The following is an 85824-nucleotide window of genomic DNA, read 5'->3' as shown; positions in this document are numbered from 1 at the left end:
TCGGCAAAAACCGGATAACGCGGGGTGGAGCAGCCCGGTAGCTCGTCAGGCTCATAACCTGAAGGCCGCAGGTTCAAATCCTGCCCCCGCAACCATCTTTAATTGCGACCCCGCAGCCTTACCCGCTGCGGGGTTTTGCGTTTGTGTGGCAATCGTCAGGATGCCGGCGAGATCGCCCTGGACATCGATCTCCATCTTGCCGTCCACCGGCGTCAGAACGATCTGGTCCACCAGCGAGCGCAGAATGTCGGCCGCCTCGATCCGCTTCTCTTCCTCTTCGTCCTGCAAGGCTTCGTAGAGCTGCTGGACCCGCTTGCGGTATTGCAACGCCATTGAGGGGTGCAGAAGGGGAGGCGGTTCCTCAGCTTCGGCCAGGAACAAGGCCAGTTCCTTCTTGCGCTGTTCCAGAAGGACCATCTTGGCGTTGATCGCGTCGGCCGCGCCACCCTTGAGGATCAGGTTGAGCAGCGTGTCGAGTTCGCGGTCGATCTTCGCAATCTCGGCCTCGGCCGAAGCGATGCCCGCGCGGCCTTCCATGCGCAGCAGGTTCATCTCCTGCGTGAACACCTCGCAGAAGCGGGCGAACATCTCCGGATCGACGAGCCTGGTGCGCAAGGCGTTCAGCACACGCGATTCCAGTTCCTCGCGACGGATATTGGTCCGGTTATCGCAGGTGCCTTTGTTCCGTGCCGTCGAGCAGCCGATCAGGGCCGCCGAGATCGCCGAATAGCCGCCGCCGCAGCAGGCGCATTTGGTCAGCCCGGAGAACAGGTACTTCGGGCGGCGGCGGTGGTTCATCTTGCGGACGTCGGCGATGCCGCTCTCGTCCCGCTCGGTCCGCATCTCGCCCTGCCGCGTCTTCACGGCGTTCCAGAGGTCGTCGTCGAGGATGCGCAACTCGGGTGCGTCCTGAATGACCCATTCCGTTTCCGGGTTGGGCCGGGCTTGCCGCTTGCCGGTATCCGGATCTTTGACGAAGCGCTGACGGTTCCAGACGATCTTGCCGACATACATCTCGTTGTTGAGGATGCCGTTCCCACGCTTCGGGTTGCCGTTGATCGTGCTGAAACCCCAGTCACCACCGGACGGGGCGGGGATGCCGTCCCGGTTCAGAGCGAAGGCGATGGTCTTAGCCGACTTGCCGGCCGCATAGTCGCGGAAGATGCGGCGTACGACCTCGGCCTGCGCCTCGTTGATCCTGCGGTCGCCGCGGATCGGTTCGCCGTTAGCGTCCAGCTTCTTGACCACGTCATAGCCGTAGGAATTGCCGCCGCCCGACTTGCCCGCCTCGACCCGGCCGCGTTGTCCGCGACGGGTCTTGTCGGCCAGATCCTTCAGAAACAGCGCGTTCATCGTGCCCTTGAGCCCGACATGGAGGTGCGAGACTTCACCCTCGGAGAGGGTGAACATCTTCACGTCCGAATAGGACATGCGCTTGAAGAGGCCCGCTATGTCCTCCTGATCGCGCGAAAGCCGATCCATGGCTTCCGCAAGGATCAGGTCGAAACGACCGCGCGTGGCGTCGGAAATCAGGGCCTGGATGCCGGGGCGCAGCAGAGACGAACCAGAGATTGCGTGATCGGAATACTCCTCGACGATCTGCCAGCCCTGCTTCTCCGCATGAAGGCGGCACATGCGGAACTGGTCGGCAATCGAGGCGTCGCGTTGATTATCGGACGAGTAGCGGGCGTAGATCGCGACCTTCAATGCACCTCTCCTTTCGGCATCAGGAGGTGCGCTTCCCCCGTCGCCTCGTCATCTTGACTTCTTCCGCGTAACATTCCCGTGCCGCCTGCCGCGCCAGAAAGTCGACCAGACGCAAAAGCCGCGGGTCGGGATCGCCCCTTGGAGTAAAGGTCAGTTCCGGCTCGTCGATGAGCAGGGATTCGAGCAGCGCTTCGCGCTCGTCCCTTGTCATCTTCGCCGACGCTTGGATTGATCGTGATGTCATACATCCAAGCATTCACCCAAATACCAGTGTAAGCAATTGATATAACACGCGTATATTGGGCGGCAGAAAGCCTGTTCTCGGCGGCTTCGGTGAAGTCTGGCGTATTCCCTCGTGCCGCAGCATATGGAAAATACTGGCGCAAATGCGCAATATTCTTCTGCATTACCTCACTGCGGGGGGCGGCCCAAGGCATCGCTGACATCCCTTGTTTGCAAGGCCAATATCGGCTATATATCAGGATATAGCACGGAGGCCCGTCATGAGCAATGCGGCACAGAAGAGAGCGATCGAAAATTACCGGGCACGCTTGACGCAGCGTGGCTTCAAGCGCTTCGAGGTCTTAGCACTGGAATCCGACCGCGAGCTAATCCGGTCGCTTGCTCGCCAACTGGCGGAGGAGGGGCCGGAAGCGGAAAAGGCGCGGGCTGCGGTCAAGGCGGCCCTTGTTGCAGGTGAGCCGCCAAAATCCGGTGGCATCCTGTCTGCCCTTCGCCGTTCCCCCCTTGTCGGCGCGGATCTCGATCTGTCGCGTCCACGCGAAGAAGGGCGCCGGGTCGATCTGTGACGCGTTATCTTCTCGACACCAACATCATTAGCAACATTGTCAAACCGCAGCCATCCAAAACCCTTCTGGATTGGATGACCGCGCAGCAGGACGAGGATCTTTTCGTCACTACGTTGACCATCGCTGAGATCCGACGTGGCATTCTGGAAAAGCCGCGTGGGAAAAAGCGCGATGCGCTCGATGCCTGGTTTTCGGGACCGGAGGGGCCACAGGAGCTGTTTGCCGGTCGCATTCTCTCGTTCGATGAAAAAGCTGCCCTCATCTGGGCGCGATTGATGGCGGAAGGGAAGGCGGCAGGTCGTCCACGAAGCGGACTCGATATGATTATCGCCGCGATCGCGGGAGCACACGACTGCGTAGTCGTCACAGATAACGAAAAGGATTTCAGGGGGCTTCAAATCGTCAACCCCTTGCGTCGCGAAGCAGAGGGGGGAGATCGATGACAGCAGGAACGTTTTTGCCAACAGAATATCAGCTTATTGGTCTTACAGAGGGCGGCGGCGTTGGTGATCTGCTGGCTGGTCTCGACAAAAAGCAGGGACGAATTCGGCTTCAGGCCCTGATCTCGGAATGGCTGCGTATGGAAAACGTCGTGGTGATAACCGGGGCGGGAACCTCAGTCTCCGCCGGCGGGAAGACCATGGCGAACCTTGAGGTCGCTGTATTTGATACCATCGAGGCCTTTGCTGATCTGCCCGCGTCGATTACCCCTATTATCAAGGCGCGACAGAAAGCAGTTGTACAGGCGAAGACCGACAAGACGGAGCCTCTGGGCTTCGAGGGGTGGCTTTCGTTTATCGCCAATGCCCTCGTCGTAGGGCAATCCAAGGACGCTCCGTTTTCCGGTGTCATCTGGCCGGGTATGTCAGCACCAAGCCTCAAAGACCTTCAATGGTTCGTCGATCGGTTGCGCATGGCGATCTTCGCTGAATGCGCGTTGTCCTTGCCGGACACCGGGCTTGCGACATCGGCGACCGCGGTCGCCCCTCAGTTGGCTTTCCTTTCAAAGTTGGTCGCGCGCGACAGCAATCTCGGGCGAACTCATCTCTTCACCCTGAATTACGACACGCTCTTCGAGCAGGCGCTGGAATTGCTTGGAGTACAATATTTCGATGGATTCACGGGTCGCGCGGCTGCGCGCTTCGATCCGTCCGTCTATGGGCTCGACATCTATTATCCGGGCGAGGTCGCTGAAGGTCGTGTCCGCCGATTCGACAAGTTCCTGCATTTCTACAAGTTGCATGGCTCGATCCACTGGTTCGAGCACGGCGATGAAATGCGCGCCCGTCATCCCGACCTGACACGTTTCCAGTCCTATGCAGCGAAGAGTCCGGCGGACAAGGCGGCGGCACTCGTGCCACTGGCTGACAAGACGCCCTCGGTAGGCATCCTGCCCACCGCCAACAAGTTCGCGCAGACGCTGACCATGCCCTACGCGCATCTGTTCCGGTCGTTCCAGGTCCGACTCGGCATTCCCCAAACCTTCTTGCTCGTCCTCGGTTATGGGTTCGGGGATGAGCATGTCAGCCGGATCATCGAGAATGCCTTGATGAACCCTTCGCTGGTGATGCTGGTAATCGAACCCAATCCAGAAAGTCCGGTCATTGAACGCATCCGACGCTACAAGGATCTCGGCAAACGCGCCTTCGTTCTCTGCCCCACGACAGATGCTTTCGCTGCCGCGCCTTTCACACTTGCGACGTTCGACGACTTTGCGACCTCGGTGATGCCCGACGTGCAATGGCTCGACGACTTCCTGCGGCTACGGCGTTTCGAGAAACAGATTGCCTCCTCTGAAACGCCAACCGATCCAAACGCCGGCGTGGGGGCTTAGATGGATAATCCCCGGCTTGTCGGCCATATCGTCTCGGTCCAAGGTTTTCGGGTCAAGGTGGAGTTGCTCCCCGAAACCCGTTCGGCGTTACGTGCCACTCTGGATGGCGTTCAGGTCGCGATCGCGATCAATGCTTACCTGACCTTCTCGCTCGGAGCGGGGGAGACCGTCATCGGCATCATCACCGATCTGGAGGCCCGCGAGACCTTCGATCCGAACAGCGGCGATGATCTCAGTCTCGAACTGATGAAGCCGCGCCGCGTCGCCAGCGTACAATTGCTGGGCACCATCGAGCATGCGGACGATGAACCCTCCTTCAGCCCAGGCATTTCCGTTCTGCCGACGCTCGATACGCCGGCCGAGATCGGATCGCCCGACATATTACGGGCGGTCTTCGAGATTCCTCCCCGCCGCAATAAGCCGGAAGGCTACGACGATAAGGACTTCGACTGTGACCTGAGAATAGGCTTTCCGACTGGTCAGGCCCGCAACGTCGTGCGCGCTTCCTACAATGACCTGTTTTCGCGGCCTTTAGCTATCGTAGGCAACACTGGGTCCGGCAAGTCATTCTCCGTATCGAGCCTGATACAGAAAGCCATGAAGGCCCTCGATGGCGCGGCCGAGGAGCCCCATGTCTTCATCCTCGATATCAACGGGGAGTACGGCAAAGCCTTTCCAACAGTTGCAACAGCCGCGCGTTTGCCGGACCGAATCTATCTGAACGGCAGGGAGTTCGGTCTCCCTCTCTGGTTCATGAATGCCGAAGAGATCTGTGCCTGGCTCAGTGCGGCGGAGCAGACACAAGAGCCTGTGCTGAAGGATTGGTGGGCGATCGCCAAGGGCGGCGATGCCGCCGCAGCTGTCAGTATGAACGCGCTCCAAAACGCCATGAGTGCACTCGATCAACTTCTCAGCGAACTGACCAAGATCAAGAAAAAGGCAGCAGGTTCGCATTGTGATGCCGTGACAGGCCATCTAGCAGATACCGACATCGATACTGCAGCCTTCGAGGCGTTGTTCGAGAATCATCGGCTCGTCAACGACTTCAACACCGAGGTCATGAACAACCAAGCTGCAATTGCGGCAGAGGCGGAAAAGCTCAAGGACGCCATCAGAGATAAGATTGTGGGTGGAAACGCGACTGCAGAAGCCGGAGTGCGGACGGCCGACTCTCCGTTGCCAATTAGTCGAGCTACGCTGACCGATCCCTCCCTTATCAACCGCGCGGTATCGAAGGAGGATAGCTTTCGCGTCGACGCCCATCTCACCACACTAAAATTGCGCCTCAAGACCCGTTTGGATGACAAGCGTTGGCGGGCCTTTCTAAACTACGAGGATACCGGTACGAAAATCGAGAATCTGTCAGGCTGGTTCCGGCGCTTCGGGCTTGGTGCGGCAATGGGACCAAACGTTTCAGTTCTCGACCTCTCCATGCTCAGCAACGAGGTTCTGCCCTACGCCTGTGCGATAATCGGCCGTGTGTTGCTGGAAGCGCGTGAGCGCCTGCCGGCGGCTTCGCGCTACAGGAATCCCTGGGTTTTGGTGCTCGAGGAAGCACACAATTATGCTCGTCCAGCCAGATCCGATGAGGATCGGGGACATCGCCTTGCGCGTCTTACTTATGAACGGATCGCCAAGGAGGGGCGTAAATTCGGTCTTTCGCTTATCATCGCCAGCCAGCGGCCGAGCGAGATCAGCCAGACCATCATCAGCCAATGCGCGAACTTCATCAGCCACCGACTTCAGAACCCCGACGATATCGACCATTTCCGCCGGATCATCCCTATGCAAGCGCGGCGACTGTTGGATCAGGTGACTATCCTAGCCTCCGGTGAGGCGATTGTTTTCGGTAGTGCCTTCCATATCCCGACACGCGTACAGTTCGACCGGCCTGATCCGGGTCCGTACAGCCAGACTGCAGCTCCGTTCCATGAATGGTCAAAGAGTAGCACGCCATTTCCCCTCGATACCGTGATTGATGCGTGGGGCACCTGACCGTACATTTCCTCGGGTAATCCAGTGGGCGAGCGGGCAGTCGTGGCAGCACCCTTAGACGATGATCTCCTCGGCATTTGGGGAGGGAAAGCCTTCCCCCTGGCCGGCGCCGGGGTCGCCGGCACACCCCCTTCTGCGGGGAGACCCCCAGGCTGTGCAGAAACTCGCCCTGATGTCGCTGGGCTTGGATCTCGCCGGCTAGCGTTGGCGTGGCGCGACACAATTCAGCATCGTGCTACCTCGGGTTTGACAGAGTGAGCCCGATAGCTTTCGAAACCGCCTTACATCACCAGGCTAAGCGCAGCTCCACCCACGGCCGCCAGCAACACGACGACCCATGGCGGAGCTTTCCAGGCCATCAGCGCCACGAAACAAATCAAGGCCAGTGCGAAATCCGGCATGCCTCCGATCGCACTGGTGAAGACAGGCGAATAAAGCGCAGCGCCGAGAATGCCGACGACGGCGGCATTGGCGCCCTGCATAGCCGACTGCGCCCATGTCGTGCGGCGCAACTGATCCCAGAAGGGTAGCGCCCCGATCAGGATCAGGAAGCCCGGCAGGAAAACTGCGACAAGAGCGATCATCGCGCCGGTCACGCCGTTCGGCGCCGGTCCCATGACTGCCCCGAGCCAGGCGGCAAAGGTAAAGAGCGGTCCCGGCACCGCCTGCGCCACGCCATAGCCCGCGAGAAAGGCGTCATCGGACACCCATCCTGGTGTGACGGTTTCAGCCTGCAACAGCGGCAGCACCACATGGCCGCCACCAAAGACCAGCGAGCCCGAGCGATAGAAGCTGTCCGCAAGCGCCCACCCCTGAGCCTGCCCCGCGAGGATCGGCAGGCCAATCAGCAAGACGGCGAACAGTGCAAAGGCAGTCAGCCCGGCTTTGCGTGAAACCGGCACAGGCAGATGCTCGCCAATCGTGACCTGTCCTTTGCCAAGAGCCAGCCCGGCGAGTGCGCCCAGCAGTATGGCCGCCATCATCCCGATCGCTCCCGGCGCCCAGGCAAGCAGAAGCACGGCCACGACCGCGATCGTGGCGCGCTCCTTATCGGGGCAGAGGTTTTTTGCCATGCCCCACACGGCTTGCGCCACGATGGCGACGGCGACGATCTTGAGACCATGCAGGACGCCAAGCGCTAACGGGCTTTCCAGCCGCGTAGCCGTCATGGCAAGCGCAAGAAGGATCATGGCTGATGGCAGGGTGAAGGCGAGGAAAGCTGCGAACGCGCCGAGCCATCCCGCCCGCGTCAGACCAAGAGCAAAGCCGACCTGGCTGGAAGCCGGACCGGGCAGGAACTGGCACAGCGCCACCAAATCGGCATATGCGCTTTCGCTCAGCCATTTTCGCCGCGTCACCAGTTCGTCCCGGAAATAGCCCAGATGCGCGATCGGTCCGCCGAAGGAGGTGAGCCCCAGCTTCAGGAAGACGCGGAATACCTCGGAGACGCTTCCTTGCGACTGTTGCGGGCTATGATCCATTCAGGAGACCTCGTTGGTTGGGGCATTCTTGCGAGCGATGACGTGCGATCGGCGCGGGATAGATTCTCAGGTTGCAGCCGTCAGATTGACCCGCTGCATCAGGGCCTCGCCGCTCTCCTTGCGCTCGGAATAGCGGTCGGTCAGGTAGGGTGAGACGTCGCGCGTCAGAAGCGTAAACTTCATCAGTTCCTCCATTACGTCGACCACTCGATCATAATAGGAGGACGGTTTCATCCGGCCCGCATCGTCGAACTCCTGAAAGGCCTTGGCGACGGAGGACTGGTTGGGGATCGTCACCATGCGCATCCAGCGGCCGAGCACACGCATCTGGTTGACGGCGTTGAAGCTCTGCGAGCCGCCGGAGACCTGCATCACCGCGAGTGTCCGGCCCTGCGTTGGCCGTACCGCGCCGACCGAAAGGGGAATCCAGTCGATCTGCGCCTTCATCACCGCGCTCATTGCGCCGTGCCGCTCCGGGCTGGTCCAGACCTGGCCTTCCGACCAGAGCGAGAGCTCTCGCAGTTCCTGTACCTTGGGATGATCGACGGGAGCGCCGTCCGGCAGCGGCAGGCCGGACGGATCGAAGATGCGTGTCTCCGCCCCGAAATGTTTCAGCAGACGCTCGGCCTCGAATGTCAGGAAACGGCTGTAGGATCGCTCGCGGAGCGAGCCATAAAGCAGCAGGATACGCGGCGGATGGGTAGAAGGGTCGGTTACGCGCAGCCGACCAAGGCTGGGAGTATCAACGCAGCCGGCATCAAGATTGGGAAGATCATCCGGCATCAACGCTGCTCTTTCGCGAGTTCGGACACCTTGCCGCCACGCTCATACCAGCCTTTGGAGCGGTTCACGATCCAGACGACCGAGAGCATCACCGGCACTTCGATCAGCACCCCGACAACGGTGGCGAGCGCCGCACCCGAGTGAAAACCGAACAGGCTGATGGCGGCGGCAACCGCCAGTTCGAAGAAATTTGACGCGCCGATCAGCGCCGAGGGACCGGCAACGCAATGTTGTTCGCCGGCAAGCCGGTTGAGCAGATAGGCAAGGCCGGAGTTGAAATAGACCTGAATCAGGATCGGCACTGCCAGCAGGCCGATGATGGCCGGCTGCGCGATGATCTGCTCGCCCTGAAATCCGAACAGCAAAACAAGCGTCGCCAGCAAAGCGACGAGAGAAGCCGGGCCGAGCTTTGCAAGCAGCCGGTCAAGCGCTGCCTGCCCGCCACTTGTCAGCATCCGGCGACGGATGATCTGCGCGATGATGACGGGAATGACGATATAGAGGACGACCGACAGGACCAGCGTGCCCCACGGCACGGTGATGGCTGACAGGCCCAGCAGCAGGCCGACAATCGGCGCAAAGGCGACGACCATGATCGCGTCGTTGAGGGCGACCTGGCTCAATGTGAAATGCGGTTCGCCCTTGGTCAGGTTCGACCAGACAAACACCATGGCCGTGCATGGCGCGGCCGCGAGGATTATGAGACCGGCAATGTAGCTGTCGATCTGGTCCGCCGGGAGATAAGGCCGAAACAGCCATCCGATGAACAACCAGCCCAGTAGCGCCATCGAGAACGGTTTTACCGCCCAGTTGATGAACAGCGTTACGCCGATGCCGCGCCAGTGGCGGCCGACCTCGCCAAGGACCGCGAAGTCGATCTTGAGCAGCATAGGGATGACCATCAGCCAGATCAGTACCGCCACCGGCAGGTTGACCTTGGCAATTTCCATCGCGCCGATGGCATGAAATGCGCCCGGCAGAAAATGGCCGAGCGCGATGCCGACGACAATGCACAGTGCGACCCAGAGGGTCAGGTAGCGTTCAAAGGTGGACATGCAATTCCCTCAGGCCGTTGCGACACGCTGGCCGTGTTCGTCGATCACGCGCTCGCCGTCTTCCTTGACGAACGCGCCGCGTTGCGGCGGCAGCAGGTCGAGCACGTCCTCGGACGGTCGGCAGAGCCGGACGCCCTTAGGGCTGACGACGATGGGTCGGTTGATCAGGATAGGATGCGCCATCATGGCATCGAGCAATTGCGCCTCGCTCAGAGCCGGGTCGCCAAGGCCAAGTTCGGCATAAGGCGTGCCTTTCTCACGGAGCAGCTCTCGCGCCGATATACCCATGCGCGCGATAAGCCGAGTCAGCATGTCCCGAGATGGCGGCGTCTTCAGATATTCGATGACATGCGGCTCGACGCCCGCATTGCGGATCATCGCCAAGGTGTTGCGCGAAGTCCCGCAATCCGGGTTGTGATAGATGATGACATCCATGGCTCGCCTCACGCCGCGCTGTTTCTGGGAGACGACGCGCCATCTGATTGGCCGATCTCGGTCAGCTTCGTGCGCAGCGACGCCTTGTCGAGACTAGCAACCGGCAGGGACGTGAAGGCCGAGATGCGGTTCTTCATGTAGCGGAAGGCCGCAACGAAGGCGGCTTCCTTCTGGATATCCGGCCCATCGACGGCGGCAGGGTCTTCGATGCCCCAATGAGCCGTCATCGGCTGGCCAGGCCAGACAGGGCAGGTTTCGCCGGCGGCGTTGTCGCAGACGGTGAACACGAAATCCATAACAGGCGCATCAGGCCCAGCAAACTCTTCCCAACCCTTCGAGCGGAAGCCTTCAGAGGGGTAGTCGAAGCTCTTCAGCACCTTCAGCGCGAAGGGATTGACCGCCCCCTTGGGTTGCGACCCGGCAGAGAAGGCACGAAATCGGCCTTCGCCATCCTTGTTCAGGATGCTTTCCGCGAGGATTGAGCGCGCCGAATTGCCGGTGCAGAGGAACAGGACGTTGAAGATGCGGTCAGTCATGAGTGGCCTCCTTTGCGGTGAGGGTTTGCGGTGAGCAGCAAGGGGAAAAATCGGCGATCAGCGGCGCGCAGATCTCGGGTCGGCCGCCGCAGCAATCCTTGACGAGAAAGCTGGCAAGCGCGCGAACGGCGTCGAGCCTTGCCCGATAAATGATCGACCGGCTATGCCGCTCCGCCTCTATCAGGCTGGCGCGCGTCAGCGTCGCCAGATGTGTGGACATCGTATTGTGGGGGACATCTAACCTGCGGGCGATCTCGCCTGCGGGCAACCCGTCCGGCTCATGCTCCATCAGTAGACGGAACACGTCGAGTCGGGTCGGTTGCGCGAGCGCGGCGAAAGCGAGGATGGCATTATCTGATTCCATGTGTCGAGACTAATCGACATATTGGCGAGAGTCTAGGCAGGGACGATCCGGAGTTTCCACCTGGTCGGGTAGCTGGACAGCGCCGCCGAACAGTGAGGACGGGAAGCCCAAGCGCGCTCAGTAGATATTGCTCGTATTGCCAAGCATTTACTGGGGTTATTCACCTGCGGATGGTACACTTAATTATTTGCGGGACGGGGGCACGATGGGACGCTTTATTGAGGGATATGACCGGAGCCAGCCGTTACTGCTGCCCGCCTGTGTTGAAGATTACGTGTCGCAGGACTCTCTCGTCCGCGTCATTGATGCCTTCGTCGAAACCCTCGATCTCACGGCGCTCGGCTTCGAGCGCACCGTCTCTGCCCCGACAGGACGACCTGGCTATCACCCCGGCGACATGCTGCGGCTCTACATCTGGGGCTACCTGAACCAGTTGCGTTCATCGCGACAATTGGAGCGCGCCTGCCAGCGCGACCTGGAGGCCATCTGGCTGATGCGGCGAATGACCCCGGATTATCGGACCATTGCGGCGTTCCGGCACGACAACCCCGAAGCGATCATCGGCACGGGCGCCGCATTCATCAGCTTCTGTCGCGAGAACGGCTTGGTCACTCCTGGCAAGGTGGCGCTGGACGGAACAAAGATGCGGGCGGTTGCCAGCGCGAAGAATATTGCAGGAGCGGATCGTCTGGCACGCGACATCGCTCATACCGAAACAGAAATCGCCTACTATCTCGACCGCCTCAACATAGCAGATCAACACTCGGCGGGCGCGCGCGATCAGACGGTCAATCGCGCGGCGTTTGCCAGCGCGATCGCGTCACTCGAACGCCGTAAGCAGCGCTTGGAAAAGCGGCAGGCCGAACTTGCTGAGCATGATACCAACGTCGTGGTCTTCGGAGAGCCGGATGCACGACCAATGGGATATGGCCGGGCGCCGAAGTTCCCAGCCTATAATCTCCAGAGTGTCGTCGATATCGAAAGCGGGCTGATCATTCACAACGATGTCGCCAACGAAGCCAACGACAGCCAGTTGCTGCATCCAATGGCGATAGCGGCAAAAGAAGTGCTCGACGTCGACCAGCTCGAAGTGCTGGCGGACGGAGGCTACTCGAACGCGCAGGAAGTCGCGCGTTGCGAACGGGACGGTGTCCGCGTGGCAGCGCCGATCAAGCGCGGGGCCATGAGCGCGCAATACTTCCGCCCCGTGCAATTCGTCCATGACGAGCAGACCGACACGATCCACTGCCCTGCTGGTGAAACCATGTATCCCAAGGGCAAGCATACCCGAAATCGGGCGATCCGTTACAGAACGCCCGCCTGCCAGACTTGCCAGATCAAACAGCAGTGTACGCCGGGATATCAGCGCACCATTCACAGGCTCGTGGATCAGGGCGCGCTCGATCGGATGGAACGTCGGGTTCAGGAGAACCCTGATCTTATGACGATCCGGCGCTGCACGGTCGAGCATCCCTTCGGCACCATCAAGCGAATGTCTGGCGGAGGTCGCTTCCTGACCCGCGGTTTGCGGCGGGTGAAAGCCGAAGCTGCCCTCTCGGTCCTGGCATTCAACATTATCCGCGCTTCGAACGCCTTCGGAACCGGAGCGCTGATGTCGCGGGGCTGAGAACCCCACTCTATTCGGTTTGCGTCATCGCGGCCGCATCGAGTCCTCGCTGAGTTTCTGCACAGCCTGCCCCGCAACGCCCCCTTTAGAGTGAGAGTGCGGACGGGGTTTGCCGTGACGGGTTGAGGGCCGGAGGAGAGTCTTCCGGCGCCCGTCGCGGAGAACCGCGATGTCCAGACATGATCGCAGTGTTCGCACCGGCTCGGACCGGACGAACCTCTATGACGAAATCACCACCAAAATCATCGCCGAGCTGGAGGCCGGTCGCGTGCCGTGGGTGCAGCCCTGGGGCACGTCGGCCGCCAAGGCGCCGCTCGGCCTGCCGAAAAACGCCGCTACCTCCCGCAGCTACAGCGGCATCAACGTGCTCATCCTCTGGGGCGCCGTCATCGAGCACGGCTTTCCCTGCCAGGGCTGGCTCACGTTCCGGCAGGCGCTTTCGCTCGGCGGCCATGTCCGCAAGGGCGAGCGCGGCACAACCGTCGTCTATGCTGACCGTTTCACCCCGGAAGACGAGAAGCGCCGCGCCCGCGAGACCGGCGAGGAAGCGCATGCCATCCCGTTCCTGAAGCGCTTTACGGTTTTCAACGTAGCGCAATGCGACGGGCTGCCCGACGATATCGCTATGGTCGCGCCGCCGCCACCGCCCGGCCTGATCGAGCCGAGGGTCGAAGCGCTCATCAAGGCGACCAACGTCGATTTCCGCATCGGCGGCAACAGGGCCTTCTACGTCCCGTCCCAGGACTATGTGATGGTCCCGCCGCCCCAGGCGTATTTCGAGCCGATCAACTGGCATCGGACGGCGCTGCACGAACTCGGTCACGCCAGCGGCCATCACAGCCGGCTGAACCGTGACCTGACCGGCTCGTTCGGCTCGAAGAGATATGCCTTCGAAGAGCTGATCGCCGAGCAGATTTCGGCCTTTAGCTGCGCCGCGCTCGGCATCGTACCAACGGTGCGCCACGCCGATTACATCGGCAGTTGGCTGGAGGTCATGCGCGAGGATTCCCGCGCCATCGTCCGTGCAGCCTCGCAGGCGAGCAAGGCGGCCGATTGGCTGCTGTCCTTCCTGCCGGAAGACGAGCAGTTTCCTGCCACGCCTGAGACCGCCATCGACAGGAGGGCAGCATGATCCTCCTGACCGACGAGCTGCGCGCTCAGCTTCTAGCCAATGGCCGCCAGCGCGACACCGATCATGTGCCGGTTGTCAAATTCTTCAACCCGCTCGGCGCCGGCGTCTGGCTGGCAACCGAACTTGATGCCGACGGCGATATCCTCTTTGGCCTGGCTGATCTCGGCGAGCCGGAACTTGGCTATTTTTCTCTGGAGGAGATGGCCTCGGTGCGCCTGCCGTTCGGGCTCGGCATCGAGCGCGACATTCTCTTTTCCGGCGACTTTCCGATTTCGGTCTGGGCTGAGGCTGCACGGGAAGCCGGCAGCATCCGCCGCGCCGAACGGATCATCTATGCCGCGGCGCGTGCGCGGCGGGAGGCCGTCTGATGCGCTTTCGCCGCTGGCACAGACCCGAGCCCTATGGTGACACGTCGCGCAAGCGTGCGGCGTTTCTCCGCAAGCAGCGCCTCGAACGCGAGGCGCTGCCGCTCTTCGCCGGAGACATCGCCGCCGGCCAGCACGGCGTCGACGAGGAAATGGCCCGCCGCGCGGTCTGGTGGGACGAGGCCGAACGCGAACACCGGGACCAACGAGCCGTGTGGTGGCGAAAGGGCCGCGCCCGCTTATTCACGCTGCCCGACGGGCTGCGCGCTCGTGTTCGCGAAATCTGGCGGACCTGCCCCTATCCGGCCGATCCGGCGAGCTTTGCCGATTTCCTGCACCAGATTACGGTTGGCAAACTCGATCCGTGGTGTCCGCCATGGCAGTTCCATCCCGAGCGGACCGCGCGGATCACCCGCGATCCGTCGACCTTCGGCGAAGCCTTCCGCCGAATCGGCGGCCGCAAGGCCGGTATCGGCCCGAGCGCGCCGGTCGTGGACGAGTCGCTTTACTGCGGCAATCTCGGCTCCGGCATCCTGTTTCTCCGGTGCCGGCTGCGCCCCGTCGAAGCGGGCGAAAATGTCCACATCGTCGCGAGCCATCACCCCGGCGCCGCCCAGCGGCTCGAAATCGAGGTGCGCGGCGCGTGCTTGGATGCCGAGCTGGCGCTGATCGAGCGCCTGGCGCAAGCGACCGAGACGCGGCCTGTCGTGGTCCAGCGTGTCGTCATGCGAGGCCAGCCATGACCAGGCCGACGAAACGCGGGCACAATGGCGGGCCGTCGCTCGACGAACCCGTCGACCGGCGCTGCGGCCAGTGCAAGCACTGCACCCATTGGGACGCGCCGGCGGAAAACGAACAGCGCGCTTATGAATGGTTCCGTCTCGGCCTTTCTCGCCGCCGCGTGAAGCGCCCGTCCGGCACCTGCGATCGCGTGCTTCTTCCCGGTCGCAAAAGCACCGTGTTCTCGGCTACCTCGGCCGCGTCGCCTGGCAGGGAGCGGAGGAGAACATCCCGCCGCGCTTCCTTCAGGACATGCTCGATCTCGGCCCGTCTGACGACGGAGGGCAGCGTGATGATGCCTCCTGATCGTCTGCGCTCGATGTTGGCGCGCATGGAGGACGCGCTTGCGGATACGCGGCGCAATCTCGCCCTTGCCGAACGCGCACTCAGCAATCGCGCCGAGGGCGAGACGATCCGTCTTCGTCCGAAATCCCGGCACTACCATCGGCGCATGAGCCGGTGGACCGGAGCGGACGAGGCGGAATATCGGCGCGTGCTCGATCGCCTCCCGTTGGTTGCGGGGCCGGATCTCGACCGGCTTCGGCGCAAGATCGACCGGCAGGAGGCGGCGATCATGGCGCTGCGCCGGAAATACCGGGTGAACGCGGAGCGACCGCAGCGCTTCGACTGGTAGTGTCGCGCCCTTGGCCCGGTCGAGAGTGAGAGAAGGGCTGGTGATTTCGTGACGGGTTGGAAGGTCGAGAGAGGGTCTCGGCCGCCCGTCACGGAGAAACCACCATGGCCAAAGCTGCCAGGAAGTCGAAGAAGCCTGCCGTCGCGATGATCGTCTTCTCGCGCTCGCGTGATATTCCCTTCAATCGCATCCGCCTCTCGGACAGCAACGTCCGCGAAACCGACGTCGAGGCCGGTCTCGACGATCTCACTCACGACATCGACCGTCGCGAGGACATCGTGCAAGGCATCAATGTCCGCGCCATCCTCGATGCCGACGGCAACGAGACCGGCGATTTCGAGACCCCGGCCGGCGGTCGGCGCTTCCGGGCGATCGCGCGCCTGGTCGAGGCCGGACGCTTTCCCGCCGATGGCCTCGTTCCCTGCCTCGTCAAGAAGGCCGACGCCAAGTCCTCGGCCGTCGACGACTCGCTCGCGGAAAACATGCTGCGGCTCGGCCTGCATCCGCTCGACCAGTTCCGCGCGTTCAAGCGCATGTTCGACGACGGCATGACGAAGGAGGAAATCGCCGACGCCTATCGCACCACGCCGCGCTACATCACGCAGCGTATGCGCCTGGCTTCGGTCTCGCCGGCACTTCTGGAAGTCTATGCGCGCAACGGCATGCCGCTGGCGATGCTGGAAGCGTTCACCGTCAATCCCGACCATGCCCGCCAGGAACAGGTCTGGGAGGCTGTTCAGCGCTCCTACAATGTCCAGCCCTGGCAGGTCCGCCAGTTCCTCACTGACACCACCGTTCCAACCGATGACAAGCGCGTGCGCTTCGTCGGCGTGGAAGCCTATGAGCAGGCAGGTGGCGCGATGCTGCGCGATCTCTTCTCCGAGAACGACGGCGGCTGGCTCGAGGATGTGGGGCTTCTCGACCGGCTGGTCTCGGAAAAGCTGAAGGCGATCGCCGATGACGTAGCGGCTGAAGGCTGGAAGTGGATCGCTGTCGAAACCAGCCATCCCTACGGATACGACAACGGCCTTCGTGAAATCACCGGCAGCTTCGCCGATCTCACCGATGAGGAGCGCGCCGCGCGCGATGCACTCCGCAACGAGTACGACGATCTCGAATCGGAATATTCGGAACATGACGAGCTGCCGGAGGAAATCGATCGGCGCCTCGGCGAGATCGAGGCCGCTCTGGAGGACTTCGAAAAGCGTCCCGTCATCTATGATCCTGCCGAGATCGCCCGCGCCGGCGTCTTCATCAGCATCGACCGTGACGGTGAGCCTGTCATCGAGCGCGGCTATGTCCGGCCCGAGGACGAGCCGGTGGCCGACGCCGGGGACGCCGAGAATGAAAACGCCGTCACCACCGCTGGAAATGACAGTGCGGTGCAGCGCGCCGTCATCACCATCGGCGGCCAGCCGGCCGAACCCGAAGAGGACGATGACGACGATGGCGTCAAGCCGCTGCCGGAGCGACTGGTCATCGAACTGACCGCCCATCGCACCGTCGCGCTTCAGGACGCGCTCGCCAATAATCCGCATGTCGCGATGACGGCGCTGCTCCACCGCATGGTGATGGAGCGCTATCATTACTCCGCGCCCACCGGATGCCTGGAAGTCTCCGTTCGCCACAGGTATCTGTCTTCGCAGGGCTCCGATCTCGCCGACAGCCAGTCGGCCAAGGCGATCGACGAGCGCTTCGACGCCTGGAAGGCTGATCTGCCGTCAGACGAAGCGGCACTCTGGGACTGGATCGCTGCGCTTGACGAGGCGAGCCGCATGGCGCTTCTCGCCCATTGCGTCAGCTACGGTGTCAATGCGCTTTACGAGCGCCCGAACATCCATAGCGCTTCCGGCATCTCACAGCATGGCCTCGATCGTCGTCTTGCCGGGGCCGACCGGATTGCTCGCGCCACCGGCTTCGACATGGTGGTCGATGCGGGATGGCGGCCCACGGTCGAGAACTATCTGGGTCGCGTGACCAAGACCCAGATCCTCGCGGCAGTGCGTGAGGGTGCTGGCGAACGGGCGGCCCAGCTCATCGACCATCTGAAAAAGGGCGACATGGCCAAGGAAGCCCAGCGCCTCCTGGCCGACACCGGCTGGCTGCCCGAACCGCTGCGCCTGGTCGATCTCGACGGTGACGCCGCCGACACCGATGGCGAGGTCGAGGCTTTGCCCGACTTCCTCGCCGGTGACGGTGACGACGAGAAAGCCGCGGCTGAAGACGAAAAAGACCGGCAGCACCTCGTCGCTGCGGAATGACTTCGTGCGGGGCGGCGCAGGCCGCCCCGTATCGTTCTTCAACTCGCCCGGCCATCGCGCCGGGCATTTTTTATGGAGGTCGTCATGGCTGACCACATCGACATCGACTTCATCTTTCGGGCTGACCGCGAAAATTCACCGGCTGAGCGGTCGCTGCCCTGGGAGGAGACGCGCGACGGTGATGCCGTCGTCGTCGAGCCCAAGCCGCATTGGGCGGACGATTTGCGGGCCTTCCGCCTCGATGCCCGCGAATATTGCTACTATGCAGACTGGAGCCGGTCCGGTGCGCGCGCCCGGTTCTATGGCCATATCGATACCTGTGGCGATGACCTGCTGCTGAAGGCCCGCGCCCCGATAGTCCGCGAGATCGCCGAGGGGCATTGGAGCTCCATCATCCCGGTCGAGTTTCGGTTTCGCCAGCATCCGCCATCCTTGCGCTACCGTGTGGGGCTGATTTCCGTCTCCGGCCTGAAACACCAATCCGGTTGAGACCGGCATGGAGGAAGGGCTGGAGCGGCGCGGTATCTGCGACGGGATTTGGGCATCCTGTCAGAGGCAGAACACCACCCCGCTTCCATTCGCTGACCTTGGTCTGAGCCGTCTCCTTGTCAATCAACCCTCGAAGGGTCGGCTTACGCGAGCGTGCCGCCCTCGCGGATTCGGGACATGCCCGAACGCGCGAGGGTGATTGCAGATCCGTTCAGACACTTCGGGCGCCTGTCGCGCGGGGGATAGTCCCCCGCCTCCAGAGACAGGAGCCGGAACCCATGTCCTACGCAGATGCCACCGCCTTCGCCGCCAGCCTCGCCACCACGCTGATGGTCTCGATCGTCGTGTTCCAGGCCGGAGACGGAACCCACGGCGCCATGTCCGCCGACGAATTCGACGGCGACGACGAGATGGTGAAACTGGAACTCGACCCATGGAGCTGAGGCGCGCAAGCGCCTCTTTCCCGACGGCCCGGAACGCTCAGGAGGCGTCCGGGCCTTCCGCCTTGCGATGGTCGGCCCATCGCCGGAAACGGCGCCAAGGCGGTCGCCTTCGGCAAGAGAGGAAGAGGACGGGCCTTTGGCCGTGACGGGTTGGATGCTGAGAGAAGGCTCTCAGCGCCCGTCGCGGAGAGATCCCGATGACCCATGCCAGCCAACCCAACTGCGCCCCGATCGGGCGGATTCTCGCCGATCGGGTGCTGCCCGGATTTCAGCGGACGCAGAAGCTGCCGCTGCGCATCTCCTGTCTCGGCACAGTCAGCTATGCCGGAGCCACCGATGCCGATTATCGCGATCGAAGCGTCTCGCTTGGCGAAGCTGCATCGCCGGAAGCCGCCATCGCTCTTGCCGCGCTTCGCGTTTCACGCGGCAACCTCGGCCCCGGCGAAGACACCGCATTGCGCTTCGAGCCGCGCCTGATCGTCATTCAGGACAGCGCGCTCGGCCTGGTTCTCGCCGGCGAAATCCGTGCCGGGATCATCCTCTGGCAGCAGCCGGTTGCCAACGACAGCGAGGCCCGTCGTATCGTCATCGAAGCCAGCCGAAAGCGCGGCATGGCCTTCGCTGCCTCAGGCCGGGGCGATCATGCGGCGGCCCGCGTCCTGCGATTCGGAGCGGCGTTGCTGGAAGCGCGGTTGATCGATCCGCTTTGGCGCGAGACCGCCGCCGAGCTGCTCCGGCTGCCGCAGGCGGCCTGATGCCATTTCCTTCCTTCAATCAGCTCGGCCTCGCGCCGGGCTTTGTCGTTTCAGGAGGCTGACATGCCCAACTTCACGATCGAAACGAGCTACCATTTGCCTGCCTACCGGCATCGAACCTATTCCGCGAAAACCGTCGCGGAGGCTTGCCGGCTCGCTATCGACGACGACAACTGGGATGGCGAAAAGCTGAGCTACGAGAGCGCTGGAGAGACCTTCGTCTCCGGCATCTGGCAGGGTCGCGACGCCGCCTACGCTGGATCACCAATTGCGATTCCATCCCAGTTCGGAAAAGCGATCGAACGCAAGGCGCAGCACTTCGAAATCCTTCTCGGCCTTCTGAAGCTGCTGCTCGCGGATGTGCAGAGCGCGCGTGCGTCGTCGGACGAATGGATTGGCCGCGCCGCCTGGGCCGTCGCACGCGGAGAGGCAATCATTGCCGGCGCCCGCGATCCTGACGGCCAACACGGGCCAGCGGCCTGACCCGATCACCCACTTCCTTCAATCGGCCCGGCCGCGCGCCAGGCTTTGTCGTTTCAGGAGCCCGACATGGCCAACTACTTCACCCATTTTTCCTGCCTGCTCGACGTCGGGACGCCCGACAACGCCGCTCGCGCCCTCGATCTCTACAATCAGCTTTCCGAAGAAGGCGCTTCGGAAGAGCCGCCGTCCGACGGTTTCCTCCTGTCGATCCAGCCCGAGCATGGCAGCACGAAACTCTGGATGCGCGTTGACATCACCGGCGACCCGGAGCGCCTGATTCAGTTTGTGAAGCGTTGCGCCGCGGAATTCGGACTGACCGGCCGCTGGGGGTTTCAGTATGCCAACGCCTGCTCGAAGCCGCGCGTCGACGGCTTCGGCGGCGGCGCTCATGTGCTCGATCTCGCTACAGGGGAAACCGTCGCCTGGACCTATACCGACGGCTGGCTTGCCGAAGTGCTGGATGGGGGTGATCCCGATGCCTGAGATCATCGAAACCACGGTCTATCGGCTCGACGAGCTTTCCGATGCCGCGAAGGACAAGGCCCGCGCCTGGTATCGCGAAGGCGGCTTCGACTACGACTGGTACGATTCTGTTTATGAGGATTTCCAGCAGATCGCGGAAATCCTCGGAATCCGCTTCAAGACCCGCACCGTCCGCCTCATGGGCGGCGGCACACGTCAGGAGCCTCGTATCGCCTTTACGGGGTTCTGGTCTCAGGGCGATGGCGCATCGTTCGAATGCTATTATTCCTATAGGAGGAATGCTCCAGCCGAGATTCGATCGTATGCGCCGATGGACACGAAGCTGCATGAGATCGCCGATACCTTGCTGGCGATCCAACGCCGCAACTTCTACCAGCTTCGCGCCGAGGTCAGCCATCGCGGTCATTATTATCACGAGTATTGCATGTCGATCTCGGTCGAGCGCAACAGTCCGACGTATCAGGACATGACCACCGATGCCGAGGAGATCGTCACCGAGGCGCTGCGCGATCTGGCCCGCTGGCTCTATCGGCAGTTGGAGCGCGAATACGATTACCTGTCATCGGACGGGGCGGTCGATGAGACGATTGTCGCCAACGAATACACCTTTACCGAAACAGGCCGCAGGTTTGGCTGATGCCACTTGAGCGCCCCGTCTTCAGGCGGGGCGCTCTTGTTATGTTTGCAATGGTCCGCTCAGCGAACAGGGCCGGCCACGCTACCACTCACCCTTCCGCCCATCTAAAGTCGTCGCCGCGACGAGGTGAAGCCTGAGCACCGTGGGCCGCTATCGGCGGCTTTCGGCGATTTTGGCCGATGGCATGAGAGTGAGAGCGAGGCCGGGACGGATGTGAGCCTGTGCGGTCGAGAGAGAGCGCTGCGCGGGCTCGATTCTGTCCCGCTCTCCCGAGGCTTCTTCCATGAATATGATTTCCACGCCTGCGGCGGCATCCGCCACCGCGCCGCTTTCGCTTGTCCCTGACACCGACATCCCTGCCGCCGTCTTCGCCGCGGCGCAGCTCCTCCTGCCTCACCTCGAACGCGGTCAGCGCATCGATGCCGCCATACTGCGCGGGGCGATGGAATCTGCCTTCGGTGCTTCCGATGCGACCGGCGCCTGGAACTGGAAAACGGCCTATGACGCCTGCGAGGCCGCGACCGTTCTTTTCCTGCGCAAATACGGCAAGGCGCTTTTCCGTAAATCCGCATCTCCGGCGACGGTCCTGCCGCAGCTTGCCAAGATCGCTGGCCTGCTGCCGACGCATACGCGCCGCTCGGAGGAAGCCCAGTCCTTCCAGCAATTCTCGACTCCGATCCCGCTCTGCCTCGCGGCCGTGACGGCGGCGGCCATCACCTCGGCCGACCGTGTGCTGGAGCCGTCGGCCGGGACCGGGCTCCTCGCCATCCTGGCCGAGATCGCCGGCGGCGCGCTCGTTCTCAACGAGCTTGCGGAAACCCGCGCCGTCCTCCTGTCTCTTCTCTTTCCGGCCCTGTCCATCTCCCGCTTCGACGCGGCGCAGATCGACGATCATCTCGACACCGGCATTCTGCCGTCCGTCGTGCTGATGAACCCGCCATTCTCGGTCATGGCGAATGTTGAAGGCCGGATGGCCGATGCCGCTTTCCGCCATGTCGCCTCGGCGCTCTCGCGTCTCGCTCCCGGCGGCCGTCTCGTCACCATCACCGGCGCGAATTTCGCTCCCGACGCTCCTGCCTGGTCAACAGCCTATGGTCGGCTCCAGGAACGTGGTCGCGTCGTCTTTTCCGCAGCGATCGACGGCTCGGTCTATGCGAAGCACGGCACGACCTTTCCGACCCGGCTGACCGTCATCGACAAGCTGCCGGCTGAAGATCCATCCGTGTTCCCCGCTGCGCCCGGCGTCGCGCCGGATGTGGCCACTCTGCTCGGATGGCTGGCCGAGCACCTCCCGGCGCGCCTGTCGGTCGATCCGGCCGTCTCCGTGCCTGTGGTCGCGCCTCGCACCGTTCGCGCCTATGTCAACCGGGCGGCCAGGGCCGCGCCCGCCATGGCGCATGCCGAGCCGGAAGGCGCTCCGCTCGCCTATGATACCATCGACTGGAAGCCGGCGGATGCCGGTCGCCTTTCCGATGCGATCTATGAGGAATACGGGCTTCAGACCATCCGGATTTCCGGGGCTCAGGCCCATCCGACCCAGCTCGTGCAATCGGCGGCCATGGCGAGCGTCGCCCCGCCGAAGCCGAGCTATCGCCCGACGCTGCCGGCGAACGTCGTCGATCTCCTGTCCGATGCCCAGCTCGAAACGGTGATCTATGCCGGCGAGGCGCATTCGGATTTCCTCGCCGGTGCGTGGACGGTCGACGACACCCTCGACAAGCTGACCGCTGCGTCCGAGGATGCCAAGGACGCCGTCCGGCTACGCCAGGGCTTCATGATCGGCGACGGCACCGGCGTCGGCAAAGGCCGGGAGTCGGCTGCGATCATCCTCGACAACTGGCTCCAGGGACGCCGTAAAGCCGTCTGGATCTCGAAGTCGGACAAGCTGATCGAGGACGCTCAACGCGACTGGAGCGCGCTCGGCATGGAGCGCCTGCTGGTCACGCCGTTGTCGCGGTTCCCGCAGGGCAAGCCGATCACTCTGAGCGAGGGCATCCTATTTTTAACCTATGCCACGCTGCGCTCCGACGACCGCGGAGAGAGGGTTTCCAGGGTCAGGCAAATCGTCGAATGGTTTGGCTCCGACTTCGATGGAGTGATCATTTTCGACGAGGCGCATGCCATGCAGAACGCCGCTGGGGGCAAGGGAGAACGCGGTGACGTCGCAGCATCGCAGCAGGGCCGCGCCGGCCTGCGCCTCCAGCACGCGCTTCCGAATGCCCGCGTCGTCTATGTCTCCGCCACCGGCGCGACCACCGTTCACAATCTCGCCTATGCCCAGCGGCTCGGCCTGTGGGGCGGCGAGGATTTCCCCTTCGCCACCCGCGCCGAGTTCGTCGAGGCGATCGAGGCCGGCGGCGTGGCGGCGATGGAGGTGCTCGCCCGCGACCTGCGCGCGCTCGGCCTCTACACCGCCCGTTCGCTCTCCTTCGCCGGCGTCGAATACGAGCTCATCGAGCACGAACTGACGCCTCAGCAGGTTCGCATTTACGACGCCTATGCCGGCGCCTTTGCCATCATCCATAACAATCTCGATGCGGCGATGCAGGCCGCCAACATCACTGGCGGCGGCGAAGGCGGTTCGGGCACGCTCAACAAGCAGGCGAAATCCGCCGCCCGCTCGGCCTTCGAGAGCGCCAAGCAGCGCTTCTTCGGCCACTTGTTGACGAGCATGAAGACGCCGACCCTGCTTCGCTCGATCGCCGCCGATCTGGAGGCGGGCCATTCGGCCGTCATCCAGATCGTCTCGACTGGCGAGGCCCTGATGGAACGGCGGCTGGCGGAGCTGCCGACCGAGGAATGGAACGACGTCCGCGTGGACATCACGCCGCGCGAGTATGTCCTCGACTACCTCGCCCATTCCTTCCCGATCCAGCTCTACGAGCCGTTCACCGACAGCGAGGGCAACCTGTCGTCGCGTCCGGTCTATCGGGACGGTCAGCCGGTCGAAAGCCGTGAGGCGGTCGCGCGCCGCGATGGGTTGATCGCCAAGCTCGCCAGCCTGCCGCCGGTTCCTGGCGCGCTGGACCAGCTCATCCAGCATTTTGGCACCGACACGGTGGCCGAGGTGACGGGCCGGTCTCGCCGCATCGTCCGCAAGCGCGGCAGCAGCATCACCATTGACCGGCTTGTGGTCGAGACGCGCACCGGAGCGGCCAATCTCGCCGAGACGCAAGCCTTCATGGACGACCAGAAACGCGTGCTCGTCTTCTCGGACGCCGGCGGCACAGGGCGCAGCTATCATGCCGAGAAGTCTGCGAAGAATACGCGCCTGCGCGTGCACTACCTGCTCGAGGCGGGCTGGAAGGCGGACACCGCCATTCAGGGCCTCGGCCGGACGCACCGCACCAACCAGGCGCAGCCGCCGCTCTTCCGGCCGATCTCGACCAATGTAAAGGCTGAAAAGCGCTTTCTCAGCACCATCGCCCGCCGTCTCGACACGCTGGGCGCGATCACGCGCGGCCAGCGTCAGACCGGCGGTCAAGGGCTGTTCCGCCCCGAGGACAATCTGGAAAGCCACTACGCCCGCGACGCACTCCGCCAGCTCTACATGCTGCTGGTGCGCGGCAAGGTCGAGGGGTGCTCGCTCGACCGCTTCGAGTCCGCCACCGGCCTGAAGCTGATGGACTCGACCGGCATCAAGGACGAGCTACCGCCGATCACGACGTTCCTCAACCGGCTGCTCGCGCTCACCATCGAGCTTCAGGGCATCCTCTTCGCGGCCTTCGAACAGCTCCTGACCGCCCGCATCGAGGGCGCGATCGCTTCGGGCACCTATGACGCCGGGCTGGAGACGCTGAGTGCCGAAAGCTTCGTCGTCACCGATCGCCAGACGATCTATACGCATCCCCGCACCGGCGCGGAAACCAGTCTGCTCACGATCAACGAGCGCAAGCGCAACCGTCCGGTGACGCTCGAAGCCGCTCTCGCCGAACTCGACGATCCGCGCGCAAAGCTGCTCGTCAACGAGCGCTCCGGCCGCGCCGCCGTTCAGATCCCCGCCAGCAGCATCATGCTCGACGATGGCGAGGTCGAGCGTCGTGTCCGCCTGATCCGGCCGACCGAGGCGCACAACATCCCGGTGCGCTTGATGGCCGAGACCCATTGGGTCGAAACTGACGGGGAGACCTTTGCGGCGGCATGGAAGACCGAGATTGCCGACGTGCCCGAGTTCACCGATGCGACGCTCCACATGGTCACAGGCTTGCTTCTGCCCATCTGGAAGCGGCTGCCGAACGACTCGACGCGAGTGTATCGCCTTCAGACCGACGAGGGCGAGCGCATCATTGGCCGCAAGGTCTCGCCGGCCTGGGCCGCGAACGCGACCACGGCTGGCGCTTCTGCGATTACGCCGGACGATGCCTTCACCGCTCTGATGGACGGCCGCACTATCCTCGACCTCGCCGAGGGTCTTCAGCTTCGCCGCGTTCGCGTCATGGGCGCGAACCGCATCGAGCTGTCCGGCTTCGACGACACGATGCGCGAGCGCCTCACGGCCTACGGCCTGTTCCACGAGATCATCTCGTGGAAGCTGCGCATGTTCGTGCCGACCGATGCCAATGGCCCCGCGGTTCTCGGCAAGTTGCTCGACCGCTGGCCGGTGGAGCGCATCGGCGAGAAGGAGGCTGCGTGATGGCCCGTCACGATGCTTCCGAACTGGCATCCCGTCTCGGCCGGAACGCCGAGGCGGTTTGCCGACACTACCTGTCGTCCGGCCACCGTGCCGGACGATACTGGGTCGTCGGGGATGTTCAGAACAGGCCCGGCCGCTCGATGTTCGTGCGGTTGACCGGGCCGGAATCTGGCAAGGGTCCTGCCGGAAAATGGACCGACGCATCAACGGGGGAACACGGCGATCTGCTCGACGTCATCCGCGAGACGCTCGGCCTCATCGACTTCAAGGACGTGGCCGATGAAGCGCGCCGTTTCCTCGCTCTCCCGCATCCCGAACCGGAGAGGACGAGGACACCGACCGGCAGGACGTCGAGCATCGCTGTCGGTTCGCCTGAAGCATCGCGGCGGCTCTTCGCCATGTCGCAGCCGATCGGCGGCACACTCGCGGAAATCTACCTCAACGGGCGGGCGATCACCTCTCTCTTCGGGACCGCTGCGCTGCGCTACCATCCGCGGTGCTACTACAAGGCCGATGAGCATTCGCCCACCGAGATCTGGCCGGCGATCGTCGCTTCCGTCACCGATCTTCACGGCATCCAGACCGGCGCACACCGCACCTGGCTCGCCCCGGACGGTTCGGGCAAGGCGCCGGTCGAGTCACCGCGGCGGGCGATGGGCGACCTTCTCGGGCATGGCGTCCGCTTCGGTGTTGCCGGTGAGGTGCTCGCGGCCGGCGAAGGCATCGAGACCGTGCTGTCGCCCCGTCAGGTTCTGCCCCACATGCCGATGATGGCCGCGCTCTCAGCGGCTCACCTCGCTGCCATCCTGTTCCCGGCGACGCTGCGCAGGCTCTATGTCCTCCGGGATCGCGACCCGGCCGGGGACGACGCAAGAGACAGCCTGGTCGCCAGAGCAAGGAGCGTCGGAATCGAGGCGATTTCGGTGTCACCGATGCGCGAAGACTTCAACGAAGATGTGCGCTGGCGCGGCATCGACGCCCTCCGGGCGACCTTGATGGAGCAGCTTCATCCCGATGACGTCCACCGTTTCGTGGAAGGGTGAGGAGATCGGTGGGGACAAGGCGCGGTCGAGTCGTCTTCACCTGCCGTCTCCATTCATCATCGCGAACATCCTTTGAAGTCGGAGAGAGCGGCGCCCACGGCCTTCTGAGAGGGCGATCGGCCCACAAACGGCCCGGACAGGCAATGGCCGCGTTCGGGCTATTTTCCGCCGGCGCCTGACCACCCCACGCGACAGGTCGCGTGGGGACCCCGGATCAGCCGCCTTTGCAGCGCGAAACAAAATAGCCCGAACCCGGCCATCGAAGCCCTCGCGAGGGCGCGAGGGTGCCAGTCCAGTCCGCCCGTGGGCTTCCGACGCCTGCGAAGGCCGCGATGGGCGCGGTCTCCAGACAAAGGACGCTCCCGATGATGAACGAAGACGACAACGCAGGTTTCGAGCCTAACCACACCTCGTCCCCCACCGATCATCTCCTCACCGAACTCCAGCTCTACGGCTGGCGGCCATATCAGGACGAACCCGATCCGAGGCCGCTCCCGGAGGGAACCGCCGTCGCCGCCGCCGTCGCGGATATCTTCGACGCCCTCGTCGCGACGCTCGGCGACACCCGCCTCGAACCCGACCTCGACGAGTTGCTCTGGGGGACCGTCAATCTCTTCCACCGCGCCGCGAGCCGGGTCGAACGCGATCTCGACGACAACGAGCTGGCGCAGCGCCGCCTTCAGCGTGAACAGGATGGCAGCGAGGTGAAGTCGGTAGAGCTTGAGCGCCTCACGGCAGAAGGTCAGACCCTGATCGAGCGGCGCAACAGCATGGAACTCTTCCGCGACGTCGCCTCGGAAGCCTTCGAGCGCCACACCGGCAGCGCCTGGCGGCCCCGTACCGGCTCGATGGTCAACCATCGCAACCTCACCGCCGCGATGATCGACAGTCGGGATTTCCTCGCCGCGAAACACCGGGCCGAGACCGAGGTGATGATGCCCGCCGGTCCCAAAGTTGCCTTGACCGGAGGCGCCGACTTCAACGATCACCGTCTGATCTGGGCAAAGCTCGATCAGGTCCATGCGAAGCACCCCGGGATGGTGCTGATGCACGGCGGCACGCCCAAAGGAGCCGAACTCATCGCCTCCCGCTGGGCAGATAGCCGCAAGGTGTCTCAGGTCGCCTTCCGGCCGGACTGGACGAAGCACGGCAAGGCCGCGCCCTTCAAGCGCAACGACGCGATGCTCGACGTCCTGCCGGTCGGCGTCCTCGTTTTTCCCGGCACCGGCATTCAGGAGAACCTTGCGGACAAGGCCCGCAAGCTCGGCATCCCGGTCATGAAATTCGACGGCGGCGCGTAAGCGCCGCCGCCTTGCGGCTGTTCCAGCCGCCAATACTTGACTATCGGAGAGGGAAAGGGCTCTTATGAAACATCCTTGCAGAACCGGAACAGCAGCATAGTCGCAGGCGGAGCGTATCTACAGGCAGCCTGTCGTGATCCTCAACCGATCATGTGGAGGTTTCCATGTCACTCATCCTGCTCGCCATCTCCTTGACGATCGCGTTCTGCATCTTTGCCTACAATCTTGCGATCTACGCTTTACCGTTCATGGTGGGTCTGTCGGCCGCCCAATATGCCTGGGGCGCTGGAGCTGGCATTTTCCTGTCCGGACTGGCCGCCGTCGGCGCGGCATTGCTTTCGATCGGCCTCGTCATCGCGGTTCTCGGCTTCGCCAGGAATCCGGCTCTGCGGGTGACCGCTCTCGCCGTCTTCGCCATACCGGCCGTCATCGCCGGATATGCGCTCGTCCACGGCGTCGCGAAGAACGCCATCGATCCCGGCCTGATGCTCAATCTGCTTTCCGGCAGCGCCGGTCTGTTCATCGGCATCGCGGCCGTCATCAATCTGAACGCCCTCGGCTTGTCATTGTTTTCACGCTGATCGGACAGCCGCGAACTGGTGCGACCATGAAAGAACCCGGCGGCTTACGCCGCGGGGCGTCGCGGTTCCCCACGCAGTCGAGGCTGTCGCGTCAGCGCTGCCGTTGTCATCGTTGCTTTCAGTCTGCTTCGCCCGGCTCGGGAAATCGGTCATCGGCCTGAGATCCGCATGCCGCAGGCAATCGGCACCCGTTAGTCCGTCCATCTCGTAGTGGGGACGCAAGGACGAAGCAAAACCTGCATGCTTTTCTCGCAATTCGGCTGAATCGGGCCTACCGTCGTCGAAGACGGTGATCCGCCGCTGTTCCGTGCCCTCAGAGCCCCGGAAGCCTCCTCGTTCTTCTCCCCCGCCCATGTGTCCGTCCGAACGGCGACGACGCGGGGGTGGCCGGAAGGGAGGAAGGTCGGGTGTCGCCCTGGAGCGTGCGGGTCCGTGCGCCTGCCTGGTCGCTGTTACCGGCAAGGCCAATGGTTCTGCTGCGCGTCCCCGTATTCCTGCTTTCAAAGGCACCAATCCCTCCGACTGACTGATCCCCTAAGTCCGTTCGGTTTCCGCCAGCAACCCCGGCGGCTCCCAGCCGTGTTGCCGCGCGAGCGCGGCTGCCCGCTCCACCTGGGGCCTTAGGGGCAAGCTGCCGAAAAGCTTCGGCAGTTGCGGGAGTCTCCCGACGGCCTTGGCCGGGTCTCGTCGGAGGGATGGTCCCTCCGAGAAGCAACGGAGACTTACAATGCAGAACATCGTCATTCTCGCCGGCAACATCGGTCAGGCCCCCGAAACCCGCACGCTCCAGGGCGGCACCCGGATCACCCACTTCACGCTGGCCACCTCGCGCCCCCGCTATTCGGACGGCAAGGTCGTCCGGGACGAGAAGGGCTACCGGGTCCAGGACACGGAATGGCACCGCATCACCGCCTTCAACGGCCTCGGCAAGACGATCCAGGAATATTGCGAGAAAGGCATGAAGGTTCTGGTTCGCGGCCGCATCCACTACTCGAAGTGGACCGACCAGCAGGGCAACGACCGCTACGGATGCGAGATCATCGCCGAGACGGTCGACTTCCTGAGCCGGGCGAAGCAGACCGAAAGCAACGATGGTAAGTTCATCGACGACGATGACATCCCGTTCTGAGCGAGAACCTCGAAACCCGGCGGCGCAAGCCGCCGGGCTTTTCATGGTCTGGCCGGATCTCGGTCGAAGCGCGCGAACACCGGCCGTCCGACAGGCCGGCCATGCATCGAGACGACCGAATCGGTCGTCACAGGAAAGCTGATTGCACAGCCCGTCAGGCATTTAATGCTGGTTAAGTGAGCCAAGAGCGACTAAATTAGTCGTAGTTCTGGAGTGCGCACAGGTCCGAGTGGGAGGTGATCATGCATGATCACCGCCCGACAATCACGGGCCGCGCGCGCGTTGCTGGGTTGGACGCAGGAGACGCTCGCTGACAAGGCCCGAGTAGCATTGACCGCACTGAAACGCCTCGAATCCGAAAGCGGTCTCGAAGTGTTCGAATCGACTCGCGATCAAGTACGCCGGGCTCTCGAATCGGCCGGGATTGTTCTCCTTTCGACAGACAAGGGCGAAGGAGTTTTGCTCCTGCATGACAGGACCGATTCCTCTCGGTAGCGGCGCCGGACGCCGAGCCACCAAACCCTTGTCAAAAAAAGGGTCTATCTCCTGTGCGAGATAGTCAACGGACGTGGCGCGCGGGAATAAGGTGGCTCGATGGGACAGGAGACGCAAACATTTCTGGACGAACCACCGTTCAGCGAAACGATCACATCTTATGACCGCAAACATATGAAACTCTACATGCGGCTGGTCGACGCCCACCGTGACGGAGCGGACTGGCGCGAAGCGGTGCATATCCTGTTCGGCCTTGATCCCGATCGCGACCCCAAGCGCTGCCGCTCTATCCACGATACGCATCTGGCGCGCGCCCGGTGGATGATGGAGCGCGGCTATCGCGAACTGGTTCGTGAGAGCCAGCGCGGGTCGCCATTGTGATGCGTCGGACGCATCACCTGTTGAGGCGCGACTGACTTCCGCAGATCAACCCAAACGGGAATCGTGATTCTCCCAAAGACTTAGACAAATACTTGGGAGGATCAGCGATGACACCCGACGCATCGATCTGGCGTTCCTCGGAATATGATCATCTGGACGGCCTGACCGCGTCCGATCTGGCCTGGGAATGGCTCCGCCGTAACGACGCCTATGACGCGGATTTCGAAGCTTCGGCCTCCGCTCGCGGAATGCCTGAACCACTGACCGTGCGAATTCGACAGCAGTGGGGGTTGCGATTTCCCGGTCGACCCCCTGACACCTCCGCCGGAAGCGCCGGTGTTCTGGCTTCCGCAGGAGGACACAAGCGTTGTCATGCTCACCGAGGCGCCCCTTGACCTCGGGTCCGGTATCACAAGCGATGCTCCCGCGCTGTGGCGGCGTGGGTCGCCGAAGGGCGATGATGACGCTGCATTTCGCTTAGCACTCGCGAACGGTCAGTCCCTCCAGATCATTGACCACGCCATCGACGGAAAAGAAAATGCCGTTGCGGTCATTCCTCTCGGCATAGACGGCTTCGACCGGATCGAGGCCGTCTATCGATTCCTCTCAGCCTTGCATGGCCGCGCCATACCCCCGGACACGCGCCTGACGCGCCAGCAGCGCGCCCGCCAGCGCCGGATGCTGCGCGCCTTCGACGGCTATCGTGCCGGCGCGACGCAGCAGGAAATCGCCGAGGTCATATTTCAGATCGACCATCTCGACCGTGACGACTGGCAGGCGTCGTCCGCCCGCCACGCCATCAAGACGCTCCTGCGCGATGCCCGCGCCATGATCGCCGGCGGCTATCGGAAACTCCTTCGTCATCGCCGCCAATTCTAGCGGGGTCTCGCCCCCTGCATGGTGGGCGAATTCGATACCCCCCAACTTCGCCCTGCAACTCGCCGGCTCCCCTCCGCCACCGTGGTCGTTGCCCGCCGCTGACCCGCGACGGCCATCCCCACCACCACGGAGGCCCGATCCATGCCACACGAACCCGTCGTTCTCCCGCCGCGCTTCCTCCGCACCAAGGAAGCGGCCGAGTTTCTCAGCCTCTCGGCCCGCACCCTCGAAAAGCACCGGACCTACGGAACCGGTCCCGCCTACCGCAAGCTCGGCGGCCGCGTCGTCTACGCCATCGACGATCTCGAAACCTGGGCCGCTCGCGGCGCGGTGACGTCGACGTCAGATCCGCGCGGCTCCGTGCTGCCGGCGAAGCGCCACGTCATTCCCTCCGGGCCGCAGGTCGGCCGCTACGCACGCTGACCGCGGCCGGCTTCCTTCATGGCGGTGCGGCGTCGATCCCTTTCGGAGCGCGGGCAGCTCGATCTGTTCCGTGCGCTTCCCGGCGACTTCGCGCCACGAGACGCGCAGGATCTCATGGCCTATCCCTTCTTCTCTCTTTCCAAGACCCATCGCGTCGCTCCGATCGATTTCGTCGCCGGCAACGTGACGATCCGCGTCGAGGCGGTCCCCGATCATGGCATGGCCACGATCTGGGACGCCGACATCCTGATCTGGGCAGCGAGCCAGATCGTCGAAGCCCGCGATAACGGGCTTCGGACCTCGCGGCTGATGGCCGCAACGCCCTATGAAATCCTCACCTATGTCGGCCGGGGCACCAGCTCACGCGACTATCAGCGCCTGAAAGCCGCGCTCGACCGCCTGCAATCGACCACGGTTTCCACCTCGATCCGACAGCCTGCCGAAGGCCGCCGTCATCGCTTCTCGTGGATCAACGAGTGGCAGGAACGCACCGACCGCAACGGTCGGCCCGAGGGCATCGAGCTGATCGTGCCGGACTGGTTCTATCAGGCCGTTCTCGACGATGCGCTCGTGCTGACCATCGACCGGACCTATTTCGACCTGACGGGGGGTCTCGACCGCTGGCTCTACCGCCTGGTGCGCAAGCACGGTGGCCGCCAGCGCGCCGGCTGGCGCTTCGACTTCCAGCACCTTCACCAGAAATCGGGCAGCCTGTCGCCATTCAAGCGCTTCGCCTTCGAGCTGCGCGACATCATCCGGCGCCAGCCGCTGCCCGGCTACACCCTGTTCCTCGAAACCGAAATCGGCGGCCGCGCGCTGCTCGCTTTCGAGCCGCTGTCCGCCTGTGGACAAGCTGTGGACGGCCTCGTGCTATCGGGAACCCGAACTATCGTGCTATCGGGAACCCGAGGCTCGTGCTATCAGGAACCCAAACAGGGTTTAACGCACGGAAATTCCACACAAAATCGCGCCCTTAACTTAGAGTCTAACATAGACTCTAACCTTGAAGAGCGCGCGCGCGATGTGGAAAACCTCATCCGCGACGCCGCCAGAAGCCTCAGCGTTACCGCCAGGAAGAGCGCGCCAAGCGCGCCGGCCGAGCCGCCACAGACGGCTACAAGCCGCCGCGGTGGGGCCTCTCCATCCACTGATCCCGATACGCCACGTCTTCCTCTCGATCCACCGGGAGGACGCCGATGATCTTCGCGCTTCTCAACCAGAAAGGCGGCGTCGGCAAGACGACGCTCGCGCTGCATCTTGCCGGCGAACTGGCGATGCGCGGCAAGCGCGTGACCCTGATCGACGCCGACCCGCAGGGCTCGGCGCTCGACTGGTCGCAGCAACGGTCGCGCGAGAACCTGCCACGCGCCTTTGGCGTCGTCGGCCTGGCACGCGATACGCTGCATCGCGAGGCACCGGAACTCGCGCGAGACGTCGATCACGTTGTCATCGATGGCCCGCCGCGTGTCGCCGGCCTCATGCGCTCCGCGCTGCTCGCCGCCGACCTCGTGCTGATCCCGGTGCAGCCGTCACCGCTCGACGGCTGGGCCTCCGCCGAGATGCTGGCGCTCCTGGCGGAGGCGCGCATCTACCGGCCCCAGCTCACCGCCCGTTTCGTGCTGAACCGCTGCGGCGCCCGCACCGTCATCGCTCGCGAGACGGCCGAGACCCTGGCTGACCACGATCCGCCAGTGCTCGCCACAACGATCGGCCAGCGCGTCGTCTTCGCCGACGCCGCGCAGACCGGGAGGCTCGCGTCAGACATCGACCGGCGTTCGCCCGCCGCGCGCGAGATCGCGGCACTGGCGGCCGAGGTCGAGCGTCTCGGCATCGGGAGGACCGCGCCATGACGGTTCCCCCCGAAATCATATTGTCCGGAGACTGCCGCGATCGCATGCCGGCGCGCGGCCCGTTCGACATGATCCTCGCCGATCCCCCTTACGGGGACACATCGCTCGCCTGGGATCGCCGCGTCGAGGGCTGGCTGGCGCTCGCGCGCGGCGCGCTTGCCCCGACCGGCTCGATGTGGGTCTTCGGTTCGCTGCGCAGCTTCATGGCAACCGCCGACCGCTTCGCCGACGCTGGCCTGCGGCTCGCCCAGGAGATCGTCTGGGAGAAGCAGAACGGCACCGGCTTCCATGCGGACCGCTTCAAGCGCGTGCATGAACTGGCCGTTCAATTCTACCCCGCCGAGACGGCGTGGCGCGACATCTACAACGACGTCCAGACCACGCCCGACGCGACAGCCCGGACCGTGCGACGCAAGCAGCGTCCTCCCCATACCGGCCAGATTGATGCTGGCCACTATGTCAGCCACGACGGCGGGCCGCGCCTGATGCGGTCGGTCATCTACCTGCGCAACTGCCACGGCCGCGCGATCCACCCGACTGAAAAGCCGTCAGCGCTCCTCGAAATCCTTATCCGCACGAGCTGCCCGGAAGGCGGCCTGGTCGGCGATTGGTTCGCCGGCTCGGGTTCCGGCGGCGAAGCCTGCCGGCTCTCCGGCCGGCGCTATATCGGCTGCGAGATCGACCCCACGATGGCCGACCGCGCACGCGACCGCATCGCCACCGTGCTGCCGTTCCATGACGGAGGCGCGTCATGACGGCCCCCGCCGAAAAGCGCGGCTTCGCGCAGCGCCCCGCCGATGCGGACGGATGGGTCAAAGCGGGGGACACGCCTCCGCCACGCAATGGCGCAGCCGTGACCTTCACGGCCCGGCTCACCATCGACATCACGCCTGAGCTGCGCGGCCGGATCAAGATCGCCGCCTTCAGCCGCGGCGTCACGGTCGCCGACATGCTGCGCGAGCTGTTCGAGCGCGAATTCCCCGACACCCAAGGAGACACACCATGACCGGCAATGCGGCGCTCCGCATCGGCGGTCGTCCGTTGCCGGACGGTCCCGCCGCTTTCACCACGCTCGTCGAGCTCACCTGGATCGAGAAGCGCATCGAGAACTGGATCAGGTTCGGCCGCGAAAGCTATGAGCAGAAACTCGACCGCCGGCACAGGGTGGTCGGCTTCGCGCCCGGCACGATCTTCTGCCTCGTCCGCTGGGCCGCAAACGACTACGGAACGATCATCTCGCGCCTGGACATCGTCCGCGCGGTCGACCGCGGCGAGCCGTTCCAGACGCTGCCCTTCGTCCGTCCTGGCGGCGAAATCCTGCTGAAGGTCGAAAGCTGGCCGAAGGTCGAGGACGTGCTTCGCCATGTCGACGGCATCGAGGCCCTCGGCATCGATCCCGCCGACGCCGATCCCGATCACTGGCGGCACGTCGCGCACTGGATGAATGCCGGCGAGATGCCGCGCCCGTACACGGCCGAGCGCCATCAAGCCTGGCTCCGGCGGCGGGAGATCGGGCGATGACGCGGCTCGGCTACCTCGCGGCGACATCTGTCGCCGTGCTCGGCATCGCTGCGGCCAGCGCCACGCCGATGCCGCTGAAACTCATCTGGAACGCGACGGCAAGCGCGCCAATCGGCTTCTACACGGTATCGCCGGCCGGGCGGATCGAAGTGCCGGATCTCGTCGCCGTCATGCCACCCGAGCCGTTCGCCTCCTTCATGGTCGAACGCAGCTATGTCGGCCGCGACGTGCCGATCCTCAAGCACGTCGTCGGCTTGCCGGGACAGCGCGTTTGCCGCGACGGTCGCGCCATCACGGTCGACGACGTTCCGCTCGGCGAGGCCCGCGACCGCGACAGCCGTGGCCGCGACCTGCCGGTCTGGCGGGGCTGCCGCGTGATCGGCGGCGGCGAACTTTTCCTCATGAATCTCGAAGCCGCCGACAGCCTCGACGGCCGGTACTTCGGCCCGTTTCCCGCCTCCGCGGTGATCGGCCGGGCCACCCCGCTTTTCACCGACGAGGACGGCGACGGCCGCTTCGTCTGGCGCGCGCCGACGCGGTGAGCGCGCGTCCTTCGCAATCCCACCGCAGCACAGGAGACCATGACCATGGCCCAGATCGGACAGTTCACGCGCACGGAAGCGGGCTTCGAAGGCGAGTTCCGAACGCTCGGCATCAAAGAGGAAATGACCCTCGTTCCTGCCGAACCCTCGGAGACCGAGAACGCCCCGAAATACCGCGTCCTGCTCGGTGACGAAGACGGCCTCGATATCGGCGCGGGCTGGATACATGTCGGCGAACGGGCCGGCGAGTTCGTCTCGATCACGATCTACAGCCCGCTACTCGGCGGCACGTTTCGCGCAAATCTCTTCCGCGCCGGTGACGATGGTTCTGCCTGGGTGCTCACCACCGTCCAGCCCTCCAAGAAGCGGCAGGAGGACTGAATGGCGGCGCCCCGATGTCGCGCCTGCGCCGGACGTTTTTCCACCGTCCGGCGCTCAGCGCTTCTTCTCCTTTCCGGCCTGCTCTTCACCCCAGCCGCAACGCCGACGGTTCTGGCGCAAAGCGTGTCGCCTACGAGCACCGTCGCCGCGCATCCGCATGCGGCGCATATCGCCGAGGCATCGCGCCGCTTCGGCATTCCGCCAGCATGGATCGTCGCCGTCATGCGCGCCGAGAGCGCGGGCGACGTGCGGGCCGTCTCCTCGGCCGGTGCGATGGGTCTGATGCAGGTCATGCCGGACACCTGGGCCGAGCTTCGCATCCGCCACGGCCTCGGCCGCAATCCTTACGATACGCGCGACAACATCCTCGCGGGTACTGCGTACCTGCGCGAGATGTGGGATCGCTATGGCGACATCGCCGCCATGCTCGCGGCCTACAATGCCGGCCCGGCGCGCTACGATGAGCATCGTTCGAAGGGCCGAGCGCTGCCCGCCGAGACGCGGGCTTATGTCGCTTCGCTCGCGCCCGCGCTGCGCGGCGAGCGCCCTTCGAAGAGCGGTTCGACGGTCGCCCGGCCGCTCGACTGGCGCGAGGCGGCGATCATCGTCGGGCGCGATGACGGCGCTTCCAGCGCCGATCCCGCGGCCGCGGACCGCTCGCCGGACGACGCCCATTCACCCGTCCCGGCGATGCCGCAGATGCTTGTCGCCGGACAGCCCGAGGGGCTGTTCGTCGCCCGGAATACCGCTGGAGACCGGCCATGAGCGGCCCTGCGGCGCTTCGCATCCCATCGTGCGCTGGCGTGTCGTGGAGGACGCCCGGGGTGGCGGCAGGCGCAGCAACCGGACGATGGCAGGATAAAAGGGCGCACGGTGCGCTTCGGTCGGGCGGTTGTTTTTGTTCATGTTTTTGGCGCGTTCCGCACCGTGCAGCGCTTTCGCGCACCGTGCGCTCCGCGCCCATCTTCATGATTTTCTTATCGTTTTTGCACCGTGCGGGGTCACGTCATGTCCGATGACCACGAGTTCCGCATACGTCCAGGCCGCATCCGATCGACCCGCGCGCAGCAGGCCCGGCCTTTCGTTGCGCAGGCGCTCGCCGCAGCGAAGAAGGCAGGCGGCGGCGTCTCGCGATCCGGCCGCGTCACCTCCGGCAACCGTTCGCGCTTCGGGCGCGGCCAGCGCGCCAGCATCCAGGCCAATCGCCTCATCACGTCGCGCACGCGCGGCGCCGTCGTCAAGGCGCGTGTGGTCCGCCATACCGCTCGATCAGCACCGCTCGGAACGCATCTGGACTATCTGCGCCGCGACGGCGTGACCCGTGACGGGGAGAAGGCGCGGCTGTTCGGGCCGGGAACGGAGAATGCCGACGCCCGCGCCTTCGCTGAGCGCTGTGGCGATGACCGGCATCATTTCCGTTTCATCGTCTCGCCCGACGACGCGCCGGACATGGCAGACCTCAGATCCTTCACGCGCGATCTCGTCGGCCAGATGGAAAAGGATCTCGGCACGAAGCTCGACTGGGTGGCCGTCGATCACTGGAACACCGAGCATCCGCATGTCCACCTGATTGTGCGCGGCGTGAGGGACGACGGCCAGGACCTCGTGATCTCGCGCGACTACATCAAGGAGGGCATGCGCGACCGGGCGCGCGAGCTCATCACCCAGGAGTTGGGACCGCGCACCGATCTCGATATCCGCCGCACTCTCGAAAGCCAGATCGAGACCGAACGCTGGACGCAGCTTGACCGCCAGCTTGTCCGCGACGCCGGCAAGTCCGGCATCATCGACCTCGCGCCCCGCGCCGACCGACAGCCGGACGAATTCCACGCCTTGAAGGTCGGCCGGCTGCGAACGCTGGAAATTCTCGGTGTCGCGGGACAGGTCGGCCATTCGCAATGGTTCATCAGGCCCGAGGCGGAGAGCGTCCTGCGCGAGCTCGGCGAGCGCGGCGACATCATCAAGCGCATGCACCGCGCTCTCACCGAACGCGGCATCGAGCGCGGGTCGGCAAGCTATGTGCTCGCCGGGGAAAGCCTCGACGTGCCCGTTGTCGGTCGCCTGCTCGAACGCGGTCTGGATGACGAACTGAAGGGCACGGCCTATGCCGTGGTCGACGGCGTCGACGGCCGCCCCCATCATATTAAGCTGCCGCATCTCGATGCCGCTGGCGACAGCCCACCCGGATCGATCGTCGAGCTGCGCGCCTACGAGGATGCGCAAGGTCAGCGCCGCGTCGCGCTCGCCGTCCGCTCCGATCTGGATATCCACTCTCAGGTCAACGCAGCGGGTGCGACCTGGCTCGATCGGCAGGCGGTTGCCCGCGAGCCCATCGCGCTCTCGGAGGGTGGCTTCGGCGCCGAGGTGCAGCGGGCCCTCGAGCAACGCGCCGAGCACCTGATCGGCGAAGGTCTCGCCGAACGGCAGGGCGGGCGCGTCGTCTTCGCGCGGCGTCTGCTCAACACGCTACGCGATCGCGAGGTCAGTGCGCTGGGCGAAAAGCTCGCCGCCGAGACCGGCCTGCCATTCAACCATGCCGACGGCGGCGAGTATGTCGCCGGCTCCTATCGCCAGCGCTTCACGCTCGCCTCCGGCCGCTTCGCCATGATCGACGACGGCCTCGGCTTCCAGCTCGTCCCCTGGTCTCCCTCTCTCGAAAAGCAGATCGGCCGCCACGTCTCCGGCGTCGCCCGCGACGATGGCGGCGTCGACTGGGACTTCGGCCGCAAGCGGGGGATCGGCCTCTAACACCCGTCAGAAAGGAGCCTCGCTATGTCCGGCACCAAGATCCTCTGGGGACAGATCACGATCGTCTTCCTGATCGTGCTCGTTACCACCTGGGGCGCGACGCAGTATGTTGCGTGGAGCCTCGGCTATCAGGCGCAGCTCGGCGAGCCGTGGTTCAGGCTCTTCGGCGTTCCGGTCTATTTTCCGGCCGCTATCATGTGGTGGTGGTACTTTTACGACGCCTATGCGCCGAGCATATTCGCGACCGGCGGCATGATCGCCGCGTCGGGCGGTTTCATCGCGATCGCGGTCGCCATCGGCATGTCGGTCTGGCGGGCGCGCGAACAAAAGAATGTCGCCACCTATGGCTCGGCCCGCTGGGCAGAGAAGCCCGAGATCGAGGCTGCGGGTCTGCTCGATCCCGATGGCGTGGTACTCGGCCGATACCATCGCGAGTATCTGCGCCATGATGGGCCGGAGCATGTGCTGTGCTTTGCGCCTACCCGATCCGGCAAGGGTGTCGGTCTCGTCGTGCCGTCGCTCCTCACCTGGCCGGGCTCGGCCATCGTCCATGATATCAAGGGTGAGAACTGGACGCTGACCGCGGGCTTCCGGTCACTCCATGGCCGTGTGCTGCTGTTCGATCCGACCAATCCCAAATCCTCCGCCTACAATCCGTTGCTCGAGGTCCGCCGGGGCGAATGGGAGGTTCGCGACGTCCAGAACATCGCCGACATTCTCGTCGATCCCGAGGGGAGCCTGGACAAAAGAAATCACTGGGAAAAGACCAGCCATTCACTTCTGGTCGGCGCAATCCTGCATGTCCTCTATGCAGAGCCGGAAAAGACGCTGGCCGGCGTCGCCAACTTCCTCTCCGATCCGAAGCGCCCGGTGGAGTCGACGCTGCGTGCTATGATGAAGACCGCGCATCTGGGCGAGGCCGGTCCACACCCTGTCGTGGCCAGCGCGGCGCGCGAGCTCCTCAACAAATCCGACAATGAGCGCTCCGGCGTTCTATCAACCGCCATGTCGTTTCTCGGATTGTACCGCGATCCTGTTGTTGCCGAGGTCACGCGGCGCTGCGACTGGCGGATCAGCGACATCGTCGGCGGCGAGCTTCCGACGACGCTCTACCTCGTCGTGCCGCCCAGCGACATCAACCGGACCAAGCCGCTGATCCGCCTGCTACTCAATCAGATCGGCCGTCGCCTGACCGAAGAGCTCCAGGCGAAGACCGGGCGCCATCGTCTCCTCCTCATGCTCGATGAGTTTCCGGCGCTCGGCCGCCTCGACTTTTTCGAGACCGCGCTGGCCTTCATGGCGGGGTATGGGTTGAAGAGCTTCCTGATCGCGCAATCGCTGAACCAGATCGAGAAAGCCTATGGGCCGAACAATTCGATCCTCGACAACTGCCATGTTCGCGTGAGCTTCGCGACGAACGACGAGCGGACGGCCAAGCGCGTCTCGGACGCCCTCGGGACGGCCACCGAGATGAAGGCCATGAAAAACTATGCCGGGCATCGTCTGTCGCCCTGGCTCGGCCACCTGATGGTGTCTCGCTCGGAAACCGCCCGCCAGTTGCTCACGCCGGGCGAGATCATGCAGCTTCCGCCGGCCGACGAGATCGTCATGGTCGCCGGCATTCCGCCGATCCGGGCGAAAAAGGCGCGCTATTATGAGGATGCCCGTTTCCGCGAACGTCTTCTGGCGCCGCCCGCCTTGAAGCGCCCGGAACAGATTCGTCCGGACGACTGGACCAGCCTGCCGATCCCGGCGCGGCCGGAAGCGCTCGATGCGCAACCGGCAGGCCGATCCGACGACCAGGACCCGACCGAATCCGAACGGCGGCTGCAGCACGAGCTCCACCGGGTAAAGCCGGTAGAAAAGAAAGCGCCGATCGAGAACGAGTTCGAGATCGAGCCGCCTGACGACATCGATGAGGATGCCGTGCGAAACCAGCGCATGATCCGCCAGATGCAGGGCGTCGCACGGCAGGTCTCGCTCGATCCGAATGACGGCATGGAACTGTAGGCGCCATGACCAGTCACCGGAAGAAGATAAAGACCACGGTCTATCTGGACCCCGATGTCGAGAAGACGCTGGCGGATTTTGCCGCCCGGCGCGATCAATCGCAATCCATGATCGCGGAGGCGGCCATCGCGTCGTTTCTCTCGCCGGACGATGCCGAGCGGCGGGAGGCGATCGTCGCCAAGCGCCTCGACCAGATCGACCGCCGCATGACGCGCCTGGAACGGGACGTCGGCATCGCCGTCGAGACCCTTGCGGTGTTCATCCGCTTCTGGATAACCACGACGCCCGCCTTGCCGGAGCCGGCGGCGCAGGCAGCGCGTGCCAAATCCAGCGAGCGTTACGAGGCGTTCATCACCGCGCTTGGCCGGCGTCTGGCGCAGGGGCCGAAGCTTCGGCAAGAGATTTCGGAAGATGTGCCCGAATCGGACGCGTGAACACCTCGCGCGCGGCATCTGGGAATCGATACGACCAGTTCAAGAACAGGGGCGCACCGCCGTTCTCCTGTATTTGCACGCCACGCTACTACTACGACCGAAACTTGTTGAATCGGCCTGATTCCGGGCTCTTTTAATCATCCCCGATCCGGGGATCATCTGTTGCGTCCCCACGAGAAACGGGGACGAGATGGCATCCACTCATCACAGACAGGAAGCGAGCCAGCGTGGCGCGCGCATGCTGCGCACCGCGCTCGGCAGCGCCATCGCGCGGTTTCTGGAAGACCCGGCGGTGGTCGAGGTGATGCTGAATCCCGATGGGCGCATCTGGGTGGATCGGCTTTCCGAAGGGCTGGCCGATACCGGCGAGACGATGACGGCCGCCGATGGCGAGCGCATCGTGCGTCTGGTCGCGCATCATGTCGGTGCGGAGGTTCACGCCCGCTCGCCGCGCGTCTCGGCCGAGTTGCCGGAAACAGGTGAGCGTTTTGAGGGCCTGCTTCCACCAGTCGTAGCGTCACCCGCCTTCGCTATTCGCAAGCCGGCTGTCGCGGTCTTCACGCTCGACGATTATGTGGCCGCCGGCATCATGACGGCCGACCAGGCGGTGAAGCTGCGCGCAGCGGTCCAGTCCCGCGCCAACATACTCGTCGCTGGGGGCACTTCTACCGGCAAGACAACGCTGACCAACGCGCTGCTCGCCGAGGTGGCGAAGACAGCAGATCGCGTCGTCATCATTGAGGATACCCGCGAGCTGCAATGCGCAGCGCCGAACCTAGTCGCGATGCGGACCAAGGATGGCGTTGCCACGCTTTCCGATCTCGTCCGCTCCTCGCTGCGCCTGCGGCCCGACCGCATTCCCATTGGCGAGGTCCGCGGCTCAGAAGCCCTCGACCTGCTCAAAGCCTGGGGCACCGGCCATCCCGGCGGCATCGGCACGATCCACGCCGGCTCCGGCATCGGCGCGCTGCGTCGCCTCGAGCAACTCATCCAGGAAGCCGTCGTCACGGTCCCGCGCGCGCTGATCGCCGAGACCATCGATCTCGTCGCCGTCCTCTCCGGCCGCGGCTTGTCGCGCCGGCTGGCCGAGCTCGCGCGCGTCGACGGCATCGATCCCGCCACCGGCGACTACCGCATCATCCCCGCAACCACCTCGAATGGAGAAGCTGAATGAATTCGCCCGTCGTTCCGAATGTGACCAATCCGCCCGTCCTGTCGCCCGTGCCCATCGGTCCAGATCTGCCCGCCGGCTCGATCATGCGCGGCAGCTACCGGCGTCTCGCCAGTTCGACCGCGCTCTTCACCATCATGATGCTGGCCGCCACGCCGCCGGCCCATGCCTCCGGCTCCTCCATGCCGTGGGAACAGCCGCTTCAACAGATCCTCCAGTCGATCGAGGGGCCGGTCGCCAAGATCGTGGCGGTGATCATCATCATCGCCACCGGCCTGGCGCTCGCCTTCGGCGACACCAGCGGCGGCTTCCGCCGCCTGATCCAGATCGTATTCGGTCTGTCGATCGCCTTCGCGGCCAGCTCGTTCTTCCTCAGCTTCTTCAGCTTCGGCGGCGGGGTACTTGTCTGATGGCGGCGGTCTTCGAACAACTCGACGCGGTGCCGGGCTTTTCGGTGCCCGTCCATCGCGCCTTGACCGAGCACATCCTGCTGGGCGGTGCACCGCGCTCCATCGCGATCATGAACGGCACGTTGGCCGGGGCCGTGGGCCTCGGCCTGCGCCTCTGGCTCGTCGGCCTCGCCATCTGGGCAATCGGTCATTTCGTGGCCGTCTGGGCGGCCCGTCGCGATCCACTCTTTGTCGAGGTCGGGCGCAGGCATCTGCGCATTCCGGCTTTCCTCGCGGTGTGAGGAGGCGGCCATGATGAATCTCGCCGAATATCGTCGCACTGCCGCTCGCCTCGCCGACTATTTGCCATGGGTCGCTCTGGTCGCTCCCGGCATCGTGCTGAACAAGGATGGCTCGTTTCAGCGCACGGCCCGCTTTCGGGGTCCGGATCTGGATTCCTCCGTCGCGGCCGAGCTGGTTGCCGTTGCGAGCCGCATCAACAACGCTTTCCGCCGCCTTGGCCTGGGCTGGAGCATTTTCATCGAGGCACAACGGTACGAGGCCGCCACCTATCCCGACAACATCTTTCCCGATCCCGCGTCGGCTTTGGTCGATGCCGAGCGCAAGGCCGACTTCGAAGAAGCTGGCGCACATTTCGTATCGAGCTACTTCCTCACCTTCCTGTTTCTTCCGCCGGCCGAGGAAGCCGCACGTACCGAGTCCTGGCTTTACGAAGGGCGTGAGCGCTCGGGCGTCGACCCGCACGAGATCCTGCGCGCCTTCACCGACCGCACCGATCGCGTGCTGGCCCTACTTGACGGTTTCATGCCGTCCTGCGGTTGGCTCGATGACAGCGAGACGCTGACCTACCTGCATTCCAGCGTGTCGACGAAACGCCATCGTGTCCGCGTACCGGAAACGCCGATCTATCTCGACGCGCTGCTCGCCGATCAGCCGCTCACCGGCGGTCTGGAGCCGCGTCTTGGCGATCAGAATCTGCGTGTGCTGACCGTCGTCGGCTTCCCGACCGCGACGACGCCCGGCCTGCTCGACGATCTGAACCGGCTGGCCTTCCCGTATCGCTGGTCGACGCGCGCGATCCTCCTCGACAAGACCGACGCGACCAAGCTGCTCACCAAGATCAGGCGGCAATGGTTCGCCAAGCGCAAGTCGATTGCCGCGATCCTCAAGGAGGTGATGACCAACGAGCAATCGGTGCTGGTGGACACCGACGCCGCGAACAAGGCCGCCGACGCGGACATGGCCTTGCAGGAGCTCGGCGCCGACGTAGCCGGCATGGCCTATGTCACCGCCACGATCACGGTCTGGGATGCCGATCCGCGCCTTGCCGACGAAAAGCTGCGGCTGGTCGAGAAGGTCATCCAGGGCCGCGACTTCACGGCCATGATCGAGACGGTCAACGCGGTGGACGCCTGGCTCGGCAGTCTGCCCGGCCATGTCTATGCAAACGTGCGCCAGCCGCCGATCTCGACGCTCAATCTCGCCCACATGATCCCCCTCTCTGCCGTGTGGGCGGGGCCGGAACGGGATGAACACTTCGATGCGCCCCCGCTGCTTTACGGCAGAACCGAAGGTTCGACCCCGTTCCGGCTTTCTTTGCATGTCGGCGATGTCGGCCACACGCTCGTCGTCGGCCCAACAGGGGCGGGCAAATCCGTGCTGCTCGCCCTCATGGCCTTGCAATTTCGCCGTTACCTCCGCAGCCAGGTCTTCGCTTTCGACTTCGGCGGTTCGATCCGCGCCGCATCGCTCGCCATGGGCGGCGACTGGCACGATCTCGGCGGCGGCCTGACCGAAGGATCGGAATCCTCGGTATCGCTTCAGCCGCTGGCCCGCATTCACGACACCTATGAGCGCGCCTGGGCCGCCGACTGGATCGTCGCGATCCTTCTGCGGGAAGGGATTAAAATCACCCCGGAGGCAAAGGAGCACATCTGGACGGCGCTCACCTCGCTCGCCTCGGCGCCGATCGGTGAGCGCACGATCACCGGCCTCAGCGTCCTTCTCCAGTCCAACGACCTCAAACAGGCGCTCCGCCCTTTCTGCGTCGGCGGTCCCTATGGCCGCTTGCTCGATGCCGAAGCCGAACATCTCGGCTCGGCCGACGTGCAGGCATTCGAGATCGAGGGGCTGGTCGGGACGGGCGCTGCGCCTGCTGTGCTCGCCTATCTCTTCCACCGCATCGGCGACAGGCTGGACGGGCGGCCGACGCTGCTCATCATCGACGAAGGCTGGCTGGCGCTAGACGACGAAGGCTTCGCCGGCCAGCTCCGCGAGTGGCTCAAGACGCTGCGCAAGAAAAACGCCTCGGTCATCTTCGCCACCCAGTCGCTCAGCGACATCGACAATTCGGACATTGCCCCGGCCATCATCGAAAGTTGCCCGACGCGACTGCTCCTGCCGAACGAACGGGCAGTCGAACCGCAGATCACCGCCATCTATCGCCGCTTCGGTCTCAATGACCGTCAGATCGAGATCCTCGCGCGAGCGACGCCCAAGCGCGACTACTACTGCCAGTCCCGGCGCGGCAATCGTCTGTTCGAGCTCGGCCTGTCCGAAGTCGGGCTCGCGCTCTGTGCCGCATCTTCCAAGTCCGATCAGACGCTGATTGCCCAGATCGTCGCCGAGAACGGACGCGACGGCTTCCTCACGGCGTGGCTCGCCGCTCGCGAGGTCGGCTGGGCCGTCGATCTGATCCCGAACGTCCAGACGACCGTCCTCCAATCCCAAAAGGAACCTCTATCATGACGACCTCCCGTTTCCGCCTGCGCGCAGTTCTGCTTGCCGCAACCGCACTCGCCGCACCGATCGCCTTCTCTTCCGTCGTGACCTCGCCCGCCTATGCGTGGCGGATCGTGTTCGATCCGAGCAACTACGCGCAGAATGTGCTGACGGCTGCGCGCACTCTGGAACAGATCACGCACCAGATCACCTCGCTTCAGAACGAAGCGACGATGCTGATCAACCAGGCGCGCAATCTGGCGAACCTGCCTTTCTCCGCTCTCCAGACCTTGCAGCAGAATGTCCAGAAGACGCAGCAGCTTCTCCAGCAGGCGCAGGGCATCGCCTTCAACGTCCAGCAGATCGACCAGATGTTCAGCCAGAAATACGGCAACGTCTCCATGTCGGCCACGGATCAGCAACTCGTCTCCGATGCACGATCGCGCTGGCAGAACACGGTCGGCGGCCTTCAGGACGCCATGCGCGTCCAGGCGGGTGTCGTCGGCAACATCGACACCAACCGCACGCAGATGAGCGACCTGGTGAGCCAGAGCCAGGGCGCAACGGGCGCGCTTCAGGCGACGCAGGCCGGCAACCAGCTCCTCGCACTCCAGTCGCAGCAGCTTTCCGATCTGGTCGCCTTGCTTGCGGCCAACGGGCGTGCCGGCGCGCTGACCGAAGCCGAGCGCACGGCTGCGGCGGAGCAGGGACGGGAACAGCGCCGCCGCTTCCTGACGCCGGGCTCGGGCTACCAGCCGGGCAACGCGCAGATGTTCAACGGCAACTGAGGGCGGGCTTATGGACGGCAAGATGCTGGCCCGGCTGGGCGCTGTCGTGTTCGTCGCCGTCGCCATTACGGCGGCGGTCGTCGAACTGACCCGAAAGGAGGACCCGAAAGAGGATTTCTCCACGCGCGTCATCGAACCCTCGCACGATCCGCTGCGCGCGGGGCAGCGCCGGTGCCAGCAGCTTGGCCAGCAAGCCGCGAATGACCCCGAATGCCTGCGCGTCTGGGCGGAAACCCGCGACCGTTTCCTGCGTCCGTCCTCTGCACCGGCGTCGCCGTCCTCCAGCGAAGGGCGGTGAAGCATGGGCGGCTCCGGCGTTATCGACACATTTCTCGGAACCTTCACCCGCTATATCGACAGCGGGTTCGGTCTGCTCGGCGGCGAGGTGGCGTTTGTCGCCACCACCCTGATCGTGATCGACGTGACGCTGGCCGCTCTCTTCTGGAGCTGGGGCGCCGACGACGACATCATCGCCCGTCTGGTGAAGAAGACCTTGTTTGTCGGGGTGTTCGCCTACCTGATATCCAACTGGAACAACCTCGCCAAGATTGTCTTCGACAGCTTCGCCGGCCTCGGACTGAAAGCCTCCGGCACCGGCTTCACTGCGCAGGATCTGCTTCGTCCAGGCAAGGTCGCACAGACCGGCCTCGATGCCGCGCGTCCCTTGCTCGACGCGATATCGCCCCTGATGGGCTGGATCGCGGTTTTCGAGAACCTGATCCAGATCGTCTGCCTTTTGTTTGCCTGGGCGCTGGTCATCCTCGCCTTCTTCATTCTGGCGATCCAGCTCTTCGTGACGCTGATCGAGTTCAAGTTGTCGACGCTCGCCGGTTTCGTCCTGATCCCGTTCGGCCTCTTCGGCAAGACCGCCTTCATGGCCGAGCGCGTGCTTGGCAATGTGATTTCCAGCGGCATCAAGGTCCTGGTCCTCGCTGTCATCGTCGGCATCGGCTCAACGCTGTTCAGTCAGTTCACGCAAGGCTTCGGCGGCCAGACCCCGAGCATCGACGACGCCATGGCCATCGTTCTTGCGGCGCTCTCGCTCGTCGGCCTTGGCATCTTCGGTCCCGGTATTGCCTCCGGTCTTGTCAGCGGCGGCCCGCAGCTTGGCGCAGGCGCCGCGGTTGGCACCGGCCTTGCTGTCGGCGGTGCGGCACTCGCTGCTGGCGGCGGCGCGGTACTGGCCGCGAAGGGCGGAGCCGCTCTTCTTTCCGGCGGCGCCGCTGCCGCGCGTGGTGGCGCTGCGGCGGCCGGCGCGGCATCGTCGGCCTACACATTGGGCTCTATGGGACAGTCGGGCGCGTCCGGCGTCGCGTCCGGCCTCGGAGGCGTAGCACGCGCCGCCGGATCGGCCTCCGTTTCCCCGTTGCGCCGTGCCGCGTCCCGCGCCTCGGAAAGCATGAAATCCAGCTTCTCCGACGGCGCGCGTGCAGGCGTCAGCGCCACCGGCGGCTCCTTCTCGTCTGGCGCGGGCACTGGCGAATCCGATCCCGCTTCCGTCGCTCCCGCAACCACACCCGATCAGCCGCCGGCATGGGCCCAGCGCATGAAGCGCGGCAGCCATGTCGCCCACGGCGTCAGCGCCGCCGCCCATGCCGTTCGCTCGGGCGACAGCCATGGGTCCGGCGCATCCGTCAATCTCTCCGAAAGTGACCGTTCATGAATCTCTTCAAACGACCGGCCGTGCATTACGGCAAGACACCTCAACCGGAAACACCTTACCAGAAGGCCGCACAAGTCTGGGACGAACGTCTTGGGTCAGCGCGCGTGCAGGCGAGGAACTGGCGCTACATGGCGTTCGGTTCGCTGATCCTGTCAGCGGGCTTCGCTTCCGCGCTGGTCTATCAGTCCGCGCGTGGGACAGTGGTTCCCTGGGTGGTTCAAGTAGACAATCTGGGTCAGGCCCAGACCGTCGCCCCGGCCGCGGCGGACTATCGTCCGACCGATCCACAGGTGGCGTGGCATCTCGCACGCTTCATCGAGCAGACCAGAAGCATTCCCGCCGATCCGATCATCGTCCGCCAGAACTGGCTCAGGGCCTATGAGTGGACGACTGATCGGGGCGCGGCTGCGCTTAACGACTATGCCCGCGCCAACGATCCCTTCACGAAGGTCGGCAAGCAGCAGATCGCCGTCGAGGTTTCCAGCGTCATCCGCGCTTCTCCGGACAGCTTCCGCGTCGCGTGGACGCAACGGCATTTCGAGAATGGCCAGCTCGGCGCGACCGAGCGATGGACCGCGATCCTGACCATCGTCATCCAGCCTCCGCGCGATGCCGAGCGGCTGAAGGTCAATCCGCTCGGAATTTACATCAACGCCATCAACTGGTCGCGGGAGATGAGCCAATGAAATCGGCTTTCCGTAACCCCGCCATTCCGGTTTTCCGTAAATCCGTACTCCCGGTTCTGCTGCTTTCCGCCACCGCGTTGGCTGGTTGTGCCACGCCGCAAAAGCCGCCGGAGATCAGCTACGATCGAGATGTTCCGGCTTTGCCGGCCGTTCCGGCATCGGTGACGGACGATCGGCCCCGTCCGATCCACATCCCTCCGGCCTGGACGCCGGCAAAGGGCGGCACGGCGGCCAGCACACCAGTCGCTCGCGTCGAGAACGCCAACGCTGCCGCTCGCGTGCAGCCGCGCCGAGAGGGCTACTTCAACGCGATCCAGGTATATCCCTGGTCGGAAGGAGCGCTCTATCAGGTCTACGCGGCTCCTGGGCAGATCACCGACATCGCGCTGGAACCGGGAGAGTCGCTGACAGGGGCCGGACCGATCGCGGCTGGCGATACCGCCCGCTGGATTATCGGCGACACCGAGAGCGGCAGCGGAACGACCCGCCGCGTCCATATTCTCGTGAAGCCTTCCCGGCCGGACATCACGACCAATCTCGTCGTGACTACAGACCGGCGTGTTTACATGATCGAGCTGCGTTCCGGCGCGAAGCCCTATATGCCGTCCGTCGCCTGGTCCTATCCGCGGCCGCGCGCCGGTCAAGGCCAGAGCATTCCGGCGACGCCGGTCATCCCGGCCGTTGCGGCCCGCAACTACCGATACGGTTTGACCGGCGGGAATCCGCCCTGGAAACCCGTCTCCGTCTATGACGACGGCCGCAGGGTCTACGTCGAGTTTCCGCGCGGGATCGTCCAGGGCGAAATGCCGCCGATCTTCGTCATCGGTCCCGATGGCGAAGCGCAACTCGTCAACAGCCGTATTCACCAGCACATCCTGATCGTCGATCGCCTGTTCGGCGCTGCCGAGCTCCGCCTTGGCGGCGGCGACAAACAGCAGGTCGTCAGGATTGTCCGCACCGACGGGAGACCCGCATCGTGAGCGAGAACAATACCGACAATACAGCTCCCATGCGTCTTCGCGCCGAGGCACCGCGCGTCACGCGCCTTTCGCGGAGGGTGTTGGCAAGCATTACGGCCGTCGGGCTCGTTGGCATCGGCGGCGCGCTAATCTACGCACTCCAGACCCGCGATGGAGGTCAAGGCGGCGAAGAACTTTATTCGACCAACAATCGCCAGACCGCAGATGGCCTCGCCGGCCTTCCGCGCGACTATACCGGACCTGTTCTCGGCCCGCCGCTGCCCGGTGATCTCGGCCGCCCGATCCTCGACGCCCAGAACCGGGGCCAGCCCGTGGTCCCGCCGACGATCACAACACCGACCGTTGACGAGGCTGAGCAGCGCCGGCGGGCCGAGGAAGAGGCTGCGCGCACCAGCCGCGTGTTCTTTCAGACCCAACCCGGCTCGACAGCGACGACACCCGGCGGCTCAACCATGCCGAACGTTCCCGGCTTCGATCTCGCCGGGCTCGCGGGGCAATCCGGTCAGCAGACCGCCCAGGATCGGCAGCTTGCGTTTCTGAATGCACCGGTTGATCGCCGGACCACATCATCGGATCGGGTCATAGCTCCGGCTTCGCCGTTCATCCTTCAGGCCGGGGCGGTGATCTCAGCCGCGCTCATCACCGGCATTCGCTCCGATCTGCCTGGCCAGATCACTGCGCAGGTGACGGAAAACATCTACGACAGTCCGACCGGCAGATTGCTTCTGATCCCGCAAGGCACGCGGATTGTCGGCCAGTACGACAACAACGTGCAGTTCGGGCAAAGACGGGCGCTGCTGGTCTGGAACCGGCTGATCTTCCCGAACGGCCGCTCCATCGTCCTCGAACGCCAGCCGGGCGCCGACACGCAAGGATACGCTGGTCTCGAGGATGGGGTCGATTATCACTGGTGGGATCTCGCCAAAGCGGCCGGTCTCTCCACGCTGCTCGCGGTCGGCACGGAACTGGCGGTCAGCGATGAGGACCGCCTGGTCCGCGCTATCCGCGACGGCGCACAGGACACCATCAACGACGCCGGTCAGCAGATCGTCCGGCGCCAATTGCAGGTCGCACCGACGTTGACCATCCGGCCGGGCTTCCCCGTTCGCGTTATCGTCACGCGCGATCTCGTCCTTGAACCCTACAGAGGCTGACTGTGGCAAAACTGAAACTTGGACCGATCGCCGACGATAAGCCCGTCAAAGTCACGGTGGAATTGCCCGCACAACTCCACCGTGATCTCATCGCCTATGCCGAAATCCTGGCGCGTGAGTCGGGCCAATCTGTCGCTGATCCGGTGCGCTTGATCGTACCAATGCTTGATCGGTTCATCGCAACCGATCGCGGGTTCGCCAAGGCGCGGCGTCTGCCCTAGAAGAGGATAATTGAGATCTGCAACCATGACCGAGCGCTATTTGGAACAACAGTTCAAATGGGCAGAGTGAGCACCAGCATCATGTAGGCTATTGCTGATTTCGACATCTTCCTTGCCATGCTTAGCAAGCTGCGAAATGCCGGGTTATCATTCCTGGCAGACCAGATCGCGCTGAAAGGAAGAATTTCATCGACAATGGGTCGATAGGTGATCCCCGGAAGCCGTGCTGCCGCCATCGCTTCACTGACGACCGTCAGGCCACGTCCAACAGCTACGAGCGAGAGAAGATTATCTCTCCCGACTGACTGAGGCTGTATGTACGGATGATGACCCAGATCAGCGAGTCGCTTTACGAGGTAGTCGTGAATCTCAGGGCCGGGCGCGACATCACTGACGATAAATTGCTCCATGGTGAGGTCACTCCAGCCCACCACCGGTTTCTCAGAAAGCGCATGCCCTTCGGGAAGCACGACAAACACCCGTTCGAACCAAAGCTGGTCTGTTTCACACCCCGGCCAGACCCGTGTGCCGGTCAAGAACGCGACGTCGATCTGGAATTGACGCACCGCCGCGATATGTTCGTCAGGATTTCCTTCGATGAACTCTATATGGACCTTCGCATGGGCGCTGTCGTAAGCGAGCAGCAGATTCGCCAGAAAGCCTGACGCTAGGGACGAGAATATTCCGATCTTAAGCCGCCCGTTCTCTACACGCCCGATCCTCGCCACGTCCTCAACGCTGTGACCGATATCCCGAAGAATGCGACGCGCCTGAGGGAGAAAGCGCTGCCCAGCGTAAGTGAGGGTGACGCCGCTGCTACGCCGATGGAACAGTGAGGCGCCAACCTGATCTTCGAGGTCTCGTATAGATCGGCTGATCGCCGACTCCTGCACCCCTGAAGCCGCGCCGGCTTTTCTAAAGCTGCCCTGCTCGGCCGCTGCCACGAAGTAGCAGAGATGGCGTACATCGATTGCCTCGCGGCGCTTCGCGAGCCTATCTCTCATGAGCGAGCCTATCCCCCTTCGCATCCGCCACAACCGGGAGGGGCGATAGCTCCCCGTCGTTGTGGCGGAACTCGCCGCGGGGCGTTGTCGAACTTGGAGCGGCGTTGAGGTGCAGTTCAGCGCGGAAACCTCCCTCTGGACGGTTTTTCAGAGACAGGCTCCCGCCGAGCCGCTTCGCCGCGAGGTCGGCAATCGCGAGGCCCAGCCCACTTCCCATCGCGGTCTTGTTGCGACCGCGATAGAACCTCTCGCAAACCTTGGGCAGTTCGTCTTCAGGTATTCCCGGTCCGCTGTCGTCGATCGTCAGTGCGACGCCGTCGCCTTCAAGCCTCATGCCACAATGGACAGGGCTTTCAACGCGGGAATGCAGAACGGCATTTTCCATGAGGTTCCGCGTCGCGAGCATGAACAGTGACGGATCGATATCAAGGTCTATGTCATGCAGTTTTTCGTCGATCTCGAGGAGCGCAGCGCCCGGGTAGTGCTGGCGGATGTCATCTGCGAGCCGGCTGGCCAATTTGCCCAAATTGACACGATGATTGTCGCTGTCGGTCTCGCCCCTTTCGGCATTCGTCAGGTCGGTGAGCTGTCGCATCAGCCGAGACGTCCGGTCCACGCCGACCACGATCTGACGCAGGGCGTTCGCACGAATGCCCGGATCCTCGCTCCCGAGCGCCACCTGCGCCTGAGTCTTCAGTCCGGCGATCGGCGTACGCAGCTCATGCGCTGCGAAGGCTGTAAAATCGCGCTCCCGTTCTCGGGCCGCATGCACCCGCCCGAAGAGACCGTTGAGCGAGCGGATGACCGGCTTGATCTCGGAAGGCGTATCGACGTCGGGCAGGGCGCTCAGATCGGAGGCGGACCGCGTCTCCAGCGCGTGAGCCATGTTGTTGAGGGGACCGAGACCTTTCCTCACGCTCAGCCAAATCAGCCCGGCCAGGATCGGCAAGATCAGCAATGCAGGCAGTGCAAGACCCCGGATCACATCGGCCACCAGCCGATCGCGAACGCGCATATTGTCTCCGACGAGGACTCGCATGCCGAGATCGGTGTTGACCACCGCATAGACGCGCCAGGTTTCGCCCCCGATAAGGGTCTCGGAAAAGCCGTCCTGTGCATCAGACAGCGGCGTTGCCGGGGCCGCGTCGGAGCGGCCCACCAAGGTGCCGTCCAGCGCCCATATTTGGCAGGATAGCTGCCTATCATAAGACGCATGCATCGTCGGCTCGACGGCCGGAATCTGGGCTGCGCGCTTCGGATCGATCTCCTGGCTGGTGATCAGCGAACTCACCATACGCGCCGCCTCGATCAGGCGAGCATCGAGGACGCGTTCCACCTCGGCTCGCGTGCTGAGATAGATCCAGGCGATCGCCGACATCCAAACGACGCCCGTCGTGATCATCAGGATCATGAAGAGCCGGCTTCGGATCGATTTCATATGCTGTCCTCCGCCAGCCTGTAGCCCACCCCGCGCACGGTTTCGATGACGCCAGGGCCGAGCTTCTGTCGCAGATTGTGGATGTGAACCTCGATCGTGTTGCTCTCCACGTCCTCCTGCCAACCATAGAGCCGGTCCTCGAGCTGCGATTTCGACAGGATCTGGCCCGGCCGCTCCATCAGCGCGTGCAGAATGGAGAACTCGCGGCGGGAGAGCCGCACACCCTCGCCCGATTTCGAGACCGCCATCGTCGCAGGGTCGAGGCGCAGATCGCGCCAGATGCGGCAAGCCGAGGCGCCGCCGTTGCCCCGTCTCGTCAAGGCCCTCAGACGGGCGGCGACCTCGTTCAGGTCGAAGGGTTTGCCGAGATAGTCGTCTGCGCCGGCATCGAGACCGGCAATGCGGTCGGGGATGCTGTCACGCGCGGTCAGCAGCAGCACCGGCGTTCCCACCGCCCGTCCTCGAAGCTCGTTCAGAACGTCGAGACCGGACCCGTCCGGAAGCATCAGATCGAGAACCACCGCATCGAAGGCCGAGCTGCGCAGCGCAGCCGAGGCATCCACGCAGGTGGAAACGGCGTCCACAGTGAAGCCGGCCAGGCCGAGGCCAACTTGCAACCCGTTCATCAATACTGCGTCGTCTTCGACTACCAAAACTCTCATCGTAACCTGCTCGACTTCAACAGAACAACCGCAATCTGCCGCCGACCTTAAGCCAGCCTTAAGGTGACGGGCGCGGGTCTCGCGTCCAGGCAGGGTCCCACCCTGTCCGGCTCACACGAAAAGGAGATCCCGTATGCCTACTCTCACGCGTCGCGGCGCCATGATCACATTGGGGGGCGCGGCCCTGGCGGTGCCTCTCATGCACCGCACGGCTCTCGGGCAGAATGCCGACGTGTCTAAGGAAATGATCCTCAACGACCCGGCTGCGCCCGTTGCGGGCAACCCGAAAGGCGACGTCACCATCGTGGCCTTCCTCGACTACAATTGCCCGTTCTGCAAAAAATCCGCGCCCGACCTTGATCGCGTCGTCAAGGAGGACGGCAAAATCAGGCTCGTCTACAAGGATTGGCCTGTCATCCGGCCGACCTCGATCGACGGCGCGATGATGGCGCTCGCCGCCAAATATCAGGGTAAGTACGACGTCGCGCACCATGCCCTGATGGGCATCCCCGGCGTAGGCGTTCCAAAAGACAAGATGCGGCAGGGCCTCCAGTCCGCAGGCATCGACATGGCTCGTCTCGACGCCGACATGAAGGCCAAGTCCGCGGAAATCGACGCCCTCATCAAGCGCAACATGGCGCAGGCCGATGCCATCGGGTTCTCGGGCACGCCGGCTTACCTCGTCGGCCCGTTCCAGACCTCGACGCTCGACTATCAAGGTTTCAAGCAGGTCGTCTCGGATGCGCGCAAGAAGCAAGCCGGGGAGCAGTGAGCCGGGTCCCGCGCTCACCATCCCCGCTCGCGATGCCTGATGTCGATTGTGCCGCCTCTGAGCATGTGGGACCAATAGAGCCACGGCAGAAACTTGGTCTTCAAGTACCACATGCTCTTGCGGGGCACGCGCGGATCGAGCGGAAAGCTTGGCGTCACCTTGCCGCCATAGGCGAACTCGGCGAGCACGATCTTGCCGAGGGCCACCGTCAGCGGGCAAGAGCCGTAGCCATCATAGGCCTCGGCCATGTCCTTGCCCTGTATCGCCGCCAGCAGATTGGCGACCACGACCGGAGACTGGAGGCGGACGGCCGCCGCCGTCTTGGCGTTGGTGGTGGAGGCGGCATCACCGAGCGAGAACACGTTCGGATATCGCACATGCCGGAGCGTCGCCGCATCGACCTCGATCCAGCCCGCCACGTTCGCCAGCGGACTGTCTCGAACGACATCAAGCCCCGTCTGCGGCGGGACAACATGGATCATGTCGAAGCGCATCTCGACGTCGCGCGCCACACCATCCTTGTCCGTCACGGAAAACAACGCCGCCTTCGCAGGTCCGTTGATGGCGATGAGGTTGTGCCGGTAGCAGGTGTCGATACCGTAATCGTCGACCGCTTTCTGCAAGGGCGGCACAAAGAAGGGCACGCCGAACAGCGCGTCGCCGGCAAGGCAGAATTTCAGCTTCGAGGCATCGAGCTTGCCGCGACGACGCAGATGATCGGCCATCATGTACATGATCTTCTGCGGGGCGCCGGCACATTTGATCGGCATTGCCGGCTGGGTGAACAGCGCGGTCCCGCCCTGGAATTCCTGAATGAGGCGCCAGGTATATTCCGCCGTGTCGGCCCGGTAGTTGCTGCACACGCCGTTCCTGCCGAGCGTATCCCTCAACCCCTGGATGGCGTCCCAAGCGATCTTCAGTCCAGGGCATGCGACGAGATAGTCGTAACCGAGCGTTCGGCCGTCGCTCAGGCTGACGACGTTATTCTCCGGGTCGAAGGCGCTGACGGCTGCTTTGATCCACGTCACACCTTTGGGAATCAGCGAGCGTTCCTCCCGCTCGGTTTGCCTGCGCGTGAACACGCCCGCACCGACCAGCGTCCAACCCGGCTGGTACGAATGGGCCTCCGAGGGTTCCACGATTGCGACATCCAGCCTCGCGTCCCGTCGCTTCAGCTCGGCCGCAACCGTGATGCCCGCTGCCCCGCCACCGACGATGACGATCCGATGCTTAAGCGCAGCGGCTCCGGCAGTTTGTTGCTTCGATGTGGTGTCCATGGCGATCCTCCCACTTGCAGATTTACATATCTGGTTTTATGTAAGTATGTAATTCATATTGACAAGCGTCAAGGAGCGGCTCCATGAAACCCATTCCCGTCACAGAGAAATTTTCTGTCCTGGGGCAATTGCAGCCCAAGGACTTCGCGGAACTCGCCCGGCGCGGCTACAAGACGGTCATCAATAATCGGCCGGATGGCGAAGAAGGTTCACAGCCGGGATCGGCGGCGGAAGAAGAGGCGGCCAGAGCGGCGGGTCTCGACTATGTCTTCATCCCGGTAACGAGCAGCAACATGCGGCCGGAGGACGTTCGGCGGTTCGCGGAGGCGATCGTCGCGTCGGACGGACCAGTGATCGCGCATTGCCGCTCAGGGGCGCGCTCTTTCTACATGTGGATCCTGGCCGGCAATGCCGATGTGGAAGGCTTCGGCAACGACAAGCTGATCGCCGTCGCGAACGACGTCGGGATTGCGCCCGATGCCGCGCGGACATGGCTTGCCGCAAATCGCCCTCCCGCTCCCGTCAAGCCAAAAGTTAAAGGCTTCTTCGATCCGCGCACCTGGAGCATCCAGTACGTCGTCAGCGATCCAGCCACGGCGAAATGCGCCATCGTAGACCCGGTTCTCGACTACGACGAGAAATCCGGATCGACCAGGACCGAGCATGCCGACGAAATCCTCGCCTACATCGCCGACGAGGGCCTGACGGTCGAATGGATCCTCGATACCCATCCTCACGCCGACCATTTTTCCGCCGCCCGCTATCTCAAGGAGAAGACCGGAGCTCCGACCGCGATCGGAGCCCATGTCGTGGATGTGCAGGCTCTATGGAAAGGGATCTACAATTGGCCGGACTTCCCGGCTGACGGCCGCCAGTGGGACCAGCTCTTCGCCGACGGAGATACCTTCAAGGTCGGCACGATAGATGCGCGGGTGATGTTCTCGCCGGGGCACACCCTTGCCTCAATCACCTATCTCATAGGCGACGCCGCCTTCGTCCACGACACGCTGTTCATGCCGGACTCCGGCACGGCGCGCGCCGATTTCCCGGGCGGTAGCGCCAAGGTTCTCTGGAAGTCCATTCAGGACATTCTCGCGCTGCCGGACGAGACGCGCGTGTTCACCGGGCACGACTACCAGCCTGATGGCCGCCAACCGCGGTGGGAAAGCACCGTCGCCGAGCAGAAGAGCTTCAACCCGCATATCGTCGATCAGACCGAGGCGAGCTTCATCGCCCTGCGCGAGGCACGCGACGCCACGCTGCCGATGCCCAAGCTCATCCTGCATGCGCTTCAGGTGAACATGGCCGGCGGCCGGCTTCCCGAACCGGAGTGCAACGGCCGGCGCTATCTAAAAATTCCGCTCGACGCGCTCGAGGGGGTGGTCTGGTGATGGACGCCTATCTTGCTCCTCTGGCAGGCGGCGCGCTGATCGGATTGTCCGCCAGCCTCCTCATGCTGGTCAACGGCCGCATTGCCGGCATCAGCGGTATCGTCGGCGGATTGCTCGGCCAGCGCGGCGAGCGCTTCGGCCACGACATTGCGTTCGTCGCCGGCCTCCTTCTCGGTCCGCTGACCTATTTCACCATCTTCGGCAATGCGCCGCAGGTCATCGTAACGGCGTCCTGGCCCCTCCTGATCGTCGCCGGCCTGCTCGTCGGCTTCGGCACCCGCATGGGGTCCGGCTGCACCTCCGGGCACGGTATCTCGGGACTGGCACGTCTGTCGCCCCGGTCGTTCGCCGCGGTGCTGACCTTCCTCGCGACGGCGATCGTCACGGTGCTGGTGATGCGCCTCGGAGGCTGGCTATGACGCCGCTGCTTCGCATGCTGACGGCGCTCGCAGCCGGCCTTCTGTTCGGGCTCGGTCTCGCAATTTCGGGCCTGCTCAACCCGGCCAAGGTCAAGGCCTTCCTCGACATCACCGGCGCGTGGGATCCGAGCCTGATCTTTGTTCTCGGTGCCGGCGTGATCGTCGCCTTCATCGGCTACAGGATCGCTTTCGCGGTCAATAAGCCGCTGCTCGACGCCCAACTTCATCTGCCGGCCAAAACCCGCATCGACCGCCCGCTCATCCTCGGATCGGCGATCTTCGGCGTGGGCTGGGGCCTGGCCGGCTTCTGCCCCGGTCCTGCGATCGCATCCCTGTCACTCGGCCTGCTCCCCGCGGTGATCTTCGCCGTCGCGATGGTCATTGGAATGGTCACGCATGATCGGTTCCTGGCCGGAAAGGGGTGAGCCATGCTTGCCAATATCGGCCCCGCGCTCGCTTCGGGCGGACTCGTCGGCTTTTCCCTCGGTCTCGTCGGTGGCGGCGGCTCGATCCTGGCGACGCCGCTGCTGCTCTACGTCGTCGGCGTGACACAGCCACATATCGCCATCGGCACGAGCGCGCTCGCCGTTTCGGTCAACGCCTTCGCCAATCTCATCGGCCATGCTCGCAGCGGCAACGTCCGTTGGCGCTGCGCGATCGTCTTCGCCGGCGTCGGCACGTTCGGCGCGCTCGCCGGCTCGACGCTCGGCAAGCTGGTTGACGGCGAGCGCCTTCTCTTCCTGTTCGGCCTGCTCATGATCCTTGTCGGCGTCATGATGCTGCGGCCTCGCAAGGCCGCCGCATCCGCCGAGCGTCCGGCTGATCTGAGGACATGCCTGATCACCGCCGCTGTCGCCTTCGCGGCCGGGTCCGCCTCGGGCTTCTTCGGAATCGGAGGAGGCTTCCTGATCGTGCCCGGCCTCATCCTCGCGACGGGCATGCCAACGATCAAGGCGGTCGGCTCATCGCTGCTGGCCGTGGGCAGCTTCGGGCTCGCCACCGCGCTGAACTATGCCGCGTCCGGCCTCGTCGACTGGCCCGTCGCGTTCGAGTTCATCGCCGGAGGGATCATCGGCGGGATTCTCGGCATGATGCTCGCCAACCGCCTGTCGGCTGGCAAAGACACGCTCAACCGCGTCTTCGCGGCGCTGATCTTCGTGGTCGCGGCCTATGTTCTCTACCGGAGCGCGGGGGCCTTCATTGGTTAACCGCAGCGCTCTGCGGGCTGACCACGTCCGATGCCGGCGGCGCATCGCCCACCATGCTGAGGGCGCGGAAAGGCCGGTGCGATACGCGAGCAGATCGGAGAGACGCTGGCACCAGCAATCACCGCCCACGCCTAACCGTGCGAATCCGGCTTCGTAGCTAGACCAACAACTTCAAAAAACCGCGGAGGAAAGACATGACCCTATTTCGGCTAGTTCTTTTTGCTTTGTTCGCCTTCGGCGTGCCGATCGCTGGCAGTGCCGCGGATCTCAGGGTCTATGGACCTGGAGGTCCGGCGCCCGCGATGAAAGAGGCGGCGGCCGCTTTCGCGAAACTCAAGAACAAGGACGTCGTAGTCACCGCCGGGCCCACCTCGCAGTGGCGTCAATCGGCTTTGAACGACGCCGATCTGATCTACAGCGGCTCGGAAACAATGATGCACGACTTCGTGTCCATGTTCGACGGCCGCCTGAAATCGGAGGACGTCTACCCGCTTTACCTGCGACCGTCTGCAATCCTCGTGCGCCCAGGCAATCCGGAGAAGATTGGCGGCATTGCCGATCTGCTTAAGCCCGGTCACAGGATCCTTGTCGTCAACGGGGCGGGACAGAACGGACTCTGGGAAGACATTGCCGGACGCCTCGGAAGCATCGCCGATGTCCGAGCGCTTCGCTCAAATATTGCCGCCGTCGCCGAGAACAGCGCTCAGGCGAAGAAAGCATGGACGTCGGACCAGACATTGGATGCATGGATCATCTGGAACATCTGGCAACGCGAGGCTCCCGAACTGGCCGATCTCGTCGAGGTCGAGCCCGGTTATCGCATCTATCGCGACACCGGCATTGCAGCGACCGAGCTCGGCAAACGCAACCCTCTGTCGGCGGAGTTCGTCGAGTTTTTGCAGGCCAAGGAGGGTGCCGCCATTTTTGCGAAATGGGGCTGGATCACTCGATAATCGGTGAATCCGAGCGACCGCCTCAAGAGGGGGTGCCGCGCATCCCCGACTCACAAATGCACGTTTCCGGATTTGACCCGCGCATATACGTCCTCCGTGTTTTCGAGCCCCCGGTCATCATTCTCTTGGCCCGTGGTTCTCTACCGTAGCGCCAGCGCATTCTTGGCGCCCACGGGACCAAAGAGGATACAAGCGGTGTGAGAGAACCGTCGGCGTATCCACTTAAGGCTAGCTTAAGCTTGCAACTGCGTTTCGGTCCGAAAGCCCACGGAGGACCGAATGAATGCAGTCACGACGATGTTTTCTGATTTCGACCGTTGCGCTCTTGGCGATCCCTGCGACCGTCACGCACGTCGCTGCCCGGCAGCCGTCCCGTGAGGAGGTGTTTTCCGATCCGGTGACGCCGGTGCTCGGCAATCCGGATGGCGACATCACGATTGTCGAGTTCTTCGACTACCAATGCCCATTTTGCAAAAGCACCTATCCAGAGCTCAAGAAGTTCGTCAGCGACGACGGCAATCTGCGCCTCATGATGCGCGACTGGCCGATCTTTGGCGAAGCGTCGCGGTTTGCAGCCGAGCGTGTTCTGGCCCTCGATCCACAGGCCTACGGCCGCGCCCACGAGGCGCTGATGGGTACGGAAGGACGGCTCACCGAGAACGATGTCATCGAAGTGCTTGAGGACGCCAGCGTCAAAAGTCTCACGCCAGCTCACTCACCTGAAGCGGTAGCCGAAACCTTGTCGCGCAACGACCGCATGGCCAAGGCATTCGGCCTGGCCGGTACGCCCTCATTCGCCATCGGTACGAAGATCTACGGTGGTGTCCTCGATCCAACCGGCCTTGCCCAGGCAGTTCTCGAAGCGAGGGGGAAACGGACTTGATGCTGGACCGACGCTCTCTTCTGATCGGCGGGCTGGCATCCGCGACCTTCTCCACTGCGTCCGCTCGCGACTGGGAGGGGGCCTTCGACACGGCAAGCGCCCGTATGGATGGCCTGCAGGACGTGGAAACGCCGCTGCTCTCGGCGACGACATTGCACGCGACGCGGATTGCCTCCGAAACCTACGCCGGTTGGGCGGCGGAAGGCGGATGGCCGGCCTATCCGTTCACGCAACGGCTTTCCCTTGGCGCGCAGGGCAACGACGTTTCCTGGCTGCGCCAACGCCTCGCTGTGACGGGCGACCTGGCGACGCAATATGGCGCGGGCACCGTCGTCGACAGCTTCGTCGACGCCGCCATTCGCAGGTTTCAGGCGCGGCATGGCCTCACCGTGGACGGGGTGGCGGGCGCTGCCACGTTCGAGGCGCTCAACCGTCCGGCGGCAGACAGGGCGCGGAGCCTCACTGCGAATATTCCCAGATTGCAGGCCGCTCTGGTCGACGATCGTCGCCAGGTGACGGTCAACGTTCCCTCGGCGCAGATCGAGATGGTCGAAGATGGCGCCGTGGTGCTTCGCCAGTCGGCCGTCGTCGGTCAGCCCAATCGCGCGACGCCGCTGCTTTCGAGCAAGATCCACGAGATTAACTTCAATCCCTATTGGCATGTGCCGAAAAGCATCATCCGCCGCGATCTCATCCCGATCATCCGCAGGGACTCGGATTACCTGACGCGTATGGGGATGCGTATTTACACCGGCAACTGGAAAGAAGTGTCGCCGTCGAGCATTGACTGGAGCACCGACGAGGCGACCAACTACGTATTCCGGCAGGAGCCGGGGAGCCGCAATGCCCTTGGACGTGTCCGCATCAACTTCGCCAATCAACATTCGGTCTATCTTCACGACACGCCCGACCCGGGCCTGTTCGGCGATGCCAGCCGCTTTCACTCATCCGGCTGCGTCAGGGTTCAGCGCATTCCGGAATTCGTGACCTGGCTGCTCAAGGATACGCCGGGTTGGTCTACCGAGGCCGTCGCGGAATTCCTGACCAATGGTCAGCGCCGGGACGTCGCGATCACCAATCCCGTTCCGGTCCACTTCGTCTACATCACTGCCTGGGGCGTTCCGGCGGGGCCGGCGCAGTTCAGGAAAGACATCTATTCTCTGGTGGACGGCTCGTGACGGCAAACGCCGCGGCGGAGCTTAATGCTGCCTTAAGCTCGCAGGCAAAAGGCAGCAGACATTCAGATCTGTCCATAACATCGACTGGTGCCTCACGAATGAAAAAGCTTCTACCCGCCATCGCGCTCGCAACGATGCTCGCCGGCTGCAACGACAATACTGAAACGGCCTCGTTACAGACGGCAAGCAACTCCGAGGCGATCCTTGCGTCGCTGAAGAGCCAGGGCCTGACTATCCACGGCCCCCTGGAGGTGCCGGGCGGATTGCAGGCCTATGCCGCGAGCTCGGGCACGCAGCCGCTGGCCGTCTACATCATGCCCGACGCCAATTATGCGCTGATCGGCACCCTGATCGATGCCAAGGGCGATTCTGTTGCCGACGCCGCGTTGAAGCAGGCAACGAGCGAGCCGATGCAGCGGGAGGCCTGGGGAGCGCTTGAAGCCGCGGCCTGGGTTCAGGACGGCAATCCGAATGCGGAGCGCGTCGTCTACGCATTCACCGACGCCAATTGCCCATTTTGCAATGAGCTATGGCGTTCGGCGCGGCCATGGGTGGAGGCCGGCAAGGTCCAGCTTCGCCACGTCATGGTGGGTGTGATCCGGGCAGACTCGGCTGCGAAGGCAGCCGCAATCATCGAAGCCGCCGATCCGCAAGCCGCCTTGACGCAAAACGAGATGAACCACGGCTCCGGCGGGATTGCCCCGCTGGCGAAGATCTCGCCGGAGACCAACACCAAGCTCACCGGCAATGTTGAGCTGATGAGGCGGCTTGGCTTTAGCGGTACGCCCGGCCTCGTCGCGCAAGGCAGCGATGGCGAACTGATCCTTCAAAGCGGTGCACCCCGAGGAGCCGCTCTGGAAGCTTTGTTCGGGCCGCTCTAGGCGTTTCGGCGGGGTTTTCCTACATCCAACGAATAAAGATGCCCTTAAGTCTGCCTTAAGCTGCCGATCCGACCTCTCCCGCCGTCGTAACGTCAAGCGGGAGCGTGCATTGCCTTCAAGAACTGTCTGGTCCGTCATTCTCGCGGCCATGATCATGGCGTTTGCAGCGCTGTCGATCACACCGGCATCGGCGCAGGTGACGTCTTCGGGTGGAATGCCGCTTCCCGTCGATCAGGCGTTCAAACTCTCGGCGACACGACAAAACGACGGTAGCGTCCAGATTCGGTGGACGATCGCGCCGGGATACTACCTGTACCAGGACAAATTCAGCTTCGCTCGCAGCGGCTCGGATCTTCCGGTTCCCGAGCTCCAGGGGAACGGCCAGAGCAAGGACGACCCGACCTTCGGCCCCTCGACCGTCTTTCACGATCACGTCGCCGCAGTGCTTCCCCTTGATGCCTCGGCATCCGCTCCGCTCGAAGTCCGCTATCAGGGATGCCAGGACCACGGCATCTGCTATCCGCCGATCGTGCGCCATGTCGATGCGACGACGCTTGCCGTAACCGATCCGGAGGAGCGCGCCCCGGCGACGCAGGCGAACGAGTGGACGACCCCGGCCGTCACGACTCCTGCGAGCGGGCCGGCGACCGGAAACGAGACCGGCATTTCCATCGCGGCCGACAATGGCGGCATGATCGGTTCGCTGCTGAAGGACGGCGGCGTCGCAATGGTTCTGGCAAGCTTCATGCTGTTCGGCGTGCTGCTCGCCTTCACCCCATGCGTCTTCCCGATGTACCCGATCCTTGCCGGAGCGATCGCGCGCCAGGGCGAGTCCGTCACCGCGCTGAGGGGCTTCACCCTGTCGCTTGCCTACGTGCTGGCGATGGCAAGCGCGTTGGGCCTGCTCGGCGTGGCGGCAGCCTGGTCCGGACAGAATTTGCAGATGGCGCTTCAGTCGCCGCTCGCCATCGGCGCGGTCTCCGTGCTCTTCGTCGTGCTGGCCTTGTCGATGTTCGGGCTGTTCGAACTGCAACTGCCATCGGCCTGGGTCAATGCCATCGGCCGGCTCGGTCAGGGCAATCGCGGCTCTTTGGCCTCGGCCGGGCTGCTCGGCTTCACCTCGGCACTGATCGTCGGGCCTTGCGTGACCGCGCCGCTCGCCGGTGCTCTGATCTACATCGCCCAGACCGGCGACGTCGCGCTCGGGGCAGCATCCCTCTTCGCGCTTGGCCTGGGCAAGGGCATTCCGCTGATCGCTTTCGGCACACTCGGCCCGAAGGCGCTGCCCAAAGCGGGAGCGTGGATGACCGTCGTCCGGCAGGCGTTCGGGTTCGTCTTCGTGGCGACCGCCATCTGGATGGTCTCGCGCATCATCCCGGCAGAAGCGGGCCTTGCGCTCTGGGCCCTATTCGCGATCGGTCTTGCGGTCTGGCTGGGCGCCTTCGATACGATCGGGCCGGATGCTTCGGGGCGGCGGCGGGCGGCAAAGGCCGCCGGCATCGCGGCTGCACTCTATGGCATCGTGCTGGCCGTCGGGGCTGCCAGCGGTGCCGGAGATCCCTTCCGGCCTCTCGCCAACCTTGCGGCCGGAACCGGAGGCGCTCCCGGTTCTTCGGAAGCGCTTGCCTTCCGCAGCGCGGGCACGCCCGCCGAGCTTCAGACGGAAATCGCGGGACGGAACGGTAAACCGAGCCTGCTCTACGTCACCGCGGACTGGTGCGTAACCTGCGCCGTCATAGACCGCAGCGTCCTGTCCGATCCCGCCGTCCAGTCCACGCTCGCCCGCTTCAATCTCATCAAGCTCGATGTCAGCGGCAACACGCCGGAACAGCGGCAGATCATGCAGGGCCTTCAGGTGGTCGGTCCGCCGACGATGATCTTCGTCGATCCCGAAGGGCGAGAGGCGACCGGAACGCGGCTTGTGGGAGATGTGACCAAAGCGACCTTGCAAGCCTCTGTTGAGCAGATTGGGTCCGACAAGACCGGGACGGTGCGATGAACGCCATCGCGATTGGGCCTTTCGTCTTCGCCTCGGAGCAATTCGCGGCCGTTCTCGGCATCTTCACCTTCACGATCGCGACGTCGATCCTCGCGCGCCGCGTCGACCCTATCATCGGTCAATGGTCGACCTGGGCGCTGATCGGCGGCCTGGTCGCTGCCCGCCTTGGTCATGTCGCGCTGCATTGGCAAAGCTTCGCGGCCGAGCCCATGCGGATCTTCGCCTTCTGGCAGGGCGGCTTCCAGCCGATTGCCGGCTTTGTCGGCGTGCTGCTCGTCAGCGTGTTCTTCATCCGCTCGCTCAAGGCCGGGCTTGCTGCCGCAGGGGCCCTCGGCCTCAGCCTCGTGCTGTGGGTCGGCGTGACCCAACTCACCCAGGCCACGCTCGGTCAGCCCGCCCCGACAATCGCGCTTCAGCAAATGGACGGTCCTCCGCTCGCGGTCAGCGACGTGATCGGCAAACCCGCTGTCGTCAATCTCTGGGCGAGCTGGTGCCCGCCATGCCGCAGGGAAATGCCGCTGCTGGCGGAAGTCGCCGCAAGCCGTGATGACGTCGCCTTCCTCTTCGTCAATCAGGGCGAAGGCTCGGAAACGATCCGTGCCTATCTCGCAAAAGAAAACCTCAAGCTCGATCGCGTCCTGCTCGACCAGTCGATGCAGATCCCCCGCCACTACGGAAGCATGGGACTTCCCATCACCCTGTTCCTCAGAGCCGACGGGACACTCGCCTCCATGCACATGGGCGAGATCTCGCGCGAGGCGCTCAATGCCGCCATCGAGAGGCTTGGAGGCTCGACATGATGCCTGCCTGCCCGATCCGATGGCGGGCGGCCCGTTCCCTTAACCCCGAACCTGAACCATCCGCATTCCCTGACCGGAGCGCGGACAACGATGCGTGAATCGAAATGAGTCTATCAAAAAAGAGCGGATTGTTTTCCGCCTTCCTGTTCAGCCTGGTCGCCGCCGGCTGCACCACGGCGACGATGCCGACAACCGCCGTCACGCAGCCGCTTGACCGCAATCGGCCCGCGACAGTCGCCAGCTACGCCGCCCAGACCAATGAAAGGTTTCCGGTCGCGGCGATCGACACATCTCGCGTCAATCCGAAGAACCTCCGGCAGCAGGTGGACTACCGCACAAGCGAGCGGCCGGGCACCATCGTGGTCGATACGAAAAACCGCTTCGTCTATCTCGTTCAGGAGGGCGGAAAGGCGATGCGTTATGGCGTCGGCGTCGGCCGCGAGGGAATGGAATTCACGGGCACCGCCAATATCGCCTGGAAGCAGGAATGGCCGAAGTGGACGCCCACACCGGACATGATCAGGCGCGAGCCGGAAAAATACGCCCAATGGTCCGGAGGCATGGAGGGCGGAGCCAACAATCCGTTGGGCGCCCGTGCGCTCTATCTCTTCAAGAACGGCAAGGACACCCTGTTCCGCATTCACGGCACCAACCAGCCGGAAACGATCGGCCATGCCGTTTCCTCCGGCTGCATCCGCATGATGAACCAGGATGTCATCGACCTCTATCGCCGGGTTCCGACGGGTTCGAAGGTTGTCGTGATCTAGCCATACCGACAATATGCCTGCCTAACAAAAACAGGCTTCTGTCTCCTCGAGCCGGAAGCCTTTCAAGCCACTGGGACGACTGCCATGGAGAACGATTGGGATCGTAGATTTGAAGGTGAAGACTATCTGTTCGGGACTGAGCCGAACGCCTTTCTTGCCTCGCAAGCCTTCCGGCTTGAGCCAGGCATGAAGGCGCTCGCAGTGGCCGATGGAGAGGGCCGTAACGGCGTCTGGCTCGCCGAGCGCGGCCTCGACGTCGTGTCGATCGACGCCTCGACGGTCGGCCTTGCCAAGGCGCGCGAGCTCGCCCGCCGGCGCGGCGTCACCCTGGAGACCGTGCTTGCCGATCTCGCCGAATGGGAGTGGGAGCCCGAGGCCTACGATCTCGTCGTCGCGATCTTCGTGCAGTTCGCTCCGCCCGAGCTGCGCCGGATCATGTTCGAAGGCTTCCACACCTGCCTGAGGCCGGGCGGGCTCCTGATCATGCAGGGCTATCGCGTCGAACAGCTCGGCTATGGCACCGGCGGCCCGCCGCACGCCGATCATCTCTATACGCAGGACCTGCTGATCCGATCGTTCGGGCATTGGGAAATCCGCCATCTTCGCGCGCATGACAGCGCGATCGAGGAAGGCGTGGGGCATTCCGGCATGTCTGCGCTGATCGATCTCGTCGCGGAAAAGGCAAGGCACGATGCCCTTCCGTTGCCGGCGATCGGGGCGGAGCATGCCGAGCTTCGCGTCGCCGCTCAGGCTTCCGCACGGCCCGGAGCGGATATTGCGGAGGCACACCCCTGATCATCTCCCAGAAGGGCCGCAGCCATCCGATCCAGGATTCCGGCCAGACGATCGGCCGGGCCCGCGCGCAGGCGGCTCATCACGAAGTGATCGACGCCGGGTAGCGAGATCACGGCGGAGCAATCGGAAGGCATTGCGTCCGCGCAAGCCTCGATCACGCCGGCCGGGATCGTTCGATCCTCTTCGCCCGCAACGATCAGCACCCGCCCACCGAAACGTCTCAGGATGTCAAAGGCATCGCTGTCGCGCCAGCTCTCGTAGCGCCGGATGATGGCCGAAAACGCCGGGCCAAAGGGCACCGTAAACGCCTGGCCGACGTACATCGCCGGCGCGATCATGACCAGGGCGTTCAGCGAGACGGTTTGCGACAACCTGACAGCGACATAGCCTCCCATGCTCATGGAAACCGCACCGAGCAGATTGCGCGGCCGGACCGCCTCGATCGCTGCTCGCGCTTCGTCGACCCTCAGCGCCAGCGAACTCTTCTGTACATCGCCGCCGGTCAGTCCATGGCCCCGATGATCCAATGCCAGCGTACCAATACCGCGCTCGGCGAGATCGACGCGAAGCGGGAATATGTCTGCGGAGGCCGTGTTACCGCCGCCGTGCAGCAGCAACGCCGATCGATCCCGAGGCCCGAAGTAGCTCGCGTGTAGCACATAGCCACGCATCTCGACTTCATAGCTGACGACTTCGTTCGGCATCTGACCCCAGCTATCCAACCAGCAAATGCGACATCGAGGGATCGGGGATGACCACAATAGCGCTGCCGTCGCGGACGTTGTCGGCGAGATGAATGACATCCTGATTGAGCATGCGGATGCAACCAGAGGACACCGACTTCCCGATGGTTGAGAATTCAGGAGTGCCATGGATGCGATAGATCGTATCGCGGTTTCCTTCATGAATATAAAGCGCCCGGGAGCCGAGCGGGTTGTTCAAGCCGGGAGGCATGCCGCCATTGTCGATGCTATACGGCTCGAGTTCAGGCTGGCGCGCGACCATTTCGTTGGGCGGACGCCAACGAGGCCATTCGCGCTTGTATGCGATGTGCCCCTGACCGGCCCAGGCGAACCCATCACGTCCGACGCCCACGCCATACCGGGTCGCCCGACCGTTCGATCTGACATGATACAGATAACGGTTTGGTGTATCGACGACGACCGTCCCTACCTTTTCGCCGGTCGGATAGTCGACTTCGGTTCGCCACCATTTCTGGTCGACCTTGGAGACATCGACTTCGGGGATCGGAAATTGCTCGTTCGGCAGCGCCGCGTACATGAGCGGGACCACAGGTTCCGGCTCGATCTCAGCGACAGGCGTCATCGTCGGAACGGTTTGGCCGGTCGAAACGCAGCCGGCCAAAATAAAGGCGCTGGCACCGAGCATGAACGCGCGTCGGCCCATCGGGCCGATAAACATGGTGTTCGTCAATTGTCTCTCAACCTTCTGAATTCGTTCAGTTCAGAAGGCCGAAACTCCAGCCCCACCTTAAGCCTGCCTTAAGGCCGGCGCTTCCCGTTGCCATCGACAACGGAGAACCCTGCATGCCTCATACGAAATGGACATACTTTGCGGTCCGCGACCGCGCTTCTAAACCAGCGAGCCGCCAGAAGGTCTCACGACAGCTTGAGGGCGCTGCAACGCGGCGGCAGATCCTCGTCGGCGCGCTCTCGATGGCGGCAGCCTGCGCTCTGTCTGCCGACGCGACCGCCGCACCTTCGCTCGTCACGAACCTGCGCGAGTATCACGAGACCCTGGCGCGGCTGTCGCCGCACTACCAGGCGGCACTTGTCGACATCGGAGCGGAATGGTGCGCCGTCTGCAAGACGATCGATCAGAAAATCCTGCCCGATCCCGGTGTCCAGCACGCGATGCAACGGATCGCGCTGATCAAGGTCGACGTCACCCGGATGGATCAGACGAGCCGCGAGCTCCTCAGATACCTGCGCGCCGACGGGCCGCCGACGCTCTTCGTGGTCCAGACCGAGAGTGGGCGCGAATACAGCGGCACCCGGTCGGTCGGGTCCGTGACCGCGCGCGATCTCATTCGACGCCTGCGCCCCTTCGCTTAGGTGCTGAAGCGTCCCCGTTCTCATTGATTGAAATCAAAGCGGGATGGAGGAAAGTTAGGATATTTACATAATTAAAGAAAGTCATGGAACGTGTCGTGAAACTGTTGCTCAAACTCGCATTTGCCGGCGTATGCGGGCTTGGTCTGTCCTACGCCATCGCCATCTCGACGCCGTATTGGTTCAAGCCGAAGACCGAAGCGTCCGTCGATAGTACGGATGCGACCCTGATCCGGCAGGGCGAATATCTCGCCCATGCCGGCGATTGCATCGCCTGCCACACCGCCCCCGGCGGCAAGCCCTTCGCTGGAGGGCTCGGCATGCAGACACCGATGGGCACGATCTATTCCACGAATATCACCCCGGAAAAGGACACGGGGATCGGCGGCTACAGCTATGGAGATTTCGAGCGGGCCGTGCGCAAGGGTGTCCGACCGGACGGCACGCATCTCTACCCGGCCATGCCCTATGTCTCCTATGCCGTCGTCCGCGACGACGACATCAAGGCACTCTACGCCTACTTCATGTCGAGCGTCCCGGCCGTTCGGCAGGACAACCAGCCAACGACCATGCCGTGGCCGCTCAGCATGCGCTGGCCGCTCGCTTACTGGCAGCTCGCTTTCGCCCAGCCCCGCCACTTCACCACCACGGTCACGGATGCGCAGCTTGAGCGTGGGGCCTATCTGGTCGAGGGGCTCGCCCATTGCGGCGCCTGTCATACGCCGCGCGGCATCGCGTTTCAGGAGACGGCGCTTGCCGACGGCGCCAACAGCCGCTTCCTGTCGGGCTCGGTTCTTGAGGGTTGGTACGCGAAGAACCTGCGCGGCGAGGACACCGGCCTCTCGACATGGACGACCGCCGAAATCGTCGACTTCCTGAAGACCGGACGCAACGACAAGACCGCCGCCTTCGGCTCAATGTCGGATGTCGTCGAGCATTCGACCCAGCATCTGTCGAACGAAGACCTCACGGCGATCGCGACCTATCTGAAATCCCTGAAAGCTCGCGACGGCCGCAGTCCGACATGGCAGCCGAAAGAGGATATCACCACCGCGGCGCTCAAGGCCGGCGACTACAGCGCACCGGGCGCCACCTCCTATGTCGAGCACTGCGCGATCTGTCACCGTATGGACGGCAAGGGGGCGCCACGCATCTATCCGGCGCTCGCCGGAAATTCGATGGTGTTCGCCGACGATCCGAGCTCGCTCATTCAGGTGACGCTCGCCGGAGGGCGGATGCCGAAGACCCCGCACGACACAATGGCCTTCACCATGCCGGGCTTCGCCAGCCTCACCAACCGCGAGGTCGCCGACGTCCTGAACTTTATCCGCAACGGCTGGGGCAATCACGGCAGCGAGATCAGTGAAGCCGACATCTCGCGTATGCGCCACGAGATTGAGCGCAAACCGAAACACTACGTGCCGGGAGAACAAAAATGAACAAGCGCTCCCTTACACTGACCGGAGCTGCCATCGTGGCGGTCGCTGCGACAGCAGGAGCATTCGCGTTCCTGCACGAGCCGACACTTGACGCGCCGGCCGTGGACGCGATCGCAGTGCTGGATGCCAACGGCAAGAGGATCGGCGACTATCGAATTCCGGCGGACAATACCATTGCGGCGGAACCGAACGCCGATGCCATTCGGCTTGGACAGCGGCTCCTCAACGAGACCGCGCGCCTGCTGCCTGCGAATGTCGGCAATGGTCTCAACTGCAATTCGTGCCACATGGCTCAGGGAAAGCTGTCCGACGCCAATCCCTACATCAACACGACCAACAGCTATCCGTCCTTCAATCCGCGCGCCAACCGCGAGGTCGATCTGACCATGCGCATCAACGGCTGCTTCCAGCGCTCGATGAACGGCAAGCCGCTCGGCACAGACAGCACCGAGATGCATGCGATGCTCGCCTATATGGACTGGCTGCGCCAGGGGGTGGCGAAAGGCGACAAGACAGCCGTGCGCAACGCCGGGCCGATCGACGAGAGCCTGGTGCCCGATCCCGAGAGGGGGAGGACGATCTACGCCGCCCAGTGCGCCTCCTGCCATGGGGCCCACGGCCAGGGCATGAAGGATCAGGCCGGAGATTACATCTTCCCGCCGCTCTGGGGTGATGAATCGTTAAACATTGGCGCAGGCCTTGCCCGGACCTACAAGGCGGCGCAGTTCGTCAAATACGCCATGCCGCCGGCCATGCATCTGGAGGCGCCGCTCGGAGCCGGCGGGGTGCTGTCGGATCAGGATGCCGTCGACGTCGCGGAATTCTTCACCCACATGCCGCGGCCCGATTTCGCCGGCAAGGTGAACGACTGGAAGGGCGTCAAGAAGCCCAAGGACGCCCGGTACTAAACGTGACTTTTTTGTGGCTGGATCGCTTCTCTTAAGCTTGCCTTAAGGTTGGTTTCCGAGCGCTGAACTCCGTGTGCCTGCCGCAAGAGCCAGGACGCGAGCGGGAGGGATAGCGCATGGTGACGATGGGACTATTGCTGGCGTTGAGCTTCGCCGTATCGTTGCTCGCGCTCGCCTTCCTGATCTGGGCGATCAGCAACCGGCAGCTCAAGCTCGATCAGGACGACGCCAAAGTCATTTTCGCGGCCGGCGATGAAGGCCACCTCGACAGTCCCGATGCCGAACACTCGCCTGCCAGACGCCATTACTTCGACGCGGCTACCTCCGGGATCGATCGAATTTCCAAGAAGCCCGTCACCGTGCTTCTGGTCGCGGCGACCGTCTGGCTGATCGTCGGCTCGACCTTCGGCTTGATCGCCTCGCTGAAGCTGCACTGGCACGACTGGCTTTCGGCCTATGCGCCGCTCACCTTCGGCCGCGTCCGCACTCTGCACCTCAACCTCGTCATATACGGCTGGCTCTCGCAGATGGGCGTGGCCTCGATGATCTGGATCCTGCCGCGCATCTTCCACACGCCGTTGCGTGCCCCGCGGCTGCCGATCATCGGCGCGATCCTCTGGAACATCGCCGTCTGTCTTGGAGCCATTGCCATCGCCAACGGCTGGACCGATGGCGAGGAATGGCTGGAAATCCCCTGGCAGCTCGACATGCTGCTGGCGCTCGCCGGTGTGTTTTTTGTCATCCCTCTGGTCAAAACGACGATCGCCCGGCAGGTGCACCACATCTATGTGTCCGGCTGGTATTTCCTCGCCGGCATCCTGTGGTTCCCCTGTCTCTTCGTCATCGCCAACATCCCCTACATCCATTCCGGCGTCGAAGAGGCGACCGTCAACTGGTGGTTCGCCCATAATGTGCTGGGGCTCTGGCTGACGCCGCTCGGGGTCGGCACGGCCTATTATTTCATCCCGAAGATCATCGGCAAGCCGATCTACTCCTATTCCGTCTCATTGCTTGGGTTCTGGGGCCTCGCGCTCTTTTACAGCCAGGTGGGCATCCATCATCTGATCGGCGGGCCGGTGCCCACCTGGGTTGTGACCCTGTCGATCGTCCATTCGGTGATGATGTTCATCCCGGTAATCGCGGTCGCCATCAATCAGCACGTCACCGTCGCGCGCAATCTCTGGGCGCTGAAGGAATCGCTGCCGCTGCGCTTCATCTCCTTCGGCGCGGTCATGTACACGCTCGCCTCGTTCCAGGGCTCGACCGAGGCGCTGCGCTCGATCAACACCGTCACCCATTTCACCCACTATACGGTCGGCCACGCCCATCTCGGTGCCTATGCCTTCGTGACACTCGTCATGTTCGGCGCCGCCTATCACATGCTGCCGCGCATGACCGGACGGGCCTTTCCCTGGCCGGCGCTTATCAACGCGCATTTCTGGCTGATCGTCGTCGGCTTCGCGATCTACTTCTTCGGGCTTTCGATCGGAGGCGTGCTTCAGGGCCTAGCCATGCTCGACGCGACCCGCCCGTTCTCCGACAGCGTGACGGTCACGATTCCCTATCTCGAAGCTCGCAGCGTCGGCGGCGGCCTGATGACGCTCGGCCACATCGTCTTCGCAATCAACGTCGCCGCTATCCTTCTTCCGCGCCGGGCAATGGCCGCCGCAAAGGTGGTGCCCGCAGAATGAACCGCTATCTCCCTCTTTCCATTCTGGCCCTCGGCATTCTCGCTTTCGCGACCCTCATGCTCGTCATCGCGCCCGGCATCCAGATCAGCCGGCACGACATCCCGCCGGAGCTCAAGCCTTATACCGAGCAACAATTGCGCGGGCGCGAGGTCTATGTCTCGCTCGGCTGTGTCTACTGTCACAGCCAGCAGCCGCGCTCGCCCGACCAGGCGCCTGACGGCGTGCGTGGCTGGGGCCGGCCGGCGATTGCCGCCGACTACACCTACGACCGTCCGCACCAGCTCGGCACGATGCGCACCGGACCGGACCTCCTCAATGTCGGCGCGCGCCTTCCCTCGCGTGACTGGCATCTGACCCATCTCTACCAGCCGCGCGCCATCTTCGACTGGAGCATCATGCCGGCCTATCCCTTCCTGTTCGAAGAAAAGGGGGCGGCTGCGCCCGGCGATGTCGTCGTCGCCCTTCCATCGGAATACGCGCCGAAATCCGGCGTCGTGATCGCCAGGCAGGAAGCGCTCGACCTGACGGCCTACCTGCAATCGCTCGACCGGACCTATCCCGCGCCCGCCAACGCGCTGCGCGACGACGGCTACAACCGTCCGGAGGGCGCGCGATGACGGCAGACAAATCTCCCCGCAAGGACTCTGCCGGACGGCCCGACGAGAACTTCGAGCCCTACGAGCTTCATGGCAAGATGCCATGGCCGCTGATCGCTATCGCCGTCGGCCTCGGCATCTGGGGCGCGGCGACGCTGTTCGACACGCGCGAGGATGTCGCGGCAGCGCGCGATGAGCGCATCGCGGAAAGCCGTGTGGCGACGGGCGCCGGTACGGAGCCAGGCTCCGCGCTCTTCGTCGCCCGCTGCTCGACATGCCACCAGCCTGACGGCATGGGCGTGCGCGGCGCTATTCCCCCGCTCGCCGGCTCCGCCTTCGTCGCGCAAGGCCCCGAGCTCGTCTCGACGATCCTGTTGCGCGGCATCGATGGGCCGATCCGCGTCGGCGATCACAATTTCAACGGCCACATGCCGAGCTTCGCCAGCGTGTTGACCGATGTCGAGCTCGGCGAACTCGCGACCTATGTGGCGCACCGCTTCGGCAAGTCGTCCGAAACGATCGAAGCGGCAGCCGTCGCGAAGCTGCGCGGCGAGCTCGCGGACGAGGGCAGCTTCAAAGGCGGGACGGAGATCGCGTCCTCAACCGCACTCGAACTCGGCAGTCAGCCCCCCTTCGTGGAGCAGACTGCCGTCTCCCTCAGCCCGGACGTCTCCGCGATGATCTTTACCGGGCGCGGCGAGCAATGGGCCTGCGCGAGCTGTCACGGCGATCTAGGCCAGGGCAAGGAAAACGTCCCGCGTCTGGCGGGCCTTCCCGCCGATTACATCGTCAAGCAGATCGACGATTTCCATAGCGGGCGTCGCCAGAACGAATCCATGAAGATCGTGGTGGCGTCGCTGACCGACGAGGAGAAGCGCCAGCTCGGCGAATACTATGCCGGCCTGCGCGTACCTTCTAACGCCAAACCGGAACTCGGCGGCAATCTCGCGCGCGGCGAGGCGCTGGCGTTGCACGGCGACTGGAGCCGCAACGTGCCTGCCTGCTTCTCCTGCCACGGACCCTCGGGCTTCGGCGTCTCGCCGGAGTTTCCCGCACTCGCCGCCCAGCACGCCTCCTACACGGCAAGCCAACTCGCCGCTTGGGTCGGTGGACAGCGCAACAATTCCTCGCTCGACCTGATGGGACGAATTTCCCGCGCGCTCTCCGACGCCGATCGCAGGGCGGTCGCAGACTATCTCGCCTCGCTTCCCCCCGTGCCGGCAGGAGAAGACGCCAAGATTGCAAAGATCGGAGAACGGCCATGACGGAGCCTGTGCAAAGCGTAAGCGCAAAACCCGCCGATCCCCAGAAGGGACGCATCGCGCGAATGTGGATCCATGCGGCCGGAGCGGGCCTGATCGTCGCCGCGCTCGGCGCACTCGCCTATGAGAGTGGTTTCATTCCGGGTCGACAGACTGCGCAGGACACCGCTGGCCATGCGACCGCCGGCTTCTTCCAGCCACCGACCGACGACCAGATTCCGAACGACCAATTCGGTGCTGCTGTCCGGCGCGGGCAGGCGATCTTCATGAACACCTCGACCAACGCCTCGCAGTATGTCGGCAATGGCCTGTCCTGTTCGAACTGCCATCTCGGCGCCGGCCGCCAGCCCTTCTCGGCGCCTATGTGGGCTGCCTGGGTCCAGTACCCGAAATACCGGTCGAAGAACAAGCAGATCAACACCATGGAAGACCGTGTCCAGGGCTGCTTCACTTTCTCGATGAATGCCCAGCACTCGGTCAACGGCGGCCCGCCGCCGCATGGCGACGACATCTATCGCGATCTCGAAAGCTATTTCTTCTGGCTGGCGACCAACGCGCCGACGAACAAGGAGCTGGAGGGTGTCGGCTTCGGCAAGGTTGCCAAGACGGAGCTCGGCTACTCCCCCGAACGCGGCGCGCAGGTGTTCGCGGCCAATTGCGCCGTGTGCCATGGCGGTGACGGACAGGGCCAGAAGGACATCAACGGGCGCTATGTCTTCCCGCCGCTCTGGGGCGCCAGTTCCTATAATTGGGGCGCCGGCATGGCGCGCATCGACACCGCGGCCGCTTTCATCAAGCACAACATGCCGTTGTCGCAGCCCGGCCGACTGACCGATCAGGACGCCTGGGACGTCGCTGCCTACATCAACAGCTTCGAGCGCCCGAAGGATGCGAGACAGAAAGGCAAGACGATCGAGGAAACACGCAAGCAGTACCACGACGGCGATCAGATCTACTACGGTCAGACCGTCAACGGGGTGCTGCTCGGGGTGGGCACGCCGGATCCGGAACGTCCGGTCGGCGCCGTGGACTGAGTGCCGTGCGCCGCCTGTTCGGCGTCAGTGGCATGGCTTGCGGCGGCTGCGCGCGCGGGCTGGAACGGCAGATCGGCCGGCTGGAAGGGGTCAGCGCCGTCGGGGTGCATCACCTGACCGCGTCAATGCTGGTCGATTGGAACGCGGAGCGGCTCTCCGTTGACGACATTGCCGCCGCTGTCTCACGCGCCGGTTACAGGCTGATCGACCGCCACCGGCCCGAGGAGCTCTCGGCGATCCTCACAGCCGATATAAGCCGCCTCTCGCTGCGCCTTGCCGTCGCCGTCATGTCGGGGATGTGGTCGATGGCTCTTGCCGTCGTGCTCTACGTCTCCGTTCTCGATCCGGACGTCGCGTGGTGGATCGCGCTCGGGTCCGGTCTGCTGGCCCTGCCGGTTGTCGCTTGGGCGGGAGCCGACATCTTCTGGATGGCTGTGCGATCGATCCGCCTGCGCGCGCCCGGCATGGACCTGCTGATCGCGCTGGGCGCCGGCGGCGCCTTCCTCCTTTCCATCGCCTCGCTCGTCTCCGGCTCCTCCCATGTCTGGTTCGACACAGCGACGATGCTGATCACGCTTCTTCTGGTCGGGCGACTGCTCGACTCCACCACCCGTCGCGGCGCCCTCGATGCGCTGAAGGCGCTCGAGGACGCGGCCGCTGAAACCGCCGTCAGGCGTACGGCGTCGGGAGACGAGGTGGTCCTGTGCGCGCAGGTCGGAATCGGTGATCTCGTCGTCATCGACGCCGGAATGACTGTTGGCGTCGATGGAACCGTGCGGGAGGGCGCGACGCTGGTCGACCGCGCCGTGTTGACGGGCGAGAGCCGGGCGATTCCCGTCGAGGTCGGGCAGCGCGTCGAGGCCGGCTCCGTCAATCTCCAGCGGCGCATTGTCGTCGCGACCGACCGTGCGTTCGGCGACCGCGATCTCGACCGGATGGGCGGAGCGATCGCGATCGAGCTTGCCCGGCGCGGCGCGGCTGCCTCACGCGCCGATCGTCTCGCCGCCGCGCTGAGCTGGGCAATTCCTGCGCTCGCGCTGTTGACCGCGCTCCTGACACCGCTGTTTAGCGTCACCCCGCAGGATGCCGTCCTCAGAGCCTTGACCGTGCTGGCGGCGGCCTGCCCATGTGCGTTGTCGATCGCCGCTCCGCTCGCTCAGGCGCGCGCGGCCAGCATCGCCGCGGCCTCTGGCCTACGTTTGCGTAATCCCACCGCCTTCGAGGCGCTCGCCCGTCCGAAGACTGCCATCTTCGACAAGACCGGCACCTTGACCCATGGACGCCCCATCGTGGTCGACGTTGCTCCGGCGTCCGGCTGGTCCGAAGCCGAAGTTCTGCAAATCGCCGCGCGAGCGGAAACCGGAATCGACCACCCGCTGGCGCGCGCGGTCGTCGATCGGCACGGCCGGGAAGAAGGGGCGGGCGGGACGCGTCTGGAGCGGGGCGCCGAGGCGCAGGATCACGCCGGACACCGCATCGCTGTTCACGGAATTGAGCGCGACGACGGACTGACCTCGCTGGCCGTAACCCTGGACAGTATCCGCATCGCGACGCTCGCCCTGGCCGATGCCCCGACCAGTGACGCGCGGGAGACGCTTGCCCGGCTTCGAGCGCTCGGCGTTGAGACATGGATCGCCTCGGGAGATGCCGTCGGGCCGACTCTGCGGATCGCCGACGCGCTCGGCGTTCCGCACGACAAGGTGCGTCACGGCTGCACGCCGGCCGGGAAGGCCGAACTCGTGAAGGCCTTGGCCTCGCCGGTCCTGTTCCTCGGCGACGGTGTGAACGATGCCCCGGCACTCGCCGCCGCCGATTGCGGGATATCGGTCGCGGGGGCCCACAGTGCCGCAGCCCAGACCGCCGACGTGGTGATTGTCAGAGGTGGCATTGGCCGGCTTTTGACCGGGATGAACCTTGCGCGCAGCACCGCATCCGTCACACGACAGAATCTCGGCCTCGCCCTGGTCTACAACCTCGCCGCCATTCCTTTCGCAATCTTCGGCGTCTTGTCTCCATCGCTGGCTGCACTCGCTATGCTCGCGAGCTCCTTGTCGGTCGGTCTCAACAGCCTCCGACTGACCCTGCCGCCCGCTACGGCGCCCTCATCGGCAGCCGAGGGACCGCCCGCGAAGCTCTCGGACGCACCAGCAAGCTAGCGGCGTCATCATATCGCGATCACGCGGCCAGGACTTGTCACCTTAGCGGGCGGGTGGCGGAAATAGGCCTCCAGGGCCTCGATCGCCGTGACGGACATCTGGCCCCGATCACGCCCAAAACGGCCGGGCACTCCCTGGGCGGTGACGAAGGCAACGTCATAGGATGCATCGAGGTCGAGCTTTTGGTCCCCGACGAAAATCTCCGCTATGCGGGTTCCGGATGGATTTTCGATCTTTGCCAGGATCGTCAGGCCGCAGAAGCGCTTCACGTAACCGCTCATCTGGCCGAAGGGGTCTGGCGAGAACGTCCGTTCCAGATTCTCCTCCATCATCATGCGAATTTCCTCTCCTTTGAGGATCACCGTCGAGATCGGAGGATTGACCGGTATCATGTTCCACAGATCGCTCAGCCTGACAGGGCCAGGCACGACCGGAGCGCCGTAACGCCAGCCATTCGAGAAGGCGATTTCCCGGCCCGAGGCGTTGCAGAGCGCCGCCAGGAGGACGTCGTCCATCGAGCAGTCAAGGATCGTGTTGCGATGCAGGGCGGCATCCACGCTGCCCACCGCGGTGGCCAGGTGGTCACGCATGGGTGACACCACCGCCTCGACCAAATCCGACATCATGGGATCAGGATCAATCGTCTCATCCATGGCGACGAGCTCATGCCGTTCGACCCGGACCGTCCCGCGCTCGACGCCGAGATCCAGACGGCCGACGAAGGCGCCATGACAACCAGACTGGATGATGGTTGCTCCATTGACGACGATCGGCTTCTCAAGCCGGTCATGGGTATGGCCACTCAGGATGACATCCAGCCCATCTACGAGTCCGGCGAGCTTGATATCCTGTGGCAAGCCGAGATGGGACAGGACGACGATGAGATCAACCCGTTCCTTCTGACGGAGCCTGCGAATCTCGCGCGGCAGCTCCTTGTCTCCGTTCGTGAAGCGTAGCCCTTCGCTGAAATGCGGCGGCATCGTCTTGTCGAGGATCGTCGCCGCGATTCCGACCACTCCGATCCTGACCCCGCCACGCTCTATAATGCGCGACGGGCGAAATGGGCGACGGCCGGTCTTCAAATCAAAGCAGTTGACCGCCAGCACCGGGTAGTCGAGGCGCTTTGCCAGCGCCCTGAAATGCGCCGGCCCCCAGGCAAACTCCCAATGTGCGGTCATGGCGTCGATGCCGAGCGCATTGGTGAGCGGTACCAGCGCCTCGCCTCGCGAAGAGACGGCCGCGTAGGTCCCATGAAAGGTGTCGCCATTGTCCAGCGCGACGACGGCGTCGGGACGTTCCGCTCGAACCTTCTTGAAATATCCCGCGATCCGGGCGTAACCGCCGAGCATCGGAAAGCGCGGCGTCGCGCCGTGCCAGATCAATTCTGGATGCGGCTCCACATACCCATGCGTGTCATTGATTTGAAGAAGCGTTATACTGCGCTTTGACGATGCACCCATTTTGCCCATCCTTTCCGGGCAACGCGCCACCGGATGGCTGAGTGCTTGGCTCACGAGCTTAAGGCTGGCTTAAGGCAATGCGGACTGGTCAGCGAATCCGGGCGAAATTCGCGGCGCCGCGCACGATGCCATTCCGCTCGGAGCGGGCTTCCGGCCTGACCATGTTCAGGAGCGCCCGCTCCGGATCTCCGGCCCCGAACACGGCTTCGATGCTGCGCACGCACAGAATGACCGACTCGTCGGCTAGGCTGTAATAGACCTGCTTGGCCTGGCGTCGTGTCGTTACCAGCTCGGCCTTGCGCAGTTCCGCAAGCTGCTGGCTAAGGGCAGGCTGGCCGATTCCAGAGGCCATATCGATTTCGGTTACGGATTTTTCCCCGTCCAGCAGGAGGGACAGGATCATCAGCCGTTGAGGCTGAGCGAATTTACGCAGTTTGTCGGCCGCGACATCAGCCTGCGCGCGCGACTGCCACAGGGTTTTCATGCCTCTCTCCGGCAGAACCAGTCGGTTTCCTGCTGTGTTTTTTCATTCGCCGGCAAGAGCAGCGGCTGGCCCGGTTGCCAATCCGCCGGGGCGAGCTTGTCTCCTGAGTGGGCAGCCTGCAACGCCGTCACCATCCGCAGCATCTCGTCGATCGAACGACCGATCGTCAGGGGATAATGCGTAATCGCACGGATCACGCCCTCCGGATCGATGAAATAGGTCGCCCGCACCCCTGCGCTGTTCTCGGCGGCCTCGTCGATCATGCCGTAGGCACGACCCACGAGCATCGACGGGTCTTCGATGACCGGGAAGGGGATCTCGACCGAGAAGAGCTCGCGGATCGCTCGGGTCCAGGCGAGGTGCGCATAAAGGCTATCCACCGACAATCCGACCAGGGCGCAGTCCAGCGCGGCGAAACGGTCGTGCGCCTTCGCCAGCGCCACGAACTCCGTCGTGCAGACCGGGGTGAAATCCGCAGGGTGGGAAAAGAAGACAAGCCACCGGCCCCTGTAGTCGGAAAGCCGGAGCGCTCCTTGGGTCGAACGTGCCTCGAAGTCGGGAGCGGGGTCGCCCATCCGCAAAGCACTGGGATACGTGGTCACATTGTCCATTCGTAAAGCGGTCTCGCAAACGTCATTCACCCACTATGTCGCACGGCGTTCGGGTTGACGCAAGACGCTTACATAATTACATAGTTCGACAATAACATAAGTGATTGGCGTGCCGTGGTGGCAAATGCTGCCGTTGTCGAGCTGGGCGTGCCCGATCAAAGCTTTCAGGAAGCCCGACAATGAACGTGAAGCTCGGCCGCGGAGCGGAGTTTCAGTACTCGACGGGTCGGCTGTTGTTGGCGGGCGGCGCGTCGGGACCCGCACCTCTGCTCAATCCGAGGAAAACCGCGATGCTCGACGCCCTGCTGCTCGCCAGAATCCAGTTCGCCTTTACCGTCAGCTTCCATTTCATCTTCCCGGCTTTCTCCATCGGCTTGGCGAGCTACCTCATGGTTCTGGAGGCGCTCTGGCTGAAGACCGGCAATGGGGTCTACGCCAATCTGTACCGGTACTGGCTCAAGATCTTCGCACTTGCGTTCGGGATGGGCGTCGTATCGGGGATCGTCATGTCCTACCAGTTCGGCACGAACTGGTCGGTCTTTTCCGACAAGGCCGGTCCCGTCATTGGTCCGTTGATGGCCTACGAGGTGCTGACGGCCTTCTTCCTTGAGGCCGGCTTCCTTGGCGTGATGCTCTTCGGCATCAACAAGGTCGGGCTGAGACTGCATTTCGTGGCGACCTGCATGGTCGCGCTCGGCACCTTCATTTCCGCCTTCTGGATTTTGTCGGTCAATAGTTGGATGCAGACGCCGACCGGCTTCGAGATCGGCGCCAACGGCCAGTTTCTGCCCGGCCCGAGCTGGTGGGCGATCGTTTTCAATCCAAGCTTCCCCTATCGCCTCGTTCACACCGTCATCGCCGCTTACCTCACAACGGCGTTCGTGGTCGGCGCGGTCGGCGCTTGGCATCTTCTCAAAGACAAGACGAATCCCGGCGCGCGCAAAATGTTCTCCATGGCGATGTGGATGGCGGCGATTGTCGCGCCGATCCAGATCTTCGCCGGCGATCTGCATGGCCTTAATACGCTCGAGCACCAGCCCGCCAAAGTGATGGCGATGGAGGGGCACTACGACAGTCATCCCGAAGGTGCGCCGCTCATCCTGTTCGGTATCCCCAACAGCGCCGAGAAGCGCGTCGACTACGCCCTTGAGATTCCGAAGGCGTCCTCCCTCATCCTAAAGCACGATCTTAATGCGCCCCTGGCCGGACTCGACACGATTCCCGAGGATCAGCATCCGCCGGTTGGCGTGGTCTTCTGGTCCTTCCGCATCATGGTTGCTCTGGGTTTCGCGATGCTGGGGCTCGGCCTTTGGAGCCTCGCCGCCCGGTATCGCAAACGTTTTTACGATTGGCCGTTGCTACATCGCGCTGCGATCGCAATGGGGCCGAGCGGTTTCGTGGCGGTGATCGCCGGCTGGGTCACAACCGAGGTCGGGCGTCAGCCTTTCACAGTCTACGGCCTGCTGAGGACGGCGGAATCGGCGGCGCCCTTGGAGGCACCCGCTGTCGCCGCCTCATTGGTCGCGTTCATCGTCGTTTACTTCGCGGTTTTCGGCGCGGGGACCTTCTACATTCTGAAGCTAATGGCCAAACCACCGCAGCCCCACGAGACAGCCGATCCGTCGGGTGGAAAGCCTATCCGCGCCGCCGGCATCACCCCGGCAGTGGCCGTCGAAGGGAGAGCGTCGTGATGATCGATCTCACCATCATCTGGGCAGCGATCATCGCTTTTGCCGTGGCAGCCTATGTCGTCATGGACGGGTTCGATCTCGGAATCGGTATCCTGTTCCCGACGTTTCGCGTTGGCGGCGAGCGCGACCGCGCCATGAACAGCATCGCGCCGGTTTGGGACGGCAACGAGACCTGGCTAGTTCTCGGCGGCGGCGGCCTGATGGCCGCGTTCCCGCTTGCGTACGCAATCGTGCTTCCGGCCCTCTACGCTCCGCTCATCGCAATGTTGCTTGGCTTGGTATTTCGCGGCGTCGCCTTCGAATTCCGGTGGCGTGATCCCGGCCATCGACGTTTCTGGGATATAGCCTTTTGCGGCGGGTCGGTTGTCGCCACTTTCGCTCAGGGGATCACGCTCGGCGCGCTTCTTCAAGGCATCCATGTCGAGGGCCGGGCCTATGGCGGCGGCTGGTGGGACTGGCTCACCCCGTTCACCCTTCTTACGGGTGTCAGCCTAATGTCGGGATATGCACTGCTCGGAGCGGGGTGGTTGATCTGGAAGACTGACGGCCCAACGCAGGCCCATGCGCGCAAACATGCTCGCATGCTCACGATCGCCCTTGTCGGGGCAATCGTCGCTGTCAGCACGGCGACTCCCTTTCTCGATGCCAGCTATTACCAACGTTGGTTCGGCTGGCCGGGTGTGCTCGCCGCGGCCCAAATGCCTCTGCTCGTCGCCATTGCCGCATTTATTCTCTGGCGATCGATCGACCTCGGCCGTGACTGGCTGCCGTTTGCGATGACGCTTATCCTGTTCGGTCTCTCGATGGCCGGGCTGGCGATTTCGATCTGGCCCGATGTGATCCCCGGCCGCGTTTCGATCTGGGATGCCGCCGCGCCCGAACGAAGTCAGGTCTTCATGCTGATCGGTGCGGGCCTGCTCGTCCCGGTTATCCTGGCCTACACAGCCTGGGCCTATTGGGTCTTCCGAGGCAAAGTCGATGAAACCGGATACCACTGACAAGGCTTTGCCGAAGCTCTGGAAACGTCTGATGTGGTTCGCCGCCATCTGGCTTGCCAGCGTCCTGGTGTTGACGCTGGTCGCTTTCGTTATCCGAGCGGTTCTCAAAACCTGATGCAGACTCAGGGCGTCTACGCCGCGACCATCGGACCATTTGGCTGCAATATCCAGATGTACCGTTGGTTCAATCCGCGGAAAGTCATGCAATAGGGATCGCTCGAAAATCATGATCCATATAGCTATTTGCCGATCTCACTGTCTCCTTTGCCGAGGGTTCCTCCTTTAAGCTTGCGTTAAGTTTGAGATGTTGCCTCGGGCGATTGGAAACGGGGGAAGGACGTTGAAGCCCGGCAAAATGATCGCCCGCCGAAGCGCGTTGCGGACCATCGCGAACTCGGCTGCTCTATTAGGGGCGGCGGCGCTTGGGGGCTGCCAGACCGACATATTGGCGAGCGCCAGCACTAAGGCAACCGCCCCTGTCCCGAGCAGGCTGCGAGCAGAAATGGCAACTCTGAACATGGAATTTGGGTCGCCGATCCTCCTGCGCGTATTCAAGGTGGAAGCCGAGCTCGAAGTCTGGAAGGAAGATCGCAAAGGCCGCTTCGTGCTCCTGAAAACCTATCCAATCTGTAAGTGGTCAGGAGATCTCGGCCCGAAGATCACGGAAGGCGACCGGCAGACGCCGGAAGGCTTTTATGACATCACGCCGGCGCAGATGAACCCGAATTCGGAGTATTATCTGTCGTTCAATCTCGGCTTCCCGAACGCCTTCGATCGTGCCCATGAGCGCACCGGAACCCATCTCATGGTGCATGGCGATTGCTCTTCGCAAGGCTGCTACGCGATGACCGACGCGCAAATCCTGGAAATCTTCGCACTCGGCCGGGAGTCCTTCTCCGGCGGACAGAGATCTTTCCAAGTGCAAGCTTTCCCGTTCCGCATGACCCCCGCCAACATGGCCAGGCATCGCGGAAACCCCCACATGCCGTTCTGGCGCATGCTCAAGGACGGCAACGATCATTTCGAGGTGACGCACCGCCCACCTAAAGTCGATGTCTGCAATAAACGCTACGTGTTCAATGCGTTCGCGCCAGGAGATGATGCCATTCAGTTGAAATTCGATCCATATGGCGAATGCCCGGCCTATGAAGTGCCACCGGAGATCGCTCAGGCGGTGCGGAAAAAGCAGCGCCGTGATGACCAGGAGTTCGAGCAACTCGTCTCGCAGGGCGTGGAAACTGCCCCGATCAAGAGCGGGCGCGATGGGGGAATGCACCCGACTTGGGTCTCAAAATTGCGCCCGCGAGAAATTATCGATGAGCACGGTAATCTCAAGCTAGTCGTTAGTAAGACCGACTTCAGCCGATAATTCCTGGCAATCCTTCGCGTCGACTCGATGGACGTGGCGCCGAAGTTCTGGCAACATTTATGCTGCCGTACGAAAAAGCAAGTTAAGATGGGTGCATGCTCCCGCAACCATCTTTGCTGGCGTCGATCGCAAGTTATGATCGACGCCGGTCCCCGCAACCATCTTTACTTGCTCGGGGCGCAAGTGAAGATTAGATCCTGCCCCCGCAACCAGAATTTATGTGACTTATCAAAAAGCCCCGCAGACAGAAATGTCGCGGGGCTTTTTGATGTCGGCGCCAGGGCTCGACTGCCTGGCAAAGAGCTGGCTCGGGAAATCTGCACAGCGGGGATAAGTGGAGTTTCTGCCTGACTTCGGCTTAGATGCCGGGAACAGGAGAGACTATGACGAGAC

Annotated in this window: 89 protein-coding genes and 1 tRNA gene; 74 read left to right on the top strand and 16 right to left on the bottom strand. The window is 63.7% G+C overall.

The window, feature by feature from the left end; all coding sequences use genetic code 11:
* Positions 1-18 precede the first annotated feature (18 nt).
* Positions 19-95 (top strand) — tRNA-Met (locus tag EV665_RS26950).
* Here the strand turns inward: EV665_RS26950 and EV665_RS33325 are convergent.
* A complete protein-coding gene (locus EV665_RS33325) occupies positions 52-1707 on the bottom strand; it encodes a recombinase family protein (RefSeq protein ID WP_133036456.1) in 1656 nt (551 codons plus the stop codon). The two genes, EV665_RS26950 and EV665_RS33325, sit on opposite strands and share 44 nt — an antisense overlap.
* 503 nt (positions 1708-2210) lie before the next feature.
* Between EV665_RS33325 and EV665_RS26935 the strand changes: the two genes are divergently transcribed.
* Genes EV665_RS26935 through EV665_RS26920 form a run of 4 tightly spaced genes read left to right on the top strand, consistent with a single transcriptional unit; the run spans position 2211 to position 6345 of the window.
* Complete coding sequence (locus EV665_RS26935; protein ID WP_075657396.1) at positions 2211-2516, top strand: hypothetical protein; 306 nt, start codon at positions 2211-2213, stop codon at positions 2514-2516.
* Positions 2513-2959: a PIN domain-containing protein gene (locus tag EV665_RS26930; protein WP_133036445.1), complete on the top strand. Its 447-nt coding sequence runs from the start codon at positions 2513-2515 to the stop codon at positions 2957-2959. The genes EV665_RS26935 and EV665_RS26930 overlap by 4 nt, the downstream gene beginning before the upstream one ends.
* Positions 2956-4350 (top strand): SIR2 family protein, encoded by a 1395-nt coding sequence (locus EV665_RS26925; protein ID WP_133036444.1) that lies wholly within the window; start codon positions 2956-2958, stop codon positions 4348-4350. The genes EV665_RS26930 and EV665_RS26925 overlap by 4 nt, the downstream gene beginning before the upstream one ends.
* Entirely contained in the window at positions 4351-6345 is a 1995-nt protein-coding gene (locus EV665_RS26920; RefSeq protein ID WP_133036443.1) for an ATP-binding protein, read from the top strand.
* Between the two features lie 281 nt (positions 6346-6626).
* On the opposite strand, the gene chrA is transcribed toward EV665_RS26920, so the two are convergent.
* The 6 genes from chrA to EV665_RS26890 all read right to left on the bottom strand — a co-directional run bounded on the left by chrA (position 6627) and on the right by EV665_RS26890 (position 10999).
* The gene (gene chrA / locus EV665_RS26915; protein ID WP_133036442.1) at positions 6627-7826 is read right to left on the bottom strand and encodes a chromate efflux transporter; all 1200 of its coding nucleotides are present in this window, start codon (positions 7824-7826) and stop codon (positions 6627-6629) included.
* 66 nt (positions 7827-7892) lie between these two features.
* Positions 7893-8609, bottom strand: a complete 717-nt coding sequence (gene arsH / locus EV665_RS26910) for an arsenical resistance protein ArsH (protein ID WP_133036441.1) — start codon at positions 8607-8609, stop codon at positions 7893-7895.
* A complete protein-coding gene (arsB, locus tag EV665_RS26905; RefSeq protein WP_133036440.1) occupies positions 8609-9664 on the bottom strand; it encodes an ACR3 family arsenite efflux transporter in 1056 nt (351 codons plus the stop codon). The genes arsH and arsB overlap by 1 nt, the downstream gene beginning before the upstream one ends.
* Before the next feature lie 9 nt (positions 9665-9673).
* On the bottom strand, positions 9674-10099 hold the full coding sequence (gene arsC / locus EV665_RS26900; protein ID WP_124084670.1) for an arsenate reductase (glutaredoxin): 426 nt from the start codon (positions 10097-10099) through the stop codon (positions 9674-9676).
* 8 nt (positions 10100-10107) lie between these two features.
* The gene (locus EV665_RS26895; protein WP_064331682.1) at positions 10108-10635 is read right to left on the bottom strand and encodes an arsenate reductase ArsC; all 528 of its coding nucleotides are present in this window, start codon (positions 10633-10635) and stop codon (positions 10108-10110) included.
* Positions 10628-10999 (bottom strand): ArsR/SmtB family transcription factor, encoded by a 372-nt coding sequence (locus EV665_RS26890; RefSeq protein WP_046845536.1) that lies wholly within the window; start codon positions 10997-10999, stop codon positions 10628-10630. Before EV665_RS26890 ends, EV665_RS26895 begins: the two co-directional genes overlap by 8 nt.
* A gap of 205 nt (positions 11000-11204) precedes the next feature.
* Here EV665_RS26890 and EV665_RS26885 point away from each other — a divergent pair, with 205 nt between their 5' ends.
* From EV665_RS26885 to EV665_RS26665, 44 genes are all read left to right on the top strand, one after another.
* Complete coding sequence (locus tag EV665_RS26885) at positions 11205-12626, top strand: IS1182 family transposase (RefSeq protein WP_133036439.1); 1422 nt, start codon at positions 11205-11207, stop codon at positions 12624-12626.
* 169 nt (positions 12627-12795) lie between these two features.
* Positions 12796-13758 (top strand): ArdC family protein, encoded by a 963-nt coding sequence (locus EV665_RS26880; RefSeq protein WP_133036438.1) that lies wholly within the window; start codon positions 12796-12798, stop codon positions 13756-13758.
* A complete protein-coding gene (locus tag EV665_RS26875; protein WP_133036437.1) occupies positions 13755-14126 on the top strand; it encodes a DUF2958 domain-containing protein in 372 nt (123 codons plus the stop codon). Before EV665_RS26880 ends, EV665_RS26875 begins: the two co-directional genes overlap by 4 nt.
* The gene (locus EV665_RS26870; protein WP_133036436.1) at positions 14126-14866 is read left to right on the top strand and encodes a hypothetical protein; all 741 of its coding nucleotides are present in this window, start codon (positions 14126-14128) and stop codon (positions 14864-14866) included. Before EV665_RS26875 ends, EV665_RS26870 begins: the two co-directional genes overlap by 1 nt.
* On the top strand, positions 14863-15537 hold the full coding sequence (locus EV665_RS32930) for a hypothetical protein (RefSeq protein WP_245507844.1): 675 nt from the start codon (positions 14863-14865) through the stop codon (positions 15535-15537). The genes EV665_RS26870 and EV665_RS32930 overlap by 4 nt, the downstream gene beginning before the upstream one ends.
* Positions 15538-15641: 104 nt before the next feature.
* On the top strand, positions 15642-17798 hold the full coding sequence (locus EV665_RS26855; RefSeq protein WP_133036435.1) for a ParB/RepB/Spo0J family partition protein: 2157 nt from the start codon (positions 15642-15644) through the stop codon (positions 17796-17798).
* A gap of 84 nt (positions 17799-17882) precedes the next feature.
* Positions 17883-18287 (top strand): hypothetical protein, encoded by a 405-nt coding sequence (locus EV665_RS26850; protein ID WP_425376501.1) that lies wholly within the window; start codon positions 17883-17885, stop codon positions 18285-18287.
* A 278-nt stretch (positions 18288-18565) separates the two neighbouring features.
* On the top strand, positions 18566-18730 hold the full coding sequence (locus tag EV665_RS26845) for a hypothetical protein (protein ID WP_133036434.1): 165 nt from the start codon (positions 18566-18568) through the stop codon (positions 18728-18730).
* A gap of 197 nt (positions 18731-18927) precedes the next feature.
* Positions 18928-19485: a hypothetical protein gene (locus EV665_RS26840; RefSeq protein ID WP_133036433.1), complete on the top strand. Its 558-nt coding sequence runs from the start codon at positions 18928-18930 to the stop codon at positions 19483-19485.
* Positions 19486-19548: 63 nt separating this feature from the next.
* A complete protein-coding gene (locus EV665_RS26835; protein WP_133036432.1) occupies positions 19549-19968 on the top strand; it encodes a hypothetical protein in 420 nt (139 codons plus the stop codon).
* A 66-nt stretch (positions 19969-20034) separates the two neighbouring features.
* A complete protein-coding gene (locus EV665_RS26830) occupies positions 20035-20451 on the top strand; it encodes a hypothetical protein (protein ID WP_133036431.1) in 417 nt (138 codons plus the stop codon).
* On the top strand, positions 20444-21088 hold the full coding sequence (locus tag EV665_RS26825; RefSeq protein WP_133036430.1) for an antitoxin of toxin-antitoxin stability system: 645 nt from the start codon (positions 20444-20446) through the stop codon (positions 21086-21088). The genes EV665_RS26830 and EV665_RS26825 overlap by 8 nt, the downstream gene beginning before the upstream one ends.
* Positions 21089-21371: 283 nt before the next feature.
* The gene (locus EV665_RS26820; RefSeq protein ID WP_133036429.1) at positions 21372-25721 is read left to right on the top strand and encodes a strawberry notch-like NTP hydrolase domain-containing protein; all 4350 of its coding nucleotides are present in this window, start codon (positions 21372-21374) and stop codon (positions 25719-25721) included.
* Positions 25721-26764 carry a DUF7146 domain-containing protein gene (locus EV665_RS26815; protein ID WP_133036428.1) on the top strand — a complete coding sequence of 348 codons (1044 nt, stop codon included), beginning with the start codon at positions 25721-25723 and terminating at the stop codon, positions 26762-26764. Before EV665_RS26820 ends, EV665_RS26815 begins: the two co-directional genes overlap by 1 nt.
* A gap of 365 nt (positions 26765-27129) precedes the next feature.
* On the top strand, positions 27130-28065 hold the full coding sequence (locus tag EV665_RS26810) for a DUF2493 domain-containing protein (protein ID WP_133036427.1): 936 nt from the start codon (positions 27130-27132) through the stop codon (positions 28063-28065).
* Positions 28066-28229: 164 nt separating this feature from the next.
* Positions 28230-28646, top strand: a complete 417-nt coding sequence (locus EV665_RS26805; RefSeq protein WP_133036426.1) for a hypothetical protein — start codon at positions 28230-28232, stop codon at positions 28644-28646.
* 727 nt (positions 28647-29373) lie between these two features.
* Positions 29374-29775 (top strand): single-stranded DNA-binding protein, encoded by a 402-nt coding sequence (locus tag EV665_RS26800; protein WP_036742963.1) that lies wholly within the window; start codon positions 29374-29376, stop codon positions 29773-29775.
* A 246-nt stretch (positions 29776-30021) separates the two neighbouring features.
* Entirely contained in the window at positions 30022-30270 is a 249-nt protein-coding gene (locus EV665_RS26795) for a helix-turn-helix domain-containing protein (RefSeq protein WP_133036425.1), read from the top strand.
* Positions 30271-30369: 99 nt separating this feature from the next.
* The gene (locus EV665_RS26790) at positions 30370-30651 is read left to right on the top strand and encodes a DNA -binding domain-containing protein (protein ID WP_133036424.1); all 282 of its coding nucleotides are present in this window, start codon (positions 30370-30372) and stop codon (positions 30649-30651) included.
* Between the two features lie 107 nt (positions 30652-30758).
* Positions 30759-31046 (top strand): transcriptional regulator domain-containing protein, encoded by a 288-nt coding sequence (locus EV665_RS32925; RefSeq protein WP_133036423.1) that lies wholly within the window; start codon positions 30759-30761, stop codon positions 31044-31046.
* Positions 30988-31530 carry a DUF2285 domain-containing protein gene (locus EV665_RS26780; RefSeq protein WP_245507843.1) on the top strand — a complete coding sequence of 181 codons (543 nt, stop codon included), beginning with the start codon at positions 30988-30990 and terminating at the stop codon, positions 31528-31530. The genes EV665_RS32925 and EV665_RS26780 overlap by 59 nt, the downstream gene beginning before the upstream one ends.
* Positions 31531-31671: 141 nt before the next feature.
* The gene (locus tag EV665_RS26775; protein WP_133036421.1) at positions 31672-31953 is read left to right on the top strand and encodes a helix-turn-helix transcriptional regulator; all 282 of its coding nucleotides are present in this window, start codon (positions 31672-31674) and stop codon (positions 31951-31953) included.
* Positions 31954-31971: 18 nt separating this feature from the next.
* Positions 31972-33153, top strand: a complete 1182-nt coding sequence (locus EV665_RS26770) for a replication initiator protein A (RefSeq protein WP_133036420.1) — start codon at positions 31972-31974, stop codon at positions 33151-33153.
* On the top strand, positions 33150-33803 hold the full coding sequence (gene parA / locus EV665_RS26765) for a ParA family partition ATPase (protein ID WP_133036419.1): 654 nt from the start codon (positions 33150-33152) through the stop codon (positions 33801-33803). Before EV665_RS26770 ends, parA begins: the two co-directional genes overlap by 4 nt.
* Positions 33800-34558: a DNA-methyltransferase gene (locus EV665_RS26760; RefSeq protein ID WP_133036418.1), complete on the top strand. Its 759-nt coding sequence runs from the start codon at positions 33800-33802 to the stop codon at positions 34556-34558. Before parA ends, EV665_RS26760 begins: the two co-directional genes overlap by 4 nt.
* On the top strand, positions 34555-34809 hold the full coding sequence (locus tag EV665_RS26755) for a hypothetical protein (protein WP_133036417.1): 255 nt from the start codon (positions 34555-34557) through the stop codon (positions 34807-34809). Before EV665_RS26760 ends, EV665_RS26755 begins: the two co-directional genes overlap by 4 nt.
* A complete protein-coding gene (locus EV665_RS26750; protein WP_133036416.1) occupies positions 34806-35324 on the top strand; it encodes a DUF2840 domain-containing protein in 519 nt (172 codons plus the stop codon). The genes EV665_RS26755 and EV665_RS26750 overlap by 4 nt, the downstream gene beginning before the upstream one ends.
* Positions 35321-35866 (top strand): S26 family signal peptidase, encoded by a 546-nt coding sequence (locus tag EV665_RS26745; RefSeq protein WP_133036415.1) that lies wholly within the window; start codon positions 35321-35323, stop codon positions 35864-35866. The genes EV665_RS26750 and EV665_RS26745 overlap by 4 nt, the downstream gene beginning before the upstream one ends.
* A gap of 45 nt (positions 35867-35911) precedes the next feature.
* Positions 35912-36247, top strand: coding sequence for a DUF736 domain-containing protein (locus EV665_RS26740; RefSeq protein WP_133036414.1), 336 nt, complete (start codon positions 35912-35914; stop codon positions 36245-36247).
* On the top strand, positions 36248-37012 hold the full coding sequence (locus tag EV665_RS26735) for a lytic transglycosylase domain-containing protein (protein WP_133036413.1): 765 nt from the start codon (positions 36248-36250) through the stop codon (positions 37010-37012).
* Positions 37013-37255: 243 nt separating this feature from the next.
* On the top strand, positions 37256-38995 hold the full coding sequence (locus EV665_RS26730; protein ID WP_133036412.1) for a relaxase/mobilization nuclease domain-containing protein: 1740 nt from the start codon (positions 37256-37258) through the stop codon (positions 38993-38995).
* Positions 38996-39019: 24 nt separating this feature from the next.
* Positions 39020-41005: a conjugal transfer protein TraG gene (locus EV665_RS26725; RefSeq protein WP_133036411.1), complete on the top strand. Its 1986-nt coding sequence runs from the start codon at positions 39020-39022 to the stop codon at positions 41003-41005.
* Between the two features lie 5 nt (positions 41006-41010).
* The gene (locus tag EV665_RS26720; protein ID WP_133036410.1) at positions 41011-41439 is read left to right on the top strand and encodes a CopG family transcriptional regulator; all 429 of its coding nucleotides are present in this window, start codon (positions 41011-41013) and stop codon (positions 41437-41439) included.
* 190 nt (positions 41440-41629) lie between these two features.
* Positions 41630-42613 carry a P-type conjugative transfer ATPase TrbB gene (gene trbB / locus EV665_RS26715; protein WP_133036409.1) on the top strand — a complete coding sequence of 328 codons (984 nt, stop codon included), beginning with the start codon at positions 41630-41632 and terminating at the stop codon, positions 42611-42613.
* Between the two features lie 83 nt (positions 42614-42696).
* On the top strand, positions 42697-43020 hold the full coding sequence (locus EV665_RS26710) for a TrbC/VirB2 family type IV secretion system protein (RefSeq protein ID WP_133036454.1): 324 nt from the start codon (positions 42697-42699) through the stop codon (positions 43018-43020).
* Entirely contained in the window at positions 43020-43301 is a 282-nt protein-coding gene (locus EV665_RS26705; RefSeq protein WP_133036408.1) for a VirB3 family type IV secretion system protein, read from the top strand. The genes EV665_RS26710 and EV665_RS26705 overlap by 1 nt, the downstream gene beginning before the upstream one ends.
* Positions 43302-43311: 10 nt before the next feature.
* Complete coding sequence (gene trbE / locus EV665_RS26700; RefSeq protein ID WP_133036407.1) at positions 43312-45768, top strand: conjugal transfer protein TrbE; 2457 nt, start codon at positions 43312-43314, stop codon at positions 45766-45768.
* Positions 45765-46529, top strand: coding sequence for a P-type conjugative transfer protein TrbJ (gene trbJ / locus EV665_RS26695; RefSeq protein ID WP_133036406.1), 765 nt, complete (start codon positions 45765-45767; stop codon positions 46527-46529). The genes trbE and trbJ overlap by 4 nt, the downstream gene beginning before the upstream one ends.
* A 10-nt stretch (positions 46530-46539) precedes the next feature.
* Positions 46540-46827, top strand: coding sequence for a putative entry exclusion protein TrbK-alt (gene trbK-alt, locus EV665_RS26690; protein ID WP_133036405.1), 288 nt, complete (start codon positions 46540-46542; stop codon positions 46825-46827).
* Positions 46828-46830: 3 nt separating this feature from the next.
* Positions 46831-48192, top strand: a complete 1362-nt coding sequence (gene trbL, locus EV665_RS26685) for a P-type conjugative transfer protein TrbL (protein WP_133036404.1) — start codon at positions 46831-46833, stop codon at positions 48190-48192.
* Entirely contained in the window at positions 48189-48878 is a 690-nt protein-coding gene (trbF, locus tag EV665_RS26680; RefSeq protein ID WP_133036403.1) for a conjugal transfer protein TrbF, read from the top strand. Before trbL ends, trbF begins: the two co-directional genes overlap by 4 nt.
* Positions 48875-49858, top strand: coding sequence for a P-type conjugative transfer protein TrbG (gene trbG / locus EV665_RS26675; RefSeq protein ID WP_133036402.1), 984 nt, complete (start codon positions 48875-48877; stop codon positions 49856-49858). Before trbF ends, trbG begins: the two co-directional genes overlap by 4 nt.
* Before the next feature lie 29 nt (positions 49859-49887).
* Complete coding sequence (locus tag EV665_RS26670) at positions 49888-51012, top strand: TraB/TrbI/VirB10 family type IV secretion system protein (RefSeq protein WP_133036453.1); 1125 nt, start codon at positions 49888-49890, stop codon at positions 51010-51012.
* Between the two features lie 2 nt (positions 51013-51014).
* The gene (locus tag EV665_RS26665) at positions 51015-51233 is read left to right on the top strand and encodes a DUF2274 domain-containing protein (protein WP_133036401.1); all 219 of its coding nucleotides are present in this window, start codon (positions 51015-51017) and stop codon (positions 51231-51233) included.
* A gap of 53 nt (positions 51234-51286) precedes the next feature.
* Here EV665_RS26665 and EV665_RS26660 read toward each other — a convergent pair whose 3' ends face one another.
* Genes EV665_RS26660 through EV665_RS26650 form a run of 3 tightly spaced genes read right to left on the bottom strand, consistent with a single transcriptional unit; the run spans position 51287 to position 54337 of the window.
* The gene (locus tag EV665_RS26660) at positions 51287-52237 is read right to left on the bottom strand and encodes a LysR family transcriptional regulator (protein WP_210234683.1); all 951 of its coding nucleotides are present in this window, start codon (positions 52235-52237) and stop codon (positions 51287-51289) included.
* Positions 52227-53675, bottom strand: a complete 1449-nt coding sequence (locus EV665_RS26655) for an ATP-binding protein (protein WP_133036399.1) — start codon at positions 53673-53675, stop codon at positions 52227-52229. The genes EV665_RS26660 and EV665_RS26655 overlap by 11 nt, the downstream gene beginning before the upstream one ends.
* Complete coding sequence (locus EV665_RS26650; RefSeq protein WP_133036398.1) at positions 53672-54337, bottom strand: response regulator; 666 nt, start codon at positions 54335-54337, stop codon at positions 53672-53674. The genes EV665_RS26655 and EV665_RS26650 overlap by 4 nt, the downstream gene beginning before the upstream one ends.
* Positions 54338-54470: 133 nt before the next feature.
* Between EV665_RS26650 and EV665_RS26645 the strand changes: the two genes are divergently transcribed.
* Positions 54471-55109: a DsbA family protein gene (locus EV665_RS26645; RefSeq protein WP_133036397.1), complete on the top strand. Its 639-nt coding sequence runs from the start codon at positions 54471-54473 to the stop codon at positions 55107-55109.
* A gap of 14 nt (positions 55110-55123) precedes the next feature.
* Here EV665_RS26645 and EV665_RS26640 read toward each other — a convergent pair whose 3' ends face one another.
* Positions 55124-56386 (bottom strand): NAD(P)/FAD-dependent oxidoreductase, encoded by a 1263-nt coding sequence (locus EV665_RS26640; RefSeq protein WP_133036396.1) that lies wholly within the window; start codon positions 56384-56386, stop codon positions 55124-55126.
* Positions 56387-56469: 83 nt separating this feature from the next.
* On the opposite strand from EV665_RS26640, the gene blh reads away from it, so the two are divergent.
* From blh to EV665_RS26580, 12 genes are all read left to right on the top strand, one after another.
* On the top strand, positions 56470-57777 hold the full coding sequence (blh, locus tag EV665_RS26635; RefSeq protein ID WP_133036395.1) for a bifunctional sulfur transferase/dioxygenase Blh: 1308 nt from the start codon (positions 56470-56472) through the stop codon (positions 57775-57777).
* Positions 57777-58196, top strand: a complete 420-nt coding sequence (locus EV665_RS26630; RefSeq protein WP_133036452.1) for a YeeE/YedE family protein — start codon at positions 57777-57779, stop codon at positions 58194-58196. The genes blh and EV665_RS26630 overlap by 1 nt, the downstream gene beginning before the upstream one ends.
* Positions 58197-58210: 14 nt before the next feature.
* Complete coding sequence (locus EV665_RS26625) at positions 58211-58621, top strand: YeeE/YedE family protein (RefSeq protein ID WP_245507841.1); 411 nt, start codon at positions 58211-58213, stop codon at positions 58619-58621.
* A 3-nt stretch (positions 58622-58624) separates the two neighbouring features.
* Positions 58625-59404 carry a sulfite exporter TauE/SafE family protein gene (locus EV665_RS26620; protein ID WP_133036393.1) on the top strand — a complete coding sequence of 260 codons (780 nt, stop codon included), beginning with the start codon at positions 58625-58627 and terminating at the stop codon, positions 59402-59404.
* A gap of 194 nt (positions 59405-59598) precedes the next feature.
* Positions 59599-60357: a substrate-binding domain-containing protein gene (locus EV665_RS26615; RefSeq protein ID WP_133036392.1), complete on the top strand. Its 759-nt coding sequence runs from the start codon at positions 59599-59601 to the stop codon at positions 60355-60357.
* A gap of 283 nt (positions 60358-60640) precedes the next feature.
* Positions 60641-61240 carry a DsbA family protein gene (locus EV665_RS26610; protein WP_133036391.1) on the top strand — a complete coding sequence of 200 codons (600 nt, stop codon included), beginning with the start codon at positions 60641-60643 and terminating at the stop codon, positions 61238-61240.
* A complete protein-coding gene (locus EV665_RS26605; protein ID WP_133036390.1) occupies positions 61240-62418 on the top strand; it encodes a L,D-transpeptidase family protein in 1179 nt (392 codons plus the stop codon). The genes EV665_RS26610 and EV665_RS26605 overlap by 1 nt, the downstream gene beginning before the upstream one ends.
* 98 nt (positions 62419-62516) lie before the next feature.
* Positions 62517-63299 carry a thiol:disulfide interchange protein DsbG gene (dsbG, locus tag EV665_RS26600; RefSeq protein WP_133036389.1) on the top strand — a complete coding sequence of 261 codons (783 nt, stop codon included), beginning with the start codon at positions 62517-62519 and terminating at the stop codon, positions 63297-63299.
* Positions 63253-65298: a protein-disulfide reductase DsbD gene (gene dsbD / locus EV665_RS26595; RefSeq protein WP_245507840.1), complete on the top strand. Its 2046-nt coding sequence runs from the start codon at positions 63253-63255 to the stop codon at positions 65296-65298. The genes dsbG and dsbD overlap by 47 nt, the downstream gene beginning before the upstream one ends.
* On the top strand, positions 65295-66098 hold the full coding sequence (locus tag EV665_RS26590) for a TlpA disulfide reductase family protein (protein ID WP_133036388.1): 804 nt from the start codon (positions 65295-65297) through the stop codon (positions 66096-66098). Before dsbD ends, EV665_RS26590 begins: the two co-directional genes overlap by 4 nt.
* Before the next feature lie 104 nt (positions 66099-66202).
* Entirely contained in the window at positions 66203-66865 is a 663-nt protein-coding gene (locus EV665_RS26585) for a L,D-transpeptidase (RefSeq protein WP_133036387.1), read from the top strand.
* Between the two features lie 186 nt (positions 66866-67051).
* Positions 67052-67660: an SAM-dependent methyltransferase gene (locus EV665_RS26580; protein WP_245507839.1), complete on the top strand. Its 609-nt coding sequence runs from the start codon at positions 67052-67054 to the stop codon at positions 67658-67660.
* Here the strand turns inward: EV665_RS26580 and EV665_RS26575 are convergent.
* Positions 67612-68364 (bottom strand): alpha/beta hydrolase, encoded by a 753-nt coding sequence (locus EV665_RS26575; protein WP_162853171.1) that lies wholly within the window; start codon positions 68362-68364, stop codon positions 67612-67614. The two genes, EV665_RS26580 and EV665_RS26575, sit on opposite strands and share 49 nt — an antisense overlap.
* Before the next feature lie 10 nt (positions 68365-68374).
* On the bottom strand, positions 68375-69082 hold the full coding sequence (locus EV665_RS26570) for a L,D-transpeptidase (RefSeq protein WP_133036450.1): 708 nt from the start codon (positions 69080-69082) through the stop codon (positions 68375-68377).
* A gap of 125 nt (positions 69083-69207) precedes the next feature.
* On the opposite strand from EV665_RS26570, the gene EV665_RS26565 reads away from it, so the two are divergent.
* From EV665_RS26565 to EV665_RS26530, 8 genes are all read left to right on the top strand, one after another.
* Entirely contained in the window at positions 69208-69735 is a 528-nt protein-coding gene (locus EV665_RS26565; protein ID WP_133036384.1) for a thioredoxin family protein, read from the top strand.
* Between the two features lie 95 nt (positions 69736-69830).
* Positions 69831-71171, top strand: a complete 1341-nt coding sequence (locus EV665_RS26560; RefSeq protein ID WP_245507838.1) for a cytochrome c — start codon at positions 69831-69833, stop codon at positions 71169-71171.
* On the top strand, positions 71168-72079 hold the full coding sequence (locus EV665_RS26555; protein WP_133036382.1) for a c-type cytochrome: 912 nt from the start codon (positions 71168-71170) through the stop codon (positions 72077-72079). The genes EV665_RS26560 and EV665_RS26555 overlap by 4 nt, the downstream gene beginning before the upstream one ends.
* Positions 72080-72195: 116 nt before the next feature.
* The gene (locus EV665_RS26550) at positions 72196-73770 is read left to right on the top strand and encodes a cbb3-type cytochrome c oxidase subunit I (protein WP_133036381.1); all 1575 of its coding nucleotides are present in this window, start codon (positions 72196-72198) and stop codon (positions 73768-73770) included.
* The gene (locus EV665_RS26545) at positions 73767-74387 is read left to right on the top strand and encodes a cbb3-type cytochrome c oxidase subunit II (RefSeq protein ID WP_133036380.1); all 621 of its coding nucleotides are present in this window, start codon (positions 73767-73769) and stop codon (positions 74385-74387) included. Before EV665_RS26550 ends, EV665_RS26545 begins: the two co-directional genes overlap by 4 nt.
* The gene (locus tag EV665_RS26540; RefSeq protein ID WP_133036379.1) at positions 74384-75631 is read left to right on the top strand and encodes a c-type cytochrome; all 1248 of its coding nucleotides are present in this window, start codon (positions 74384-74386) and stop codon (positions 75629-75631) included. Before EV665_RS26545 ends, EV665_RS26540 begins: the two co-directional genes overlap by 4 nt.
* Positions 75628-76662 carry a c-type cytochrome gene (locus EV665_RS32920; RefSeq protein ID WP_245507837.1) on the top strand — a complete coding sequence of 345 codons (1035 nt, stop codon included), beginning with the start codon at positions 75628-75630 and terminating at the stop codon, positions 76660-76662. The genes EV665_RS26540 and EV665_RS32920 overlap by 4 nt, the downstream gene beginning before the upstream one ends.
* A 5-nt stretch (positions 76663-76667) precedes the next feature.
* Complete coding sequence (locus EV665_RS26530) at positions 76668-78818, top strand: heavy metal translocating P-type ATPase (protein WP_133036378.1); 2151 nt, start codon at positions 76668-76670, stop codon at positions 78816-78818.
* 8 nt (positions 78819-78826) lie between these two features.
* On the opposite strand, the gene EV665_RS26525 is transcribed toward EV665_RS26530, so the two are convergent.
* The 3 genes from EV665_RS26525 to EV665_RS26515 form a co-directional block, all read right to left on the bottom strand.
* Positions 78827-80278, bottom strand: coding sequence for a bifunctional metallophosphatase/5'-nucleotidase (locus EV665_RS26525; RefSeq protein WP_133036377.1), 1452 nt, complete (start codon positions 80276-80278; stop codon positions 78827-78829).
* Positions 80279-80366: 88 nt separating this feature from the next.
* Positions 80367-80762 carry an ArsR/SmtB family transcription factor gene (locus tag EV665_RS26520; protein WP_133036376.1) on the bottom strand — a complete coding sequence of 132 codons (396 nt, stop codon included), beginning with the start codon at positions 80760-80762 and terminating at the stop codon, positions 80367-80369.
* Entirely contained in the window at positions 80759-81373 is a 615-nt protein-coding gene (locus tag EV665_RS26515; protein WP_133036375.1) for a peroxiredoxin, read from the bottom strand. Before EV665_RS26515 ends, EV665_RS26520 begins: the two co-directional genes overlap by 4 nt.
* A 290-nt stretch (positions 81374-81663) precedes the next feature.
* Here EV665_RS26515 and EV665_RS26510 point away from each other — a divergent pair, with 290 nt between their 5' ends.
* From EV665_RS26510 to EV665_RS26495, 4 genes are all read left to right on the top strand, one after another.
* A complete protein-coding gene (locus EV665_RS26510; RefSeq protein ID WP_133036448.1) occupies positions 81664-83064 on the top strand; it encodes a cytochrome ubiquinol oxidase subunit I in 1401 nt (466 codons plus the stop codon).
* Positions 83064-84062: a cytochrome d ubiquinol oxidase subunit II gene (gene cydB, locus EV665_RS26505; RefSeq protein ID WP_162853170.1), complete on the top strand. Its 999-nt coding sequence runs from the start codon at positions 83064-83066 to the stop codon at positions 84060-84062. Before EV665_RS26510 ends, cydB begins: the two co-directional genes overlap by 1 nt.
* Entirely contained in the window at positions 84043-84177 is a 135-nt protein-coding gene (locus tag EV665_RS26500) for a DUF2474 family protein (RefSeq protein ID WP_133036374.1), read from the top strand. The genes cydB and EV665_RS26500 overlap by 20 nt, the downstream gene beginning before the upstream one ends.
* A gap of 225 nt (positions 84178-84402) precedes the next feature.
* Positions 84403-85431, top strand: coding sequence for a L,D-transpeptidase family protein (locus tag EV665_RS26495; protein ID WP_133036373.1), 1029 nt, complete (start codon positions 84403-84405; stop codon positions 85429-85431).
* Positions 85432-85824: the final 393 nt, after the last annotated feature.

It is taken from the genome of Shinella granuli, assembly GCF_004341885.1.
GTDB lineage: Bacteria > Pseudomonadota > Alphaproteobacteria > Rhizobiales > Rhizobiaceae > Shinella > Shinella granuli.
Note: the sequence above shows the minus strand (reverse complement) of the source record. Positions and strands in the feature narration are given on the sequence as shown.

Bases quoted from the DNA above. Each gene is read 5' to 3' on its own strand.
- EV665_RS26755 (WP_133036417.1), top strand. From the start codon at position 34,555: ATGACGGCCCCCGCCGAAAAGCGCGGCTTCGCGCAGCGCCCCGCCGAT.
- trbB (WP_133036409.1), top strand. From the start codon at position 41,630: ATGGCATCCACTCATCACAGACAGGAAGCGAGCCAGCGTGGCGCGCGC.
- EV665_RS26880 (WP_133036438.1), top strand. From the start codon at position 12,796: ATGTCCAGACATGATCGCAGTGTTCGCACCGGCTCGGACCGGACGAAC.
- EV665_RS26815 (WP_133036428.1), top strand. From the start codon at position 25,721: ATGGCCCGTCACGATGCTTCCGAACTGGCATCCCGTCTCGGCCGGAAC.
- EV665_RS26825 (WP_133036430.1), top strand. From the start codon at position 20,444: ATGCCTGAGATCATCGAAACCACGGTCTATCGGCTCGACGAGCTTTCC.
- EV665_RS26805 (WP_133036426.1), top strand. From the start codon at position 28,230: ATGTCACTCATCCTGCTCGCCATCTCCTTGACGATCGCGTTCTGCATC.
- EV665_RS26520 (WP_133036376.1), bottom strand. From the start codon at position 80,762: ATGAAAACCCTGTGGCAGTCGCGCGCGCAGGCTGATGTCGCGGCCGAC.
- EV665_RS26855 (WP_133036435.1), top strand. From the start codon at position 15,642: ATGGCCAAAGCTGCCAGGAAGTCGAAGAAGCCTGCCGTCGCGATGATC.
- EV665_RS26830 (WP_133036431.1), top strand. From the start codon at position 20,035: ATGGCCAACTACTTCACCCATTTTTCCTGCCTGCTCGACGTCGGGACG.
- EV665_RS32930 (WP_245507844.1), top strand. From the start codon at position 14,863: ATGACCAGGCCGACGAAACGCGGGCACAATGGCGGGCCGTCGCTCGAC.
- EV665_RS26705 (WP_133036408.1), top strand. From the start codon at position 43,020: ATGGCGGCGGTCTTCGAACAACTCGACGCGGTGCCGGGCTTTTCGGTG.
- EV665_RS26515 (WP_133036375.1), bottom strand. From the start codon at position 81,373: ATGGACAATGTGACCACGTATCCCAGTGCTTTGCGGATGGGCGACCCC.
- EV665_RS26875 (WP_133036437.1), top strand. From the start codon at position 13,755: ATGATCCTCCTGACCGACGAGCTGCGCGCTCAGCTTCTAGCCAATGGC.
- cydB (WP_162853170.1), top strand. From the start codon at position 83,064: ATGATCGATCTCACCATCATCTGGGCAGCGATCATCGCTTTTGCCGTG.
- trbF (WP_133036403.1), top strand. From the start codon at position 48,189: ATGAATCTCTTCAAACGACCGGCCGTGCATTACGGCAAGACACCTCAA.
- blh (WP_133036395.1), top strand. From the start codon at position 56,470: ATGAAACCCATTCCCGTCACAGAGAAATTTTCTGTCCTGGGGCAATTG.
- EV665_RS26835 (WP_133036432.1), top strand. From the start codon at position 19,549: ATGCCCAACTTCACGATCGAAACGAGCTACCATTTGCCTGCCTACCGG.
- EV665_RS26580 (WP_245507839.1), top strand. From the start codon at position 67,052: ATGAAGGCGCTCGCAGTGGCCGATGGAGAGGGCCGTAACGGCGTCTGG.
- EV665_RS26895 (WP_064331682.1), bottom strand. From the start codon at position 10,635: ATGACTGACCGCATCTTCAACGTCCTGTTCCTCTGCACCGGCAATTCG.
- trbJ (WP_133036406.1), top strand. From the start codon at position 45,765: ATGACGACCTCCCGTTTCCGCCTGCGCGCAGTTCTGCTTGCCGCAACC.
- arsH (WP_133036441.1), bottom strand. From the start codon at position 8,609: ATGCCGGATGATCTTCCCAATCTTGATGCCGGCTGCGTTGATACTCCC.
- trbG (WP_133036402.1), top strand. From the start codon at position 48,875: ATGAAATCGGCTTTCCGTAACCCCGCCATTCCGGTTTTCCGTAAATCC.
- EV665_RS26725 (WP_133036411.1), top strand. From the start codon at position 39,020: ATGTCCGGCACCAAGATCCTCTGGGGACAGATCACGATCGTCTTCCTG.
- trbL (WP_133036404.1), top strand. From the start codon at position 46,831: ATGGGCGGCTCCGGCGTTATCGACACATTTCTCGGAACCTTCACCCGC.
- arsB (WP_133036440.1), bottom strand. From the start codon at position 9,664: ATGTCCACCTTTGAACGCTACCTGACCCTCTGGGTCGCACTGTGCATT.
- EV665_RS26850 (WP_425376501.1), top strand. From the start codon at position 17,883: ATGGCTGACCACATCGACATCGACTTCATCTTTCGGGCTGACCGCGAA.
- EV665_RS26525 (WP_133036377.1), bottom strand. From the start codon at position 80,278: ATGGGTGCATCGTCAAAGCGCAGTATAACGCTTCTTCAAATCAATGAC.
- EV665_RS26630 (WP_133036452.1), top strand. From the start codon at position 57,777: ATGGACGCCTATCTTGCTCCTCTGGCAGGCGGCGCGCTGATCGGATTG.
- EV665_RS26925 (WP_133036444.1), top strand. From the start codon at position 2,956: ATGACAGCAGGAACGTTTTTGCCAACAGAATATCAGCTTATTGGTCTT.
- EV665_RS26735 (WP_133036413.1), top strand. From the start codon at position 36,248: ATGGCGGCGCCCCGATGTCGCGCCTGCGCCGGACGTTTTTCCACCGTC.
- trbK-alt (WP_133036405.1), top strand. From the start codon at position 46,540: ATGGACGGCAAGATGCTGGCCCGGCTGGGCGCTGTCGTGTTCGTCGCC.
- EV665_RS26655 (WP_133036399.1), bottom strand. From the start codon at position 53,675: ATGAAATCGATCCGAAGCCGGCTCTTCATGATCCTGATGATCACGACG.
- chrA (WP_133036442.1), bottom strand. From the start codon at position 7,826: ATGGATCATAGCCCGCAACAGTCGCAAGGAAGCGTCTCCGAGGTATTC.
- EV665_RS26810 (WP_133036427.1), top strand. From the start codon at position 27,130: ATGATGAACGAAGACGACAACGCAGGTTTCGAGCCTAACCACACCTCG.
- EV665_RS26710 (WP_133036454.1), top strand. From the start codon at position 42,697: ATGCGCGGCAGCTACCGGCGTCTCGCCAGTTCGACCGCGCTCTTCACC.
- EV665_RS26775 (WP_133036421.1), top strand. From the start codon at position 31,672: ATGCCACACGAACCCGTCGTTCTCCCGCCGCGCTTCCTCCGCACCAAG.
- EV665_RS26615 (WP_133036392.1), top strand. From the start codon at position 59,599: ATGACCCTATTTCGGCTAGTTCTTTTTGCTTTGTTCGCCTTCGGCGTG.
- EV665_RS26610 (WP_133036391.1), top strand. From the start codon at position 60,641: ATGCAGTCACGACGATGTTTTCTGATTTCGACCGTTGCGCTCTTGGCG.
- EV665_RS26570 (WP_133036450.1), bottom strand. From the start codon at position 69,082: ATGTTTATCGGCCCGATGGGCCGACGCGCGTTCATGCTCGGTGCCAGC.
- EV665_RS26650 (WP_133036398.1), bottom strand. From the start codon at position 54,337: ATGAGAGTTTTGGTAGTCGAAGACGACGCAGTATTGATGAACGGGTTG.
- EV665_RS26790 (WP_133036424.1), top strand. From the start codon at position 30,370: ATGGGACAGGAGACGCAAACATTTCTGGACGAACCACCGTTCAGCGAA.
- EV665_RS26870 (WP_133036436.1), top strand. From the start codon at position 14,126: ATGCGCTTTCGCCGCTGGCACAGACCCGAGCCCTATGGTGACACGTCG.
- EV665_RS26820 (WP_133036429.1), top strand. From the start codon at position 21,372: ATGAATATGATTTCCACGCCTGCGGCGGCATCCGCCACCGCGCCGCTT.
- EV665_RS26625 (WP_245507841.1), top strand. From the start codon at position 58,211: ATGCTGACGGCGCTCGCAGCCGGCCTTCTGTTCGGGCTCGGTCTCGCA.
- EV665_RS26840 (WP_133036433.1), top strand. From the start codon at position 18,928: ATGACCCATGCCAGCCAACCCAACTGCGCCCCGATCGGGCGGATTCTC.
- EV665_RS26510 (WP_133036448.1), top strand. From the start codon at position 81,664: ATGCTCGACGCCCTGCTGCTCGCCAGAATCCAGTTCGCCTTTACCGTC.
- EV665_RS26565 (WP_133036384.1), top strand. From the start codon at position 69,208: ATGCCTCATACGAAATGGACATACTTTGCGGTCCGCGACCGCGCTTCT.
- EV665_RS26935 (WP_075657396.1), top strand. From the start codon at position 2,211: ATGAGCAATGCGGCACAGAAGAGAGCGATCGAAAATTACCGGGCACGC.
- EV665_RS26640 (WP_133036396.1), bottom strand. From the start codon at position 56,386: ATGGACACCACATCGAAGCAACAAACTGCCGGAGCCGCTGCGCTTAAG.
- trbE (WP_133036407.1), top strand. From the start codon at position 43,312: ATGATGAATCTCGCCGAATATCGTCGCACTGCCGCTCGCCTCGCCGAC.
- parA (WP_133036419.1), top strand. From the start codon at position 33,150: ATGATCTTCGCGCTTCTCAACCAGAAAGGCGGCGTCGGCAAGACGACG.
- EV665_RS26740 (WP_133036414.1), top strand. From the start codon at position 35,912: ATGGCCCAGATCGGACAGTTCACGCGCACGGAAGCGGGCTTCGAAGGC.
- arsC (WP_124084670.1), bottom strand. From the start codon at position 10,099: ATGGATGTCATCATCTATCACAACCCGGATTGCGGGACTTCGCGCAAC.
- EV665_RS26720 (WP_133036410.1), top strand. From the start codon at position 41,011: ATGACCAGTCACCGGAAGAAGATAAAGACCACGGTCTATCTGGACCCC.
- EV665_RS26885 (WP_133036439.1), top strand. From the start codon at position 11,205: ATGGGACGCTTTATTGAGGGATATGACCGGAGCCAGCCGTTACTGCTG.
- EV665_RS26800 (WP_036742963.1), top strand. From the start codon at position 29,374: ATGCAGAACATCGTCATTCTCGCCGGCAACATCGGTCAGGCCCCCGAA.
- EV665_RS26670 (WP_133036453.1), top strand. From the start codon at position 49,888: ATGCGTCTTCGCGCCGAGGCACCGCGCGTCACGCGCCTTTCGCGGAGG.
- EV665_RS26890 (WP_046845536.1), bottom strand. From the start codon at position 10,999: ATGGAATCAGATAATGCCATCCTCGCTTTCGCCGCGCTCGCGCAACCG.
- EV665_RS26540 (WP_133036379.1), top strand. From the start codon at position 74,384: ATGACGGCAGACAAATCTCCCCGCAAGGACTCTGCCGGACGGCCCGAC.
- EV665_RS26590 (WP_133036388.1), top strand. From the start codon at position 65,295: ATGAACGCCATCGCGATTGGGCCTTTCGTCTTCGCCTCGGAGCAATTC.
- EV665_RS26760 (WP_133036418.1), top strand. From the start codon at position 33,800: ATGACGGTTCCCCCCGAAATCATATTGTCCGGAGACTGCCGCGATCGC.
- EV665_RS26645 (WP_133036397.1), top strand. From the start codon at position 54,471: ATGCCTACTCTCACGCGTCGCGGCGCCATGATCACATTGGGGGGCGCG.
- EV665_RS26660 (WP_210234683.1), bottom strand. From the start codon at position 52,237: ATGAGAGATAGGCTCGCGAAGCGCCGCGAGGCAATCGATGTACGCCAT.
- EV665_RS26730 (WP_133036412.1), top strand. From the start codon at position 37,256: ATGTCCGATGACCACGAGTTCCGCATACGTCCAGGCCGCATCCGATCG.
- EV665_RS26500 (WP_133036374.1), top strand. From the start codon at position 84,043: ATGAAACCGGATACCACTGACAAGGCTTTGCCGAAGCTCTGGAAACGT.
- EV665_RS26620 (WP_133036393.1), top strand. From the start codon at position 58,625: ATGCTTGCCAATATCGGCCCCGCGCTCGCTTCGGGCGGACTCGTCGGC.
- EV665_RS32920 (WP_245507837.1), top strand. From the start codon at position 75,628: ATGACGGAGCCTGTGCAAAGCGTAAGCGCAAAACCCGCCGATCCCCAG.
- EV665_RS26545 (WP_133036380.1), top strand. From the start codon at position 73,767: ATGAACCGCTATCTCCCTCTTTCCATTCTGGCCCTCGGCATTCTCGCT.
- EV665_RS26745 (WP_133036415.1), top strand. From the start codon at position 35,321: ATGACGCGGCTCGGCTACCTCGCGGCGACATCTGTCGCCGTGCTCGGC.
- dsbG (WP_133036389.1), top strand. From the start codon at position 62,517: ATGAAAAAGCTTCTACCCGCCATCGCGCTCGCAACGATGCTCGCCGGC.
- EV665_RS26555 (WP_133036382.1), top strand. From the start codon at position 71,168: ATGAACAAGCGCTCCCTTACACTGACCGGAGCTGCCATCGTGGCGGTC.
- EV665_RS26750 (WP_133036416.1), top strand. From the start codon at position 34,806: ATGACCGGCAATGCGGCGCTCCGCATCGGCGGTCGTCCGTTGCCGGAC.
- EV665_RS26575 (WP_162853171.1), bottom strand. From the start codon at position 68,364: ATGCCGAACGAAGTCGTCAGCTATGAAGTCGAGATGCGTGGCTATGTG.
- EV665_RS26550 (WP_133036381.1), top strand. From the start codon at position 72,196: ATGGTGACGATGGGACTATTGCTGGCGTTGAGCTTCGCCGTATCGTTG.
- EV665_RS26770 (WP_133036420.1), top strand. From the start codon at position 31,972: ATGGCGGTGCGGCGTCGATCCCTTTCGGAGCGCGGGCAGCTCGATCTG.
- EV665_RS26605 (WP_133036390.1), top strand. From the start codon at position 61,240: ATGCTGGACCGACGCTCTCTTCTGATCGGCGGGCTGGCATCCGCGACC.
- EV665_RS26795 (WP_133036425.1), top strand. From the start codon at position 30,022: ATGATCACCGCCCGACAATCACGGGCCGCGCGCGCGTTGCTGGGTTGG.
- EV665_RS26845 (WP_133036434.1), top strand. From the start codon at position 18,566: ATGTCCTACGCAGATGCCACCGCCTTCGCCGCCAGCCTCGCCACCACG.
- EV665_RS26920 (WP_133036443.1), top strand. From the start codon at position 4,351: ATGGATAATCCCCGGCTTGTCGGCCATATCGTCTCGGTCCAAGGTTTT.
- EV665_RS26585 (WP_133036387.1), top strand. From the start codon at position 66,203: ATGAGTCTATCAAAAAAGAGCGGATTGTTTTCCGCCTTCCTGTTCAGC.
- EV665_RS32925 (WP_133036423.1), top strand. From the start codon at position 30,759: ATGACACCCGACGCATCGATCTGGCGTTCCTCGGAATATGATCATCTG.